This window comes from Kitasatospora sp. NPDC101157 (genome assembly GCF_044768255.1).
Taxonomy (GTDB): domain Bacteria; phylum Actinomycetota; class Actinomycetes; order Streptomycetales; family Streptomycetaceae; genus Kitasatospora.
In genome coordinates this window covers 1-113156 of record NZ_JBIWPL010000023.1, presented here as the reverse complement: position 1 = coordinate 113156, position 113156 = coordinate 1, and the positions used below count along the sequence as shown (strand labels likewise).

The window sequence follows — 113156 nt, the reverse complement described above, 5'->3', positions numbered from 1 at the left end:
GCGTCGCCATCGTCACCGAATCCTTCCCGCCCGAGGTCAACGGAGTCGCCCACAGCGTGCTGCGGACGGCCGAGCACCTGGCCCGCCGGGGCCACCAGCCCCTCGTCGTCACCCCCGCCCCGGCCCGGGGCGCCCACTGCCCGCCCCGGGGCTTCGGCGCCGGGGCCGGGGCGGAGCGGATCCCCGTGGTGCACATCCCCTCGATGCCGCTGCCGGGGTACCCGCAGGTGCGGATCGCGCTGCCGAGCCGGCAGCTGGCGGCCGCGCTCGCCGGGCACCGGCCGGACCTCGTCCACCTGGCCAGCCCCTTCGTGCTCGGGGCCCGCGGGATGCAGGTCGCGGCCCGGCTCGGAGTGCCCGCCGTCGCCGTGTACCAGACCGACCTCGCCGGGTACGCCCACGCCTACCGGGCCGGTCGGGGCCTCGGCGAGGCCGCGGCCTGGCGGCGGATCCGGGCCGTGCACCGGGCCGCCGCCCGCACCCTGGCGCCGTCCACCCCGGCCGCCCAGGACCTGACCGCCCACGGGGTGCCCCGGGTGCAGCTGTGGCCGCGCGGGGTCGACTCGGTGCGCTTCCACCCCCGCCACCGTGACGAGGCGCTGCACCGGGCGCTCGCCCCCGGCGGGGAGGTGCTGGTCGGGTACGTCGGACGGCTGGCCCCCGAGAAGCGGGTGGACCTCCTGGCGGCCGCCTCCGCCCTGCCCGGGGTACGGGTGGTGGTGGTAGGGGACGGGCCTTCGGCGCCCGGGCTGAAGGCGTCGCTGCCCGGCGCGGTCTTCCTCGGCCGCCGCACCGGCGAGGAACTGGCCCGCTGTTTCGCCACCCTCGACGTGTTCGTGCACACCGGCCCGCTGGAGACCTTCTGCCAGACCATCCAGGAGGCGATGGCCAGCGGCGTACCGGTGATCGGCCCGGCGGCCGGCGGCCCGCTCGACCTGGTCGCCCACCACCGCACCGGGCTGCTGGTGCCGCCCCGGGACGGCGCGGCGGTGGCCCGGGCGGTGGCCGAGCTGGCCGCCGACCCGGCCCGGCGGGCCGCGTACGGGCAGGCCGGACGGGCCGAGGTGACCGCCCGGACCTGGGAGGCCGTCGGGGACCTGCTGCTGCGGCACTACGCCGAGGTGCTGGCGGAGCACCGGGGGCTGCCGCCCGCCGTCCTGCCCCCGCCGGCGGCGGCTCCGGGTGCGCCGGTGGCGACTCCGGGCGAGCCGGTGGCGCCGGCTCCGGGTGCGCCGGTGCCGGCTCCGGGCGAGCCGGTGGCGCCGGTCCTGCCGGAGGAACTGTCGGCATGACACCCCTGTCCCCCACCGGGCCGTCCCGGACCGGGCCGCTGACGATCGTGCGGCTCGCCAACTTCGTCACCCCCGTCTCCGGCGGCCTGCGCACCGCCCTGCGCCACCTGGGCGCCGGGTACCGGGCGGCCGGGCACCGGCCGGTGCTGATCGTGCCCGGCGAGCGGCGCTCCGAGCAGGAGACCGAACAGGGCCTGGTGATCACCCTGCCCGGCCCGCAGCTGCCGGCCGCCGGGGGCTACCGGCTGCTCGCCGACCGGCGCGCGGTGGCCGCCGAACTCACCCGGCTCAATCCCGACCGGCTGGAGGTGTCCGACCGCACCACCCTGCGCTGGACGGGTGGTTGGGCCCGTCGGCACGGCGTGCGCTCGGTGATGGTCTCGCACGAGAGCGCCACCGGGGTGCTGCGCACCTGGGGCGTGCCCGGCCCGCTCGCCGCCGCGGCCGCCGACCGGCTCAACGCCGCCACCGCCCGCGCCTACGACTCGGTGCTCTGCACCACTGACTGGGCGGCTGCGGAGTTCCGGCGGATCGGCGTGCCCAATCTGGTCCGGGCCCCCCTCGGGGTGGACCTGGCGGCGATGCGGCCACTGCCCGCCGCCGCCCGGGCGGCCCGGCGGGCCCGCTACGCGGCGCCGGAGGACGTACTGCTCGTCCTCTGCTCACGGCTCTCCGTGGAGAAGCGTCCCGAGCGCGCGATCGAGGCGCTGACCCGGCTGCGGGCGCGCGGGCTGTCCGCCGTCCTGGTGGTGGCCGGGACCGGCCCGCTGCGGGAACGGCTGGCCGCCCGGGCCGCGCGACTGCGGCTCCCGGTGCGCTTCCTCGGGCACCTGGACGGGCGCGCGGAGCTGGCCGCCCTGCTGGGCTGCGCGGACGTGGTGCTGGCGCCCGGACCGGTGGAGACCTTCGGGCTCGCCGCGATGGAGGCGCTGGCCTGCGGCACGCCGGTCGTGGTCAGCCGCTCCTCCGCGCTGCCCGGGCTGATCGGCCTCGCCGGGGTCGCCGCCGCCGACACCGGCGCCGGATTCGCGGGCGCCGTCCGGCAGTTGCTGGCCCGGCCGGAGGAGGCCCGGCGGACGGCCGCCCGGGCGCAGGCCGAACGGTACGGCTGGCCGGCCGCGGTGGCGGCCTTCCTGGCGGCGCACGGGGTGCGGAGCCCCGGCGGCGCGGCGGAGACGCCGGAAAGGGATCGGGATGAGCGTGCTGAACGCCGGGCCTGACCCGGCGGCGAAGGAACGGCCGGCCGCCGGGGAGCTGCTGCGCTTCGTCGCGCTCGGGGACTCGCTGACGGAAGGGGTCGGCGACCAGGTGAACGACCGGTGGCGCGGCTGGGCCGCCGTCCTCGCCCGGTCACTGGCGCCCGAAGGCCGGACCGTCGACTTCACCAACCTGGCCTACAGCGGCGCGCTGACCGCTGACTTGACCTCCCACCAACTTCCGGCCGCCCTGGCCCGGCGACCCCAGCTGGCGGCCGTCCTGGCCGGCGGCAACGACACCCTGCGGACCGGCTTCGACATCCGGCGCACCACGCTGGAACTGGACGCAACCCTGGGTGAACTCACCGGCCACGGCGCCCTGTTGCTGACGGCCTGTCTGCCCGACCCCGGAACGCTGCTCCGGCTTCCCTCCCCGCTCGCCCGGCCACTGGCCCGGCGGATGCGGGCCGTCAACACCGTGGTGCACGCCCTCACCGAACGGCACCGGGCGCTCCACCTCCACCTCGCCGAACTGCCCTGGTGCGCCCAACGGGGCCTGCTGAGCGTCGACCGCCTCCACCCCAGCGCCGAAGGCCACCACCTGATCGCCCGCCGCTTCCACGAACTGCTCTCCACCGCCGGCCACCCCCTCGGCCCGCCACCCGCCGTCGAACCCGCCGACCCCCCACCGAGCCTGGCCGCCGACCTCTGGTGGATGGCCACCAAGGGCACCCGCTGGCTCGCCGCCCGCAGCACCGACCTCCTGCCCGGTCTCCTCGCCCTGGCCGCCGCCGAAGCCGCCGCCCGCGTCCGCGGCTCCAGCGGCCACCACGACGAACAGATGGCCCGGGCAGCGGCCCGTGCCCTGGTGGAGCTCGGGTGACCGCGTAACGGCGGGCGCCGTGCTCCTGGCGGCCGCGGAGGCTGCGCCGACCCGTGCGCTCCACCGCGACGAGGTTCGGCCCAGGCGCAGGCCCGGCGGCGTGCCCGCCGACGGCCGGCTCATCGCGCAGGTCACCGTCGGAGGCGTCCTGCCGCAGCCCCACTGCGCCGCGGCTCCCTCCGCTGTCGGATCGCCGGCGTCGCCCGGAACGGGGACACGCCGGAACCGCCGTCGAGCCCGCCCTCCGGGTGATGACGGACGAACTCGACTGCACCGCGCCGAAGCATCCACCAGCCTGGAGAACCGGCCTCCCGGCACGCACTGCGCGCAACGGCTCCAGCCCGTACGGCGTCGCCCACTCCTCGCCCACTCCTCGATCCTCCTCGAACGGGGTCGAGCGGCAGGCCGGTGCGGCCCGTCCCGGGCGCGTTGAGAGCGGGGCTTGCGCGGGCCGGGCCGTGTTCCGGCGACAGCCGCTCCCGTGGGATCCGCTGTGGGGCGCCCGGTCGTCCGGCGGGGCCCACTGCTGCCGGGGTGGCAGCAGCGGCTCGATCCGGTCGCACGGGTCGTCCGGCGCCGACCACAGGGGCATCCCTGCATCGCCGCGTCACCCGGTGGTGGTCGGGACGGGGGCCGGGTGGGAACCATCGGGTCTGCGGGGGTGTCCGTCCCCGGGGAGCGATGTGGTGATGGAAGGAGCCGGGGTGGAGACGTCGGACAGGGCGGGGCGGGCGGTTCTGGCGGCGGCCGGGGTGCTGTTCCCGGACGGGCAGGGGCGGGTGCTGGTGGTCCGGCTGCCGTACGACCGGAAGCATCCGGTGGCGGTCCCGGGCGGTGGGTGGGAGCCCGCCGACCGTTCGCCACGGGAGACCGCGACGCGGGAGATCGCCGAGGAGCTGGGGTTCACGCCGCGGCTGGGGCCGTTGGCCTGCGTCGACTGGGCGCTGTCCCCGAGCCGTCCGCCGATCGTGGCGTACCTGTACTGGGGCGAGCCACTGACGGCGGAGCAGGTGGCGGCGATCCGGCCGGACGCTGCGGAGGTCGGCGGGTGGGTGTGGCTGACGGCCGAGGAGGCGGCGCACGCCCTGCCGCCGCGGCTGTCCCGTCGGGTGGTGGCCTGTCTGCGGGCGTCCCGGGCGGCCGGGCCGTTGGAGCTGGAGGACAGCCGGCCGGTCGGACACACGCTGCGGGAACTGCCCGCCGACGGGCCGGTGCCCGAGTACACCGGGCTGGCCGCCGCGCCGGGTCTGGGAGCGACACCCGGGGCGGGGCCGGCGGAGGCGGAGCCGCCGGAGCCGCCGGAGCCGCCGATGGACCGGGACACCTACTACGCCACCCGGCCGCGGATCCGGGCGAAGGCGCGGGCGCTGTTCACGGACGCCGACGGGAGGGTGCTGCTGGTGCGGCTGCGGCCGTGGTCCGGGCCGGACGAACGTTACTGGACCCTGCCGGGCGGCGGGGTCGAGGCGGACCGGGAGACGCCCCGGACGGCGGCCCGCCGGGAGATCCGCGAGGAACTGGGCTGGGAGGTCGAGCCCGGACCGCTGCTGGCGCTGGACTGGCAGCCGGGGGCCGCGGCCGTTCCCGGCGCGAATCCGGCGACCGGCCGGGACACCGCCGTCCTGGTGTACGTGTACGACGGCGGCACGGTGACCGAGGAACTGCTCGGCTCGATCGTGCTGCAGGAGCAGGAGTTGGTGGAGTGGCGGCTCTGCGGACCGGCCGAGGCCCGGGCGCTGCTGTCCGGGCCGTCCTGGAACCGGGTGGCGGCCGCGCTGGCCGCCAGGGAGCGGGCGGCCGGGCCGGCCGAGCTGGTGGCCGGGCGGGCCGAGCCGGCGACCGGGCCGGCCGAGCCGGCGACCGGGCCGGCCGAGCTGGTGGCCGGGCAGGCGGTTGGGGACCGTCCGACCGGTGAACACTGGGGGCATGCAGAACGCGATCACTGAGGTGCTGGCCGGTCGGCGGGTCGAGGCGGTCAGCGGCGGAGACCGGCTCGATCTTCGGCTCGACGGGCCGGTGACCGTACGGGTGGCGCACGAGTTCCGCTTCGCGGCGCCGTCCTTCGCCGCGCCGGAGGGGGTCGAGCACTTCTTCCCGGCGCTGACCTTCCGGCCGACCCCCACCCTGCTGGCGCTGGTCGGGCGGACCGTCGGCGACGCCCGGATCACCCTGGCGGGCGGCCTGGAGCTGGGGTTCACCGAGGGCGGCGCGCTGTCCGTCGCGCCGCACGCGCTGCTCGCGCCGTGGAGCGTGCTGACCCCGGACGGGGCGGTCTGCGCGGGGCTGCCGGGCGGGGAGGTGCGGTGGACGGAGCCCGGCGGGGCGTGAGCCGCCGCCGGGGCCTCGTCCGGGTCGCGTCCGGAGTGTCCTCCACGAGGTCCTCGGCGAGGTCCTCCGAGAGGTCCTCCGCGGACCGTCGCCGTCAGACCTCCAGGTCGGCCTCGACCCTGGTGAGCTGGTGGCGGGCCATCGCCAGGTTGGCGCGGCCCTTGTCCAGCGCGAGGTAGAGGAACAGGCCCTTTCCGGTGCGGCCGGCGAGCGGGCGGATCAGGTGGTACTGGCTGCTCAGCGTGATCAGGATGTCCTCGATGCCGTCCTGCAGGCCGAGCATGTCCATGGTCCGCATCTTGGCACGCACCACGTCGGTGTTCCCGGCCGCGGCCACGTTGAGGTCCAGGCCGCCGGGGCCGTCGAGGGTGGCGAGCGCCATGCCGCTGTTGTAGTCCACCAGGGCCGCGCCGATGGCGCCCTCGATGGAGGTCATGGCCTGCTTGAGGGCACCTGCTGCGTCGGTCATTTCTGTTCAACTCCTGTTGAGTGGTTCCGGGTTGGCGGGAGGTGGATCAGGGGTGTTCGGTCGGTCGTGTCCGGTCGGTTGTCCCCGGCCGGTGGCGTCGGGCCCGTGGGGTCCGGGCCGGTGGCGTCGGAGCCAGTGGCATCCGGGCCGGCCGCCGGTCAGCCGGGGTCGCGCAGTTCCTTGGGCGTCAGGGCGTCGTTGAGCAGCTCGGCGATACGCGCGGCGCAGCGACGGGCCTCCAGGTGGAGCCGGCCGACGTTGACGTCCGGGTGCGCCAGCAGGGTCAGCACGCAGCTGCCTCCGGCCGCGTAGGTGGCGACGTAGCCGTGCTCGCCGCGCACCACCGATTCGCGGAACTCGCCCTGGCCGGTGGTGTCGGCGAGCCGCTGGGCGAGCGAGAGCGAGGCCGCCGTCATCGCGGCCAGGCCGGAGGGCTCGGCTCCGTGGGTGTCGTGCGCGACCAGCAGGCCGTCCACGCTGGCCACCAGGCCGCCCGCGAGGTGCGGGACGCGGCGTTTGACGGCGCGGAGTTCGGCGAGCAGCTCGGTCTCCAAGGCGATCAGTTGTCTCCTTCCGACACGCTGCTTGAGCGCCCGCCTCATGGCCGGTACGGCGGGGTCGCGGGCGGAGAGTGGCTCAAAGTCGGGCCTCCAGTAGGTCTCGGACCCGGGTCAGCAGCGCGATGTCCGGGTCGGGGACGGTCAGCGGGTGGGCCGCTGCCGTGGTGGGCGGTCGATCGGAGCGGGTGGGGGCAGGGGCTGCGGCGGCGCCGTCGGCAGCGGCGGTGCGATCGGCAGCGGCGGTGACGGTGGTGACAGCAGTGGTGGCGGTGACAGCAGTGGCGGCGGGCCCGGTGGCGGCCCACCCGGGGCAGACGGGCTCGGTGGCCGGGATGCTGCGGAGGGTGGCGCCGGGGACCCGGCGGTGCAGGCCGCCGCCGCCCGGTCCTCCGGGGGCCGGGGCCGGAGGGGTGCTGGCCGGCGCCGCGTGCCTCGGGGCGTCGAGCGGACCGGCGTCGAGCAGACCGGCGGCGGCCAGGCGGCGCACGTCCGCCGTCACGCCGAAGCCGGAGCGACCGAGCAGCCGGGCCAGGTCCGCCGGGGTTCTTCGGCCGTCGGCGTGGTCGAGCAGTTCGCGCCGACGGCGGCCCGGCGGGCGGTGCGAGGGGCGGCGGCTGTGCTCGACCGGACGGACGGGTGCCGTGTCGAGCTGCGGCCAGGGCCAGATCCCGTCCAGGAGCCGGCGTCGGCGCTCGACCTCGCGGCCCAGCCGCGCCGGGTCGACCAGCGCCACCGTGCCGAGCCAGTGCCGGGCCTCGGACTCGAACCGCCAGGTACCACCGGACCGATCGGAGAGGACGAAGTAGGCGGCGTCGAACAGCGTGCCCAGGTGGCCGAGTTCGAGCTCGCCCCGGGTGAGCAGCTGCCGTTCGACCAGCACCTCGGCGAGCCGTCCCTGCGGGCCGTGGCGGTGCAGGAGTTCGGCCCAGACCTCGGGGGTGATCCGGCCGCAGCCGGTCAGCAGGTCGGCCAGACCGGGCGCGCGCGAGGACTCGGCGGCGGCCACCTGGCCGTCCACCAGGTGCAGGGTGCCGAGCGGGCCGTGCAGGGCACCGGTGGCGCGGCGGGCGGCCAGCAGGGCGACGGCCTCGGCGGGGGTCCGGGGTGCGGCGGCCTCCGTCCGGCCGGTCGGTTCCACCAGGGGCGGGGCGGCGGTCACGCGGGCCACCGCCGATGGGTGCGGCGGCACGGGGTCGCCCGGCGGGCCCTGGGCGAGAGGCGCGTCCAGTGGCCGCGGACGGCCGGCCGGATCGCGGCGGTCGGTGCGGGTCCGGTGCTCACCCGAGCACCAGGTCCTCGGCGAGGGCCTGGAGGCGGAAGCGGGCCGCGGCGAGGTTGCCCGACGCGCGGTCGAGCCAGAGGTGCAGGACGAGCCGGCTGTCGAAGGCCGTGTCGATGAACCGGATCAGGTGGTAGCTGCGGCCGGCGGTGACGATGATGTCCTCCAACGGGGACTTCCGGTCCTCCGCCACGGTGAAGGTCTGGCTCTCAACGGCCGCTCGCACCAAGTCGGTTGCCTCGGCGGCCGCGGTCTCGTGTTCACCGACCGGGCTGTCGCCGAGGCTGCCGAGGGCGAGTCCGCTGCTCCAGTCGACCAGGCTCGCCGAGCGGGCTCCGGCGATCGCCATCGCTCCGGAGAGGCATTCGTCGATACCCGGCACACCGGCTCCTTCGAGGGGGTCTGGGCGGCCGGGCGCAGCGCGGATCCGGCCGGGTCGCCACCAGCAGTGGCAGGTTCGACACGGAAGGCTACTGCCGGATTCCGTATGACGAACATTCCAGTGGCATATTCACACCAATTCCAGCGAGTTCCGGCCAAGGTGTGGCGGGCCGCCGAGCGTGCCGGTGGGGCAAAGTCGCTGGCCGGCCAGCCGTCACGGAGCGTTGCCCACCGACTACCTGGTGCGGGACCTTGGCCGATACCCGCGGGGAGCACGGGGTTTGCAGGCCGGAAATGCGATAAGAGGCCGGACCCCTCGGCAACTCGACGGGCACGACGGGCGGACACGACGGGCAGTCACAACGGGCAGTCACAACGGGCAGTCACAACGGGCAGTCACAGCCGGACCGATACGACCTGACCGATACGACCGGCAGACACGGCCGGACCTCGATGACAGGGCATGACGAAGGGGCCCGTTCCGCTGGACGGAACGGGCCCCTTCGGGTGGAGCGCCAGGCCCGGGTCGCACGGACTCTTCCCACTGAAAGTGGGACGTGCTCTGGTAGCACCGCTGACGCATGTTCGAAGGATCCGATCCCCGTTCTGGAAGATCATTTCCTCTCGACGTGATGAACAGTAGCAGGTCATCACGGCTGGTCAGAAATCGGGCCGGAGCACGCGCCTACCCGGCTCCGGCCGACCCGACGTACGCCGTCGCGGCCTGCCCGACGGACACCGTTCAGGCCCGTCCGCCGGGCACCGTTCAGGCCTGTCCGACGGCCTCGGCGAGCAACCGGTAGGAGTCGAGCAGCGCGGTGCGGTCATAGGTGCTGGTCGCGACCAGGAACTCGTCCGCGCCACTGCGTTCCACCAGGGCGGCCACTTCGGCGGCGGCCTGCTCGGGGGTACCCGCGATGTGCCCCTTGAGCGACTGCTCGAACGCGGCCCGCTCACGTGCGCTCATCTCCCGCGCCAGGATCTCGGCGGCCGGGGCCAGCGGCGGGAACTCCCCGTGGGTGCGGGAGTACGCGCCGGCCCAGGCCTCCGGCACGAGCAGTTCGCGCGCCCGTTCCTCGGTCTCGGCCACCGCGACCGTGCCCGAGACCACCACGTACGGCTCGGCGGCCTGCGCGGAGGGGCGGAAGCGGCTGCGGTAGCCCTCGATCGCGGCGAGCATCCGCTCCTCCCCGCGCGCGGCGGCGATGACCAGCGGCAGCCCGGCCTCGGCGGCCAGTTCGGCGCCGGCGCCGGTGGCCAGGACGAAGGCCGGCACGTCCAGGCCCTCGGCCGGACGGGCATGGACGTCGCGGTGGACCTGCTGCGAGCCGTCGAAGTAGCCGAGCAGCTCGGCCAGCTGGCCCCCGAAGTCATCCGCGGCGTCCTTCTCCCGTCCGAGCGCCCGCCGGACGCCGTCCGTGAAGCCCACCGAGCGCCCGAGGCCCATGTCGATCCGGCCCGGGAACAGCGCCGCCAGGACCCCGAACTGCTCGGCCACCACCATGGGACGGTGGTTGGGCAGCATCACCCCGCCGGTGCCGACCCTGATCCGGGAGGTGGCCGCCGCGACCGCCGCGGCGAGCACCGTCGGCGCCGATCCGGCCACCCCGGGCACGCCGTGGTGCTCGGAGACCCAGAAGCGGTGGTAGCCCAGCCGCTCGACCTCCCGGGCGAATGCCACCGTGTTCCGCAGCGCCTGCGCCGGCTCCTCGCCCCGTCTGGTCCGGGACCGGTCGAGGACGGAGAGTCTGGTCGTGGGCGCAGCACTGGTCACGTGGGGCGACAACGCCTCCCGGCCGTACGGGCATTCCCAGGGCCGGCACCGCCCCGCGCAGCCAGGAGCACCGGGAGCCCCCGACCGCGGGGAGCGCCCTCACCGCCCCGCCGAGGGTATTCGGCCCGGTCTCCGCTCCGTGGCCTTGCGGCGGCCCCAGGGCTTGTACACCGACAGGATGACGTTGAACAGGTAGAGCGAGAGTGCCACCGCCGGGACGATCACCGTGTTGTACCGGACGAACCCGAGGTCCGCGACCGGTATCGGCCCGGTCGGGTGAGCGTCCGCCACCCGGACGGCGTCGTGCAGCCGGGCGGTGAGCGCGAAGACCGAGGCGGCCATCGCCCCCAGCGTCAGCCAGAACTTGGTGCTCACCCAGTAGTACCGGAACAGGCCCCAGGACGTGCCGAGCCCCAGCGCCACCCCGCTCAGGAAGGTGAGCAGGCTCAGCGGCAGCACCAGCGTGTCGCCCAGCATGCCCATCGCCCGGTAGGCCGTTCTCAGCCGGTCGCCGTCGTCGGTGGTCAGGGCCGTCACCGCCAGGGTGAGCAGGCACAGCATCAGCGCCAGCCAGCTCACCGAGACGACGACGTGCAGGACCACCAGGCGCTTGCGCGCCCCCGGTGAGAGGCGGCGACCGGCGGACCGCCGCCCCGGACCCGGGGCCTCTCCGGGGGCGGCCCCGGGCGCTGCGACGGCCCCGGTGGAAGAGCTGGACGGACTGGACGAACGCACGGGTACCTCCTTCGAGTCGGGCGGCTCACGACGACGCGCCCAGACTCCCCCGTCCGCCCCTCATCGGTCGTCTGCCAGGGGAAGTAACCTCGTGTACTCCCGGACGAGTACGCGCCCGCGCGTCGCCGCGCCCGACGAACTCCCCAGGGAGTACGCCGACGCCCGCCGCCGACTCCCCCGACGCCGACGCCCGGCGCCACCCCCACGCAGTCCGCCGCCCGCTCAGTCCGTCACCGCACAGTCCGCCCCCGCTCAGTCCGTCACCGCTCAGTCCGCCCCCGCTCAGTCCGTCACCGCGAACCCCCGCGCGGCTCCCAGCCGTTGCAGCGAGTCCCGCCCGGGTATCCCGTCCGCGGCCCCCGCAGAGTACCCGCACCGCCGCTGCCAGCCCGCGTACGCCGTGACCGTGAGGCTGCCGTACGAGCCGTCCACCCAGCGCTGTTCGAGCAACCCCTCGTCCGCCAGCGCCTGTTCGACGATCGCCACCTCGGCCCCGTACGTCCGGTGCCCCTGCTCGGCCCCCGGGTCGCTGCGCGCCGCCGCGACGACGTGGGCGAGCGAGACCGTGCGCGGCCCGGGCAGGTAGCCGAGCAGCCGCCGCAGCGAGTCCTCGCCCGGCACGCCGTCCGCGGCCCGCCCGGAGTAGCCCAGGCTCGCCTGGTAGTCCGCGTAGTTCTCGGTGTCCGCGTCCGTCCAGGTCGGCCCGGGCCCGGAGTGGTAGTGGGAGCCGAACCCGCCCGCGACCAGCGCCCGGCCGACGGTGGTGACCTGGTAGCCCTGGGCGCCGTAGCCGTACGCCAGGCCGTTCACGGTGACCTGGTACCGGGCCGGGACGGACTCCCCGGGGGGCGGGGAGGACGGGGAGCCGGAGCCGCTGCGGAAGGCGGGCCAGGTCCCCGGGTCGGTGTGGTCGTTGAACGGCACGTGGGCGTGCGCGTACCAGCCGCCGCGGGTCTCCCACACGTGCTCGTCGCGGTGCGAGGAGAAGTCGGTCGGCTGCCCCATCGGCCACGCGTCGGGCACGCCCCAGGAGGAGACCCAGGCGTGGATCCGGTCCCAGCCCGCGCACGGGGTGTCGACCAACTGCGCGTAGACGGTGCCCTGGTGGCGGCAGTACGGGAAGAAGACCGCTTCGATCTGGATCACCACCCGCCCGGCCCGGTTGGTACGGGTCGGGCTCTGGGCGGGGCTGAGCAGGCTCTTCGAGCGGGAGTCGGCGGGGAACAGCTGGGCGGCGCGTCCGCTGAACGGGTCCCAGATCAGGTGCGGGGCGTCACCGGCGCCGGCGCCGGTGAAGTACCCGACCAGGTCCTCGTAGGGGCACCAGTCCTGCGGTGCGGCGGCGGTGGCGTTGCGGTCCCAGGTGATGTGGGCGATGGCCTTCGGCGGGTACTGCTGGTCGGTCGGCGCGTGGTCGCCGAGGTCATGGATCTCGGCACCGGGCATCCACAGTTCGGGCATGTTGGCTCCTCCGAACGGCGTCATGACGTCATCACCGTTATCGGCAGGTTCACGTCGGGAATTGACCCCGCCGACGGGATCGGCGGCATCGAACCGCCCGGTTCCGCACGGCCGTTCGGATCATCGAGGGGCGTTCGTCCTGGCGTGCGGGCCGGGGACCGTGGTGCGCGCCGGCAGCTCCCCGCGCCGAGCTGCCCGGGAACGGCTCCGGGGAAGGCCCGGAGGCCACCGGGCGGCGGCGCATTCCACCTCTCCGCGGCCGCCCTGTCCATCGATTGACTTCGAAAATGGTCTAGTCCATGGCGGTGCGCTCGCATCACACAGCTCTCCTTCCCCCGTGGCCGAGCCGAACCGCATCACCCGGCCGTACCCCGCGTGACCGTGACCCACGGCGGTTCGGGCGCGCCGCGGAATTCGGCGGCGGAACCGGCCGGGCGGCGGGCACAATGCGCGGATGCCCTCGCTGCTGCCCGCCGTTGCCGGTAACCCCGCCCTGCCGCCCGAGCTGCTCGCTCGCCTGGTCGCCGACGCCGACGAGGGCCTCGCGCAGGAACTCGCCGAGGAGTTGGCGGAGGAACTCGCACAGCGGGCGGATCTCACCCCGGACCAGGTCCGGCAGCTGGCCGACGGCCACGAGGGCGCCGCCGTACGTCTGGCCGGGCGCGGCCTGCTGCACGCCGAGGACGTCGACCCGCTCGCCCGCCCGCAGGTCGCGCTCGCCCTGCTGGACGAGGGCCGAGGAGATCCGGCCTGGCCACGGCTGTTCGCCACCCACCCGGAGGAGTTGGTCAGGGAGCGGGTCGCCTCGGCGGTCGGGCTGCCGGACGAGGCCGCGGACCTGCTCGCGGCCGACGAGTCGGCCGACGTGGTGGCCGTACTCGCCGTCCACACCACCCGACCGGACCTGCTGAGCCGCTTCGCCGCCCACCCGGTGCCGACGGTGCGGCGCTGCGCCGCGGCGAACGAGGCCATGGCCGCCGAACTGCTCACGGTCCTGCTGGACGACCCCGAGGTGATGGTCCGCGAACAGGCGGCGGCCCATCCGACCACCCCGGGGGCGGCTGCCGCCCGGCTGGTGGCCGACCACACCATGGTCCGGCAGGCGCTCGCCACCCACCCCGGGCTGCCCGCCGAGACGTACCACCGGCTCGCCGGGGACGAGATCCCCTGGGTCCGGTCCAACCTCGCCCGGAACCCGGGGGTCGACGAACGGCTGATCCGCCGCCTCGCCGAGGACGACGGCCACGACGTGCGGCGCTCACTCGTCCAGCACCCCTGCATCCCGCTCGACCTCCTCACCCGGCTCGCCACCACCGTCCGGATCGGTCCGGCCCTGCTACTGCCCCGGATCGGCGCCGCCGATGCCGCCGAACTCGCCCGGCTCGCGGGCTCCCGGGAGCCGAGGGTCCGCGCCCTCGCCGCTTCCCGCCGCGATCTGCCGGCGGAGCTCCGCGACCGGCTGGCCGCCGACCCGGACGCCAAGGTGGTCAAGTCGGTGGCACCGCACCCCGGCCTGACCGCCACCCAACTCACCGCCGTTCTGCATGCGTTCGGGTCCATGGTGGCCACCGCCGTGGCCGCGAACCCGGGCGCCCCCGGATGGGTGCTCGATCGGATCGTCGCGACCCCGCCCACCCCCGTCAAGGCCCTGCGCACCGTCGCCGCCCACCCCAACGCCTCCCCCGCAGCTCTGGCCACCTGCCTGGCCTCCCCGGACCCCCGAACCGCCGCGGCGGCCGCCGCCAATCCGGCCCTGCCGGTGGCGGTGATCGCGGACCTGGTCTCCCGGCACCTGCCCGGCCGGTGACGCGGGGGGCCGATGTGGCTCCTGGTGTCCACCGGCCGCCGGCACGTCCGCACCCGGTTGCAGTTCCGTCTCCGTTCGGTCCGGCGGGGGTGTGTCGCGGCCACTGGTCCGGGAGCCTGGTGACAAGGACTCATGCGGCGGGGGGAGTTGCCATGGGGGACGGCCGGGAGCTGGTACCGCGCGTGGTGGGAGCGCTGGTACGGCTGGCGCGGGGCACGGCCGGGCCGGGCCGGGCGGTGGCCGAGGTGGTTCACGCCCGGCTGCGGCTGGTGCCGGAGGGGGCGCGGGCCCTGACGGCGGTCGAGGCGGACCCGGAGGATCCGCGGGCGCGCGGCGAACTGACCGCGGCCGTCGCCCAACTGCTCGTCGCCGACCCGGGGTTCGCCCAGTACCTGACCACCACCGAGCTCGGCGGGCCGGCCGACCCGACCACCGTCCAGCTCCGGACGGGCCCTGCCGCCGATCCGACCACCGTTCACCTGCGGGTCGATCCCGAAGACCGGTCCACCGTCCAGCTCCGGGCCGAGTCCGGGAACCCCTCCACCGTCCAGCTCCGGACCGGACCCAGGAACCCGTCCACCGTCCAGCTCCGGCTGGGTCCGGCCGCCGCCGGTGCCCGCGCCCTGGCCGCCCGGCGCGGCAACACCGCCCTCGTCGTCACCCTGGCGCTGGTCCTGATCACCGCGCTGGTCGCCCTCGGGATCCACCTCGGCTCGCGCCCGCTGCTCCAGCCCAACGGACCGGACTTCGCCCACGCCGCCCGGACCATCCGCGACCCCGCGCAGGCCCAGGGCGTGCTGCCGGACCTGGCGGCGATGCCGGGCGGCTGGCAGGTGGCGATCGGGCCGCGGTCCGGGGCCGGCAGCGGACCGGACGTGCCCTGCCTGCTCCCGCACGCCTGCGACCAGCAACTCACGTACGCCACCGTGACGTTCAGCGCCACCCCACTCCCGTCGGTGCAGTTCGCCGTGGTGACCTTCGCCTCCGCCGAGGCCGCCGGCCGGGCCTTCGCCGCCAGGCTCGGCCTGCTCGACGCCCGGGGCGACACCGCGGTGGCGGCCGCCCCGTCGATCGGTGACCGGAGCGCCGCCCGCACCCGGGGCGAGTCGACGGCCGAGACGCTGGTCCGGGTCGACACGGCATTGCTGTACGTTCACTACTCGGGCCCGGGGGCGACGGTCGCACTGCCCGGCCTCACCCCCTTCGCCCGGCTGCTCGCCGAACGCGCCCAGCAGGCCGAACAGGGCCGCACCCCGGACGCCGTCTTCCACGCCACCGCGCCCTGAGCACCCCGGACACCCCGAGCGCTCAGAGCACCCGCGCACCCCGAGCGCCCGGAGCACCCGCGCACCCCGTCGCCCGAAGCACCCGCGCACCCCGAGCGCTCTGAGCACCAGAAGCGCCAGAACCGCCGGGACGCCCCTCCCCCGCCCCGCAGGCCCGCCGGCCTGCGGGGCGTTCCGTTTGCCCCCGCCGCACCGCGCGCACCGCGCGCCCCCCGTCGCCCGAATGCGTGTATCGCTATCTTGACTGGCGTCATGAGAGCGCCATACTGGCTTCACTCCCGCTCGCACGATGAGGTGCCCGCCCATGGAGCTCTCCCCCTCAGCGCATGTGGACACGTTCTGCCGCGACCATCTCCCACCCTTCGAACAGTGGCCGGAACTCCTCTTCGATCTCCCGGAGTTGGCCTACCCGGACCGTCTGAACTGCGCGGCCGCCCTGCTCGACGACACCATCGCCCGCTTCGGACCCGACCGCCGCTGCCTGCTCACCCCCACCGACTGCTGGAGCTACGGCGAACTGCGCGACCGCACCGACCGGATCGCCCGCCTGCTCACCGAGGAACTCGGCCTCGTCCCCGGCAACCGCGTACTGCTGCGCGGACCCAACACCCCCTGGCTGGCCGCCTGTTGGCTCGGCGTGCTGAAGGCCGGCGGGGTGGTGGTCACCACCATGCCACTGCTGCGCGCCGCCGAGCTGACCGAACTGACCCGGATCGCCCGCCCCGCCCTCGCCCTGTGCGACCACCGCTTCCTCACCGAACTCGACCGGGCCCACATCCCCGACCTGCGGATACTCCCCTTCGGCGGTCCCGGCCCCGAGGACCTCACCGCCCGCTGCACCACCCTGCGCCCCGGCTTCACCGCCGTACCGACCGCCGCCGACGACGTCGCGCTGATCGCCTTCACCTCCGGCACCACCGGCCGCCCCAAGGCCACCCTGCACTTCCACCGGGACGTGCTCGCCAACGCCGACACCTTCTCGCGCCACCTGCTCCGCCCCACCCCCGACGACCTCTTCGCCGGCACCCCGCCGCTCGGCTTCACCTTCGGGCTCGGCGGCCTGCTGGTCTTCCCGCTGCGGGCCGGCGCCGCCAGCCTGCTGCTGGAGCAGGCCACCCCCGAGCAGCTCGCCGAGCTGGTCCGCGGCCACGGTGTGAGCGTGCTGTTCACCGCGCCGACCGCCTACCGGGCGATCCTGGCCGCCGGGCTGGCCGACCGGCTGGCCCGGGTGCGACGCTGCGTGTCGGCCGGCGAGCCGCTGCCCGCCCCCGTCTGGGAGGCCTTCCACGCCGCCACCGGCCGACGGCTGATCGACGGCATCGGCGCCACCGAGCTGCTGCACGTGTTCATCTCGGCCGCCGACGCCGACATCCGCCCCGGCTCCACGGGTCGTCCCGTACCCGGCTACCGGGCGGCGATACTGGACGGGCAGGGCAACCCGGTGCCGGACGGCGAGCCCGGGCTGCTCGCCGTCAAGGGCCCGACCGGCTGCCGCTACCTGGACGACGAACGTCAGCGCGACTACGTGCGCAACGGCTGGAACCTGACCGGCGACACCTACCTCCGCGACCGCGACGGCTACTTCTGGTACCAGGCGCGCAACGACGACATGATCGTCTCGGCGGGCTACAACATCGCCGGGCCCGAGGTGGAACAGGCGCTCGGCGCCCACCCCGCCGTCGCCGACTGCGCCGTGGTGGCCGCCCCGGACGAGCGGCGCGGCACGGTGGTCAAGGCGTACGTGGTGCTGCGCGGGGGCGCCTCGGCCGGCGCGGAGACGGTCAAGGAACTCCAGGAGCACGTCAAGCGCACCATCGCGCCGTACAAGTACCCGCGTGCCGTCGAGTTCGTCCCCGAGCTGCCGCGCACGGCGACCGGCAAGCTGCTCCGCGCCGAGCTGCGCAGAAGGGCCGCCGTGACCGAGGAGGTGACCCGGAACGTGCCGGAGGAGGTGACCCAGGACGTGCCGGAGGAGGTGACCCAGGACGTGACCCGGAACGTGCGCCAGGAGGTGACCCGGAACGTGCCCCGGGACACGCCGCAGGAGGCGGAGCAGGCCCCGCTCCCCGCCGCCATCACTGTCGAGCGCCGGGTCGAGTGGTCGGACACCGACGCCGCCGGGCACTACCACTTCTCCGCCGTCCAGCGCTGGGCCGAGGCCGCCGAGGCGGCGCTGCTGCGCCGGCTCGGGCTGGCCGAGCTGTTCGGGCGGATCCCCCGGGTGCACTTCGAGGCCGACTACCGGGAGCGGCTCTGGTTCGGGGACGTCGTCCGCACCGAGCTGCGGGTGGTCCGGGTCGGCGGCTCCTCGCTGCACTACGCCTTCGAGGTGCACGGCCCGACCGGCCTGGCCGCCAGCGGCCGGATGTCGGTGGTGCACGCCGCACCGCAGGCCAAGGGCGCCGAGCCCTGGCCCGCGCCGGTCCGCCGGGCGCTCGCGGAGGCCGGGCCGCAGCAGCCGGAGGTGGTCGCATGACGGCCGCACACCCCCCGGCCACCGGACCGCGGCGCATCGCGGTGATCGGCGCCGGTCCGGGCGGCCTCTACTTCGCCGCCTTGGCCAAGCAGTTGGCCCCCGAGCGCGAGATCACGGTGTACGAGCGCGACGCCCGGGAGCACGAGTTCGGCTTCGGGGTGGTCTTCTCCGACGAGACCCTGGACGGCATCGCCCGGGCCGACCCGCAGGTCTTCGCCGCGATCAGCGCCGAGTTCGCCCGCTGGAGCGACATCGACATCTGCTACGTCGGCCAGGTCCGCACCAGCGGCGGGCACGGCTTCGCCGCCCTCGACCGCAACCGGCTGCGCGCCGTCCTGCAACAGCGCTGCGCCGAACTGGCGGTGGACGTGCGCTACCGCACGCCCGCCCCGCCGGTCGAGCGACTCACCGCCGAGTACGACCTGGTGGTGGCCGCCGACGGCATCCACTCCGGCACGCGGGCCGCCCACCCGGACGCCTTCCGCACCGAACTGGACGAGCGGAGCTGCCGCTACATCTGGCTCGCCACCGACCGGGTCTTCGAGGCCTTCACCTTCATCGTCGAGGAGTTCGACTTCGGCGCCCTCCAGGTGCACGCCTACCCGTACAGCGCCGGCCGCTCGACCTTCATCGTCGAGATCGCCGAGGACGCCTGGCGCCGCGCGGGCTTCGAGGCTCTCGCGGCAAGGGAGTTGGCGCGCGGCGAGAGCGACACGGCGAGCGTGCGACGCTGCGCCGAGCTGCTCGCCGGCCACCTGGACGGCCACCGGCTGATCCCCAACGCCTCCCGCTGGATCCGCTTCACCACCGTGCGCAACGCCAGTTGGCGCCACCGCAACCTCGTGCTGCTCGGCGATGCCGCACACTCCGCGCACTTCTCGATCGGTTCGGGCACCAAACTGGCCCTGGAGGACGCCCTCGCCCTGGCCGCCGGACTGAGCGAACAGCCCACCCTGGACGCCGCGTTGGCCGCCTACGAGGCCGAGCGGCGGCCGGTGGTGGAGTCCACCCAGCGGGCCGCCCAGGCCAGCCTGGAGTGGTTCGAGACGGTCGGCCGCCGCACCGGCCTGGGCGTCGACCAGTTCGCCTTCAACCTCCTCACCCGCAGCCGCCGAGTCACCTACGGCGGTCTGCGCGCGCGCGACCCGGAGTTCACGGCCGCCGTGGAGATCGCCACCGGCGGCTCGCGCGGGGTGCCGCCGATGTTCCGGCCGCTGAAGCTGGGCGCGCTGGAGCTGCGCAACCGGATCGTCGTCCCGCCGCTCGCCACCTTCACCTCGCCCGACGCGCTGCCCAGCGCCTTCGACCGGGCCCAGCTGACCGCCCACGCGCTCGGCGGCGCCGGGCTGGTGATCGCCGGGATGACGGCCGTCAGCCCCGAGGGCCGGGCCACCGACCGCTGCCCCGGGCTGTGGACCGACGGCCAGGAGGCCGCCTGGACCGAACTGCTGAAAGCGGTCAGGGCGGTGAGCGACACCCCGCTCGGCATCCAGCTCACCCACGCCGGCCGCCGGGGCGCCACCGCCGCACCCGGGCCGGACGGCATCGGCCGCCCGCTCGCCGAGGGCTGGCCGCTGCTCGCCCCCTCACCGCTGCCCTGGGGCCCCGGCAGCCCGACCCCGCACGAGGCCAACGAGGTCCAACTGGCGGCCGTCGCAGCGGACTTCGCCGCCTCCGCCGAGCGCGCCGCGCGGGCCGGTTTCGATGCGCTGGAGCTGCAGTTCGGCCACGGGCACCTGCTCTCCTCCTTCCTCTCCCCGCTCACCAACCACCGCACCGACCACTACGGCGGCCCGCTCGCCCACCGACTGCTGTTTCCTCTGGCGGTGCTGGCCGCCGTGCGCGCCGTCTGGCCCGCCGGGCGGCCGCTGCTGGTGCGGATCTCGGCCGCCGACTGGGCGCCCGGCGGCACCTCCGAGACCGCCGCCGTGGCGATCTGCCAGGCCCTCTCCGAGACCGGGGCGGACGCGGTGGACGTGTCCACCGGCGAGGTGGTCGCGCACCAGCGGCCGCCGTACGGGCGCGGCTACCAGACGCCCTTCGCCGAGCTGATCCGCACCTCCACCGGCCTGCCGACCATCGCGGTCGGCGCGATCTCCGGCCACGACGACGCGAACTCCGTCCTGCTGGCCGGACGCGCCGACCTGGTCGCGGTCGGCCGGGCCCAGCTGCACGACCCGTTCTGGACCCTGCACGCCGCGGCCGACCAGGACTACACCGGCCCCGGCGCCCACTGGCCCGAACCCTGGCTGGCCGGCCGCCGCCGGCCGCCGGGCCCGGGCGCCGACCGGGTCGCCCCGCGCCTGCACCTGCTCCGCGAGCCCGCCCCGCCCGTCCACCGCCGCTGGCTGCCGACCAGCCCGCCGAAGGAGTGACGATGCCGGACCTGCCCCGCTTCACCGCCGCCGCCGTGCAGGCCGCTCCGGTCTACCTGGACCCGGCCGCGACCGTGGACAAGGCCGTCGCCCTGCTCCAGGAGGCGGCCCGGCACGGCGCCGCACTGGTGGTCTTCCCCGAGGTCTTCGTCCCCGGCTACCCGTACTGGAACTGGACGATGACCCCGGTCCAGGGCTCCCCCTGGTACGAGCGGCTCTACCGCGCCGCCGTGGACGTCCCCGGGCCGTACGTCGACACCCTGCGCGCCGCCGCCCGGCAGGCCGGGGTGGTGCTGGTGATCGGCGTCAACGAGCGCGGCCGACACAGCCTCGGGGTGCTGTACAACACCCTGCTGATCATCGGCTCGGACGGCGAACTCCTGGGCGTGCACCGCAAGCTGGTGCCCACCTGGGCGGAGAAGCTGACCTGGACCCAGGGCGACGGCAGCTCACTGCGGGTGCACCGCACGGCCGTCGGCCCGCTCGGCGCGCTCGCCTGCGGCGAGAACACCAACACCCTGGCCCGCTTCACCCTTCTCGCGCAGGGCGAACTCGTGCACGCCGCCAGTTACATCGCCCTGCCGGTGGCCCCCGAGGACTACGACATGGCGGAGGCGATCGCCCTGCGCGCCGCCGCCCACTGCTTCGAGGGCAAGCTGTTCACCGTGGTCTCCTGCTCGACCATCTCGCCGGAGATGGTCGACCTGATCGCCGGCGAGGACCAGCAGGTCCGCAAGCAGCTCGCCCGCCCGCGCAACGCGCTGTCCGGGATCTTCGGCCCGGACGGCCGGGCGGTCACCGAGCCGCTGGTGGACGAGGAGGGCATCGTCTACGCCGAAATCGACCTCGGCCGGTGCGTCCAGCCCAAGCAGATGCACGACATCGTCGGCCACTACAACCGCTTCGACGTCTTCCAACTGCACGTGAACGACCGTCCGTTGCGACCCCTGGTACTCCCCGAGGAGGAGGCATGACCAGCGAGAACAGCTACGACGACGACCGGATCGGCCGGGCCCGGGTCAACGACAGCCCGGAACTGCGCGCCTACTACGAGGAGTTGGCCAAGCACGAGGCCGGCGCCCTGTGGACGGTGGCGAACGAGATCGAGCCCTGGTACCCGCAGCCGAAGTCCGTCCCGGTGCTGTGGCGCTACGCCGACCTGCGCCCGCTGGTCCGCAAGGCCCTCCCGCTGGTGAAGGCCGACGACGCGGGACGCCGGGTGGTGATGCTGGTCAACCCCGGACGCCGCGAACTCAGCGCCGCCGTCGGCCTGTTGTACACCGGCCTGCAGATCATGGGCCCCGGCGAGGCGATGACCGCCCACCGCCACCAGGCCTCCGCGCTTCGCTTCGTCCACGAGGGCACCGGCGCCTGGACGGTCGTGGACGGGCAGAAGCTCAAGGTCGGCCCGCGCGACTTCGCGATCACCCCCAACAACACCTGGCACGAGCACGGCAACGAGTCCGAGGACAACCCGGTGATCTGGCAGGACGGCCTGGACATCCCGCTGGTCAACACCCTCGACGCCAACTTCTACGAGGTCCACCCCGGGCTCTACCAGCGCCCCGGCCCGGTGGCGAACTCCTCGCTGCTCAGCTACGGCGGCAACCTGCTCCCGTACGGCGTCGAGAAGTGGACCCGCCCGTACTCACCACTGCTCGGCTGGCCCTGGGAGCCCAGCTACCACGCGCTGTGCCAACTCGCCCGCGCCACCGGGGGATCCCCGTACGACGGCGTGATCATGGAGTACACCAACCCGGTCACCGGCGGCCCGGTGATGCCCACCATGGCCGCCCACCTGCAACTGCTGCGCCCCGGCCAGGCCACCCGGGCCCACCGGCACACCGGGTCGGTGGTCTACACGGCGGCCAAGGGGCGCGGCGTCTCGGTGATCGGCGGGCAGCGCTTCGAGTGGCAGCAGGGCGACATCTTCGTCGTGCCGTCCTGGGCCTGGCACGAGCACGCGAACCTCGACCAGGGCGAGGACGCCTGCCTCTTCTCCTTCAACGACTTCCCGGTCATGCACTCGCTCGGCCTCTACCGCGAGGAGTCCTACCCGGACCACGACGGACACCAGCCCACCACCCCGTAACAGGAGTCCAGAGAGATGCACCTGCTCACCTACTGCACCGACGGCGACGACACCCCCCGTCTGGGCGCCCGGATCGGTGCCGACCGGGTCGCCGACCTGACCGCCCTCGCCTCCGCCGCCGGAGTGCGGCTCCCGGGCAGCCTCCTGGAGTTGATCCGGGCCGGCGAGCCCGCCCTGGCCGCCGCCCGGCGACTGCTCGACGGGGCGCCGGACACCCGGCCGCTCGCCGAGGTGTCGCTGCGCGCCCCGCTGCGCCCGGGAAAGATCGTCGGCGTCGGCCTCAACTACGTGGAGCACGTGGACGAGTCGCACCGCAGCCTGGACACCGACCGCGAACTCCCGGACCGCCCGGTACTGTTCGGCAAGCCCGCCACCGCCGTCACCGGGCCGGGCCAGCCGATCCTGCACAACGCCGACCTCACCAAGCAGCTCGACTGGGAGTGCGAACTCGCCGTGGTGATCGGCGAACCCGCCCGCCGGGTGAGCGAACAGGACGCCTGGCGGCACGTGTTCGGCTACAGCATCGTCAACGACGTCAGCGCCCGCGACCAGCGCCGCTCCGGCCAGTGGTTCTTCTCCAAGGGCCAGGACAGCTACGCGCCGTTCGGCCCGGTCGTGGTCACCGCCGACGAGATCCCCGAGCCGCAGCGGCTCGACCTCTCGCTGCGGGTCAACGGCGAGCTGCGGCAGAACTCCAACACCCGCCACATGCTGTTCGGCATCGCCCGGCTGATCGCCGACATCTCCGCCGGCATGACCCTGGAGCCCGGGGACGTGATCGCCACCGGCTCCCCCTCGGGAGTGGGTGCCGGCATGGTCCCGCCGCAGTTCCTGCAGCCCGGCGACCTGGTCGAGGCCACCATCGAGCGGATCGGCACCCTCGCCAACCCCGTGGTCGACGCCCGCTGAACCGACACCCGCTGAGCAAGGCCGCTGACCAAGGCCGCTGAGCAAGGCCGCCGGCCAACGCCCGCTGAGCAACGCCCGCCGGCCAACGCCCGCTGATCGACACCCCGCTGAGAGGAGTCCGGCGCAGATGACCACCTACCGGATCGGCCAGATCGTCCCGAGCTCCAACGTCACCATGGAGACCGAGGTCCCCGCCCTGCTGCGGGCCCGCGAGGCGGTCGCCCCCGAACGGTTCACCTTCCACTCCAGCCGGATGCGGATGACCAGGGTCACCCCCGAGCAGCTGCGCGCCATGGACGGCGAGTCCGACCGCTGCGCCGCCGAGCTCTCGGACGCCCGGGTCGACGTGATCGGCTACGCCTGCCTGGTCGCGGTGATGGCCACCGGCCCCGGCTACCACCGCGAGGCCGAACGGCGGCTGCACCGCCGTACGGTGGAGAACGGCGCCCCCGCGCCCGTGGTCACCAGCGCCGGCGCGCTGGTCGCCGGCCTGCGGACGCTCGGCGCGAAGAAGGTCGCGATGGTCACCCCGTACCTGCGGCCACTGGCCCGGACGGTGGTCGACTACCTCGCCCAGGAGGGCATCGAGGTGCTCGACCACGCCGCCCTGGAGATCGCCGACAACCTGGACGTGGCCGCCCACGACCCGGCCCGGCTGCCCGCGATCGCCAAGGGCCTGTCGCACGGCGGGGCCGACGCCGTGGTGCTCTCCGCCTGCGTGCAGATGCCCTCGCTGTCCGCCGTCGAGGAGGCCGAGCAGCAGCTCGGCAAACCGGTGGTATCGGCCGCGATCTGCACCACCCACCAGCTGCTGCGGGCACTCGGCCTGCCCGCCGTCGCCCCCGGCGCCGGACACCTGCTCTCCGGCGCCTACGCCTAGATCCGCCCCGCTATGATCACCACCAGCCGTCGGGGAGGAGGGTCCGCACATGCCGGAGAGCACGACCCGGCCCAGCTCCCTGATCCACACCGTCTACGGCGAGTTCGTCCGCCGTCTCGGCGGCTGGATATCGATCGCCGACCTGATCGCGCTGATGGCGGAGCTGGACGTCGACGCCCCCGCCGTCCGCTCTGCGATCTCCCGGCTGAAGAAGGCCGGTACCCTGCTCCAGGAGCGCCGCACCGGCACCGGCTACCGGCTGTCCCCCGCGATGGCCCCGGTCTTCGACGAGGGCGACCGCCGGATCTTCCACAGCCTGGAGCCCGCCGAGCTCGCCGACGGCTGGGTGGTGGCGGTCTTCTCGGTGCCCGAGTCCGAACGCGCCCACCGCCACCAGCTGCGCTCCCGGCTCAGCTGGCTCGGCTTCGGCAACGCCGCCCCCGGCGTCTGGCTGGCCCCCGCCCGGCTGCTGCCGGACGCCCGCCGGCTGCTGGAACGCCTGGGCCTGAGCGCCTACGTCCACCTCTTCCTCTCCGCCGAGTACGCCGGCTTCGCCGAACTCCGTGCGGCGGTGGCGAGTTGGTGGGACCTCCCGGCGATCGAGGCGCAGTACGCGGCCTTCACCGACGCCTGGCGCCCGCTCGCCGAGGAGCTGCGCGGGCGCTCCCGCATCGACCCGGCCGAGGCCTTCCGGGACTACGTGCCGATGCTCACCCAGTGGCGCCGGCTGCCGTACCTCGACCCCGGGCTGCCCGAGCCGCTGCTGCCCGCCGACTGGAACGCCGTCCCGGCCCGCGCCGTGTTCACCGAGGTGCACGGGCTGCTCGCCGAGCCGAGTCTGCGGTACGTCGAGAAGGTCACCGGACTGTCGCCCCTCCAGGAGCTGCCATGACCACCCCAGCCGACCTGCTGATCCGTGCCGCCGCCGTGCACACCCTCGCGCCGGGCGAACCCCCGCAGCGCGCCGTCGCCGTCACCGACGGCCGGATCACCGCGCTCGCCGCCGAGCCGGACGGCCTGGACGCCCTGATCGGGCCCGGCACCGAGGTGGTGGACGCCCCGTCGGCGACCGTGCTGCCCGCCTTCGACGACACCCACACCCATCTGATCCTGGCCGGGCACAGCGTCCACGGCGTCCCGGTGCACGAGGCCCGGGACCTCGCCGGGTTCCTGGAGCTGATCCGCGAGCGCGCCGCCCGCACCCCGGCCGGGGAGTGGATCCTCACCACCGTCAACTGGCAGGAGGTGCTGCTCGCCGAGCAGCGGATGCCGACCACCGAGGAGCTGGACGACGCCACCGCCGACCACCCGGTGCTGGTGCGCCGCGGCGCGTACAACATGGTGCTCAACTCGGCCGCGCTGCGGCTGGCCGGGATCGACGGGTCCACCGAGGCGCCGTCCGGCGGGGTGATCGAACGCGACGAGCACGGCCGGCTGACCGGCCGGCTGATCAACCGGGCGACCGAGCTGGTCGAGCGGGTGCTGCCGCGCCCGACCCTGGCCGAGCGGATCGAGGGGCTGCGGGCGGCATCCGCCGACTACGCCGCCACCGGCATCGGTACCGTGCGCGACTGCCTCGTCCCGGTGGAGGACCTCGACGTGCTGGACGCGGCCCGGGCCGAGGGCGCGCTCGCCGTCCGGGTGCGGGCCCTGGTCTCCGGCTTCGCGGCGCGCACCCCCGAGCAGGTGGACGCCCTGCTGGACCGGATGGACCAGTGGCGCGCGGACGGCCGGGACGACGCGCAACTGCGCCTGTGGGGCGTCAAGTTCGGCATCGACGGCGGCTTCGAGGCGGGCGCGCTGGAGGAGCCCTACCAGGGGCAGCCCTGCTACCACGGGCGGCTGCTCTGGGAGCCGGAGCAGCTGCTCGCCGCGGTGGACCGGGTGGTCGAGCGCGGCTGGCGGGCGGGCGTGCACGCCTGGGGGGACCGCGGGCTGCGGGTGCTGCTGGACGTCTTCGAGCAGGTGCTGAAGGGCCGGCCAGGACTGCCGCCGGGCGCCCTCGTGGTCGAACACGGCGGACTGGCCCGGGCCGACCAGCGGGCCCGAGCGGTCGCACTCGGCATCCCGGTGACCGTCCAGCACCCACTGCTGCACGACGGCGCGCTCACCCAGCAGCGCGCCTGGGGCGAGGAGCGCACCGCGGCGCTGTTCCCGCTGCGCGAGTGGCTGGACGAGGGGGCGCAGCTCTCGGCCGGCTCGGACTTCCCGGTCGGCCCGTACGGCGCGATGGTCTCGGTGTGGGGCATGACGACCCGCGGCACCACGGCCGGGGTGGTCGGCGCCGAGCACGCGATCGGGCGGGAGGAGGCGGTCGCGCTGCACACCGTCGCCGCAGCCCGGCTGACCGGTGAGAGCGCCGAGCGCGGCAGCCTGCGCCCGGGCGCGCTCGCCGACCTCACCCTGTGGCCGGTCGACCCGTTGAGGTGTCCGGTGGAGCGGCTCAGGGAGCTGCGGCCGGTCCGCACGGTGGTCGGCGGCCGTACCGTTCACCGGAGTTGACGGCCAGTCAGGCCGCGATCAACTCCCGCAGGTCGATGCCGTCGCGGTGCAGGGCGCGCAGGTCCTCGTGCAGGTCGGACGGCGGGACGACGAGCACGCCGCCCCGGGCGTGGTCGAGGCAGTAGCGGGCGACCGAACCGCGCAGCAGGCGGCGCAGCCGTCCGCGCATCGAGCCGTGCCGCCCGGCGCTGATCACCAGCAGGTCACCGGGGCGGTCGGCCAGGGCGGTCAGCACCGGCCCGGCCTCGCCGCGCATGACCAGCGGCTGCACGGGCAGGCCGATCGGCAGGCCGCCGAAGGCCTGCCCGAGCGCGCTCTCCAGTCGGGCCTCGGCGGCGTCCTGCCAGGCGCGGAGCAGCGGCGGGCAGGGGCGGGCCCGGTAGCTGCGCTCGCCGCCGACCGGGGTCCAGGCCAGCACCGGGACCAGCAGGGCCCGGCGGGCCCGGGCCTCCTCCGCCGCCCGGTGCAGGGCGGTGAGGCTGTGCAGTGAGCCGCTTACTCCGACGATGACGCGCGCGTCGCCCGACATGATCCTTCGCTTTCCGATGCCAAACCGATTCAGTGTCTGCGATTATGTTGCCACGGTCGCACCATGGCCTGCAAATCAAAGGCATTCACTGAATATCGCCTTGAATCACTCGGCAATCGGATGACCACCCCTCAGCCTCCCGGACCAGCCTCCCGGACCTCCTGGAACAGTCCCCAGGTGAAGTCGGCCGTCCAGGCGCGCACCCGCCCGTCGGTGCCCGGCGCCTCGAAGTCCAGCCGGAAGCGGGTCGGCGCGCTCCCCTCGCGCGGCACCGCCCCCGGGAACGCCGCCCCCACGTCGTCCACCACGCAGCCCCACGGCTCCAGGTCGGCGGCGGTGCGCAGCGCGGGCGGCGGGGCGCCGTCCGCCCGGACCAGCCACTCGTTCAGCACCGGCGCGCCGATCTCCGCCGGGCCGACCAGCACCTCGAAGCGCAGCTCCGGCCAGAGCGGCAGCGTCCACTGGCGCGCGGTGCAGGCGAGGTCCCCGATCCGGCGCGGTCGGCTCGCCTCCGCCGGCCCGAGCACGGCGGTGCAGCGGGCGGCGCCGCGCGGGAACCGGGGCGCCCGGATCATCGCCTGCCAGCGCTTGTTCGCCTCCCGCATCGAGGCACGGGTGGCGCCGAGCCGCCGCACCGCCTCCTCGACCAGCTCCGGGTGGTAGTCGGCCATCCGACGCAGCAGGAAGAGCTGGAACTCGGTCACCCCGAACCCGTTGATCGCCATACCGGCAGGCTAGCGCCGGAGTACTTGTTCGAGCAGATGTTCGATTCACGGCGTAGGCTGGACCCATGCACGGCACCGTCCACCTCCAGCCCTCGCTGTTCGAAGAAGCCGCCGACCCCCGGCTCGGGCCGCTCGACGGCCTGCAGCGCCTGGTGCTCGGCGACGGCGCCTGGCTGGACGTGCTGCCCGGCTGGCTGCGCGGGGCGGACCAGCTGTTCGAACAGCTGGCCGCAACCGTGCCCTGGCGGGCCGAGCAGCGGGAGATGTACGAGCGGACGGTCGACGTCCCCCGGCTGCTCGCCTCCTACGGCGCCGACGCCGAACCGCCCCACCCCGTGCTCGGCGAGGCCCGTACGGTGCTCAGCCGGCACTACGCGCCCGAGCTCGGCGAACCCTTCCGCACCCTCGGGCTCTGCTACTACCGGGACGGCCGAGACAGCGTCGCCTGGCACGGCGACCGGATCGGTCGCGGCGCCCGCGAGGACACCATGGTGGCGATCCTGTCGGTCGGCGAACCGCGCGTCCTCGCCCTGCGGCCGCGCTCCGGCGGCGCGGCCGTCGTCCGCCGGCCGCTCGGCCACGGGGACCTCGTGGTGATGGGCGGCTCCTGCCAGCGCACCTGGGAACACGCGATCCCGAAGACGGCCCGCCCGGTCGGCCCCCGGATCAGCATCCAGTTCCGTCCGCGCGGGGTCGCCTGAACCGTCCGCTTGCCGCCCGCCGGCCGGGCACGGAGGCTGACGGATGGGGCCGGGCGGGCGAGGAGGCGGCATGCCGAAGGCGGGCAGGTACCACGAGGGCGTCCCCTGCTGGATCGTCCTGACCACCCCGGACCTCCCTCGGGCGGAACGCTTCTACGGCGCGCTGTTCGGCTGGGAGTTCGTCCCGACCGGCCCCGCCGAGGCGGTCGCCACCCGGTACGGCGCCCAGGTCGCCGCGATCACCTCCGCTCCGCGGGCCCCGGTCTCCGCCTCCGCTTCGCGGTCCGCAGCCTGGACCACCTGCCTCGCCGCCCGCGACCTGTCGCGCACCGCGGCCGCCGTCCGCGCCGCCGGCGGCCGGATCCTCCGCGAACCGTACGAGGTGCCCGACCAGGGGCGGACCGCGCTCGCCGTCGACCCGCTCGGCGCACCCTTCGGCCTCTGGCAGGGCGGCGGCGTCGACGGCGCCGCCCTGGTGAACGAACCCGGCACCCTCACGTGGAACGAGCACCTCTCCCCCGACCCGGACGCCGCCCGCGCCTTCTACCACCGGGCCTTCGGCTACGGCTACGACCGCCCCCGGGCGGGCCACACCCTCGCCCGGGCCGCCGGCCAGCCGGCGTGCGGCATCGGTCCCGCCGACCCGCCCGGAACCGCCCCCGGCTGGCGCGTCCACTTCGGGACGGCCGACACCGACCGCGCCACCGCCGCCCTGCGCAGCCTCGGGGGCACCGTCCGCACCGGCCCCGGGCCGACGCCCTTCGGCCGCGCGGCACTCGTCCGGGACGACGCCGGGGCGGAGTTCGTCCTGGTCGCGGTCCCGCCCGGGGAGGAGGCGGAGGCCGCCTGAGCCGACGGTCCGTCACGGCCGTCCCGGTCGCGGACCCGTCGAAGCAGGCCCTGACCGGGGCCGATGGTGGGTGATCGGGGTGACGGCAGGGCGCGGCGCTTCGGGTGGGCGGCGCCGCCTGCTCGATGGCAGGGACGTCAGGCGCGGGCGATCGGGCCCAGCGAGAGGCGGTTCACGAGGTTTTGCACTGCACAACGTTGTATCGAAGATGAGGTGATCCGGGCCCGAAGGGGTACGTTCTGACAACCGCCGCCGAAGCGCGGAGGAACACCGGCAGCACCAGCCCAGGGAACGGACCCATGACGGAGACGTCGCCCCAGAAGCCCCCGCCCACCCCTGCGACCACTCCTGCGAGCGCCCCTCCGGTCCCTGCGGCGAAGCCCGCGACCGAGCGCAACCAGTCCTCCTCGTTGCGCCGCGCGCTCGCCGTCCTCGCCCACGTGCGGGACCACAGGGACGGTCGCGGCGTCCCGCTCGCCCAACTCGCCGACGGGCTGGGCCTCAACAAGAGCACCGTGCTCCGGCTGGCCGGCCCGCTGCTCGACGAGCACCTGCTCGAACGGGACCGAGAGACCGGGTGGTTCCGCCTCGGCCACGGCGCGCTCCGGCTCGGCCAGGCCTACCTGACCACCCTCGACCTGCGCAGCGTCGCCGCCGAGCACCTGCGCCGGCTCCAGCGGGAGGCCGGCGAGACCGTCCACCTGACGGTCTGGCAGGCGCCCGGGATCGTCTACCTCGACAAGGTCGAGGACGAGACCAACGTCCGGATGGCCTCCCGGGTCGGCAGCCGGGCGCCCGCCTACTGCACCGCCACCGGAAAGGCGATCCTCGCCTGGCTGCCCGAGGAGGCCGTCACCGAGGTGGTGGCGGCCGGACTGCGCCCGGTCACCGCCTGGACCATCTCGGACGAGACCCGGCTGCGCGCCGACCTGGCCCGGATCCGCGCCCGCGGCTACTCGATCGACGACCGGGAGCACGAGCCCGAGGTGCGGTGCGTGGCCGCGCCGATCTTCGACCACACCGGCGAGGTGACGGCCGCGCTGTCCGTCTCCGGCCTCACCTCCCGGATGACCGCCGCCCGGGTCCGTGCCCTCGGCCCGGTGGTCGCCCAGGTCGGCCTGCGGATCTCCCGCGAACTGGGCTCCGACCGCCAGCCGTCCTGACGGTCCGCTCCGGCCGTGGAACGCGGACGGGGCCCGGCACCCGTGAAGGTGCCGGACCCCGTCCGATCATGGAGCGCCAGGCCCGGGTCGCACGGACTCTCCCTACTGAAAGTAGGGCGTGCTCTGGTAGCACCGCTGACGCCTGACGAGGGATCGACTCCCTTGCGACACGAAGTACAGTACCAGTTCCGTGATCATCCACCGAATCGGAAGCGAACCCGGCATGACGAGCACCCGGCCCGAGACCGTTCCCTACGCGGACGGGCGGCTGCTGGACGTCCACCGGCCGACCACCGCCGCCACCGGGCCCGCCCCCGTCGTGCTGCTCTGGCACGGCTCCGGCCCCGACGAGCGCGACGTGCTGCACCCGCTCGCCCAGGAGGCCGCCCGGCTGGGCCTGTTGGTGTTCGTCCCCGACTGGCGCCCCGACCGGGAGGACGGCGGTCGCGCCGATCTGCTCGCCTCGCTCGCCTTCGCCCGCCGCAACGCCGCCGCGTACGGCGGGGATCCGGAGCGCTTCGTGCTGGCCGGCTGGTCGCTCGGCGGCCGGGAGGCCGTCGCGGTGGCCACCCACCCCGACACCCCGGCCGACCTGCGCCCCATCGCCGCCGTCGGCATCGCCTCCGCGTACGGCCGCCCGGCCGCCACCACCGGCGACGTACCGCTCGACCACCTCACCGAGAGTCCCTCACCGGTCCCGGTCTGGCTGGTGCTCGGCACGGCGGACGAGGTGGTGCCCGGTCGGCTCACCCGCCAACTGCACGACGCCGTACCGGCGTCCGAGCTCCTCGAACTCCCCACCGACCACGCCGGCGTGGTGATGACCACCTACAGCCCCGAGGCCAACCGCTGCCTGCCCGCCACCGACCCCGCCACCCTGGCCGCCGGCCGCCGGACCGCCGCCACCCTGGCCCGCGCGGCCGGGATCCTGCCGTAGCCGCACTCCACGGGCCGGACTGTCACAGGCGGGCGGCACCATGGAAGTCATGGACGAGGACGCCCTGATCGAACGGCTCCGGCGGTACGTGGGCACCGCCGTGCCGCCCCCCGTCACCAGCGGGCAGCTCGCCGCCGCCGAAGCCGCGATCGGCTACGCACTGCCACCGCTGTTCGCCCGCCTCTACCGCGAGGTGGGCGACGGCGGGTTCGGCCCGGACCGCCACCCGCTCTGGCCGCTGAGCCGGGTCGCGCGCGGCGGCCCGGGCTGGCCGTACGGTGTGCTGGAGTTCCTGGACTGGGGCTGCGGGATGTCCGGCGCCCTCGACTGCCTGAGTCCGGACGCGCCCGTCCTGCTGGTCGGCTTCAGCGACGAGACGGATCCCGTGCGGGCCGATTCCCCGTCGCTCGCCCGCTGGTTGACGGACTGGCTCGACGGACGCGCCTGGTGGGAGGAGGAGGTCATGCTGGCGGACGAGGGCGAGATGCTTCCGCCCTGGCCCGCCGCCGCCGCTCGCATGGCCGCCAACGGCCGTGAGCCATAGGTCAGTTACCCGCGACCAGCGCCCGGAACCCGGACCCGCGCTGCAGGTCCTCCAGGTCCCGCTGGAGCGCCGGGCGCGGGACGGTCAGCACCGGGCAGGTGGCGTGCCGGACGCAGTAGGCGGTGATCGACGGCCGGATCAGCCGGGAGAGGCGGCTGCGCTCCCGGCCCGCGCCGAGCACCAGGAGGTCGCCCGGCCGGTCCGCGCAGCGCACCAGCGCGTGGCCGGTCTCCCCACGCACGGCCTGGCAGCGCAGCCGGGCTCCCGCGTGGCGCCCGGCGAAGGCCTCGTCCAGCGCTTGCCGCAGCCGGGCGACGGCGGCGTCGCGACCGGCCTCGACCACCGGCGGGCCGACCACGCGGCGGTAGCCGAGTTCCTCCCCCGGTGGGGTCCAGCACAGCACCGCGAGCACCTCGACGTCCGTGCGCCGGGCCTCGGCCACCGCGTGGTGCAGGGCGGCGAGGCTGCCGAGCGAGCCGCTGACACCGACCACGATCCGGCCCGCGCCCGCACCGGTGTCCGCACCCGTTGCCGTGCCCGCTTCCGCGTCCCTGCCCGTCATGGCCTGCCCCGCCTCTCCGCCCGCCTCGAACCGACCGCGCCGTGTCGCCGAGCCGATCCGCGCCGTGTCACGACACGTGTCGACCGAACCGACCCGAGCGGTATCACCCCAGCAAAGCCGCCGGTACCCCCGCCGCCCCGCCCGTTGACACGCCCCTGACGCGGCGCCCGGCGTTCCGTACGCGCCCCTGATGCCCAACGGGCGCGGGGCCGCCGAGCCCGTGCGCGTCAGGCCTCCGGCGCCTCCGCCTCCCACAGGTCGGCGAACATCCGGTCCAGGTGCTCCTCGCCGATCGGCGGGACCGGCAGCGGGTGGGTGGCCCGGGTGCGGAAGCCGTCCAGCAGCAGGGCGAGGTAGCGGCGCCAGAGGTCGGGGCGCAGCTCGGTGGCGGCGGGCAGGGCTCGGCAGAGCGGGCCGAGCAGGAAGAGCAGGTCCATGGTGACCACGTCGCGCCGCATGCTGCCCTGTTCCTGGGCGCGCGCGATCAGGGCGCCGACGGTGGCGGCGTGCCCGCGGCTGATCTCGATCATGCCGGGGATGGTCGGGATGGCCTGGGTGACCAGGTCGTTGATGCCCCGGTCGGCGGCCACGAGTTCGAAGATCCGCTCGAAGTAGCGTTCCAGGCCGGTCCAGGCGTCCTCGGCGGCGAGCGCCTCCCGCCCGGCCGTGGCCAGTCCGGCTCCGGCGTCCGCGAAGACCTCGGCGATCAGCGCCTCGCGGGTCGGGAAGTTCCGGTAGAGGGTGGCGTTGCCGACGCCCGCCTCCTTGGCGATCTGGTCCAGCGGGACGTCGAGGCCGTGCCGGGAGAACATCTCGCGGGCGGCGGCCAGCAGCAGGTCCCGGTTGCGCTGCGCGTCGCGCCGGAGCCGTCCCGGGGGGTTCGCGCTGCTCTGTGCCATGCGCAGACCCTAGCAACCGCGCGGCCGCAGGGGGCCGTCGGCTCGACGGCCCGGCCGACAACTACCCTACGGACAAAGATCCACCAGCAACGATCAGGAGCGGTCGGGAGCGGCCGCGGGGTACGGGGGCGGCATGGCCACGGTGACGGAGTTGCGGTACTACCCGGTGAAGGGCTGTGCCGGAGTGCGGGTCGAGCAGGCGGAGTTGACCCCGGCGGGGCTGGCCCACGACCGGGCGTTCATGGTGGTGGACGAGCAGGGCGTGTTCCGTTCCCAGCGGCGGGACGCGCTCCTGGCCACCGTCCGCCCGACGATGGAGCCGGACGACCGGCTGGCCCTCGCCGCCCCCGGGGTGGAGCCGGTGGCGTTCCCCGTGGACACCGTGGGCCCGCGCCACAAGGTCGAGTTGTTCGGCGCGCCCTTCCTCGCCGTGGACCAGGGCGACGAGGCGGCCGACTGGCTCTCCCGGGTGCTGGGCGCGCCCAGCCGGCTGGTCCGGGTGCCACCCGAGCACGACCGGGTGACCGACGGGCTGAACCCGGGGACGTCCGGCTTCGCCGACAGCAGCGCGGTGCACCTGCTGTCCCGCTCCAGCCTGGACGACTTCAACGCCCGCACCGGCGGGGCCCCGCTGCCGGTGGAGCGGTTCCAGCCCAATCTGGTGGTCGACGGCTGGCCGGAGCCGCACACCGAGGACCTGCTGCGCCGGTTCACCGTCGGCGGCGCCGAGTTGGGCTACACGAAGCTGGCGATCCGCTGCTCGGTGACGCTGGTGGACCAGTCCACCGGCGGCAAGGCCGGCCCGGAGCCGCTGCGCACGCTGGCCCGCTACCGCCGGGCGGCGGCCGGCGGGGTCGCGTTCGGCAGCAAGTTCTCGGTGCTGCGCCCCGGCACACTGCGGGTCGGCGACGAGCTGACGGTGAGCGAGTGGGGGCCGTCCGAGCTGTAGGCCCACCCCTCCTCGACGGACCGCGCGCAGCGCCCGTGGTCCCGGCGGGCGTCCCCGCCGGGACCACGGGCGCGCCGGCGGGGCGTCAGCAGGTCTGGTCGATCAGGGAGAACGTGGCGTAGTGGTCGCCGGTGTAGTAGTCCTCCTGGGAGGCCTCCCCGGTGATGATCCGACGGGTGCCGCGGGTCCGGGCACCCGGGGTGATGACGGTGTACTCGTGGTAGTACCCGTACGACTGGCTGGGCAGGACGTTCTCTCTGTTCTGGAAGACGACGCCGTCCTGCGAGTACGGGAACGGACCGTCCGAGGCGATCAGGTTCAGGGTGTCGGTGGCCTCCGGCGGAAGCGCGGACAGACACACCGTGCCGCTCACGTCGGCGTGCGCCTCGGTGGCGACGGCGACGGGGGCGAGGGTCATCAGGGCGACGGCGGTGATGGCGGCAGCGCGGGTCTTCCACGCGCGTAGAGTGCGGGTCATGCCCCCAGTGTGTCGAGCCACCGACAACTCCGAAAGACTTCAGCAGAGTTTTTACCGGCGGGTAACTCCCGCTTCTCATAAGAGACTTGAGCCGTACGTCGCCATCCGGTGACACACCGTCGGGGCCGTCCACGAACCGCCCGTGCCGCCCTTGGGTCGACCGCCATCGAACAACCGCACGTGCCGCTGTCGGGCTGCTCACACCTTCACAGCACTCCCACAACGGCCCGCCCGTGCCGCATAGAGTGACGGATCGTGTCGGACCGGAACGATCTCTGACGGGGTGGACATGGATACGGGCGCCAGTACGGACGGCGGTACGGGTGGCGGTACGGGTGGCGGTTCGACCGTCGGCAAGGGCACGGCGCTGAGCGCCCACCAGCTGATCGGACTGCTGGTCGACGCCGGCGGCTTCCACAGCTGGGACGAGCCGACCACCACGCTGACGCCCGCATCCAACTCCTCGCCCACGTCCAAGTCCTCGCCCCCGTCCTCGCCGACGTCCGCGCCGACGTCCGCACCGCTCACCTCGGCGCCCGCCGATCCCGGCTACCGCGCCTCGCTCGACCGGGCCCGCCGCCGCACCGGCCTGGACGAGGCCGTGCTCACCGGCCTCGGCCTGGTCGACGGACGGCCGGTCGCCCTGATCGCCTCCGAGTTCGGCTTCCTCGGCGGCTCGATCGGCGTCGCCACCGCCGAGCGGATCACCCGGGCCGTCGAGCGCGCCACCGCCGAGCGGCTCCCGCTGCTCGCCCTGCCGGTCTCCGGCGGCACCAGGATGCAGGAGGGCTCGGCCGCCTTCCTCTGCATGCTCCGCATCACCGCCGCCGTCCAGGCCCACCGCGCGGCCGGCCTCCCCTACCTCACCTACCTGCGCAACCCGACGATGGGCGGCGTCTTCGCCTCCTGGGGCACCCTCGGCCAGCTGGTCTTCGCCGAGCCGGGCGCCCGGCTCGGCTTCCTCGGCCCCCGGGTGTACGAGCAGCTGCGCGGCGTGGAGCTGCCGGCGGACGTCCAGCTGGCCGAAACACTGGCCGGGCGCGGACTGGTGGACGCCGTGGTGCCCCCGCAGGAGCTGCGCGAGCTCCTGCGCCGCACGCTCGCCGTCCTCGGCACGACGCCTCCCCCTTACAGGGGTGCGACTCCGTCCGCACCCAGCGGTCCCGCCCGGTCCGACCACCCCGTCGAACCGCCCGCCCCGCACCCCGACGCCTGGGACTCCGTCCGCCGCACCCGTCGCCCCGACCGCCCCGGCACTCGTGAGCTGCTGCGCCGCACCGCCGAGGAGCTGGTGCTGCTGGACGCGCCCGGCGGTCGCGAGGGCGCACTGGTCCGGGCGCTCGCCGTGCTCGGCGGCCGGCCCGTCCTGGTGGTCGGCCAGCAGCGGCGGACCCCGGAGCACGAGCGCCCCTTCACCGCCGCCGACCTGCGGGCCGTCCGGCACACCGCGCGTCTGGCCGAGCAACTGGGCCTGCCGCTGGTCACCGTGGTGGACACCGCAGGGGCCGAGCTGTCCGCGCGGGCCGAGCTGGACGGGATCGCGGTGGAGATCGCGCACTGCCTGACCACCCTGCTCGCGCTGCGCACGCCCGTCCTCGCCGTCCTGCTCGGCCAGGGCTCCGGCGGCGGCGCACTGGCGCTGCTCCCCGCCGACCGGGTGCTCGCCGCCGAACACGCCTGGCTGGCGCCGCTGCCGCCGGAGGGCGCCTCGGCGATCGTGCACCGGGACGGCGCGCACGCCCCCGAGCTGGCCCGGGCCCAGGGCATCGGCGCTCACGACCTGGCGCGGGTCGGGCTGGTGGACGAGGTGGTCCCGGAGCTACCGGACGCCGCCGAGGAGCCGGAGGCGTTCTGCGCACGCCTGGGAGCCGCGCTCGCAGCGGCCCTCGGTGAACTGTCGGCGACCGGTGAAACGGACCGGCTCGCCGCCCGGGCACTCCGGCACCGGCGCCTCGGCGACCTTCGATGACCGTGGGTGAGCGGGTCCGGCCGGGCCGTGAGCGGATCCTGTGGTGCCGGACACAGATCGTCAGTACCCAAAGTACTGTCACCGGATCGTCCGGTGACCGCCGGGGCTCCCAAACGGTGAGTGCGCTCACAGGGGATTCGCGGCTACGACGAGCCGTAGTGATGGGCTCGGGACCGCCACCGAGCGTCCGGACAATCCTGACAACCCGCCCCGATCCGGGCATTTCCCCAGCTCAGAGGCCGTAGCCTCGCCCCGGTCGAGCGCCCCTTCGTTTCCATGGTCACCGCCGCGCCTACGACGCCGCGTCGTAACAAGGGGGTCTTGGCGGGGGCCGACCCGGTCTGGCAACAATGGCTCTCGTCGTCAGCCGCACCGGCTCCTGTCCCGCCGGTCGACGGCTTGCCGCCGAGTCGCGTCCCACAACCGCAACGGCCCCTGTCCGGCCCGTGGTCCTGGGTGGGGCGCGACTCGGCCCAACCCGATTGAGGTCCTGTCTTACATGCCCGCTTTCAAGCTCCGTATGCGCACTTCCGCCGCGATCCTTGCCGGCGCCGCTGGTCTGACCGCCCTCGGCGCGGGCGTCCTGCCCGCCACCGCCAACGCCGCCACCGCCTCCCCGCAGGCCATCGCCGCTCAGATCGTCCCGGCGAACCAGCTGGCCTCGTTCAGCCAGATCATCTCGCACGAGTCCGGCTGGAACGTGACCGCGACCAACCCGAGCTCGGGCTCCTACGGGCTGGGCCAGGCACTGCCGGCCTCCAAGATGGCCTCCGCCGGCCCGGACTGGAAGACCAACCCGGCCACCCAGATCAAGTGGGCGCTGGACTACATGAACACCCGCTACGGCAGCCCGAACGCCGCCTGGGCCTTCTGGCAGACCCACCACTGGTACTAAGCCGACCGACCACCGGCGTACCGAGTTCCACCCGTCACCTGACCATTTCCCCCTCACCCCGGGGGTCGGACAGGGACCACCGGGGTGACCCGTACAGGGCCCGGGCCCGCGCGAACCGCGTGGCCCGGGCCCTGTCGTGCTTCCCGCCCCAGGGCCACCGCCCGTGGCCACCGCCCCCGGCCGCCGTGCGTGGCGCCGTCCGCTCCGCGGCTTCCTCCGCCGCTCCTCCGCGGTTCGTCCGCCGGGTTCTCCGCGGCTCAGAGCTCCCCGGTGAGCCCCAGCAGCTCCCGCATCCGCGCGTACTTGGCGACCAGCCGCTCGGCGGTGGGCCGGTCCAGCGCGGCCAGCCGGGCCGGGTCGGAGTTGTGCGCCAGGTCGGCGCGCTTGACCAGCAGCGCGCCGGGCGTGGCCAGGATGCGCGCGGTGTACGCCTCGACCGGCTCCTCCGGCCGCCGGGTGAGCGCGTCGACGATCGCCTTGGTCTCCTCAGGCAGCGCGGCCCGCGCCAGCCACTCCCGGCTCAGCCGCCCGTCCTCGACGGTGTCGTGCAACCACCCCGCCGCGATCTGCGCCTCGCTGCCGCCGCGGGCCGCCGTCCCGCCCGCAACGGCGGCGATGTGCTCTTCGTACGGATGGCCGTTCTTGTCCACCTGCCCCTCGTGGGCACGGCGCGCGATGGTCTCCACCTCGGACAGGCTCAGGTACTGGTCCACCGGCTCATCGTAGGCCCGCCCGCCCGACCGCTCGCCGGAACCCGTTGATCAACTCGTCGAAGGCCACTGGTTTACTGCCTCGGGGGGTTTTCGGCGGTCTCGGGGTCCAGGCCCTCGGGCGGGCGACACCCGCCCACCCGGCAGACCCGTACGAGCGATCCGAGGAACCATGCCAGCCCTCCACCCGCTGCTGTCCGCCTTCGCGCCGATCTGGGCCCTCACCGCGGTCGGCTACCTCGTCGCCCGCGCCGGGCTGATCGGACCGCAGGCGGAGATGGTGCTGACCCGCTACGTCTTCCACGTCGCGATGCCGGCCGCCCTCTTCCTGATGATCGCCCGTACCCCGCTGGGCCACTTCGCCAACCCGTCGATGCTCGCCTTCGTGGCCGGTGCCGCCGCCGCGACCGGCCTCGGGCTGCTCGCCGGGCGCGTGCTCTTCCAGCGCAAGCGCGGCGAACTGGCGATCGGCGCGATGGCCGCCGGCTACGTCAACTCCGCCAACCTCGGCATCCCGGTGACCGTGCAGGTCGTCGGCGACGCCTCCTTCGTCGGACCGGTGATCCTCTTCCAGATCCTGCTGGTCACCCCGGCCGTCCTGGCCGTCCTGGACAGCGGCGCGGCCGGCCGCCGGGCCCTGCTCACCCTGCCGCTGCGCAACCCGGTCCTGCTCGCCACCGCGCTCGGCGCCGTCGCCTCCGCGACCGGGCTGCAGCTGCCCGCCGAGGTTCACCACTCCGCCGAGCTGCTCGGCGGCGCCGGAGTGCCGACCGCCCTGGTCGCCCTCGGCATGTCGCTGCACAACCGCCCGCCGGCCGACGGTCTCTCCCGCCGCGCCGAGGTGGGGGTGACCGTCGCGATCAAGACCCTGGTCCAGCCGCTGGTCACCCTGGTCGTGGCCGGCCCGGTGCTCCACCTGGCCACCCACCAGCTGCTCACCGTGGTGCTCTTCTCCGCCCTGCCGACGGCGCAGAACGTCTACACCTACGCCCGCGAGTACGGGCAGGGCACCGACCTCGCCCGGGACGCGGTGCTCTGGTCGACGCTGGTGTCGATGGTGACCCTGTCCGTGATCGCCTGGACCCTCGGGCCCGCGTAAGCGCCTCCTGCCCGCCCGCTCACTCCTGCCGGGCGGCGGCCACCACGGAGGTCATCGCCTCCAGGAAGCGTCGGACCGTCGCCAGCTCGGCCGGGTCGAACCGGCCCATCGCGGCGACCAGGTCCCCGATCAGCCCGCCGAAGAAGCCCTGCCCCAGCTCCATCGCCCGCTCCTCCACCAGCAGCCGGACCTTGCGCCGGTCCCCCGGATCGCGCTCCCGGCGGATCAGCCCGAGCCGCTCCAGCCGGTCCACCAGACCGGTGGTGCCCGCCGAGTTCAGCCGCAGCGCCTCGCCGAGCCGGCCGGGAGTGACCACCTCCCCGGCCCGGGCCGCGTCCAGGAGGTGGATCAGTGCCCGCAGGTCGGTCGGGTGCAGACCGCTACGGGCCGCGAACTCGGCTCCGAACAGGTCGAGTTCGACCGTCAGACCGCGCAACAGGTGGACCAGCCGCATCGGCTCCTCAACCTCGGACACCCTCTCGTCCTTCCTCGGGCACGTGTGTGCCACTATTCTCTCGCTCAGCGAGATACTTGTTCAACGAGTCATTGAGCGACCGACCCAGCACGTGGTCCGGTGCGTCGACCGCACGTGATCACACCACACCGCGGAGGCCCATGATGTCCGCCCGCACCACCCCGTCCCACCCACCGCGCCTCGCGCCCTTCCTCGCCGCCTACGACGCGCTGCTCGCCCGCTGGCCGGTCCCGGTCGAGCCGCTCACCGTCCGCACCGCCCACGGCACTACCCGGATCAACGCCTGCGGACCCGCCGACGGCCACCCCCTCGTCCTGCTCCACGGCGGCGGCGCCACCTCCACCATGTGGTACGCCAACGCCGGCGCTCTGGCCGAGGCCGGCCACCGCGTCCTCGCCGTCGACCTCATCGGCGACCCCGGGCGCAGCGTCCACGACGGCGGCCCGCTCGGCGACGTCCCCGGCCTGCTCGGCTGGCTCGACGCCGTGCTCGACCAACTGGGCGTTCGCACCGCCGACTTCTGCGGCCACTCGTACGGCGGCTGGATCGCCCTCGAATACACCCTCCACGCGCCCGCCCGGGTCAGCCGCCTCGCCCTGCTCGACCCCACCCTGTGCTTCGCCGGCTACCGCCCCGGCTACCTCCTGCGCGCCCTCCCCCTCTTCCTCCCCCGCCGCACCCCGGGCCGCGCCCGCAACTACCTCGACTGGGAAGCCGCCGGCGACCCCCGCACCGACCCCGACTGGCGAGAGCTCTACGCCCTCGGCTACGCCGACTTCCCCGCCTCCCCCGTCATCACCGGACCCCGCCCCACCCCCACCCAACTGCGCACCCTCACCACCCCCCTCCTCGCCCTCTACGCCGAACGCTCCCGCGCCCACGACCCCCACCGCACCGCCGCAACCACCCGCCGCACCCTCCCCCACGCCACCGTCACCACGATCCCGGGCGCCTCCCACCACAACCTCCCCATGACCGCCGCCCCTCAGGTCAACCACCACCTCATCAACTTCCTCCTTCCACCCCGCCCCTGACCTCCACCCCAACCACCTGCGCAGGCCCCCGTCTCCCACGGCCTCCCCCAGCACCACCCACCAGGCAGCTCAACTCCCCCACGCCGCACCGCACGGCCAATCCCCACCTCAGCCGCAACCGCCCCATGTTCCGAGCCCACGTGCCGCGCAGGAAGTCGAACCCACCGACCTCCCACGCAAAGCTCCCACCAGCCAACATCACAATGGCTCGTGTCGCCGCCGACCCAGGTGCGCGGTGGCGCTCATGGATTCCCACTACCGGCGACAAGCAGCCGTCCGAACACGAAGCCAACGTCGGCTCAGGCCCCGCTCTGCGCCTGGCGCCTGTCCACGTACTCGGTGATGATCGAGAAGAACCGCGCCGGGTCCTCGAACGGCAGGCCGTGGCCGCCGGGGACCTGGAGGTAGTCGGCCTGGTGGATGGCGGCGGCCAGTTCCCGCTGGTGGTGGGGCGGGATGATCTGATCGTCGGCGCTCGCCAGCACGAGTGTCGGCGCGGTGACCCGACCCACCGCGTCACGCAGGTCGATTCGGGTGTCGAGTTCCATCTGCCCGAGGATGCGCTCGTCGAGCATGGCCGTGAAGCCTGCGGCCATTTCGGCGAACTGCGCGTCGTCGAGACTTCCGAGGAGCCCGGGCCCCATCGCGGTGAGGGTCAACTGGCGGGCCAGTAGGGCCGGGTCGGTACGCAGCAGGCGTGCCCACAGGTCGAACATGAACGCCTCGCGCGGGCTCGTTCTGACCCATCCGGCGTGCAGGGCGAGCGAGGTCACGGCAGCAGGGTGGCGGGCGGCCACGGCCGTGGCGATGACGGAACCCACCGAGTGACCGGCCAGGTGGAACCGTTCCAGTCCCGCGGCCTGGGCAGTGGCGACGACGCGGTCGGCGAGTGAGTCGAGGTCGATCGGTGCGGGGTCGGCGGGGGTGGCGCCGGCGCCGGGCAGGTTCGGGGCGACGACGGTGTACCGGTCACGCACCGCGTCGATGAGGGCTCCCCAGTTCGAGGTCGCGTCAGCGCCGGTGCCATGGATCAGGACCAGGCCCGGGCCGGATCCGGCGACGACGTGATCAAGCGGTTCACGACTGGCCAAGGGGTGCCTCCATAAGTGAGTGGCTGAGTGAGGTCCCCAAGGTAGCAGAGTTCTGTCATGTAGCAGAGCCCTGCCATAAGCCAGTGTTCGAGCGGGTGGCGTAGGATCACCCTCATGGAGATGCCGGTCACGGAACGCCTCGGACTGCACATCAAGCGGGTGGAGCAGGAGCTGATGGCGGCCAAGCACGCGGCGCTCCGGCCGCTCGGGCTCACGGTTCCGCAGTACGTCGCGCTGTACACGCTCGACGACCAGCCGGGGCTCTCCGCCGCCGCACTCGCCCGTGCCTGCCTGGTCACCCCGCAGACCATCGCCACCGTGCTCGCCAATCTGGAGGCGAAGGGCCTGATCACCCGCCAGCCGCATCCCTGGCATCGCAAGGTGGCCGAGGTGCGCCTCACCGACGACGGACGCCGACTGCTCGCGCAGGCCGACGCGAAGGCCGTAGCCATCGAACGACGAATCGCCAACGGCTTCAGCCACGAGGAACGCGCTCTGCTGATCGACCTGCTGGCCCGCGCATCAGGTCAACTGGCGCTCGCACCGGAGCAGGACTGACACCGCAGCCGGCCCCCGCCGGCGACGGGCAATGCGATGCGGGCGACGGGCATGCGGGCGGCGGGCGGCAGCCGACCGACCAGGTTCGCGCCGCGGCCGACGACGGCGAGCGTGTCGTGCCAGGTGACGTCGATGCCGACATCGTCGTCATCGGACGTCAGGTCCGCCACGATCGCGGCGGCCCGGTCAGCCGCAGCCTGGCCGGGTCCAGCCGGCGTCGGTAATGACAGCAGCGGACAATGGCCTGGCGTTGTCGGCGCCAGGTGGAGTTCAGGGCATGAGCGCGAGGCGGAGAACCGGCGGCGCCTGACAGTTGGCGGCTGCCACGTGGTGCTGGAGGCAACTTCCCGGCAGCACTCCGTCACGTCCAGCCGCCGCACCTCCTCCGCGCCGACCCGGCCGTACCGGTCGTGCCGCTCGGGAGCGGGTTGGCGTCAGTAGATCTCGGGAGCGGGTTGGCGTCAGTAGATCAGGTAGCCCGGGCGGTGCCCTTCGTCCTCGATCTCCCCGGTGGCCTGGGCCCGCAATTTGCGGGACAGTTCTTCGAGGGCCCGGGAGGCAGCGACCTCCTCGCCGATCCTGGCGAGCGGACGGTCCTCCGCGCTCTTCTCGGCCTCACCGTGCGCGCTCAGGCCCGGCGCCCTCGCGCCCGTCAACCGAGCGTCGCACGTCGTGTGCACGCCGTCTTCGTCGAAGTTCAGCTCCACGTCCCACTGGTTGTGCATGCCACACCTCCTGGCGCCGGCCCCCGTCCGCCGGTCCGGGCCGACCAGGGCGGTGGACCCGTGGCGGCCGCTCACACCAGCGTGCGCCCGCCCCACCCGTGGCGGCAAGCGCGGCCGTTGTCGCGAACACCGGCCCGGTGCCGCCGCGTCCGATCGGCTCGGCCGACGCCCCGGCGGTACGCTGACGGGAGCGCGCCGCAAACGCCGCGCCTCCCCCGGACCCGCCGGCGCGGCGCGGGGCAGCGACAACCTGGTGGTCCCTCCGTGGCGGTCTTCCTCCTCGCCCTGGGCGCGGCCTGCTGTCTGGGACTCGGCTTCGTCCTCCAGCAGCACGCGGCGCAACGGGCCCCGCGTGGCGACATGCTGCGCTGGCGCCTGCTGCTGGACCTGGTGCGGATGCCGGAGTGGCTGCTCGGCACCGGCTTCATGATCACCGGTCTGCTCCTTTCCGCGCTCGCGCTGAACCAGGGCGAGGTGTCGCTGGTCGAGCCGTTGCTCGCGACCAACCTGCTCTTCGCCATGGCGCTCTCCCGGATGCTGACCCGTCAGACCCTCGGCCGCTCCGGCTGGGCCGGGGTCCTGCTGCTGGGCCTCGGGGTGACGGCGTTCATCGTGGCCGGGCAGCCGACCGGAGGCGGTCCACCCGCCGGGGAACTGCGCCACTGGCTGGTGGTCGGCACGGTGGTCGGGCTGACGCTGCTGCTGGTCACGCTCGCCCGGCGGCTGTCGCTGTTCGAGGAAGCCACCCTGCTGGCGCTCGCCGCCGGACTGCTCTACGGCCTCCAGGACGCGCTGACCCGCACCACCACCCAGCGCATCGGGCACAGCGGCCTGGCGGTGGTGCTGCGCACCTGGCAGCCGTACGCGGTCGTGGTGGCGGGCGTGGTCGGACTGCTGCTGGTGCAGAGCGCCTTCGAGGCCGCCCCGCTGCGGATGTCGTTGCCCGCGCTGACCGCCGCCCAGCCGCTGTCCGGGATCGCGTGTGCGGTCGGCTTCCTCGGCGACCGGCTGCGGGTCACCCCGGGCGCGCTGGCCTGGGAGGCCGCCGGACTGGTGGCGATCGTGACCGGGGTGATCGTGATCGGCCGGCATCCGGCGATGCCCGGAAGCGTCCAGGACACCCTGGAGAGCATCGGGGCTCCACCGGAGGTCGACTCGGCCGACAGCGCCGCCGACCCGGACCGGGAGAACAGGGACAACGAGAGAGGCGGAAGCAGCACCACCGGGGCCGACGACGGTGACCGCCGCGATGACACCGGCTCCGAGGCCGAAGCGAACGGGAAGGGTGAGTAGACGGACCGATGTGCTGGAGCGCCCGGGCGGACGTCGTGGTCGGCGGGGCGGTCGCGGGCATCGGCGTGGCCTGTCTGGTGCGCGCCCGGCGGTCGGGGCGACCGCAGCGCCTGCCGCTCGCCGCGCTCCCGCTGGTGCTGGGCGTGCACCAGCTGATCGAGGCGCTGGTGTGGCTCGGCACGGGCGGTGAGCTGCCGTCGACCGTCGCCGCGACGGCTCGTACCGCCTGGGTGGTGATCGCCCTGCCGCTGCTGCCCGTCCTGGTCCCCACCGGGGTGTGGTGCGCCGCCCATGAGCCCGGGCACCCGGCCGGCCCCAACCGCCGCCGCGTGCTCGCGCTGCTGGCCCTACTGGGCGTAGCGATCGCGATCCCGCTCGCGGCCGCCGTTGCCGCCCACCCGGTGACGGCCGACCGGCACGGCCGCACCCTCGGCTATGCCATCGGCATCCCGCACCCGGCCCTCCTGCTCGCCGGCTATCTCCTCGCCACGGTCGGCTCCCTCCTGCTCAGTGGCGACCGTCTGCTGCGCCGCCTCGGTCTGCTCACCGGAGCGGGCGCCGTGCTCTGCGCCCTCCTCTGGCGATTCGCGTTCCTTTCCACCTGGTGCGCCCTCGCTGCTCTGGCCAGCCTCCTACTCCTCCACTGGGCAGGGCGGCCGCCCGAGGACCGTCGCTGAACGGTGGTTCTCGGCCCGCCCGAGCGCGTCCGTCGCTCGATCGAGGCCCGACTGCTACTGCCCTGCCGCCTCCAATGCGACGTCCGTGACCTCCGCCCCTTCCGTCACCTGCTCATCGGCCCCGGCACGTCCGTGTCCGCGCTGGCGGTCCATCTCCCGCCATTCCGGCCGCAGTCCGGTCAGCGTGGTGGTGGCGAAGTACAGGACCCCGGCCGTGAGCAGGCCGGGTATCAGGCCCACCAGAGCGACGGCCGCGCCCGCGAGGAGGCCGCCGAGCGGGATGCCGGCCCAGGCAAGGGAGTCACCGAGGGCGTGGACGCGGCCGAGCAGGTGGCGTGGCACCCGTTCGAAGAGGACCGCGCCGAGGATCGGGTTGAGGAATCCGGAGCCGAAGCCGCCCACGGCGAAGACCGCGACCACTGCCCACATCGGCGCGTCCAGCGCGAGCACCAGGTAGCGGGGCGCACCGGCGAGCAGGAAACCGACGAAGAAGACCGTACGGCGGGGCAGCCGGTGGGCGAGCGCGGCCGCTATCAGGCTGCCGGCCACCGCGGTGACGCCCATGACACTGCCGAGCAGCCCGAGCGCAGCCGGGCCGTTGCCGGACTCCCGCGCCCACACCGGGAGCAGGACGGTCGAGAACCCGGCGTCGAGCAGGTTGGTGATGCCGACCATCACGGTCACGGTGAGCAGCAGCGGCTCGGCGCGCAGGAAGCCGAAGCCCTCCCGGAACATCCGCCAGTAACTGCTGCCGTGCCGGTCCGGCTCGGCCGGACCCGGACCCTCGTCCGAGGCCGGGGCGGGGGCGGGCGCCGGGGCAGGGGCAGGAGTGGCGGCCGGGGCGGGGGCGGCGGTCGGCGCGGCGGCCGGGACCGAGGTCGGGTCCGCTGGGCGCCCCATGCCCGACGGCAGCGCCAGGGCGATGATCAGCGATCCGAGCGCGAAGGTGCCCGCGTTGACCGCCAGCCCGGCGAGCGGCCCCACGAGTGCGACCAGCCCTCCGCCGACCGCCGGTCCGACCGTCGAGGCCAGCCGTTCGGTGACGCCGGACAGTCCGGTGGCCCGCTCCATCGGCACCCGGGCGTGGTCGGCCGCCTCCGGGACCATGACCGACTTGGCCAAGTCCCCGGGCCCGCGCATCGCACCGATCACGGCGACCATCGCCAGCAGCATCCAGAACGGCAGCAGCCCCTGGGCGTGCAGCAGCGGGACCAGCCCGGCCGCGACGGCGCTCACCGCGTCCGTCGTCCAGGACACCACGCGCGGCCCGAGCCGGTCGACGACCGGCCCGGTCAGGGCCTTGACCAGCACGTACGGCGTCATCTCGGCGAAGGCGACCAGACCCGTCAGGGTGGCGCTGCCGGTGGTGGCCAGCACGAACCACGGCAGGGCGATGGCGGAGACCCGCGTCCCGGTCAGGGAGACCGCCGTCGCGGCGAGCACTCCGACCAGCGGCCGTAGGCTGCGCACCGGCACAGCGGCGTCGGTGGTGGTCATTCGGCTCTCCCCTCACCCGATTCGGACAGCCCCTGCGCGTCGGGCAGCACGTGGACCACCACGGAGACCTGCTCGCTGCCCTCCGGCACCGGTCCCTCGGCGCCGACCCGCCGGTAGCGCCGGAGGACCGCCGAGAGCTCCGCGGTCAGCTGCTCGGCCTCGCCCGGCGTGATCTGCAGCAGCACGTCGCTGAAGTCGACCGCCTTGCGCCAGTCCCTGGGCATCGTCTCGAAGGAGTCGAGCACGCGCTGCCCGGCCATGGTGTGGCCGGCCAGGACGGCGCGCAGGAAGCCGACGGCCGTCTCGGGCTCCTCGTCCGCCATGTCCTCCCCTGTCCAGACCGTCATCCGGTGTGCCGAACGCCACCACCGCTCACGGGCGTTTCCGCGCTCCTCGTCCTCCTCGACGAAGCCCGCGGCGGCGAGCTGGCGCAGGTGGTAGCTGGTGGCTCCGGAGTTGAGCCCCAGCTGCTCGGCGAGCCTGGTCGCCGTGGACGGGCCGTGCTTGCGGAGCAGCCCGACCAGCTGCATCCGGACGGGGTGGGCCATCGCTTTCATGCCCTTGGCAGTGAGGACGACGTGCGGGTCGTCGCTGTGCATCCAGCCGCGGTCTTCGGTCATGGCCAGGAGCCTAGGACCGCAAAGACCAGTTTGCAAAGGGTTTTTTGCGAAGCGCCCTTTGCGATCTCCGGGCCCGCCCGTGCGGACACCACGCGGTCATCGAGCGGCCCCGGCGGCCGCCCCTCCCCGCCGGTCGGCGGACCGCCCACCCGCCGCTCGGCGGGGGCCGGGACCCGGTTCGTGTCCTGGAGCCGGATTGTCACCCGGGCGGAGGAGGAGCAGGCTGGCAGCAGGGCCAGGGAAGCGGCCCGCCCCGGTCGGCCGCGGACTCGATGACGGCCGCCGGTCAGGCACGAGGGGCAGGGCCATGGCACGCGGGAAGCTCTGGGGCTACGTCGCTTCGGGGGCCCGGGCGCTCGGCGCGCTCGGCGGCGCGGGCGGCGCCCGCGAGGGCGGTGCGGGCGCACCGGACGGCCTCGGGCCGCACCCGCGGTTCGCGATGGCCGGGCCCAGGACGCTCTCCCGGACGGAGCTCGACCAGTTGCGCTGGACGGGCCGCCAGGCCGGGTGCGAGCCCCAGGCGCGGCACGTCCAGGTCGCCGAGGTGGTGCGCCGGGTGGTGCGCGGCGGCGGCCGGGCGGCGGCCGTCACGGTCCGCCTGGCGCCGGGGCTGCCGGTGGTGGCCGGGGACGCCCGCCGGATGGAGGCCGCGGTGGCCGGACTGGTCGACCACGCGATCCGGCGCAGCCCGCTGGGTGGCCGGGTGCTGGTCCGGGCGGACGTCAGGCGTACCGGGCCGGCGGCGCTGCGGGCCGGAGCCGGGCGGGGCCGGGCCGCCGCACGTGGCCGGGAACGGGTGGAGATCCGAATATCCGATCGCGGCGCGTACGAGCCGCCCGGGGCCCGCGAATGGCTGCTCGCGGGCGTGCGGCCGACCGGACCGGTCGGCCCGGCGCTGCACAGCCTGGTGCTGGCGGCGGGCGGGTGGCTCGCGGTCGAACCGACCCCCGGCGGTGGCCTGACCGTGGTGCTGCTGCTGGCGGTCGCCTACGACTGATCGGCCCGCGCCACCCACCGGCCCGCGCCACCCGCCGACCCGCGCCACCCACCGGCCCGCGCCGCCCCGCGAACCCGCACCACCCACCGACCCGCGCCACCCACCGGCCCGTGCCGCGCGGCGAACGCCGGCCACCGAACCTAGACTTGCCCCATGCCCCGGCTCAACGACCAGGTCAGGGAGCTGCTCCAGGAGTACGCCGACCTGATCAACATCACCGGCGGGGACGCCTTCCGGGCCCGCGCCTACGAGAAGGCCGCCCGAGCCGTCGGCGGCCACTCCGAGGACCTCGCCGATCTGGACGTCAAGGGACTGCAGCAGATCCCCGGCGTCGGCAAGTCCACCGCCGAGAAGATCGCCGAGTACCTCGCCACCGGGAGGATCCCCGCGCTGGAGTCGCTGCGCGCCAAGATCCCTTCCGGCGTACGGGAGATGATGGCCGTCCCCAGCGTCGGCCCCAAGCGCGCCCTCGCCCTCTACCGCGACCTCGGCATCGCGTCGGTGGACGACCTCGCCGCGGCGATCCGCGCCGACAGGCTGACCGGCGTGGCCGGTTTCGGCGAGCGCAGCGGCGAGAAGATCCTGCACGGCATCGAGCTGATGCGGCAGTCCGGCGGACGGACCCTGCTCGACACCGCCACCGAGCTGGCCGAGCAGCTGGTCGAGGCGCTCTCGGCCGTACCCGGCTGCACCCGCTGCGCGTACGCGGGTTCGCTGCGCCGGATGCGCGAGACGGTGGGCGACATCGACGTGCTGGCGACCGCCGCCGACTCCGCCCCGCTGATGGCAGCGCTCACCGAACTGCCGTACGTGGCCGAGGTGATCGGCAGCGGGCCGACGAAGACCTCGGTCCTCACCACCCAGGGGATCCAGGTGGACCTGAGGGTCGTCCCGGAGGAGGACTGGGGCGCCGCGCTCGTCTACTTCACCGGCTCGAAGGCGCACAACATCAAGCTCCGCACGATGGCGGTGCGGGCCGGGTTGAAGCTCTCCGAGTACGGGCTCTTCGAGGTGGACGGCACCACGCGGAAAGACACCAAGGGCGCCAAGGGAGCCAAGGGCGCGAACGGCGCCAAGGGCGCGAAGGGCGAGAACGACAGCGGCCCGGGCACGGGAACGGACGGCGTCAAGGTGGTGTCCGCGACCGAGGACGAGGTCTACGCCGCCCTCGGCCTGCCCTGGATCCCGCCGACGCTGCGTGAGGACCGCGGCGAGATCGAGGCCGCGCTGAACGGTGAACTCCCCGATCTCATCGAGGAGTCCGACCTGCGCGGGGACCTGCACACCCACACCGACCTGACCGACGGCCTGGCCACCCTCACCGAGATGATCGACACGGCCGCGGCCCGGGGATACTCCTACTACGCCGTCACCGACCACGCGCCGGACCTGGTGATGCAGCGGATGACCGACGAGAAGATGCTCGCCCAGCGTGAGGAACTGCGCCGACTCGCCGACCGCCACAAGAAGTTGCGCCTGCTGCACGGCACCGAGCTGAACATCGGCCCGGACGGCGGCGTGGACTGGCCGCCCGAGTTCCTGGCCGGCTTCGACGTCTGCGTGGCCTCCGTGCACTCGCACTTCAACCTCGACCGCGCCGCCCAGACCCGCCGGTTGATCCGCGCCTGCGAGAACCCGTACGTCCACATCATCGGCCACCTCACCACCCGGCGGATCGGCAGGCGCGGACCGATCGACGTCGACCTGGACGCGGTGTTCGAGGCCGCCGCGCGCACCGGGACCGCCATCGAGATCAACAGCTCCCCGCAGCGACTCGACCTTCGCGACGAGGACGTCCTGCGGGCCAAGCGGCGCGGCGTGCGCTTCTCGATCGACAGCGACGCCCACGCCACCGGCCACCTCGCCTACCCGCGCTTCGGCATCGGTACGGCGCAGCGCGGCTGGCTCACCACCGCGGACGTGATCAACGCCTGGACCTGGCAGAAGCTGAAGCGCTTCCTCCGCAAGGACGCACTGCAGAAGTGACGCACTACAGAAGTAGTATCTAGCACGCGCCGACCGACGCCCCCGGCGAGCCCAGCACCCGGGCCGCGCTGCGGTGCCCCAGGCCGGCCGCCAGCCGCAGGTCCCCGGCGTCCAGGAACCCGGCCAGGAAGCCCGCCGCGAAGGCGTCCCCGGCCCCGGTGAGGTCGCGCACCTCGGCGACCGGCGGCACGGGCACGGTGAACGGGTCCTCGCCCGGCACGTCGACCGTCGTCGGCTCGGCGCCCGCCTTGGTGACCACCGTGGTGGCCGGCAGCCGGGCGCGCTCCGGCCCCGGCAGGCCGTCGACCAGCAGCCCCAGGAAGGCGGACTCGGAGCGGTTGGCGAACACGAGGGTCGGCGCCAGCTCGGTCAGCAGGGTGAGGAACCGCTCCCGCCCGAACTGCTCCAGCATCCCGGTGGAGGAGGCGTCCACCGAGGTGGTGCCGCCCGCCCGCCGGACCCGGGCGAGCGCGTCGACCGCCGTCCGCCCGACCGGCTCGCCGTCGAAGGAGTAGGCGGGCACGTGCAGGTGCGTCAGGCCGGTCAGCCACTCGTCCGGGACGCGTTCCAGCAGTCTGGCGGCGCCGCGGTCGGGCAGCATGGTGCGCTCGCCGTCCGGGTCGATCAGCACTACGACGCTGCCGCTCCGGCCGGTCCGCTGCACCCGTACGTCCACGCCGTGGCTGCCGAGTTCGGCGACGATGCCGTCCCCGACCGCGTCCGCGCCGACGCAGCCGAGGAAGCGGACCGGGTACTGCCCGGCGGCGAAGCAGGCGACGTTGGCCGCGCTGCCGCCGCGCCGGCGGAACACCCGGGCCGCGCAGTCGGTGCCGCGGCGCAGCGGCCCGTCGGCCCAGACCACGATGTCCTCGACGAGGTCGCCGAGCACCCCGAGCACGGGTCAGGCCCCGGTGGACGAGGCGGCGGAGCCACCGGCCCGGGCGGCCAGGGCGGTGGCGATCTCGCCGCCGAGGCGGACGTTGCCCCGGTAGACCTCGACGTTGACCTCCAGACTGCGGCCGTCGGTGTCGCGCTGGATGTGGTCGAGCAGGAACGGCGTGGACGCGTTGCCGGTGATGCCCCGGCGCGCGGCCTCGGCCCAGGCACGGGCCAGGATGCCGTCCAGTTCCTCCGGCGGCAGCTGCTTGGCGGGGTCGACCGGGTTGGCGATCAGGACGGCCTGCGGCAGGGCGAGCCGGTCGCGGGCGTCGATGACGGCGGCGGCCTCCTCGGGCGACCGGACGGAGAAGTTGATCTCGTGCCCGGAGTCGGTGACGTAGAAGCCGGGGTACTTGGTGGTGCGGTAGCCGATGACCGGGATGTTGAGGGTCTCGAAGCGCTCCAGGGTGGCCCGGATGTCGAGGATGGACTTCACGCCGGCGCTGATCACGGTGACCGGGGTGGCGGCCAGGGTGGTCAGGTCGGCGGACTCGTCGAAGCTCTCCGAGGCGCCGAAGTGGACGCCGCCCAGGCCGCCGGTGGAGAAGACCCGCACGCCGGCCCGGTGGGCGAGGAAGGCGGTGGCGGCGACGGTGGTGCCGCCGTGGCGGCCGAGCGCGGCGACCACGGGCAGGTCGCGCAGGCTGACCTTGTCCAGGCCGTCGGCGGCGGCCAGTTCGGTGATCTGCTCGCTGCTCAGACCGACCGTGGGGACGCCCGCGTGCACGCCGACGGTCGCCGGGACGACGCCCGCCCCGCGCAGCTGCTCCTCGGCCTCCAGCGCGACCGCCAGGTTGCGGGGTCGCGGCAGGCCGTGGGTGAAGATCGTCGATTCCAGGGCGACCACGGGACGGCCGTCGGCGACGGCCTGCGCGACCTCCTCGGAGATCCGGATGGCGGGAGTGCCGGCGGGGCCGGCGGTGCTGGCGCGGGTTCCGGCGGGGCCGGCGGTGCTGGCGGTACTAGCGGTGCTGGCGGGCAGTCCGGTCATGATGCGAGCTTCCTGTGAGATGCCACTGCGGTGGGGCAACACGACGATCAGCGTATGGACGGTTCGGATCGGAAACCAGAATGAGTCCTGGGGTTTCCGATAGGTGACGAGCTATTGGTTCGCACTAGGATGATCCCCATGGGCTTCACCTTGCGTCAGCTGGAGGTCTTCCTGACCGTCGCCGAGACGCTGCACTTCGGCCGGGCCGCCGAGCGGCTGCACATCTCGCAGCCGACCGTCAGCCAGGAAGTCGCCCGGTTGGAGCGGACCGTCGGCGTCGAGCTCTTCGACCGGAGCCGCCGCTCGGTCGCACTGACGGAGGCCGGCGAGGTGATGGCCGCGGAGAGCGCGCGGCTGCTGGAACAAGCCGGGGCGCTGCTGACCCGGGTCCGACTGCACGAGGAGTCCCGGCTGGGGACGGCCCGGATCGTCGCCTCGCCGAGCGTGGTGAACCGGCTGCTGCCTGCCGTGGTCAGCCGCGCCGAGCAGGAGCTGCCCGCCCTCGACACCGCCGAACTCGCCGTCGACACCGGGCAGGTCTCGGCGACCCTGGCCGGCGAACTCGCCGACATCGGCCTCGGCCGCTTCCTGGAGGACGTGCCCGGCTACCGGCTGGAGCGGATCGCCGACGAGCCGGTCCGGGTCGCCGTCGGCCGGGACCACCCGCTGGCCGGACGGGCGAGCCTGCGGCTGACCGAACTGCACGACCTGCCACTGCTGTTGTGGCCTCGCGAACAGCACCCCCGGTACTACGACCACGTGCTCGGCCTGTGCGCGGAGCACGGCGTCGACCCGCCGGTGCTGGTCAGCCCGCCGCGGATCGTGGGCTCCCGGCTCTACCTGCTCGCCCGCAACCGCGCCTTCTCGCTGGTGCCCGGCTCGATGACCGGCCACCTCACCGAGGACGTGGCCACCGTACGGCTGGAAGGGCGGGCCACCCTGCCGCTGGAGATGCAGTGGCGGACGGACGACCTTCGGCCCCCGCTGGCGACGCTGCGCAACGTGATCCGGCAGGAGGCGGCGAAGCTGGAGGACCGGTAGCAGCCACCGGACCTCCGACAGCCGCACGGCGCGCAGTGCCCTCAGCGGCCTCAGTTCCCACGACAGCCGTAGTACGACCCCGACGTCGGCCTGGGCGAGGGCGGGCGCGTCGTTCCCGCAGAAGCCACAGCAACTACGGGAGTTGTGAAGGCCGCAGAACCTGCGGCAGCGACTCTTGACGCTCACATGCCAGCGCCGGAAGGATGCCCGGATCACCCACCCGGCCCGTCGCGCCGACGGGCCGCCCGACGACCCCGGGAATCCACCTTGGCCCTGCGCCCCCTGCTCCGCCGCGCCGCCGGACTGATCGGCGCCCTCACCCTCTCCCTGGCCGGCACCCTCACCGCCGCCGCCCCCGCCCACGCCGACTTCGGCAGCGACTACCACGACCCGATCACCGCCACCAAGCCGCTCACCCGCCCCGACACCCGCTCCTGCACCGTCGACCTGATGCACGACCGGGAGTTCCGCAACGGCTACGGCAACCCGCCCGACACCCCCTACACCGCCACCCTCACCCCACCCGCCGACTGCGCCGGTCCCTGGTCCGCGGTCGTCCTCGACCTCCACGGACAGGTCGCCGGACGGCAGTTCGACCGGATCTTCAGCGTCCGCATCGGCGGCGTCCAGGTGCTGCTGTCCTCCACCCCGGAGCCGTCCAAGGACGGCATCCAGTGGAACGTCGAACGCGATCTGACCCGGTACGCCCCGCTGTTCGAGGCCGGACCGCAGCCCTTCTCCTTCGACCTCGCCAACGTCACCGACTCCACCTACACCGGCGTCTACAGGATCTCGGCGAGCCTGACCTTCTACACCGCCGACGACCGCTGGCCCGCCGCCCGGGGCGCGGACCAGGTGCTCACCACCGGCCCGTTCTCACTCACCCAGGGCGCCCCGAGCACCAGCAAGGACCTCACCTTCCCGCAGAACCTGGAGCGCCTGACCGCCGAGGTCTACACCCGCGGTGGCGGCGCCTGCGAGGAGTTCGCGTACGCCTCCGCACCGGACGCCTTCGTCGCCGCCAACCCGTCGATCGGCGCCTGCGGCAAGGGCCCCTTCCGCGAGCTGCGGCTCACCGTGGACGGCCGGGTGGCCGGCGCCGTCTGGCCGTACCCGGTGATCTACACCGGCGGCTGGGACCCGCTGTTGTGGCGGCCGGTCCCGGGCATCTTCGCCTTCGACCTGCCCGCCTACCGGCTCGACCTCACGCCGTACGTCGGCCTGCTGCTCGACGGCCGCCCGCACAGCCTCGGCATCACGGTCAACGCGACCGAGGCGCAGAGCAACGACGTCTGGACCGGCCAGGTCAACCTGTTCGCCGAGGTCGACCACGGCACCGCCCGCACCTCCGGGCAGCTCACCGACTACCGGGTCGCCCCCGAGGCGGCCGTCGGCACCGAGCTGACCGACCACGGCGGCGGCAGCGGCGACTGGACCGTCACCGCCGCCCGGCACGACCTCGCCCGCGGCTGGGTGCAGACCTCGCACGGCCGGATCACCACCGAGGTCCGGGACGACCTCACGTTCAGCTCCGCCCAGCAACTGCGCGACAGCGGCAACGACGTGGCACTGCACAACGGCACCGACCTGACCCGCACCACCGCCACCTGGGGCGGCGGACCGCACCGCACCACCACCGTGCACGAGGGCGAACCACTGGACGTCACCTACAAGGTGACCCACGACGCGGCCGGGAACACCGACCAGAACACCGCGATGGACCTCGGCTACCACCGCGAGGCCACCACCGCGACCGGCAGCCACGTCACCGAGCGCTCCACCGTCGACCACACCCTGCGACCGACCGCCCAGCGCCACGACGGCGACCGCACCGTCCGCACCGGCAGCAGCACCGAGGACTACCGCAGCACCGGTCCGGACGGGCCGTACCACCGGACGCTGAGCTTCGTGGACGGGTGGCCCAAGCCGTAACCCGTGGCCGAAGCCCGTAAGCGGTGGCCGGAAGCCGCGAGGTCCGCACACCGGCCGACTTGCGAAATTCGCCCGAATTCGTCCTGTTGACCCCTGGTGCACACGTCCTGGGAGGCGCATGATGGGAGATGGACCTGCGAGGTAGCTGAAGGAAGTTCGACCGCAGGAGGCAGTGGCGACAGGTCGAGACGGATCAGGGTCTGCCGCTGGTACTACCTCGGTCGACGATCGAACTACCGGCCCGGAGGACACCACGTCCGGAGGCCACCCCCACCTCGCAGGTTCCGCGCGTCCACGGAGCATCCCCTCGGTTCCGTGGACGCGCGCACGTCGGCGCCACCTGGGCCCGACCGGGCAGGCGCGACCGGACAGGCCGGCCCCGGGCCGACGCGACCGTGCGGGTGGCCGCTACTGCGGCACCGGGTACCCCATCTCCCAGGCGTGCACCGCGATCCCGACCCGGTTCGCCACGCCCAGCTTGCGCTGGATGCTCGCCACGTGGGTCTTCACCGTCCCCGCGGAGATGAACAGTTCGGCCGCGATGTCGGCGTTCGTCCGGCCCGCCGCGACGTGACCGGCGATCTCCACCTCCCGCTCGGTCAGCACCACCACCGGCGCGGCCGACCGCGCGGGCCGGCGCGGCGCCGTCACGTGCTTCAGCAGCCGGACCGTGACCGACGGGCTGATCAGGCTCTCGCCGTCCGCCGCCGCCCGCACCGCCTCGGCCAGCAAGGACGGGCCGGAACGCTTCAGCAGGAACCCGGACGCGCCGTGCTGCAACGCCGGGTAGACGTACTCGTCCAGGTCGAAGGTGGTCAGCACCACCACCCGCACCGAGCCGGACAGTCGTCTGGTCACCTCCAGCCCGTCCAGCCCCGGCATCCGGATGTCCACCAGCGCGACGTCCGGCCGCAGTTCGGCCGCCAGCTCCAGCGCGGCCACCCCGTCGACGGCCTCGCCCACCACCTCGATGTCCGGCTGCGCCTCCAGGATCCGCCGCACGCTGCGCCGCACGGCCTCCTGGTCGTCCGCGATCAACACCCGGATCACCCGCGGACACCCACCGTTCGCACTCGTCACGTCCGGCAGTCTCCCGCACCACCCGACGCGCGGGAAAGTTCACGCCACCGGCCCGGCGCGGTTCACCTCCGCCCGGTGAGGCTGGCCGCCATGAGCGCGGCGGACTGCACCTGCAGTTCGGCTCGGACGCCTCGCGCGAGGTCGTGGTCTCCTGGCACACCACCGCCTCCGTGTCCAACCCCCGCGTGAGGTACGGGACCTCGCAGGGCGGCTTCGGCCGGACCGAGCAGGCCGAGACCCGTACCTACCGGGACGCCGGCTCCGGTACCGAGGTCCAGGTGCACCACGCCCGGATCACCGGCCTGCGGCCCGACACGGACTACGTCTACGCCGCCGTCCACGACGGCGCCACCCCCGAGTTCGGCACCGTCCGCACCGCCCCGCGCGGCCGGGCCGCCTTCACCTTCACCAGCTTCGGCGACCAGGGCACCCCCACCCTCGGCAAGCAGACCGCCAACGGCTACGCCAACGACAACCTCGGCAGCCCCGCCGCGGGCGACACCACCGCCGGGGTCGAACGCGTCGCCCCGCTGTTCCACCTCCTCAACGGCGACCTCTGCTACGCCAACCTCTCCACCGACCGGGTCCGCACCTGGTCCGACTGGTTCGAGAACAACACCCGCTCGGCCCGCCACCGCCCCTGGATGCCGGCCGCCGGAAACCACGAGAACGAGAAGGGCAACGGCCCGATCGGCTACGGCGCCTACCAGGCCTACTTCGAGCTGCCGAGCTCCGGCGCCGACGAGGAACTGCGCGGCCTCTGGTACGCGTTCACCGCCGGCTCGGTCCGCGTCATCAGCCTCAACAACGATGACGTCGCCTACCAGGACGGCGGCAACTCCTACGTGCGCGGCTACTCCGGCGGCGCCCAGCAGCGCTGGCTGGAGCGGGAGTTGATCGCCGCCAACGCGGATCCGGGGATCGACTGGATCGTCGTCTGCATGCACCAGGTGGTCATCTCCACCGCCGACAGGTTCAACGGCGCCGACCTCGGCGTCCGCGAGGCCTGGGTGCCGCTGTTCGCCAGGTACGGCGTCGACCTGGTGGTCTGCGGCCACGAGCACCACTACGAGCGCTCGCACCCGATCCGCGGCCAGCAGCCCACCAACACCCGCACCCCGATCCCGGTCGCCACCCGAACCGAGACCATCGACACCACCAAGGGCACCGTCCACATGGTCATCGGCGGCGGCGGCACCTCCGCCCCCTCCAACCACCTGTTCTTCACCCCGTCCAAGGCCCGGGTGATCACCGTCGTCGGCGCCGTCGACAAGGCCACCGGCAAGAGGCCGCCGGTCTACGTGGTCGAGGACGCACCCTGGTCCGCCTTCCGCGACGCGGACAACCCGTACGGCTTCGCCTCACTCGACGTCGACCCGGGAGAGCGCGGCGGCAACACCACCATCGCCGTCACGTACTACTCGGTCAGCGGCCCGTACGGCGACCTCGTCCCGGTCGACCGCTTCACCCTCACCCGCCCGCGCGGCGCCCGCGGCGGGGGCCGAGGGCACTGACCCACCCCGGAAGCGCCGGCCTGCACCGCCCGGAGGCGCCGGCCTGCGCACGGGGGCGTCGACCGGTGCACCGGCCGACGGGTCTAGATGTTCATCCACCCGCCGTAGGCGAGGAGTCCGACGGGGCCTGCCACGAGCAGCGCGGCGATCACCGTCCCCACCCAGCCGCGGTTCCGCCGGCCCGTGAGCACCAGCATGACGCCGGACGGGAAGGCGAAGACGAAGACCGGCAGGGGGATCAGGAGGTACGGGGTCGAGAGCAGGGCCTCGATCCCGAGCTGCAGCCAGCCGACGACGAGGCAGGCGCGCCTGAACCCCGGCTCGCGCGGTACGGCCAGAGGCAGCATGGTCATCCCGAGGAACCCGCCGAACACCACCCAGTACCACCCGGTCTCGCCCCGTCCGGCGACCCCCCACGGCACCCACGCGACACCGGCCAGTGCGACGAGCGCCCGTCCGCCGCGCCTGATCCGCCCGCGCACGGGCGCCGCCCGCGGTGCGGCGGGCCGGTCGAACAGCTCGGCCTCGTCCGCATAGCCGGGCTGCGCCGGCAGTGACTCGCTCATCCGTTACCCCCGACATGATTTGAACGCGTTCAACGACTTGAACGCGTTCAACTTAGCGCCCTGCCCGTCCCGGCGAAAGCGCGGGGTACGGGTAGTCGCTACCTTCCCGGCAGGGTGCAGCACACCTGCCAGCCCGACGGGTCGACCGGGCCCGAGGTCAGCGAGCCGCCGTGGGCGGCGGCGCGGGCCGCCAGGCCGGCCAGGCCGGTACCGCCCGCACCGGGGCGGCGGCGCAGCCGGAGCCTGCGGGCGGCGGGCCCACCCGAGTCACCGACGATCACCCGTACCGCGCGGCCGTCCGGCTCGGAGGCCACCCGGACCGTCACCTCGGTGGCCTGCGGGGCGTGCCGGCGGACGTTGGTCAGGGCCTCCAGGACGACGGCGTACGCGGTGGCCTGGGCCTCGGCGGAGAGCAGTCCGACGGCCTCCGGGGCGAGGTCGACGGTGGCCCGCGGACCACCCTTCGTGCCGAAGCGGGCCACCAGCTGCGGCAGGTCGGCCAGACCCAGACGTCGGGTGGTTCCGGCCGCCCCCTGGTCCTCGCGCAGCGCGCCGACCATCTCGTCCATCGAGTCGAGCGCGCGAAGCCCCGCCTCCTCCAGCCGGCGCAGCAGCGCCGAGGTCTCCTCCGCTTCCTGGCCCGGGAGTTGGCCGGCCTGGGCCTCCAGCACGATGCCGGTGATCTCGTGGGCGACGGAGTCGTGCAGCCCACGGGCGACTTCGAGACGCTGCTCGCGCCTGGCCCCGACCACGGCCCGCTCCCGGCGGGCGTCCAGGACGCGCAGGTAGAGGCTCGCCCCGGCGACCCCGAGCACCGGCAGCAGCGAGAACAGAACGCCACCCACGGGCCCGGCCGCGCCGCCCTGGGGCATCCGGAGGGCGAAGCGCAGCGGCAGCGCCACGGCCGCGAGGCCGACCGCTCCGCCGATCGGCCCGGCCCAGTGGTCGGGGAGCCTGCGGACGGCCCGGAAGAGCACGCCGATCAGCGCCAGCCATTCGAACGGCGCCCAGAACGCGGGCAGCCGGTACGGCCCGGAGTAGCACAGGTCGACCACCAGCGAGGCCCCGGCGGCCGCACCGGCGGCGGTGGCGAACGTGACCCGGCCGAGCGGCCACGGGAGCAGCGCCACCACCGCGACCGACGTGGCCGTCAGCGCGAGCAGCAGGGCGGCGCCGTGGTCCCCCGGGTGCGCGAGCGCGACCGGCGCGAGCAGCAGGAGGGCGGCGGTGACGGCGGGCCAACGCCAGGGCCGGGATCGGGGCCGCTCGGGGCGGGTCAGTGGTTCGGTACGCACACCGCCGAGCCTACGGCCGGTACTCCCGAGGGAGTCGGCGCTCCTCCTCGCGACGGAGTCAACTCCCCTCTCCGGAGGGAGGTTCGCCCGGTCCGCCCGGGCCAGACTCGATGCCGTCGGAACGACTAGCGGGTCGGCTGGGTCCGGGGCTCCTGCGGCCCAACGGCCGCGGACTGCCGGGCACGGTACCGTTCATCCGCACGACCGGTGGCGACTCACCGCGCACGGCTGACCAGCGCCCGTCCCCGGCCCGACCAGGGCCTTCCGGCGCCCGGCCGGGCCGGGGTGTCACCGGTCGCCCGACCACCGGACCCCTGGAGGCCCCGATGCTCCCCGACCGCCCGACCGTCCCCGGGTCGACCGAAGCCGGGCCGGCGGAAACCGGATCGACCGAAGCCGGACCGACCGAAGCCGGCGCGGGGTTCAACGACCGCACAGGGGACGGCCGTTGAACCCCGCGCCCCGGCCCCGGCCCCGGTCGAGCCCGTCCCGCCGGCTGGGCCGCTCCCCCGACCACCCCGACTACGCCCGGCTCGCCGCCGTCGGCCCGTACTTCGCCCTCGACACCTCGGGAACCACCACCCCGCCGCCCGGCTTCCGCCCCCTCCCCGAGCTGTACGGCACCGGCCCGGACGCCCCGCTCGCGGCCCGGGTCCGGGTGGTCGCGCAGCGCCTGGGCACGGCCGAACTCCGGGTCGCCGCCTCGATCCTGCACCTCGGCCTGGCCGCCCGCTTCTGGTCGGTGGGACTGGGGTCGGCCGTCCTGCTGGGGACGGTCCCGACGCTGGAGCGCGCCTGGGTACGGGTCCCGGACCAGGGGCCGATCGACCTCTGGACGCCGCCGGAACCGGCCCGCCCCGCCTCCGAGAGCCTCGTCGACCAGCTCCACCGGGCCGTCCTGATCGGTCGGCTGGAGCCGCTGGCCGCAGCGGTTCGCGCCGCCGTGCCGCTCTCCGCGCGTCTGCTGCACGGCAATGCCGCCTCTGCGCTGGCCGGCACGCTCCGCGTGCTGGACGCCCACGCGGCTGGCCCGGCCCGGGAGTTGGTCGCGCAGTTGCTGGACCGTCCGCCGTTGAAGGGCTCCGGCAGGCTGGTCACCGGCCCGCGCGGGGCGGCGTTCCGGCGGACCAGCTGCTGCCTCTACTACCGGACCGGCCCGGGTGCCGGGCTCTGCGGGGACTGCTGCTTCACCCGCCCGCCGGCCCGGCGGCAGTAGCGCGCGGCCGAGAACGGGACCGAGAACGAGAATCACGAGCGGCATCGAGCGCGAACGGGCCCGCGCCCGGCTTGTCCAAGGCCGGGCGCGGGCCGCCGGTCCCCACCCGGCGCGATGCCCGTGGCGCCGGGTGAAGTCTTCGAGGTACCCGCGGTCGTACGGTCCTCAGACCCCGACCGCCTCCTCCATCTCCTCCTCGGCCTCCACCGACGTTCCTGCCGGCGTCCCCGCCGACTTCCCGGCCGTCTCCACCGAGCGGTGCCCGCGGCCCTCGTACATCGCCGCGGCCACCAGGGCCACCCCGCCCAGCAGCAGCCAGACCACCAGCGTCAGCACGTGACCGCCGAGCCCGGCGCCGCCGTCGAAGTACATGATGCTGCGCGCGCCCTCCAGGTAGCCGGCGCCGGTCCAGAAGCCGTGCAGGGCCCCGAAGAACCCGTTCTGCAGCTCGGGCCGGTAGATGCCGCCGGAGGAGGTGAAGTTGAGCATCACGAACAGCACCATCAGCGCGAGCGTGGTCCACTTCTTCAGGAAGCTGTGCAGGCCGATGCCGATCAGGACGATGCCCGCGGAGTAGAGCCAGCCGAGTGCCCAGATCGCGGCGTAGTCGTGGTCGACGACGTGGAAGACCGGTCCGGCGGTGACGATCCCGATCACGCTGACCACCAGCGAGACCGCCACGCCGACCAGCGCCCTGATCCGCAGGCTCAGCCCCGCACCGGCGGCGCCGATCGCCGCGACGCTGGCGTAGGAGCCGATGCTCAGCGCGACCAGCAGGAAGAACAGGCCCTGGCCGGTCGGGTCGCCCTTGGCGAGGGTGGTGAGGTCGGTGACGTGCAGCGGCACGCCCTGCTTGTCGGTGACGTTGGTGAACACCGCCGTGGCGGCCACCACCGAGGTGTCCGAGTTGCCCTTGGCCACGATCAGCTCGGGGTGCCTGGCGTCGGGCACGAAGGCGCCGACCAGGTCCCGGTCGCGCAGTTGCTGCTCGGCAGCGGCGCGGTCGTCGACGGTGCGGACGTCCAGCGCGTCGCCGGCCTTGCCCTGGATCGCCTGGGCCAGGCCGTGCGCCTGGGGGCCGGCGCCGACCACGGCGACCTTGAGGTGGTGGGGTTCCGGCTGGTGGAAGGCGCCCTGGTAGGCGAGGGCCATGCCGAGGCACATCAGCAGCGGGGTGAGCAGGTGGACGGCGAGGTGCTTGAGCGAGTGCCCCAGGGTGGGCGCTGCGGCGGTGGTCTGGGGTGTGCTCATGGCGTTCGTACCGTCCTCCGGCGAAATCTTCCGACCAAGGTGGCAAATACAACCAATGCAGGTGGTAAATGCAACCATCTATGGATGTAGCTTACAACCATCTGCCGTTGATCGGAAGCCGCCCGTCCGCTCAGGCCAGCTCGAACACGCCGTACGAGAAGCCGTCCGCCCGCAGCTCGCCGTCCACCACCCGCACGCCCTGCGCCTCCAGCGGCCGCGCGACGCCCCGGCCGAGGCCGTCCGCCAGCCGGACCGCCCCCGGCTCCCGGCATGGGTTCACGGCGACCAGGTACCGCCCCGACCGGACGTACACCAGCGGATACCCGGCGTGCCGCACCTCCACCCCACCGGCCGAGCCGAGCCCCGGGTGCGCGCGGCGCAGCGCGATCAGCCGCCGGACGGTGTGCAGCAGCGACGTCGGGTCGGCGCGCTGGGAGAGCACGTCCGGGCGCCGCGGGTCCGGGTCCACCGGCAGGTAGAGCCGCTCGGGGGCGGCGGTGGAGAACCCGGCCGTGGGGCCCGGCGTCCACTGCATCGGGGTACGGGAGCCCGCCCGGTTGTAGCGCGGTCCGAGCACGCTGCCCTCGACGTCAGGCAGCCCGGGCACGTAGCGCATGCCGATCTCGTCGCCGTAGTACACCGCGGGCAGCGTCGGCCAGGTGAACAGGAAGGCGAAGGCGGGGGCGAGTTGTTCGCCCGAGCGGGGGCCGGCGGCGAGCCGGGAGAAGTCGTGGTTGGCGGTGGGAAGGACGATGTGCCCGTTGCCCTCGGTGAGTTCGGCGGCGGAGCGCCAGGCGTCCAGGAAGGGCTGCGGGGTGCCGCGCCCCTCGGCCTCGAAGTAGCACGGGCCCTGCTGCCAGAACTCCTCCACCGTGCCGCCGCCGTTGTTCCACAGCGAACGCAGCGGGAGGCCGTGGTCGTCCCCGCCGAAGTGCAGGAAGAAGTCCGCGTGGAAGCCGGCCGAAACGGCGGCGGCCGGCTCGCCCCACTCGGCGAACAGCGCGGCCCGGGGGTGGGAGCGGTCCAGCCAGTCGCGCAGTTCGGTCCAGAGCTTGGCGGTCTCGACCCGGCCCGGGTCGTCCTTGACCAGCGAGTACGCCATGTCCACCCGGAATCCGGCCACGCCGAGGTCCAGCCAGTGCGCCATGATCCCGCGCAGCGCCGCCCGGTTGGCGCACGGGCCCTCGGCGTCCACCGGCTGGCGCCAGGGCTCTCCGGAACTACCGCGCGCGTAGCCGAAGTTGAGCGCCGGTTGGCAGTCGAAGAAGTTCGGCAGGTACCAGCCGGGGCGGCTGCCGGGCGAGGCGACGAAGCCTTCCACCTGCCGGTCCGACCAGATGTAGCGGTGGTCGGCCGGGTCCTCGGCGGCGGCCAGGAACCAGGGGTGGCGATCGGAGGTGTGCCCGGCGACCAGGTCGAGCAGGATGCGGATGCCCTTGGCCCGGGCGGCCTCGACCAGGGCGACCAGGTCCTCGGTACGGCCGTAACGCGGCGCGGGCGTCAGGTAGTCGGTGACGTCGTATCCGGCGTCGCGGAACGGCGAGGCGAAGCAGGGGTTGAGCCAGACCGTGTCCACGCCGAGCCAGGAGAGGTGGTCGAGGTGCTCGGCGATCCCGGCGAAGTCACCGATGCCGTCGCCGTCGGAGTCCGCGAAGGTCTGCGGGTAGATCTGGTAGAGGACGGCGTCGGCCAGCCAGTCGGGGCCGGGGCGGGTCGAGGTCATGGGGTGGGTCCTCCTGCCGGGTCCGGGGGCCGCGCGGGCCGAGAGCCGAGGGGCCGGGCTGAGCCGGGTGCCACCGATTCTCGTCCAATCCCGGCCGTCCCGACAGCCCTCCTCGCGTCTTCACGGAACCACCGCCCCCCGTACCCGCGCGCACCCCCACCCCCCGGCACGCCGGCCCAGTCCGCTCCACCGCCCCACCGCCGGCGCCCCCACCGCCGGGCGCCCCCGCTACGCTCCACCGCCGGCGCCCCGCTACGCCCCCACCGCCGGCGCCCCGCTACGCTCCCGCCGCGCACGCCCGGGTGAACTCCCGGGCCCGCCGGGTGATCTCCGCCCAGTCCCCCGCCTCGACCGCCGCCGGCGGCACCACGTCCGTACCCGCGCACACCGCCAACGCCCCCTGCGACAGGAACTCGGCCGCGTTGCCCGCGTTCACCCCGCCCGAGGCCACCAGCGGCACGTCCGGGTACGGGCCGCGCAGGTCCTTGAAGTAGCCGGGCCCGAACGACCGGGCCGGGAAGATCTTCACGGCCGCGGCGCCCAGGTCGACGGCCCGGGCCACCTCGGTCGGGGTGAGCGCCCCCAGCACCACCGGCACCCCCCGGGCCCGTCCGGCCTCCGCGACCGCGGGCCGGCAGCCGGGCGTGACCAGGAAGGACGCCCCCGCGTCGATCCCCCGCTCGGCCTGCTCGGCGGTCAGCACCGTGCCGATCCCGACCCGCCATCCGGCCCCGGACGCCCGGGACAGGTGGTCCGTCACGTTCGGTGTCGTGTAAGTGAATTCGGTGAAGGCGATGCCGCCTTCGGCGAGTGCGGCGCACAGCGCGGCGGCGTCCGGGATCCGGGGTGCGCGGACCACCGCGATCACCGGATCGTCCGACAGCTCGGAAAGATCGTTCATCGGGCCAGAGTCCCTCGGTCGGTGCGGCGCAGGGCGCGCCCGGGCCGGGCGCCGGTGGTGCGACCCTGCCGGACGACGGCGGTGCCGTTGACGTACACGTACTCGATGCCCTCGGCGGGCAGCCGGGGTTGCTCGAAGGTGGCGGCGTCCCGGACCCGTTCGGGGTCGAGGAGCACCAGGTCCGCGTGGAAGCCGGGGGCGATCCGGCCGCGCCGGTCCAGGCCCAGCCGGGCCGCGGGTCGGCCGGTCATCCGGGCGACCGTCTCCTCCAGGGTGAGAACGCCCAACTCCCGGGCGTAGGGCCCGAGGTAGCGGGCGAAGGTGCCCCAGGCCCGCGGGTGCGGCCGGGCACCGACCAGCAGTCCGTCGCTGCCGACGGTGTGCGCCGGGTGGCGCATGACCGCCCGGACGTTCTCCTCGTGTCCGACGTGCTGGAGCACGGTGGTGCCCAACTCGTCCTGGCGCAGCAGGTCGAGGAAGGTCTCCGTCCCGCTCCGTCCCCGCTCGGCCGCGAGTTCGGCGACGGTCCGGCCGACCGCCCCGGCGAGCCGCTCCGAGCGGACGCCGGAGATCTGGATCGTCGCCCAGTCCGCGATCACGCCGTGGCAGCCGTCGCTGCCCTGCTCCTCCATCGCGCACCGGATCCGCTCGCGGTCCACCGGGTCGGCGAGCCGGGCCAGGGTCGCGCCCGGTCCGCCCTCGGCGGCCCAACTCGGCAGCAGGGCAGCCAGGGTGGTGGAGCCGGGCAGATAGGGGTAGCTGTCCAGGGTGACGTCGATGCTCTCGGCGAGCGCCCGGTCGACCAGCTCCAGCAGCTCGCCGGCCCGGCCGCGGTTGACCCCGAAGTTCATCGTGGCGTGGGTCAGGTGCAGCGCGCAGCCGGACCGCCGGGCGATCTCCACCATCTCCGCGTAGCCCTCCAACGCGCCGTGCCCGTAGGAGCGTTGGTGCGGCGCGTGGAAGCCGCCGTAGGCCGCGACCACGGTGCACAGTTCGACCAGTTCGGCGGTGTCCGCGTACATTCCGGGGGTGTAGCTGAGGCCGCTGGACATGCCGACCGCGCCGGCCAGCAGGCCCTGCGCCAACTCCTGCCGCATCCGGTCGAGTTCGGTCGTGGTCGGCGGGCGGTTGTGCCAGCCCACCGCGAGCATCCGCAGCGAGCCGTGCGGGACCAGGTAGCAGGCGTTGACGGCGGGCCGGGTGCGGTCGATCCGGTCCAGGTAGCCGGCCACGTCGCGCCAGTCCCAGTCGAGGTCCGCCGGATCGCCGTTCCAGCCCGCCAGTTGGCGGCGCAGCGCGGGCAGGGTGGTGTCGTCCACCGGGGCGTAGGACAGGCCGTCCTGGCCGAGGACCTCGCAGGTGACGCCCTGGGTGACCTTCGCCGGGTGCTCGGGTTCGAGCAGCAGGGCGAGGTCGGAGTGGGCGTGCATGTCGATGAAGCCTGGGGCGAGCACCAGTCCGTCGGCGTCCACGGTCGAGGGTCCGTCCAGGACCGGGCCGATCTCGGTGATCAGCCCGTCGGCGATCCGTACGTCGGCGCGGTAGCGCTCGGCGCCGGTCCCGTCGACGACCGTCGCCCCTTTGAAGACCGTGTCGCCCCCGGCGACGGTCGCCCGGCTGACGACGGTCGCCCCTGTGACGCCCGTGGCCCGGTCCGTGGAGCCCACGCCTCTCTCCGCCTCCGCCATCAGAAGAACGTCCTGACCAGCCCGGTGACCTTCGGCTCGGCCGCGTCCGCGGAGTCCAGCACCGGAATGGCCGTCCACTTGTCGAAGGCCGTGCACGGGTGCGAGACGCCGAGCCGCACCGTCGTGCCGACGGGCGCGAGGTCGCCCGCGTCGCGGAGGAAGGCGTGCTGGTCGTTGAGCGCGGTGATCCGTGCCGCCGTACCCGTCAACTCCGCTCCGCCGCGCACCCGTTGCGGCTCGGGCAGTCCTTCGTCGAAGGGCAGGTCGCGCTTGCCCGCGTCCAGCAGCGCCAGTTGCGGCTCCGGCCTGGAGACCACCCGGCCCCAACCGTGCAACGCGCCGCGGAACCGGGAGCCGCCGCCCCGGGCGAACGGCGAGATGCCCCGGTAGAAGCCGTCGTCGTGGGCGATGTACGCGCCCGGGCGCAGCACCACCAGCGCCTCCGGCAGAGCGGCCAACTCCTCGACCACCAGATCGAAGTAGGCGCTGCCGCCGGCCGAGACCACTGGTGGCGCACCGCCCGGGTAGGCGCCGGCGAGCCGACCGTGCAACTCACCGAGCGCCTTCAGACAGCCGCGTACGGTGGCCAGCCCCTCGGCCGTGGCGTCGTGCGCGAGGGCCCCCTCGTACCCGCCGACGCCGGCCAGTCGCAGGGTGGGCGCGCGCAGCACGGCGGCGGCTACCTCGACGGCCGCGTCCACTCCGCGCACACCGGTCCGCCCGCCCGGACCGCCGAGTTCGACCAGCACCTCGACCGGCCGTTCGGCCCCGGCCGCGCGCAGGGCGTCGTCCATCAGCCGTACGCCCTCGGTGGAGTCCGTCCAGCAGAGGAAGGCGAAGCCCGGATCGGCGGCCAGTTCGGCGGCGAGCCAGGCGAGCCCGGCCGGGTCGAGCAGGGCGTTGGCGAGCAGGATCCGCTGGACGCCGAAGGCGCGGGCGACCCGCACCTGCGGCAGGTTGGCGAGGGTGATCCCGTGGCTGCCGGCGGCGAGCTGGGCCTGCCAGAGCGCGGGCGCCATGGTGGTCTTGCCGTGCGGGGCGAGGACGACGCCCGCCTCGGCACACCAGTCGGCCATGGTGCGGACGTTGTGGTCGAGCGCGGCGCCGTCGAGGGTGAGCAGCGGGGTGCCGAGCGAGGAGAGGGTCGGCCCGGTGGCGAGCCAGTCGCGGACGGTGCGCCCCCAACTCTCCGGCGGGGCGGCCTTGAACCGCCAGTCGAGGGTCTCGTCGGCCAGGGCCGCCACCGCCCCTTCTGCGATCCCCGGCCCGGCCGCGCTGCTCGCGAAGGCCGCGCCGCCCACCGGGCTCCCGCCGCCCACGGGGGCACTGCCGCCCACCGGACCCCGGTCACCCGCGAAGGTCTGCTCCACCGTCTCCTCCGTCCGCCTCGTTGCAACATGTGCAACGAGGGTTGCACATACTGCCAGCACGGTTCTAGCATCGGCGCCGGATCACGGTCAACGGAACCGACTGCCCCGAGGAGCCCAGCAGATGCCGCGACAGGACACCCCGGGCCCGACCCGCCCCGAACCTCCCCCGACGGCGGTCTGCGTGGGTGAGTCGATGGCCGTGCTGCTGCCCGACCGCCCGGGCCCGCTGGAGGCCGTGGAGAACTTCCGGCTGTCCGTCGGCGGCGCGGAGTCCAACGTGGCCGGGGCGCTGGCCGCACTGGGCGTGCCGACCGCCTGGCTCAGCCGGGTGGGTGACGACGGCTTCGGCCGCCGGCTGCTCACCGAGCTCGCCGCCCGCGGCGTGGACGTCTCGGCCGTCACCGTCGACCCGCACCGCCCGACCGGCCTCTACCTCAAGGAGGTCGGCGGCGCCACCGGCCACCGGCACGACCTCGGCCCCGGCCGCAGCCGCCTGCACTACCACCGGCGCGGCTCCGCGGCCGCCGCGCTCTCCCCCGCCCTGCTCGCCGACCCGGCCGCCGCCGCCCTGCTGGCCGGTGCCCGCCTGCTGCACCTGTCCGGCATCACCGCCGCGCTCTCCGACGACTGCCTGGCCCTGCTGCGCACCCTGCTCGCCGACCGCCGCCCGGACCGGCTGGTCAGCTTCGACCTCAACTGGCGCCCCGCGCTCTGGCAGGACCGCGACCCGGCCGTGCTCCCGCCCCTGCTGGACGCCGCCGACCTGCTGCTGCTCGGCGCCGACGAGGCCCTGGCCGCCTTCGGCACCGACGAACCCGCGGCGCTGCGCCGCCGCTTCCCCTCCCCCGCCACCGTGGTGGTCAAGGACGCGGACCGGATGGTCACCGCCCTGGAACGGGACGGCACGGCGGTCGCCGAACCGGCCCTGGCCGTCGAGGTGGTGGAGGCCACCGGCGCGGGCGACGCCTTCGCGGCCGGCTACCTGGCCGGCACCCTCCGCGGACTGGACCAGCGCGGACGGCTGCGGCTCGGCCACCTGGGCGCGGCGTGCGCGCTGACCGCCCACGGCGACCAGGCCGAGCTGCCGCCCGCCCCGGTGGTGGCCGCGCTGCTCGGCGCCTCCCCGGCCGACTGGGCGGCCACCCGGGTCACCGCCAGGGGCATCACCTCCCCCGCCCTGCCTCCCGGCCGGGCCGGCACCGCGGTACCGGCCGGGCCCCGGCCCGGGAAGCCCGCGGATCCGCCGGATCCGGCGGACCGCCCGGACCCTTCCCATCCGTCCGATCCGGCCGGAGCGGCCGATCCGGCCCGGGCACAATGAGCACGACCCGCAGCCACCTGACCGGAGCACGAGCCCGATGAGCCAGACCGTCACCCGCGCCCTGCGCATCCTCGCCCAGCTCGGCGAGGGCGAGCGATCCCTCGACCAGCTGGCCGAGGTCCTCGGCGTGCACAAGACCACCGTGCTCCGACTGCTCCAGAGCCTTGAGGAGGAACGGTTCGTCTACCGCGACGCGGCCTACCGCTACCACCTCGGCGCGGGTCTGTTCGCGCTCTCCGGCCTTGCCCTGGAGCAGCGCGGCATCCGCCGGATCGCCGCCCCGCACCTCGCCGAGCTGAACTCCGCCACCGGCCAGACCGTGCACCTGGCGGCCTACGAGGGCGGCGAAGTGGTCTACATCGACAAGTTCGACTCCCGTCACCCGGTCAGGATGTACTCCCGGATCGGCCTGCGCGCCGCCCTGCACAGCGCCGCCGTCTCCAAGGTGCTGCTGGCCGACCTCCCGCTGCCCGAACGCCGCCGGGTGGTGGCCGGGATCGACTTCACCCCGCACACCGAACGCACCCTCACCACGCCCGAGGCGCTGCTCGCCGAACTGGAGCAGGTCGCCGCCCAGGGCTGGGCGCAGGACCACGCGGAGCACGAGGCCTTCATCAACTGCGTCGCCGCCCCGATCCGGGACGCCACCGGCCGGGTCGTCGCCGCCGCCTCCATCTCCGTCCCCGACGTCCTCCTCCCGTACGAGCAGGTGCTGGACCTCCTCCCGCAGCTGCTCGCCACCACCCGCGCCGTCTCGGCCGACTGCGGCCGTCCGGACCACATCTGACGAACAGTCATCGACCGACAAGGAGCTCCATGTCCCGCGCGCCCTCCGACAAGACCGAGATCCGCACCGACGGCGCCCCCGCGCCCGCCTGGATGTTCTCCCAGGGCGTCCGGAAGGGCCCGATCCTGCAGGTCTCCGGCCAGGGCCCGCAGGACCCGGCGACCGGCGAGTACCTCCACCGCGGCGACGTGAAGGCGCAGACCCGCCGCACCCTGGAGAACGTCAAGGCCATCGTCGAGGCGGGCGGCGCCACCGTCGAGGACGTGGTGATGTTCCGCGTCTACCTCACCGAGCGCGCCCACTTCCCGCTGATGAACGAGGCCTACACCGAGTTCATCGAGGAGAACATCGCGCCGGGCGGGGTGAAGCCCTGCCGGACCACCGTCTTCGTCGAACTCCCCCAGGAGCCCATGCTGGTGGAGATCGACGCCCAGGCCGTCGTCGCCTGAGCCGCCATCGGCACCCCCGAGGGCCCGGGACGCCCCCACGGCGCCCGGGCCCCACTTGCCACACCCCAACCCGGACATTAGGTTAGGCTCACCTAACTACGAGGAGGTCCGTCCATGAGCCTGCATAACGGCGAAGCCGAGGTGCCCGAGCCCACCACCGCCGACCGGGTCCACAGCCTGCTCAGCGCGACCTCCTCACTCACCGTCCGCGCCCTCGGCGAGCACCACGACCTGGACACCCCGGTCTCCGTCCACGGCTCCCGCCTGCGCCTGCGCGCCCCACTGGACGCCCCGCTCACCGCGGCCGCCGCCGGCGCCACCGACGGCCTGGCCGTCGTCCTCGACGTCACCGACGTCTCTCCCGTCGCCGTCCGCGACCGCATCCGCGCCCGGCTCACCCTGGCCGGCCGGCTGCACCTGGCCCACCTCGCCGACGACGGCCTGAGCGTCCACCTGCGGGTGGACGTCGCCCACGCCGTCCTCGCCACCCCGTACGGCACCAACGCGCTCACCGCCGCCGACCTCGCCCTCGCCACCCCGGACCCGCTGGCCCGCCACGAGGCCGCACTGCTCACCCACCTGGCCGACGACCACGCCGACGCCCTCGACCTGCTGGCCGGGCTCCTCGACCCGGCCCTGCTCACCCACCGCCCCGCCGTGCGCCCGCTCGCCCTGGACCGCCACGGCCTGGTGCTGCGCCTGGACCACTCGCACGGCCACCGCGACGTCCGCCTGGTCTTCCCCGAACCCGCCTGCGACACCGAGGACTTCGGCCACCGGATGCACGAGCTCCTCACCGCCGCCCAGCACGGCCTGCCGGCCCACCGGGGCTAGGTCCAGCGGCGCCAGGCCCACCGGGGCCAGGCCACAGCGGCGCGCGGGAACCGCCGGGGCAGGCCCTCGGTCGCCCTCCGCCGCGTCGTCCAGCACGATCCTCCCCGTACATCGCGCTCGACTCGAAGCCCGCCGGCGCAGCCACCCCGCCTTCGGCCGGTCCACGTCCCCCGTCCCGGCCCACTCCCCGGCGCCATGCGGAGCAGTCCTCCAGGAGAAGCGAATCCGCCCGCAGGAAGCAGCCCGAGTCGACGCACGTTCGGAGCACCGAACGCCAGCCGGTACCGAGAACGGCAAATGGTCGGCCCGGCTGCAGGGGAGATCTCCCCTGCAGCCGGGCCGACCGTGGGCGTGTCCCGCGCCCATGTCCACTACCGCGGCGATCGTCCGGTCGAGCGGTCACCCGACATGACCATCCCGGAGGACCGTTTCGCCCCCGCGACAGCGGTGGTTCCTGAAACCCTGCTGGGTCAGAGCGCGACGCCGTGCGCCCGCAGGTAGGTGACCGGGTTGATGTCCGAGCCGTACTCCGGACCGGTGCGGATCTCGAAGTGCAGGTGCGGGCCGGTCACGTTGCCGGTCGCGCCGGAGAGGCCCAGCTGCTGGCCGACGGTGACGTTCTGACCGATCTTCACGCCGATCACCGAGAGGTGCGCGTACTGCGCGTACTTGCCGTCGGCGAGCTTGATCTCAACCTCGTTGCCGTAGGCGCCGCCGTTGCCGGCCTTCACCACGACACCGTTGGCGACGGCGCGCAGCGGGGTGCCGGTGGAGGCGACGAAGTCCTGGCCGGTGTGGTGGCCGGAGGCCCACATCGAGCCGGCCACGCCGTAGGCCTCACCCAGCACCGGGTTGGCGAGCGGGGCGACGTAGCCGGCGGTGGCGGCGACAGGGGCCGCGGTGACGGCCTGGGCCGGGGCGGCGACCTGAACCTGGGTCTGCAGCTGGGCGCCCGGCTTGGCGGCCTCGGTCTGGACCTGCAGCTGGGTGTCCGCGGCGGCGGAGTCCTGGGTGGCCGACGCGGACGGCTTCGCCGGCGCGGCGGGCTTCGCGGCGTCAGCGGCGTCAGCGGCGTCAGCGGCACCCGGGGCCCCGGCGGCCTGGCCCACGAGGGCGAGCTGCTGGCCGGGGAAGATCAGGTTCGGGTCGGCGCCGACCACCGAGCGGTTCCGCTCGTACAGCGCGTGCCAGCCGCCGTCGACATTCTTGACGTCGGCGATCTCCGAGAGGGTGTCCCCGCTGACGACGCGGTAGCTCTCGTGGGCGATGGCCGAGGCGGCCGAGGCGGGAGCGGCGTGCGAAGCGGCCGGGGCGGTGTTCGCCTGGGCGCTCATCGCGGTCACCAGCGGCAGGACGAAGGAGACACCGGTGACAGCGGTGGCGATGCCGATGCGGGCGGCACGGGGCAGGGCGATACGACGAGCCTGTGCAGGCATGGAACTTTCCTCTCCGACGCCTGCGAGGTGAGCTGTCGGGTTCGGGCTGGAGTTGCCCGGCCGCATGCGCGGCTTCACCCCGAGCCGGTCCTGGACGTCCGCGCTCCGAAAAGCGCGAACTCCGGTCCGGCGACTTACCTGTGGGTCCCCCGCTCCTGCCGTACAGAGTTCAGTTCGAACCACCGGGCAGCGGCAGGACTCGGCGTTCCACCCGGCGGATCCGTCCGGACTGGCCGGGCGGTCGCTGAACTAAAACCCATCCGTTCGGGTGAAGCAATGTCGATCTCTTGAAGCGGCAACCAATCCTTGACAGGCGGTGACCCTCCGAATGATCCGCTGTACCGTACGTGCACAATCCATTCACCCGGCGCCACTGATCCACGACCCTGCGCCGATCGCCGGACCCCAGCGCGACCTTCCGTTCACGCACCGTCGCCGACCGACACGCCTCCCGGTGACCCTTGTCACGTGCGCCCCACCGGGCGCAGGATCGGGCCGTGACCACCTCCGAAGCCGGCTCCCTCCGCCTGGGCACCGCGCAGGGACGCTGGGTACTGCTCGCGACGGTGCTCGGCTCCAGCATGGCGATGCTCGACGGCACCGTGGTGAACGTCGCCCTGCCCCGGATCGGCACCGACCTCGGCGCCTCCCTCGCCTCCCTGCAATGGACCCTGAACGCCTATCTGCTCACCCTGGCCGGCCTGATCCTGCTCGGCGGCGCCCTCGGCGACCGCTACGGGCGGCGCAAGGTCTTCCTGATCGGCGTGGTCTGGTTCGCGGCCGCCTCCGCGGCGTGCGCCGCCGCCCCGACCATCCACGTGCTGATCGCCGCCCGCGCCGTCCAGGGCATCGGCGGCGCACTGCTCACCCCGGGCTCGCTCGCCATGCTCCAGGCCGTCTTCCACCCTGACGACCGCTCGGCCGCGGTGGGCCTGTGGTCCGGCCTGGGCGGGGTGTCGGCCGCCATCGGCCCCTTCCTCGGCGGCTGGCTGGTGGACGGGCCCGGCTGGCGCTGGATCTTCCTGCTGAACCTGCCGCTGGCCGCCGCGGTGATCGCCGTCACCTCCCGGTACGTGCCGGAGAGCCGGGACGAGTCCGCCACCGGCCGCTTCGACGTGCCCGGCGCCCTGCTCGCCGCGCTCGCCCTCGGCGCGATCACCTACGCGCTCACCGCCGCCGGGGAGGGACTGTCCCCCGGCGTCTGGGTCAGCGGCGCGCTCGGCCTGCTGCTCGCCGCCGCGTTCGTGGCCGTCGAGCGGCGGGCGCCCGATCCGATGCTGCCGCTCGGGCTGTTCTCCTCCCGGCTGTTCACCGCCGTGAACCTGGTCACCCTGTGCGTCTACGCGGCGTTCAGCGGCGTCTTCTTCCTCCTGGTGGTGCAGTTGCAGATCGTCTCCGGCTTCTCGCCGCTGGTCTCCGGCTTCGCCCTGGTGCCCATCACACTGCTGATGCTCACCCTGTCCGCGCGCGCCGGGCGCCTCGGCAAGCGCATCGGCCCGCGCATCCCGCTCACCGTCGGCCCGATGCTCTGCGCCGCCGGGGTGCTGCTCATGCTGCGCATCGGTCCCGGCTCCTCCTACTGGGCGGACGTGCTGCCCGCGGTCGCGGTGATGGGCTCCGGGATGACCCTGCTGGTCGCACCGCTGACCGCCACCGTGCTGGCCGCCGTCGACGTGCGGCACGCGGGCATCGCCAGCGGCGTCAACAACGCCGCCGCCCGGGCGGCCGGCCTGCTCGCGGTGGCAGCCCTCCCGGCGATGGCCGGGCTGAGCGGCGACGCCTACCGGGTGCCCTCCGCGGTGGACTCCGCCTTCCACACCGCGATGCTGATCTGCGCGGGCCTGCTGGTCGGCGGCGGGCTGATCGCCTCCGTCACCGTCCGGGGCAACGTGCTCGCGCCCGCGGAGCAGCCGGTGGCCGAGCCGAGCTGCGACTGGCCGTGCTCCACCACCACCCCGCCGTTCGACCCCGGTCACTCCCGGACGCCCGAGGGCCCCGCCACCGGAACGGCGGCAGGGCCCTCGTCGGAGAACTGAGGCTCCGTCAGACAGCTGACATGCCGTCAGAGGATGTCGGCGGGAGCGTACTTGGCCGCCTCGGGGTAGGCCGCCGCGACGGCCTCCACCTGGCGGACGACCTCGGCGACCTGCGCCCCGGCCGCCCCGGTGAAGGACAGCTTGTCGGCCAGCAGCGCGTCCAGCGCGGCCCGGTCCAGCGGGATGCGCTCGTCGGCGGCCAGGCGGTCCAGGAGCTCGTTCTCCCGGGCGCCCGCGCGCATCGCCAGTGCGGAGGCGACGGCGTGCTCCTTGATGACCTCGTGGGCGGTCTCCCGGCCGACGCCCGCGCGCACCGCGCCCATCAGCACCTTGGTGGTGGCCAGGAACGGCAGGTAGCGGTCCAGCTCGGCCTCGACCACGGCCGGGAAGGCGCCGAACTCGTCCAGGACGGTCAGGAAGGTCTCCAGCAGGCCGTCGAAGGCGAAGAAGGCGTCCGGCAGCGCGACCCGGCGCACCACCGAGCAGGAGACGTCGCCCTCGTTCCACTGGTCGCCGGCCAGCTCGCCGGTCATCGAGGCGTAGCCGCGAAGGATGACGGCCAGGCCGTTGACGCGCTCGCAGGAGCGGGTGTTCATCTTGTGCGGCATCGCGGAGGAGCCGACCTGGCCCTCCTTGAAGCCCTCCGTCACCAGCTCGTGGCCGGCCATCAGACGGATGGTCTTGGCCAGGCTGGACGGCGCGGCGGCCAGCTGGACGAGGGCGGTCAGCACCTCGAAGTCCAGCGAGCGGGGGTAGACCTGGCCCACGCTGGTCAGCACGTTGTCGAAGCCGAGGTGCGCGGCGACCCGGCGCTCCAGCTCGGCCAGCTTGTCGGTGTCGCCGCCGAGCAGGTCCAGCATGTCCTGGGCGGTGCCGACCGGGCCCTTGATCCCGCGCAGCGGGTAGCGGGCGATCAGCTCCTCCAGGCGGCGGAAGGCGACCAGCAGCTCGTCGGCGATCGACGCGAAGCGCTTGCCCAGGGTGGTGGCCTGCGCGGCCACGTTGTGCGAGCGGCCGGCCATGACCAGCTCGGAGTGCTGGGCGGCCAGGTCGGCCAGACGCACCAGGACGGCGACGGTACGGTCCCGGACGTGCTCCAGGGACTGGCGGATCTGCAGCTGCTCGACGTTCTCGGTCAGATCCCGGGAGGTCATCCCCTTGTGGATCTGCTCGTGGCCGGCGAGGTCGCTGAACTCCTCGATCCGGGCCTTCACGTCGTGGCGGGTGACCCGCTCACGGGCGGCGATCGAGCCGAGGTCGACCTGGTCGATCACCCGCTCGTAGTCGGCGACGGCGTTCGCGGGCACCTCGACACCGAGGTCCTGCTGGGCCTTCAGGACGGCGAGCCACAGGTGGCGCTCAAGGACCACCTTGTGCTCGGGGGACCACAGCTGGGCCAGGGTCGCCGAGGCGTACCGGGAGGCCAGGACATTGGGGATCTGGGGCTTCGCGCTCACGCTTCGCAAGCCTAACAGCCGAGGTCACGCCGAACGTCGGCGGATGGGCTACGCTGGGGCGGTTCGACACCCGTCGGAATGAACTCTACAAACTCCTCACCGCAAGGGTACCACACCGATGAACGGAACTCCAGCGGAACCCACCGAACCGGCCCGGCCCGCCCACTCCGCGGACCCGGCGCTCGCCGAGGCCCTGCGCGCCGAACAGGCCCACCTCGACCGGCTCTACACCCACCTGGACGCCGCCCGCGAACGGGCCCACCGCACCACCGCCCGCGCCCACGGCGGCGCATCCGCCGGCGGCACCCACCAGGCCCGGCTGGAGCGCGAGGTCCGCGCCCACGAGGCCGCCCGCCACGCCGCCCGGCTCGACGCGGTGGAACGCGGCCTCTGCTTCGGCCGCCTCGACGAACGCGACGGCACCGTCCACTACATCGGGCGCACCGGCCTGACCGACGAGGCCCACGAACCCCTGCTGCTCGACTGGCGCGCCCCCGCCGCCCACCCCTTCTACACCGCGACCCCCGCCCGCCCGGGCGCCGTGCTGCGCCGCCGCCACCTGCACACCGAGGGCCGCACCCTCACCGGCCTGGACGACGAGGCGCTCGACCTCGCCGGGCTGGACGAGTCGGGCCGCCGCACCCTGGTCGGCGAGGCCGCTCTGCTCGCCGCCCTCGCCCGCGAGCGCACCGGCCGGATGGGCACCGCCGTCGCCACCATCCAGGCCGAGCAGGACCGGGTGATCCGCTCCCCGCTGCCCGGCGCACTGGTCGTCCAGGGCGGCCCCGGGACGGGCAAGACCCTCGCCGCCCTGCACCGCGCCGCCTACCTGCTGTTCACCCACCGGGCCGCCCTGGAGCGCCGCGGCGTGCTGGTCATCGGCCCCACCACGGGCTTCCTGCGCTACATCGAGGAGGTGCTGCCCGCCCTCGGCGAGACCGAGGTGGTGCTGCGCACCGTCGGCGAACTGTTCCCCGACGTCACCACGAGCCGCACCGACGCGCCCGCCACCGCCGTCGCCAAGGGCGGCCCGTGGATGACCGAGGTGCTCCGACGGGCCGTCGCCGCCCACCAGTCGGCGCCCGCCGAGGGCCTCGACCTGGGCGACGGACTGCGCGTCTCCGCCCGTGCCTGCGGCCAGGCCCTCGACGCCGCCCGCGGCCTGCGGGCACCGCACAACCGGGCCCGCGCCCACTACCTGCGCACCCTGCTGGACGCCCTGGCCATCGCCCAGGCACTCTCCCTCGGCCGCCCGTACGACGAGGAGGAGACGCACTACGCCCCGCGCGAGCTGTGGGCCCGGGAGGACGTCCGCGCCGCACTCGATCCGCTCTGGCCCGCCCTCACCCCGCAGCGGCTCCTCGAACGGCTGCTCACCGACGGGGAGTTGCTCGCCCAGGTCGCCCCCGAGCACGCCGCCGCCCTGCTCCGCCCGCCCGGCTCGCCCTGGACGGTCGAGGACGTCCCACTGCTGGACGAGGCCGCCGAACTCCTCGGCGAGCTCCGCCCGGCGGACCGGAGCGAGCCCGAGGACCCGAAGGAACTCGCCTTCGCCCAAGGCGTGTTGACCATCACCGGGCAGACCGACGACGTCCTGCTGGACGCCGCCGCCCTGGCCGGACGGTTCCGCGACGACGGCCCGTACCGCTCTACCGCCGAACGCGCCGGCGCCGACCGCACCTGGGCGTACGGTCACGTCGTGGTGGACGAGGCGCAGGAGCTCTCCGCGATGGCCTGGCGCGCCGTCCTGCGCCGCGTCCCGACCAACTCGCTCACCGTCGTCGGCGACCTCGCCCAGACCGGATCACCCGCCGGCGCCCGCAGTTGGGCCCAGATGCTGGACCCGCACCTGCCCGGCCGCTGGCGCGAGGAACGGCTCACCGTGAACTACCGGACGCCGGAACCGATCATGGCCCTCGCCGCCGCCGTGCTGCGCACCGCGGCCCCCGGCCGGCAGCCGCCCGAGTCCGTCCGCCCGGGCACCGGACGGCCGCGCACCGTGCCCGTGCCGAACGGCGACTTCGCCACGGCTTTGGCCGAACTCCCCACAGCTGTCGGCACCTTGGGCGTCATCGCAGCGGACGGTACGGCCCCGGCGCTGGGCGCGCTGACGGTCGCGGCGGCCAAGGGCCTGGAGTTCGACAACGTCGTGGTGGTCGAGCCGGCCGCGCTGGCCCCGCGGGACCTGTACGTCGCGCTCACCCGCGCCACCCGCACGCTCACCCTGCTGCACCACCGGCCGCTGCCACCGGAACTCGCCGGGGTGCTCTGAGCACCCCCGGGACGGGCGGCCCGCTACTGCTGCGCGCCGCCCGTGCGGCCGGCCAGCACCGGCAGGACCTGCCCGCAGATCGAGTGCAGGGCGACCCGCTGCTCGTCGGTCATCGCCTCGAAGGCCTGGTGGGTGCGGGCCATCTCGCTGCGGATCCGGCTCAGGATGTCCCGGCCCTCGGCCGTGATCACCACGATCTTCACCCGGCGGTCACCGGCGGCCGCCTCCCGGTTGGCCAGACCGAGCGACTCCAGCCGGTCCACGATCCCGGTCACGTTCGACGCGTCGCAGCCCAGCCGCCCGGCCAGCGCCCGCATCGGCACCGGCTCCTGCACCGCGCCCAGCGCCTTGGCCTGCGAGGAGGACAGCCCGTGCCGGGCCGCGGCCGCCGCGAAGTCCTGGAAGTACGCGGCGCCGACGGCGGCCAACGCCTCCATCAGCTCGGCGTTGGTCGGTACGGTCGTCGTCGAGGTCGAACCCATGGGGCCAGCGTACGACCGAGTGCTTCAGTAACTCAAGCTTTGACCACGGCAACCGTCCGCGAGCCACCTCACACTTCCACCGTTGGGCGCACATCCGCCGCACGGCTCGGAGCACATCCGCCGCACGGCCCCCAGCGCACCCGGGAACGGTCAGAGCACCAGCTGGTCGAACAGCCGCCGCAGCTCGGCGTCCGCGTCCGCGGTCAGTCCGGTGTGCACCGGCCCCGGCTGGACCATCGCGCTGCGCGGCGCGGTGAGCCAGCGGAACCGCTGCCCGGGGCTGTCCGAGGCCGCCGGACCGGCCTGCGGCCCGCCCTGGCAGACCGCCTCGATCCCCTGCAGCGCCCGGCGCACCCCCTGCACGTCCGCCACCGGGTCCAGCGCGAGCAGCCGGGCCTGGTCCAGATGGGTGCGCGCGGCCAGATGCGCGCTCTGCCGGCAGTACAGCAGCACCCCGACGTTGACGCACTCGCCCCGCTCGATCCGCGGCACCGCCCGGATCACCGCGTACTCGTAGTCGTGCAGTTCGACGGCGGCCGGCAGCCCGGCCGACGGCCCACCCGGCAGCGGCTGGTTCATACGGGCACCTCCGGCAGCCAGTCACGCGGACCGGCCAGTCGCTCGATCAGTTGGGCGCGGTACGCGGCGCGCACGTCCTCGGGCGACTCGAAGCCGAACTCGTCCACCAGCCACACCTCGGGGATCTCCGCCACGGCCGCCTCCACCGCCGCCTCCGCGAGCGGCGCGAGCGCCTTGTCCGCCGCCGCCAGGTCCGGCCGGGCCCGCAGCAGCGCATGGTCGGAAGCGTCGTACGGGCGCCGCACCCAGCCGGCCGCACCAGCCCAGTTGTGGTGGAAGATCAGGCTCGCGCCGTGGTCGATCAGCCGCAGCCCGCCGGTCGCCACCAGCAGGTTGGGGTTGCGCCAGGAGCGGTCGACGTTGCCGATCAACGCGTCGAACCAGAGCACCTGCCCGGCCAGTTCGGGGTCCACCTCGAAGCACAGCGGGTCGAAGTTGAGCGCGCCGCTGACGAAGGCCATCCCGAGGTTGGTCCCGCCGCTGGCCCGCATCTGGTCCTGGATCTGGTGGTCCGGCTCACTGCGCGCGAGCACCGGGTCCAGGTCGATCGTCACCAGCTCCGGCACCGGGAGACCGAGCCGCCGCCCCAACTCCCCGGCCAGCACCTCCGCGACCAGCGCCTTCCGGCCCTGCGCCGCGCCGACCCATTTCAGCGCGTACAGCCGCCGGTCGTCGGCCTCGACCAGGCCCGGCATCGAGCCGCCTTCTCGCAGTGGCGTCACGTAGCGGACCGCCGTCACCTCGGGGAGCACGCCGGACAGCTTATCGGTGCCTGCCCCTTCTTCCGCGCCGTCACCCCGCCCGCCCCGGCCCCGCAGACACCACCCGCCACTCCATCCCCTTGTGCCCCACCGCTCCCTCTCACCCCGTCCGCCCCGCCCCGGTGGCAGCCCCCGCTGCTCCGTGCGAGTGTGGCGGACAGTAATGGGGACCTTCCGGTACGACCCGCATGACAAGGGATGAGCGATGGAACGACCTCGGATCCTGATCGTGGGCGGCGGCTTCGCAGGCCTGGAGTGCGCCCGCCGCCTCGAACGCAAGCTCTCGCCGTCGGAGGCCGAGATCACGCTGGTCACTCCGTTCAGCTACCAGCTCTATCTCCCCCTCCTCCCCCACGTCGCCGCCGGCGTCCTCACCCCGCAGTCCGTGGCCGTGTCCCTGCGCCGGAGCCTGCGCCGCACCCACATCGTCCCCGGCGGCGCCATCGGCGTGGATCCGGTCTCCAGGGTGTGTGTGGTCCGCAAGGTCACCGACGAAGTGGTCGCCCAGAAGTACGACGTCCTGGTGCTCGCCCCGGGCAGCGTCACCCGGACCTTCGACATCCCCGGCCTCACCGACTACGCCCGCGGTATGAAGACGCTCGCCGAGGCGGCGTACGTCCGCGACCACGTGATCGCCCAACTCGACCTCGCCTCGGCCACCCTGGACCAGCGCGAGCGCGAGTCCAGGCTGCAGTTCGTGGTGGTCGGCGGCGGCTACGCCGGCACCGAGACGGCCGCCTGTCTCCAGCGCCTCACCACCGCCGCCGCCCGCCGCTACCCGCGGCTGGACGCCCGCCAGATCAAGTGGCACCTGATCGACATCGCCCCCAAGCTGATGCCCGAGCTCGGCGACGCGCTGGGCACCGCCGCCCTGGAGGTGCTGCGGGAGCGCGGCATCGAGGTGTCGCTGGGCGTCTCGGTGGCCGAAGTCGGCGCCGAGACGGTCAAGTTCACCGACGGCCGGGTTCTCCCCTGCCGCACCCTGATCTGGACCGCCGGCGTGGCCGCGAGCCCGCTGATCGGCACCCTGGACGCGGAGACGGTCCGCGGCCGGCTCGCCGTGACGGCGGAGATGCGGGTGCCGCAGTTCGAGGGCGTGTTCGCGCTCGGTGACGCGGCGGCCGTCCCGGACCTCGCCAAGGGGGACGGCGCGGTCTGCCCGCCCACCGCCCAGCACTCGGCCCGCCAGGGCCGCGCGGTGGCCGACAACGTGATCGCCTCGCTCCGCAACCAGCCCCTGGAGCCGTACTACCACAAGGACCTGGGCCTGGTGGTGGACCTCGGCGGCAAGGACGCCGTCTCCAAACCGATCGGCGTCGAACTGCGCGGGGTTCCCGCCCAGTTGGTGGCCCGCGGCTACCACCTGATGGCCATGCGCACCAATGTGGCCAAGCTCCGGGTGGGGGCGAACTGGCTGATGAACGCGACCGCCGGGGACGACTTCGTCCGCATCGGCTTCCTCGCCCGCCAGCCCGCCCGGCTCCAGGACTTCGAGTACACCGACGCCTACCTGAGCCGGGACCAGGTGCGCGCCCACGCCCAGTCCCTGCTGGCCAAGGGCTGAGCGGAGCAGGACACTTCGGCGCCCCGCCACGGTGAGGAACCACCGCGGCGGGGCGCCTCGGGCGTGCGCAGCCGTCAGCGCGCCGCCAGGTACATCCCGCTCGCGTCCTGTCCCGCCGTGTTACGACAGGCGTAGTCACCGCTGCTCCGCCCCCACAGCAGGGTCAGGCAGCGCCCGAGCGCCAACTGCCCGTAGTAGTTGGGGTGCATCGACTCCTGCAGCACCCCCTGGGTGCTGTTGAACCCGCCGTCCAGGAAGCGCGCCCACTCGCTGGTGGTCGCGGACGGGCCGGAGCCGGCGCTCGGCTGCCGGGTGGCCGTGGAGCACACCTCGCGGCCCTGCAGCATGTCGGAGAGGTCCAGGAACTGTGCGCCCTTCGAGGCCGCGACCCCGGCCAGCGCCTTGGAGATCTGCGGCACCATCGAGTCGCGCGCCCAGTCGGCGTCCGCGTTCCAGAACGGGCAGCCGCCGGTGTCGGAGCGGCTCCAGCCGCTCTCGGGGTAGCGCATCTCGGCGCTGCGCGGAATCGGTGACGGGTACGACTGCAGGACCAGCCGGTAGTCCGACTGCGCGTAGCCGGCGTCGGACATCACCGCGCGGATCTCGTCGATCGCCTTGCCGACCCCGGCCATCGCCGTCGGCATCCCGGAGTCGATCTGGGACTGTGCGGAGTCGTGGCAGTAGGAGTACCAGATCAGGTAGTCCTGCACGCAGTTCGAGATGATCCCGGAGAAGCCGAGGTCGTTGCCGCCGATCGACAGGGTGATCAGCTTGACGTTGTTCTGCCGTGCCACGGTGGCCAGTTGGTCGGCCTGCGGGGCCTCGCCCTTGAGCGACTGGCCCCCGTCGGCGGCGCGGAAGACGTTCGCGGTGACGGCCCCGGAGCAGGCCAGGTCGATCGTCTTCTGGGCGACGGTCGACGCGCCGAGCACCTCGGCGACGTCGGAGCGGTCGCAGCCGCTGGCCGCCGTGGGGCCGTAGACCACCGAAGGGTCGGCCGAACTGCCGTTCCAGGCCCGGTCGGTGCCGTTGTGGCCGCTGTCGGTGCCGGCGGCGTTGCCCATCCATCGTCCGGCCTCGCCGGAGATGTAGCTGTCGCCGAGCGAGACGCTCGCCGTGGGACCGGACGGCACGGCCGAGGCGACGGCCGGGGTCGCCGAAGCGGACGCGGCGACGGACGGCCCGGCCACGGTCAGCGGCAGGGCGAGGGCCGCGGCGAGCAGCCGGCGGCGGAGTCGCGGGGCACTGCGGGTGATGCTCGAACTGTTTTCGGGCACGGCGGAACTCCTGCGGCTCGGTCTCCCCGCGGAGTGGGGACGGGAAGACGCATACGTGAGGGTGAGCCGCCGGCCGGTGGCGCAAGGAAGATGACATGGCCAGGCCCGCCACCGCTAGCCGTCTGCGTCGGCTTTCCGCATTTGTTACCGACGGGTTCGGACCGAGCCCCGCCCCCGATCCGCCCGGCCCCCGCCGCGAGCCGCCCCCGGCTCACACCAGCCGGGAGGCTCCCCCGCCCGACCCCAGGACCTCCGCCAGGTCCGCCGCCAGCCGCCGGGCCTCCGCCGCCTCCAGCCGCGCCGTGGTGAACCGCAGCCCAGGCGGCGACTGGATCCGGTACCGCGCCCCGGGCGCCGCCACCCACCCGCGCTGCACCAGCGCCGCCAGTGCCGAGGTCTCGTCCGGCACCGGCACCCAGACGTTCAGCCCGCTCTCCCCGTGCGCCTCGATGCCGCGCGCCGCCAACTCGCCCAGCAGGGCGTCCCGGCGGACCCGGTAGGCGGCGGCCACACGCGCGGCGGGCGCCGCGTCGGCGCGCCACAGTTCGGCGACGGTGCGCTGCAGCAGGTGGCTGACCCAGCCCGCGCCCAGCCGCAGCCGCCCGGCCACCCGCCCGACCGTCTCCTCGTCGCCGACCATCACCGAGACCCGCAGGTCCGGCCCGTACGCCTTGGCGGCCGAACGCACCACCGCCCAGTGCCGCGTCCCGGCGCCGACCAGCGGGTGGTACGGCTGGTCGACCATGCCGTGCCCGTGGTCGTCCTCGATCAGCAGCACACCGGGGTACCCGGCCAGGACGGCCCGCAGCGCCGCGGCCCGGCCGGCGGTGAGCGCCGCACCGGTCGGGTTCTGCGCCCGGCTGGTCACCACCACCGCGCGGGCCCCCTCGGACAGCGCCGCGGCGAGCGAGTCCGGCAGCGGACCCTCGTCGTCCAGCCGGACCGACACCGGCCGAAGTCCCATGGCGGGCAGCAGGTCGAGCAGACTGCCCCAGCCCGGGTCCTCGACCGCCACCGCGTCGCCGGGGCGCAGCCAGGCCCCGAGGGCGCGCTCGATGGTGTCCAGCGCGCCGGAGGCGACGGCGATCGGGCCGTGCAACCCGTCGGCCTCGAAGGAGGTGCGGGCGAGGTCGAGCAGCCCGGCGTCGATGCGCGCGTGCCCGTACAGCACGGGCTCGGCCCGCAGGGCCTCGGCGGCGGCCGTGAGCGCCGGGCCGAGGTCGGGCAGCAGGGCTGGGTCGGGGTTGCCGGTGGACAGGTCGCGGGCCCGGGCGGGGACGGGGACGCGGATCTGGTCACGGGGGGTGAGCGCGGGCCTGGGGAGGATCCGGCTGCCCTTGCGGCCGGCCGTCTCGATCACGCCGCGGTCGCGCAGCAGCCGGTAGGCGGCGGCCACGGTGTTGGGGTTGACCCCGAGTTCGGCGGCGAGTTCGCGCAGCGGGGGCAGCGCGGTCCCGGGTGCGAGCTGCCCGCTGCTCACGCCCTGTTCGATGTGGGCAGCGATTTCGCTGGCGCGTCGCCCTTTCAGCGGATAGTCTCCTAGCACAAACCAGATTATGCACTAGTACATAGAGGTTGTCATGTCGACCACGCCGACGAACAACGGGGACACCAGCTACTCCCGGACGCCGCGCACCACCCCCACCCGGTACAAGGACCGTGCCACCTGGGAGAAGGAGGCGATCCACGCCATCCTCGACGAGGCCTACGTCTGCCACCTCGGCTTCGTCGCCGACGGTGCCCCTGTCGTCCTGCCGACGGTCTTCGCCCGGGTCGGCAGCCGGCTCTACCTCCACGGCTCCACCGGCAGCCGCCCGATGCGCGGCGCCTCCGACGAGCAGGGCATGCAGGTCTGCGTCACCGTCACCCACGTCGACGCCCTGGTGCTGACCAAGTCCGCCTTCAACCACTCGGTGAACTTCCGCTCGGTGGTCGCCCACGGCACCGCCTACCAGGTCACCGACCCCGAGGAGCTGGACGTCGCGCTGGCCGCCCTGGTCGACCAGGTCGTCCCCGGGCGCTCCGGCGAGATCCGCCCGGCCAACCCCAAGGAGCTCGCCGCCACCGCGGTGATCCGCCTGGAGCTGGACGAGGTCTCGGCCAAGACCCGCTCGGACGGCGCCGACGACGACCCGGACGACGCCGACCTGCCGCACTGGTCCGGCATCGTCCCGGTCACCACCGTGCACGGCACCCCCGAGCCGTACGACCGCAACATCCCGCTGCCCGCGCACATGCGCCGCTTCCCCCGCTGAGGAAGGCCGACCGATGCTGATCAGGTCCTGGGACCGCGGGGACGAGGACGAGTGGCGCGCCTGGCTGGCCGAGGGCCGCGACTTCGGCCTGCTCGCCGCCAACGGCGGCCCCGACGAGGGCCCGGTGCTCGTCCCGACGCACTTCCTGCTGGACGCCGGGCGCGGCGAGATCCTGCTCCACCTCGCCTCGCCCAACCCGCTGCTCGCCGCCGTCCGGGCCGACCCGAACGTCACCCTCGCGGTCACCGACGGCTACGCCTTCGCCCCCGGGCACTGGCGCGGTGAGCCCGGCACGCCCACCAGTTACTACGCCTCCGTCCACTTCCACTGCACCGCCGAGGTGGTCGAGTCCGCCGAGGGCAAGGCCGAGATCCTCAACCGCCAGCTGGCGCACTTCCAGCCGGAGACCCCGGACGTCCGGGTGGTCCCCGGCGCGAGCGAGTTCGGCCGGCTGCTGCCGGGCCTGCGCGGGCTGCGCCTGACGGTCCGCGAGGTGCGCGCCAAGTTCAAGTACGACGACAAGAAGCCGGCCGAGACGCAGTACGCGATCGCCGACCGGCTCGCCGAGCGCGCCGGGGATCCGTCCGGTCGCCGCGACCAGGACGCCGCCGCCCGCACCCAGCTGTTGCGACGCCACCGGCGGCGCGGCGCCGGGGCAGCGGACGCCTCGGGAGCGGCCCGTGCTCGACGCGCGTCCAGCCCACACGCCGCCGACTGACCCTCTTTCACCCGATCGGGCCCACAGGGCGGGCGGGCCGGCCACCGCGCTGCTCGAATGTGAGACGAGTCCTGCCCAGTCGTCAAGAACGGGCCCGTCCACCTCGGGGAGCGCGCGTGTCCACAGGCCACAGTCAACGGACGGCCGGCGAGGCCCACCTCGGGCACGTCATCTTCATCTCGGCGGCCGCCGCGATGGGCGGCTTCCTGTTCGGTTACGACAGCGCCGTGATCAACGGCGCGGTCACCGGCATCCAGCGGCACTTCGCGGTGGGCAACGGCACCACCGCCTTCGTGGTGGCCATCGCCCTGCTGGGCTCGGCCGTGGGCGCGGTGTGCGCCGGCCGGCTCGCGGACCACTTCGGCCGGGTCCGCACCATGCTGCTGGCCGCCGTGCTGTTCGCGGCCAGCGGCATCGGCTCGATGTTCCCGCCGAACATCGAGGCGCTCGCCGCCTGGCGCGTGGTCGGCGGCATCGCGATCGGCATCGCCTCGGTGATCGCGCCCACCTACATCGCCGAGGTCGCCCCCACCGCCTACCGCGGCCGCCTCGCGTCCTTCCAGCAGATGGCGATCGTACTCGGCATCACCATCTCCCAGCTCGCCAACTGGGCGCTCAACCAGGCCGCCGGCGGCGAGTCCACCGGCCACCTCGCCGGCATCCAGGCCTGGCAGTGGATGCTCGGCGTCGAGACCATCCCGGCCCTGGTGTACGGCCTGATGGCGCTGGCCATCCCGGAGTCGCCGCGCTACCTGATCGCCGACCACCGCGAGGCGCAGGCCCGCAAGGTGCTGGTCGAGGTCGAGGGCGAGGACGTCGACCTGGACACCCGGGTGGCGGAGATCCGCGCGGTGCTGGCGTCCACCCACAAGCCCCGGCTCAAGGACCTGCTCGGCGGCCGCTTCGGCCTGCTGCCGATCGTCTGGGTCGGCATCGGCGCCTCGGTGTTCCAGCAGTTCGTCGGCATCAACGTGATCTTCTACTACTCCTCCTTCCTGTGGCAGTCGGTCGGCATCAACGAGTCCAACTCGCTGCTGATCAGCCTCTCCACCTCGATCATCAACGTGATCGGCACGGTGATCGCGATGGTCCTGGTGGACCGGATCGGGCGCAAGCCGCTGGCCCTGGCGGGTTCCGCCGGCATGGCGCTCGCGCTGGGCACCGCCGCCTGGGCCTTCTCCTACCGCAGTGGCACCGGCGACACCGCCACCCTGGACAACACCCACGCCCTCGCCGCCCTGATCGCCGCGCACGTGTTCGTGCTCTGCTTCGCCTTCTCCTGGGGCGTGGTGGTCTGGGTGCTGCTCGGCGAGATGTTCCCCAACCGGATCCGCGCGCTGGCCCTGTCGGTCGCCGCCTCCGCCCAGTGGATCGCCAACTGGGCCATCACGGTCAGCTTCCCGAACCTCGCGGACTGGAACCTCTCCGCCACGTACATCATCTACGCGGCCTTCGCACTGCTCTCCATCCCGTTCGTGGCCTTCTGCATCAGGGAGACCAAGGGCCGCGCCCTGGAGGAGATGGGCTGAGCGACCGCTCCCGCACACCCCGCCGCACGCGGCCCGACCCACCGAGAGGAAGCCATGCCTGACCAGGGCGGCTCCCGGCAGAACGTCAGCTTCCCGAGCAACGGCCGCACCGCGCACGGTTACCTGGCCCGCCCGCCGCAGGGGGCCGGGCCCAGCCTGGTGGTGGTGCAGGAGTGGTGGGGGCTCACCTCGCACATCGCGGACATGGCCGATCGCTTCGCCGCCGAGGGCTTCACCGTCCTGGCCCCCGACCTGTTCGGCGGCGCCACCACCCACGACCGCACCGAGGCTGCCCGGCTCAAGCGCGAACTCCCGGTCGAGCAGGCCGTCGAGGACCTCTCCGGCGCGGTCGACTTCCTGCTCTCGCTGGACGGCGTGGTCGGCGACGCGGTCGGCGCGGTCGGCTTCTGCATGGGCGGCGGCTTCGCCCTGGTCCTGGCCGCCCGGGCCGGTGACCGGGTCGCCGCCGTGGTCCCCTTCTACGGCCTCCCGCCCGACCCGGACTTCGACTACCGCGGCCTGACCGCCCACGTCCTCGGCCACTTCGGCGAGCTCGACCACTCCAACCCGATGGCCGCCGTGGACGAGGCCGCGATCCGGATCGGCGAGGCCACCGACGTCCGCCCGGAGATCCACTTCTACCCGGCCGGGCACGCCTTCATGAACGACGAGAACCTGCTCGGCACCTACGACCCGCTCCAGGCCCGGATCGCGTGGCAGCGCACCGTCACCTTCCTCCGGGGCCACCTGGGCTGACGCCCCGCCCGGCCGGATCCGGCCCGAAATCCAGATGACACCTGTACGAACTCCGGCGATAGTCACTGGGGTGCCGACCCCACACCCCCGCCCTCTCGCCTGGGCGAGCCGCAACTTCCGCATCCAGACCGCCGCCACCGTGGTCAGCGGCCTCGGCAACGCCGGAGCCCCCATCGCCACCGCCTTCGCCGTCCTCGGCAACGGCGGCACCACCGCCGAGGTCGGCTACGTCACCGCCGCCCGGCTGCTGCCCACCGTCCTGCTCCTGGTGCTCGGCGGCACCCTCGCCGACCGGCTGCCGCGCCACCGCATCATGGTCGCCGCGAACCTCTTCAGCGCCGCCGCCCAGGCCGTCCTGGCCGTGCTGGTCCTGGCCGGGAGCGTCCAGCTGTGGCAGCTGCTGGTCCTCTCCGCCGCGGGCGGCGCCGGGTACGCCCTCTACGCCCCGGCCGCCGGGGGCATGATCATGCAGGCCGTCCCCCAGGAGCACGCCAACCGGGCCTTCTCGGTCTTCCGGATGGGTCAGAACGCCTCCCAGATCGGCGGCGCCGCCCTCGGTGGCGGGCTGACCACCGCCTTCGGGCCCGGCTGGGTGCTCGCCCTGGACGCCCTGTGCTTCCTGGTCGCGGCCGCCCTGCGCTTCTTCCTGGAACCCGAGAGCGCCCCCGCCCCCTCCGGCGGCACCATGCTGCGCGACCTGCGCGAGGGCTGGCGGGAGTTCTCCTCCCGCCGCTGGCTCTGGGTGGTCGTGGCCCAGTTCGCCGTCCTGGTCGCCTGCGTCAACGCGGTCGAGTCGGTGTACGGACCGACCGTGGCCGACCAGCGGCTCGGCGGCGCGGGCGCCTGGGGCCTGGCGATGTCCGCCTACGGGGTCGGGCTGGTGGTCACCGGTCTGCTGATGGCGCGCTGGCGCCCCCGCCGGATCCTGCTGGTCGGCAACTGGGGCGTGTTCCTGTTCGGCGTCCCCGCCCTCGCGCTGGCCCTCGAAGCCCCGCTGCCGCTGCTCATCGCCGCGATGTTCCTCTCCGGGGTCGGCGTCACCGTCTTCGCCGTCAACTGGATGGTCGCGCTCCAGCAGGAGATACCGGAGGAGATGTTCTCCCGGGTCGCCGCCTACGACGAACTCGGCTCCTACTCCCTGGCGCCGGTCGGCACCGCGCTGGCCGGTCCGGCGGCGGTCGTGCTCGGCCTGTCCGGCGCGCTCTGGGCCTGCGCCGCGCTGTGCCTGGTGCTCAGCGCCGTCGTCCTGGTCGACCCCCAGGTCCGCCGGCTCACCCGCCGCGGCCCGCGGCGAAGCACCCCGGACGCACCGGTGTCCGCCGTCGAGCCCGCCTCCGCGCCGTGAGCGCCCTGTGCGCCCCGCGTGCGCCCGTCGGCGAGCAACCACCGGTGCGCGTGGTTCGTCCGACCAGGTAGGAGACACCATCCACCTGGGGGGCCCGCCGGTGCCTAAGCCACTGCTGTTCCTGGACGTCGACGGGGTGCTCAACCCGGTCTGTCCGCATCCTGACGCCGGGTTCGACTCCCACACCCTGGCCGGCTACACCGTCCTGCTCGCTTCCGAGCACGGCGCCTGGCTACGCGAACTCGCCGGGACGTACGAACTGGTCTGGGCCACCACCTGGGAGGAGCACGCCAACACCCACATCGCCCCGGCGATCGGCCTGGACCCGCTCCCCTTCGTCCGCTTCAGCGGGTACGTCCCCCAGCCCGGCGACCCGCGCGTCCCGCTGATGGAGCTGTTCTCCGCCGCCAAGTGGGCCCCGCTGCTGCGCTACGCCGGGGGCCGGCCCTTCGCCTGGGTGGACGACGTCATACCCTCCCGGCTGGTCCACCGCTCGCTCTGGCGCCGGGACCGGCTGCTGCTGCCGATCGACCCCGGCCAGGGCCTGGAGCGCCGGCACGTCGAGCGCCTGCTGGCCCGCCCGCCGCGCACCCTCCCGCTGTCGGGGTCGCAGGTCAGGGGGTCGGCAGCCAGCTGACGTGCCCGGCCAGCAGCGCGTACCCGACGAAGGCCACCGTGTCGATCAGCGCGTGCGCGGCCACCAGCGGCATCACCCGGCCCCAGCGCCGGTACAGCAGGCAGAACACCGCCCCCATCACCATGTTGCCGACCAGCCCGCCGACCCCCTGGTACAGGTGGTACGAGCCGCGCAGCACCGAGCTGGCCGCCACCACGGCCGGCCAGGACCACCCCCGCTGCCCCAGCCGGCGCAGCAGGTAGCCGAGGACGACGACCTCTTCGAGGATCGCGTTCTGCCAGGCCGACAGCACCAGCACCGGCACCCGCCACCACACGTCCGGCAGCCCCGAGGGCGCCACCGTCAGGTTGTACCCGGCCGCCTGCGAGGCCAGGTACAGGGCCAGCCCGGAGCCGCCGATCGCCGCCGCGACGCCCGCGCCCCGGCCGAGGTCGCGCAGCTTCTCCCGCAGGTCGAAGCCCAGCACCCGCAGCGAGGCGCCCTCACGCACCAGCAGGTAGCCGACCAGCACCACCGGCATCAGCCCGCGCCCGATGTAGTACAGCTGCCACACCAGGTCCAGCCAGGGCCGTCCGGGGGCGCGCGAGCCGTTCAGCGTGGCGACCTGCTGGCCGAGCTGGAGCGGTTCGGTGAGGGAGCCCGCGAAGCTGATCAGCGCGCTGATCCCGCTGGCCCCGAGTGACAGGCCGAGGACGATCAGCAGTTCCGTGCCGAGCAGCCGTCGGGTGGGCTCCGCGGTCTCCGGCACGGTCGGGCTGGTTGTCACGGGCGCTCCATCGAACGGACGATCGCTCCGGCGGTCGGCCGACGACCGGAGCGATCATCCTGACACAGCGGGCCGAGCCGTCAGCCGACCGGCCAGGTGTGCACCGGCTCACCACCGCGCATGTGCTCGGCGTAGCGCCTGGTCATCGCGGCGAGCGCGGCCGGGCGGTCCATCCCGTACTGCTCCCGGAGCCGGTGGAAGGTGGCGCTCTGCCAGGCGGCGCCGTTGGTGCGGCGCAGACAGCGCTGCTCGATGATCCCCAGGTAGCGGTCCCGGTCGGCGGGCTCCACGCCCCACGCGTCCAGTCCCTGGTAGGCCATCGGCAGCAGTTCGTTGAGGACCAGGTCGACCGCCGACACCGTCTGCAGCCCGCCGCCGCGGCCCGCCCGGCCGGGGCGCGGCCACTGGAACACCGCGTCGATGCCGTACCGGGCGCCCTGCCGGAAGTTCTCGTCCGCCCGCTCGAACGGCAGCCGCGTCCAGACCGGCCGGGGCTGCTCGGCGAGCACCCGCACCAGCCCGTAGTAGAAGGCGGCGTTGGCCAGGGTGTCGGCCACCGTCGGCCCGGCCGGCAGCGCCCGGTTCTCCACCCGCAGGTGGGCGACGCCGCCGGCGACGTCGTACACCGGGCGGTTCCAGCGGTAGATGGTGCCGTTGTGCAGCCGCATCTCGGCGAGCCTGGGCGCGCCGCCGGAGGTCAGCACCTTCAGCGGGTCCTCGTCGTCGCAGATCGGCAGCAGCGCCGGGAAGTAGCGCAGGTTCTCCTCGAACAGGTCGTACGCCGAGTCCACCCAGCGCTCGCCGAACCAGGTGATCGGGCGCACGCCCTGGGCCTTGAGTTCCGCCGAACGGGTGTCACAGGCCTGCTGGAAGAGCACCGGACGGGTCTCCCGCCACAGCTCCCGCCCGAACAGGAACGGGGAGTTGGCCCCGAGCGCGAGCTGCGGCCCGCAGATCGCCTGGGCGGCGTTCCACACCGAGGAGAACCGCTCCGGCGTCACCTGGAGGTGCAGCTGCAACGAGGTCGCGGCGGCCTCCGCCACCATGGTGATGGACTCCAGCTGGAGGTGTTCGACGCCCTCGATGTCCAGGGCGATGTCCTCCCCCCGGGCGGCCAGTATCTGGTCGCTGAGCAGGCTGTACCGCTGGTTGTGGCTCATCGCGTCGAGCCCGGTGTGGTCGTTCTCCAGGGTCGGCAGGATGCCCACCATGACGATCCGGGCGCCGGCCTCGGCCGCCTGCCGGTCGGCGTAGCGCAGCCCGGTGTCGATCTCCTCGCGCAGCTCCTCGAAGACGTGCCCGCACAGCCGGTGCGGCACGATGTTGACCTCGATGTTGAACTGGCCCAGCTCGGTCTGGAAGTCGCTGGAACCGATCGCGCTCAGCACCTGGGCGTTGCGCATCACCGGCAGGCCCTGGTCGTCGGCCAGGTTGAGCTCGATCTCCAGGCCCATCACCGCCCGCGGCCGGTCGAAGCGGTCCTCGCGCAGCATCCGCCCGAGCGCGTCCAGACAGGCCTGGAGCTTGAGCCGGTACTGCTGCCGGTCCGCCAGATCCGCCCGAGTCGCCACGACCTTCTCGCCCACGGTCCCCTCCTCCTGAGACACCCGGCCGGTCGACCGTGCCAGCATCATGCCCACCTCGAAGATCGATACCCGAATGCTTGTACTGGCTTGCAATGCAAGGCATCTGACGGGAATTCAGGCCATCTGCAGACTTGCCCGGCGCCACCGCCTGTGATAAACAGATCACCCTGCGCATTTGTTCGATGAGTTCGCTGAGTTCGCACTGCGCTCCGGCAGGTCCGTTTCCCGCCCCGACGCTCCCGTCGAGGGCGGCGACCGCGCCGGCGCCGCGATCCTGCACAACCGGACAAGGCCGGCCCCCGTCAGCGAAGACGCACCGCGCCGCGCCGGTATGCCGCACTCGCACGCCGATCTCGCTTGGAGAGGCGGACCCCGCCATGACCCTGCAGACCCCCCAGCCCCCGCCGAGTGCCCTGCGCGCGGTCCTTGGCGCGCTCGACTCGGAGACCGCGCTGCGCCAGCCCGCCGCCGCAGCGCTCCGTCACCCGACCGGTCCACTGCTCCCCGCGCACCCGCTCGCGGTGCACGTCCTGGAAGGCCCCCACCCGGAACTGCCCGCCGCCCGCCGGACCGGCTGGCGCTTCCTGATCAAGGACGGCCCCGAGGTGGCCGCCGCCGCCGAGGTGGTGCAGAGCCCGGAGGGCCACACCTTCTCCCACTTCACCGCCGGCCCGTACCTTTCGTCCACCGTCCGGGCGCTGCGCGAGGCCTGGCAACTCGCCCAGGGCTCCCGCTCCCGCTGCCAGCCCCGACTGCTCACCTTCCCGGGCCAGTACGCCACGGCGCTCTGGCTGCACAGTCCCGACGCCGGCCCGTCCGCCGACCTGCTGATCCCGCTGGCCCCGGCCCCGCTCGGCGTCACCGCGCACCGCGCCTACCCGGCCGCCGAGCTGCTACCGCTGCTCGTCCGCGCCCCGCTCGCCGGACCGCCGCCGCTGTTGCTCGGCTCCTCCTGACCCGACCGGGAGCCGGAGCTCCACACCGGCCGCCGGGCCGCGCCGCCCGGCGGCCCTTCGCCGTGTGCTCCGACGCCCCCGGGGCGGCGTCACCCGAACGGCTACCACCCGGTCGGGCCACCCGCCATGGCCCCACCGGGCCATCCGACGGCTGACCCACCGGTGCGCCTTTTCCCCTGGGTGCCACCTGAACGGGTGATCTCTGCCCGGGAGTTGTGGCGCATGTCACGAAATCCCTGCGCGCACGTCCGCAGATGCCGACACTGGGAACCAGCGTGGAAGGACCACCTGTCCTACCCACTTGAGCGCCGGTCCACACCTGGTCGGCGCGCGGACAGGATCCGACCACCACGGCGGCTCCGGACGGCTCGACCTCCGGTGACCGCACCACGGGGAGGATCGCAGAGCGAAGCGAGGGTACGCGTATGTGCCAGCACCGTCCTGAGTGCCCGACGGCCGAGTCCGAGGACCGCGAAGCGGCCGTGCCGGTGGCCTGCCACCCGGAGCAGGGCTGGAGCCTGCTCTGCAACGGCGTCGTCCTGTTCGAGGACACCGGAGAGCTGTTGCCGGACGGCCGGGTGATCGCCCCGCGCCGCCCCGTCGCCCACGCGGCCTGACCGCACCCGGTCCCACCCCGTACGGCCGGAACCGTACGGCCCGGGACCGCCCAGCCCGTGACTGCCCAGCCCGGGTCCGCCCGGCGGGGGCAGCCACCGACCCGACCGCGCGAGGCGCGAGGCGCGACGCGAGGCGCTTCGACGCGAAACGCCCGAAGTACGCGAAGTACGCGAAATGCGTGACGAACAAAGGGCCAGGCCCCGGCGGAAACGTTCCGCCGGGGCCTGGCCCCTGTCCGTCCGAACGGGATCAGACGCCGTACTCGTCCAGCGGCGGGCAGGAGCAGACCAGGTTGCGGTCGCCGTACGCGCCGTCGATCCGGCTCACCGGCGGCCAGTACTTGTCCGCCGGGTTGACGCCCGCCGGGAAGACCGCCTCCTGCCGCGAGTAGCCGTGCGCCCAGTCGCCGGCCAGCGTGGCGGCGGTGTGCGGGGCGTTGCGCAGCGGGTTGTCGTCGGCGGCCCACTCGCCCGAGCCGACCTTGTCGATCTCGCCGCGGATCTCGATCATCGCGTCGCAGAACCGGTCGATCTCGTGCAGGTCCTCGGACTCGGTCGGCTCGATCATCAGCGTGCCGGCCACCGGGAAGGACATCGTCGGCGCGTGGAAGCCGTAGTCGATCAGGCGCTTGGCGATGTCGTCCACCGTCACGCCCGTCTCCTTGGTCAGCGGGCGCAGGTCGATGATGCACTCGTGCGCGACCAGCCCGCCCGGGCCGGTGTAGAGCACCGGGAAGTGCGGGGCCAGGCGCTTGGCGATGTAGTTGGCGTTCAGCACCGCGACCTGGGTCGCGTGCTTGAGGCCCTCGCCGCCCATCAGCCGGACGTACGCCCAGGAGATCGGCAGGATCGCCGCCGAGCCCCACGGCGCGGCCGAGATCGGGCCGACGCCGGTGGCCGGGCCGGCCTCCTCCTGCAGCGGGTGGTTCGGCAGGTACGGCGCCAGGTGGGCGCGCACCGCGACCGGGCCGACGCCCGGGCCGCCGCCGCCGTGCGGGATGCAGAAGGTCTTGTGCAGGTTCAGGTGCGAGACGTCCGCGCCGAACTTGCCCGGCTTGGCCAGGCCGACCAGGGCGTTCAGGTTGGCACCGTCCACGTAGACCTGGCCGCCGGCCTCGTGCACCAGGGCGCAGATGTCGGTGATCTGGGTCTCGTACACGCCATGGGTCGACGGGTAGGTGACCATCAGCACCGAGAGGTTGTCGCGGTGCTGCTCGATCTTGGCCTTCAGGTCCTCGACGTCCACGTCGCCGTCGACCAGGGTCTTCACCACGACCACGCGCATGCCGGCCATCACCGCGGAGGCGGCGTTGGTGCCGTGCGCCGAGGACGGGATCAGGCAGACGTCGCGCTGGGTGTCGCCGTTGGCGTGGTGGTAGGCGCGGACGGCCAGCAGGCCGGCCAGCTCGCCCTGGGAGCCCGCGTTCGGTTGGATCGAGACGGCGTCGTAGCCGGTGACCTCGACCAGCTGCTGCTCCAGCTGACGGATCAGGGTCAGGTAGCCCGCGGCCTGGTCGACCGGCGCGAAGGGGTGCAGCTGGCCGAACTCGGGCCAGGTGACCGCCTCCATCTCGGTGGTGGCGTTGAGCTTCATGGTGCAGGAGCCCAGCGGGATCATGCCGCGGTCCAGCGCGTAGTCCCGGTCCGACAGGCGGCGCAGGTAGCGCAGCATGGCGGTCTCCGAGCGGTGGCTGTGGAAGACCGGGTGGGTCAGGTACTCGTCCTCGCGCAGCAGCGCGGCCGGCAGCGTCCCGGCGGCCTCGGCCACCTCGACGGCGGGGACGCCGAACGCGGCCCAGACACCGGCCAGGTGCTCGCGGGTGGTGGTCTCGTCGGTGGAGACCGAGATCCGGTCCGCGCCGTCCTGGTACACGTTGATGCCGTTGGCACGGGCGGCGGCGGCGATCTCGGCGGCACGGCTCGGGACGACGGCGGTGACGGTGTCGAAGAACTCGCCGTGCAGCAGCTCGACGCCGCCGGCCCGCAGGCCCTCGGCGAGGGCGGCGGCGTAGCGGTGGGTGCGGCGGGCGATGTCGGCCAGGCCGTCCGGGCCGTGGTAGACGGCGTACATCGAGGCCATCACGGCGAGCAGCACCTGGGCGGTGCAGATGTTGCTGGTGGCCTTCTCGCGGCGGATGTGCTGCTCGCGGGTCTGCAGCGCCAGGCGGTAGGCACGGTTGCCGTCGGCGTCGACGGAGACGCCGACCAGGCGGCCGGGCAGCGAGCGGGCGTACTCGGCGCGCACCGACAGGTAGCCGGCGTGCGGGCCGCCGAAGCCCATCGGCACGCCGAAGCGCTGCGAGGTGCCGCAGGCGATGTCGGCGCCCAGCGAGCCCGGGGACTTGAGCAGGGTGAGCGCCAGCAGGTCGGCGGCGACGGCGACGATCGCGCCCAGGCCGTGCGCCTGCTCGATCACCGGGGCGAGGTCGCGGACCACGCCGGTGGCGCCCGGGTACTGGAGCAGCACGCCGAAGACGCCGCGCTCGGCGATCTCGGCCGGGATGCCCTCGGACAGGTCGGCGACGACGACCTCGACACCGGTCGGCACGGCGCGGGTGTTGATCACCGCGATGGTCTGCGGCAGGGTCTCGGCGTCGACCAGGAAGACGCCGCCCTTGACCTTGGTGACGCGGCGGGCCAGCGCCATCGCCTCGGCGGCCGCGGTGCCCTCGTCCAGCAGCGAGGAGCCGGAGGTGGGCAGGCCGGTCAGGTCGGAGACCAGGGTCTGGAAGTTGAGCAGCGCCTCCAGGCGGCCCTGCGAGATCTCCGGCTGGTACGGGGTGTAGGCGGTGTACCAGGCCGGGTTCTCCATGACGTTGCGCAGGATCACCGGCGGGGTGAAGGTGCCGTAGTAGCCCAGACCGATCATCGGCTGGAGCACCTGGTTGCGGCCCGCCAGCTCGCGCAGCTCGGCGAGGACCTGGGCCTCGCTGCGGCCGGCGGGCAGGTCCAGGGCGGTGATGGAACGGATGGCCTCGGGAACGGCCGTGGCGGCGAGCTCGTCCAGCGAGCCGTAGCCGACGGACGCCAGCATCTTCTCCTGGGCGGCGGCGTCGGGGCCGATGTGGCGGTTCTCGAAGGGGCTGGCCAGCTCAAGCTCGGTGAGGGTCGAGGCGCCGCTGGGGCGTCCCGCGTTCGGCTGGGCGTTCATGGTGGTCGAGGCCTCCTGGTCACGGACCAACGGGGGTGCGCACGCCGGCCGGCCAACGCCGCTGCGGACAGCGGACCGGCCTGGGCGGACGGACCCGAAAGGCCTCCCCCTCTGTCATCGGGACCTGAGAGCTTCGCCCGCACGTCGCGCTGTGGCGCTCCGTCGGCTTGCACCGTCGGTGAGGGTGGTGATCGCCGGCTCCCGCGCCGGCGGTCCTGCCCTGCTTTCCAGAGTGACCTATCCCGCACGGTACGGATGCCTGAGAGATTCCGGGGAGGAGTTGCTCCTTCGGCGCCCCGACCAGCGGTTTTCGCTGACGGGGACTCTCCCGAGCGGGCTCGGCGGTCGCCGCCCAGGGTACCAGCGGCAGGCCTTCCGATCACGGGTGCGTCGGGTCACTCCGGGTCTACGCGCGTCCCCCGGACGGCCCAGCGCCGACCCGTCCGGCCGCACCCCGGTCGCGTGGGCCCGATTCATGGCTTTTGGTGTGAAGTGGCGGACGGGACGGGTGCCCCGGCCGCCGATCTGCGGGCGTGCCGCAGGCGCAGCGCACTGGAGGAAAGCGTGCAGACCGAAATCGACCCCCGCGACCTCATCGGCCACAAGGCGGTCGACCGCAACGGAGACAAGATCGGCACGGTCGACGAGGTGTACCTGGACGACGCCACCGGACAGCCGGAGTGGGCGGCCGTCCGCACCGGCATCTTCGGGCGGGACGCCTTCGTCCCGCTCACCACCAGCGAGTTCTCCGGCGACGAGCTCCGGGTGCCGTACGACAAGTCGCTGGTCAAGGACTCGCCGGACTTCGGCGTCGGCCAGCACCTGTCCCCCGCCCAGGAGCTCCAGCTCTACCGCTACTACGGCCTCGACACCGGATCGGACGGCCGCCCGACCGCCGGGGCGCCCGGCCCGACCGCCCAGCCGGACGTCGACTTCGGCACCACCTCGGCCGTCCCCGCGGCCGCGGTCGCCGAGCCGGTCGCCCACCACTCCCCGGACTCCGGCGCGACGATGACCGCCACCGCCACCAGCACCGCCACGGAGGCCCCCGTGAGAACCGTCGGCACGCCCGCACCCTTCCCCACCCACCCCGTCGAGCCGATGCCGCATCCCGCCCAGGCCGCGGCCATCCCGACCGCGACCCCCCAGGCCGCGGCCATCCCGACCGCCACCCCCCAGGCCGCGGCCATCCCGACCGCGACCCCCCAGGCCGCGGCCGCTCCCCTCACGACCGACACCGCCGCCGCCTCGGCCCCCAGCGACCCGGTGGAGATCACCTGCCGCGAGGAGCGGCTGGACATCACCACCGAGTGGCACGTCCTGGGCACCGCGAAGCTGCGCAAGTACGTGACCAGCGAGCAGGTCGAGCGCCGGGTCCCGGTGGTCCGCGAGCGGGTCCGGGTGGAGCGGATCCCGGTCAGCGAGACCGAGCTCGCCTCGCTCACCGAGAAGGAGATCGACGAGGCAGTGGAAGAGGTCACCCTCCGTGAGGAACGACCGGTGGTCCGCAAGTACCTCGCCCCGATCGAGCGGGTCCGCCTGGTGGTCGAGCGGTACACCGAGGAGGAGGTGGTCCGGGACGAGCTCCGCCGCGAGAACGTCGAGGTCCACGACACCACCGCCGAGGCCGTCGCCGCGCCCCACCCGACGAACGGCTCGATGCCCCCGGCCCCCGACGGCGCCCGCCCCGCCGCCCTGCATCCCATGGCCTGATCGCACTGCCCCCAGCGCCCCGCCGATGGGCCCCGGACCCCCGGTCCGGGGCCCTCGCCGTGCCCGCGATCGGCCGGTCCGCCGCAGACGAACCTTCACCTTTGCCAAACCTTAACCACTCGATATTTGACACTCTGAAGTATCTTCCGGCAGAGTTACTTCAGTTCATTCACTATGTACGGGAGGAAGCAACCGTGAGTGAGGCACCACAGCCCACCACCGCGGCCGAGAAGCAGAGCAACGCCCGGGTCCTGCCGGCCCTCATCCTGGCGATGCTGTCGTTCAGCGTGGTGCAGACCGCGGTCGTTCCGATCCTGCCGTCGCTGGCCAAGGAACTGGACGTCTCCGGCTCCAACATCACCTGGCTGATGACCGCCAACCTGCTGTCCGCCGCCGTGCTGACTCCCCTGCTGGGCCGCTTCGGCGACCTCCGGGGCCGCAAGCCCATGCTGCTGATCTCACTGGCCGGTCTGGTCGCCGGTTCGGCCCTCGCGGTCAGCACCCACTCCTTCACCTGGCTGGTCGTCGCCCGCGTCCTCCAGGGCGCCGGCGGTGGCGTGATGCCGCTGGCGATCAGCATCGTCCGCGACGAGCTGCCCAAGCAGAAGGTCACCGGCGGCGTCGCCGCCATCAGCGCCTCGATGGGCGTCGGCTCCGGCCTCGGCCTGGTCGCCACCGGCCTGCTGCTGGAGCACTGGAACTACAAGTCCATCTTCTGGATGGGCCTGATCTTCGGCCTGATCGCGGTCGCCCTGGTCGCCTTCCGCGTCCCGACCGACCCGGTGACCGACAAGGAGGGCGGCGCCGACCCGCTCGGTGCCGTCACCCTGGCCGCCTGGCTCTCCGCCCTGCTGGTCGCCGTCAGCCAGGGCAACCACTGGGGCTGGACCTCCACCAAGACCCTCGGCCTGTTCGCCGTCGCCGCCGTGGTGGCCCTGGTCTGGGGCATCATCGAGACCAAGGTCTCGCACCCCCTGGTCGACCTGAAGATGATGTCCCGCCCGGCCGTGGCCTTCACCAACCTGGCCGGTCTGCTCATCGGCTTCGGCATGTACGGCTCGTTCATGGTCATCAGCAACTTCGCCCAGACCCCGGAGAAGTACGCCCACTACGGCTTCACCGCGACCGTCCTGCACGCCGGTGTGATGCTGCTGCCGTCCGCCATCGGCTCGATGGTGGCCGCCCCGGTCGGCGCCCTGCTGATCGCCCGCCGCGGCCCCCGCCTGCCGCTGGTCCTCGGTGGCGTCCTGGGCGCGGTCTCGATGGCCTACCTGGCCCTGCGGCACAGCGCCGAGGGCGACATCTACACCGCCTCCGCCATCTTCGGCCTCGGCATCGGCCTCGCCTTCGCCGCGATGCCGGCCTTCATCAACGGCGCCGTCCCGGTCGAGCAGAGCGGCATCGCCAACGGCATGAACTCCGTGCTGCGCACCGTGGGCGGCGCCATCGGCACCGCCGTGATGACCGCCATCCTGACCGGCGACGTCATGAAGCTCCCGATCCCGGTGCTGCTGCCCACCCTGGACGCCTACAAGCACGCGTTCTGGACCACGGCCGTCGTCTGCGTCATCGCCGGCGCCGTCCCCTTCCTGATCCGCACCGCCAAGTCGGCCACGGCCGTCGTCGGCGGCCCGGCCCGACAGGACTCCAGCCCCGAGCTGGCCAAGACCGACGCCTGACGAGGCGTCCGGCCCGCGCGCTCAGGGACAGGACGCGCGGGCCCCGGCCTCCGCTCGGTCGCGAGGGCATCACGACCGTCCGGAGTCCGGCACGGTATGCGGCCCCACCCGGTACTTCCACCGGGTGGGGCCGTTCCGCGTCCTCGCCTCTCACTCCCCCTCGGCGCCGGGCTCCCCGACCTGCCGCAGCGGCAGCGGCCGGGCCGGCTCCAGCGCCGGATCGTCCACCGCGAACGTCCGCACCCGCCCCGGCCCGCTCCACGGCGTCTCGAACCGCACGGTCACCCGCCCGACTCCGCTGCCCTGCACCCAGCCCGGCCCCAACTCGGCATGGCGGACGTCCTGCCCGGGCATCCAGCGGCGGACCACCGCCTCCTCCGGCTCCTCCTCGGCCTCCGCCACCTCGGCCGCCTCGGCGGCGTGCTCCGCCGCCTCCTCCCGCAGCGCCTGGGCGAACAGATCCTCCTGGGTGTAGTCGGCCAGCTGGGCCACGCCCACGCCGAGCAGCCGGACCCCGCCGGTGATGTCCACCTGCTCGGCGAGGCGCCGCGCCGTCGAGGTGATCACCGCCTCGTCGTCGGTCGGCCCGCCCAGGGTCTCCGAGCGGGTCAGCGTCGAGAAGTCGAACCGCCGGACCTTGAGCACCACCGTCCGCCCCGAGCGCCCGGCCGAGCGCAGCCGCCGGACGCACCGGCCGGCCAGCGCCTCCACCTCGCGCAGCACCCGGTCCCGGTCGGCCAGGTCCACCTCGTAGGTGTCCTCCACCGAGACCGACTTGGCGTCCTGGTCGGCCACCACCGGCCGCTCGTCCAGCCCTATAGACATCTGGAAGATCCCGGCGCCGTGCGCCCGCCCGAGCAGTTGGACCAGCTCCGCCTCCCCCGCCTCCGCCAGGTCGGCCACCGTGCTCAGCCCGGCCCGCCGCAGCACCTGCTCGGTGGCCGGGCCGATCCCCGGCAGCGCCCGGACCGGCATCGGACCGAGCACCGCCCGCTCCTCCCCCGGCTCGATCAGCACCAGCCCGTCCGGCTTGGCCTGCTCCGAGGCGATCTTCGCCATCAGCTTGGAGCCCGCCGCCCCGACCGAGCCGGTCAGCCCGGTGAGCCGCTGGATGTCCGCCCGCAGGTCCTCCGCCAGGGCGAGCACCAGCCGCTCCCCGGTCTCGTGGTCCGCCTCCGCCAGCACCGGCCCGTACGGACCGGCCTCCAGGTCGACGAAGGCCTCGTCCAGGCTCAGCGGCTGCACCAGCGGCGACAGCTCGCGCAGCAGCCCCATCACGATCTCGCTGTTCTGCCGGTACGCCTCGAAGCGCCCGCTCAGGAAGGCCGCGTTCGGGCACAGGCGGCGTGCCTGCGCCATCGGCATCGCCGAGTGCACCCCGAACTTCCGCGCCTCGTACGAGGCCGTCGAGACCACCCCGCGCCCGCCGAGCCCGCCGACGATGACCGGCTTCCCGCGCAGGCTGGGCTTGGCCGCCTGCTCCACCGCCGCGAAGAAGGCGTCCATGTCGAGGTGGATGATGCTCGGCAGAGATCGCACCCGCCGATCATCGCGCACGGGTCCGACAGTGCGTGCGAGCCGGGCCGACGCCCAGCGCCTGGCGCCGGCGCTACCGCTCCGCGGCCTCCGCCAGCGCCTTCGGGATGCCGTCCTCCTTGGGCCCGAGGAACTCCGGGTCCGGACGCAGCCAGACGTTCACGGCCGCCTTCCCCGCCCCGGCTACCTCCCGGAGCCCGCCGTACAGCCAGGTGGTGTCGTGCAGCTCCGGCACGCCGACCGCGTAGGAGCGGATGCCCGCCGCCTCGCACAGGGCCAGCGCCCGCCGGACGTGGAAGTCCTGGCTGACCAGCACCGCGCGGTCCACCCCGAAGATCCGGTGCGCCCGGGTGCAGGAGTTCCACGTGTCGAAGCCCGCGTAGTCCCGGACCACCCGGTCCCCCGGGATTCCGTGCTCGGTCAGGTACCGGTACATCGCGTCCGGCTCGTCGTACTCGACCCGCCCGTTGTCCCCGGTCACCAGGACGGCCTTCACCTTGCCCTCCCGGTACAGGTCCAGCGCCGCCACCAGCCGGTGCTCCAGGTACGGCGACGGCTTGCCCTGGTCCAGCCCGGCACCGAAGACCACCGCCACCGGCGCCGACGGCGCGCTCTCCACCGTGCCCACCCGGTCCCCCGCCGCGAACCACAGCCAGGCGCTCGGCGCCAGCGCCAGCGCGCACAGCAGCGTCGTCACCTGGAAGACCCTGCGCTGCGTCCCGCGCTCCCGCAGCCGCGCCCGCAGCCCCCCGGCCCGACGCCGCAGCAACCCCGATATCCCGCTACCGGCCTCCACGTGTCCCTCCCTCGGTCGCTCCACCAGCAACACGACGAGGCCGTGGCCCGGAACGGTTCCCCGTCCCGGGCCACGGCCCCGTCGACCCCACCGCTCCGTCAGACCGCCCGGTTGCGCCGCTGCGCCAGCTCGTCCGCCGGATCGTGGCCCACCAGCGTCTCGCCGGTGTCGGTCCGCTCCGCGTGCAGCCGACCGAGGGTCAACTCCAGCTCCTGCCAGACCGCTCCCACCGCGATGCCGAAGACCCCCTGGCCGCCCTTCAGCAGATCCACCACCTGCTGCGGCGTGGTGCACTCGTAGACCGTCGCCCCGTCACACATCAGCGTCAGCCCGGTCAGGTCGGCCCGCTCGCCGGACTGCAGATGGGCGACGGCCACCCGGATGTTCTGCAGCGAGACGCCCGCGTCGAGCAGCCGCTTCACGATCTTGAGCAGCAGCACGTCACGGAAGCTGTAGAGCCGCTGACTGGTCGCCGGGTACGCGGTCCGGACGCTGGGCTCCAGCAGTCCGGTGCGGGCCCAGTAGTCCAACTGGCGGTAGGTGATGCCGGCCGCCGCGCAGGCCGTCGGGCCGCGGAAACCGAGCAGTTCGGACGTCGGGGCCAGCCGCTCGATCGCGGGCTGGCCCGGTTGCACGGCCGGGAACCTGCCCATCCTCGGCAGGTCCGACACGGTGCGAGCGGTGCGCGGCATGTGCACGGCGCACAGGCCTCCCACGGCCGCGTCATCGCCGGTGCTGCTCATGCCTACCTCCGTCCGCTCGTGCTGCGGGCAACCCGACTGCGGGCATCGGCCACCCGGACAGCCACTCCTGACGGTAGGCAGTCCCCTATGACCCGTCAACGATCGCCACGCCGGGTCAGACAAACCACATCACTCAGGAGAGTGGTTTTTCGTGCCCCTAGTGTGGGTAGATGGACGGTTTTTGGCAAAACGGCACGCTGAAGAGCTGACCCGAACCGTCCGCGCTACTGCGGACCGCCACCGCCGAAGTCCTCGGGCGACACCTGGTCGAGGAACTCGCGGAACTTCTCGACCTCGTCCTCCTGCTCGTCCGGGATCGCGATGCCCGCCTCGGCGAGCACCTCCTCGCTCCCGTAGATCGGCGTGCCGGTGCGCAGGGCCAGCGCTATGGCGTCGGACGGCCGGGCACTCACCTCGACCCCGCCGGCGAAGACCAGCTCGGCGTAGAAGACGCCCTCCCGCAGGTCGGTGATCCGGACCTCGGTGAGCTGCTGGCCGAGCGCCTCCAGGACGTCCTTGAACAGGTCGTGCGTCAGCGGGCGCACCGGAGTCATGCCCTGCTGGGCGAAGGCGATCGCGGTCGCCTCGCCGGGGCCGATCCAGATCGGCAGGTATCGATCTCCCCCGACCTCCCGCAGCAGCACGATCGGCTGGTTGGAAGGCATCTCCACTCGGACACCCACGACGTCGAGCTCATTCACACAGGCAACCCTATGGCTCCGACCCCGGATATGAAAGCGCAGGGCCGACGCCGCTGGTCAGCGCGGTGCACCGGTCACGCCGAAGACGCTTCGGAGCCATCCGCCGGACCACGGCACAAGCGCCTATCCGCGGGCGCGCAGACCGGCCTGGACCATGGCCGCGTGCAGCCGCACGGACAGCGTGGCCAGCTCCCGCGCGGTGGCCTCCGCGTGCGCCCGGGTCTGCGGGTTCCGGTGCCGCCGCAGCGGCGCCACCACCTGCTCCACCAGCGCGATCTCGCGGTCCGCCGCCGCCTTCATGGCCCTCAGGTGCCGCGGCTCCAGCCCGTACCGGCCGAGCTCGGCGATCAGTCGGGCCACCTGCAGCGCCTCCCCGTCGTACCCGCCGTCCGGGCCCGGCGCGATCAGCCCGTACGACTCCCACGCGGCCAGCTCCTGCTCGCCGGCCTCGGCCGCCGCCAGCAGCTCCGCGCGCCCCAGCCGGACCCCGGAGGACACGTCGGCCGAGGCCACCAGTTCGCGGTCGGCCTCATCCAGCGGCCCGGGCCGGGTGTCGGCAGCGGACGGCAGCGCGGGCGGGGCCTCACCGCGCTCGATCGCGTCCAGGTGCTCGCGGATCACCCGCAGCGGCAGGTAGTGGTCCCGCTGCATCCGCAGCACGTAGGCCAGCCGCTCGACGTCGGCCGGGCTGAACTTGCGGTACCCCGAGGGGGTGCGCTGCGGCTCGACCAGGCCCTCCGCCTCCAGGAAGCGGATCTTGGAGATGGTCACCTCGGGGAAGTCGTCCCGCAGGAAGGCCAGCACCGCACCGATGCTCAGCAGTTCGTCACCGCCACGTCGCCGCCCGGCGGGCCGGTCCGGCCGGACCGGCTGCCTGGGGCCCGCGACCACCCCGCGCCCGCCCCGGTCCGCCTGCGGACCTGACGACGACGCAGGGTTGGCCGCCCCGAGAGAAGAGGAAGGGGTATTCGTATTCACTCGGGCTCCCGCCGACGTTGGTTTCAGTACCCCCGGTTGTGGCCGGCGAAGAACACCAGCCGGTACTTCCCGATCTGCACCTCGTCGCCGTTGTTCAGCGGCACCTCGTCGATCCGCTCCCGGTTGACGTACGTGCCGTTCAGGCTGCCCACGTCGGCGACGCTGAAGCCGGCCGGGGTGCGGCGGAACTCCACGTGGCGCCGGGAGACCGTGACGTCGTCCAGGAAGATGTCACCCTGCGGGTGACGCCCCGCCGTGGTGACGTCCGAGTCCAGCAGGAACCGGCTGCCCGAGTTCGGGCCGCGCTGGACGATCAGCAGCGCCGAACCCGGCGGCAGCGCGTCGATCGCCGACAGCACCTCGGCCGACAGGGCCGGCGTGGTACCGGTGCCGGTCGTGGCGGACGGGTCGTAGGACTCCAGGCCCGAGATCGAGATGGTCGACGTGGTCTCCGCCGCCCCCTCGGGCAGCCCGCCGCCGCGCAGCGGGGTGCCGCAGTTGGAACAGAAGCGGGCCGCGGCCGGATTCTGGTTGCCGCACCTGGGGCACGGAGTGGGGCCAGCCATGTTCACAGCCTCCTGGCGCGGCACACCCGACGGGTTGTGCCCGGCGTACGGGTCCGGTGCAAACCCTCCACCAGAGGTTGAGGGTCCTGACGGGAAACCTATGCGCGGGTCGCCGGAGGGGTCAACCGACGCGCCGTAGCCCGCCGGATTCCCCGCGTATTGGGCGGCGGCACCGTCCCGGTACAGCTGCTGTCCGGCGTACGTGCCGGCCTCGGGAGCGGGACGCATGCCCGGCACCGCGGGCTCGTCCTCCGCCCGGCGGTGCCGCGCGGTCGGCGCCTCGACGGCGGCGGCGTCACGGCCCTTGTTGCGGCCGAACAACTTCGAGAAGAAACTCACGGGCGAATCCCCTTGCGTGTGACAGACCCGCCCGCGGGGCAGGGTGAGAACCTCGGACAGGCTGCGGGCCCGGTCGCGGCCCGGGCCTGCTGGAGTGGTACTCCGACGGTTGTTGCTGCGGTTGGTGCTACGGAGCGTACTGGTGCGAACCAGTCTCTCCCACGCGACGGCGGCGCCCCGCACCGGGTGCCGCCCGCCCTTGACGGGCCGTTCGTCGAGCGCCCCGTCACTTCGAAGCCGGCTTGGCGTACTGCGGCGACTTCAGGTCGACGAGGGCGTCGACGACCACCTTCTGCTGCTGGGTGATCGTCGCCCGCGCCTGGTGGCTCTCAAGAGTACGGACGACGCCTCCCGGGATGTTCAGCGCGGGCGTCAGATCCTGCGGGTTCCCCACGACGGTGAACCGATAGGGCTGCGAGACCTTCTTCCCGTCGATCTGCACCCCACCACCCGACAGGTCGGTGAAGTAGGTGTTGACCACCACGCGCACATCGTTGATCTGAATCGCCTCCGCCCCCGCCGCTCGAAGTTCCTGCAGGGTGTCCAGCAGCATATCTGCCTTCACCAGCCCTTGGGGATCGTCGACCGTGAGTACGATGCCCGGACCTGTGGCTTTGACCGTACCGGCCAGCACACCCAGTTCCGTCATCTTCTTCCTGGTCTGCTCCTGGGCCTCCTTGGCCTGGTTGGAGCTGTTCTCCAACTTGCCCAGGGACTGCTCCAGCTCCGCCTTCTCCTGTTGGAGACGCTGCTGACGGCTGTCCAGTTCGTCGAGGATCCGGACCAGGTCCTCCTGCCGGGCCCCGCGCAGCTGGTTGTGGTGGTCGTTGGTCGAGCGCACCTGGATCGCCAGCGCCAGGCCGAGCGAGAACAGCAGCAGCGCCACCACCAGCTGCCCGCGCGACAGCCGCGGCGGCCACAGCGCGGCCTGCAGCCGCCGCCGGCCGGCGTTCCGGTCCACGGCCGGCGGCTCTTCGGCGGCCTCCGACGGTTCGACGGCTTCCGCCTCGGCCTCGGCCGCCTCAACCTCGGCCGCCTCAACCTCGACCGGCTCGGGTTCCGGTTCCTTCACCAGCCGGACGGACGGCTCCGGTTCCCCCGCCCCGCCCTCAAGCTCAGCCTTAGCGTCAGACTCCTCCGGCTCCGGCTCCGGTGACGGCTCCGGCTCCGGCTCGGCCACGGCCTCGCCGGGCACAGCCGCCGACACCTCCTGCGCCTCCGGAGCGGCCTCCGCAGGCGCCTTCTCGACCGGCTCCACGACCGGCTCCACGACGGACTCCTCGGCCACCGGCGCCTCCGCCCTCGTCTTCTCCTCCTCCGTCGCCGCCGTCTCGCGGCCCGGCTCAGGCCCGGAAGACATGGCGCCGGATCGCGGCAGCGTTGGAGAAGATGCGGATGCCGAGGACGACGACCACACCCGTGGACAGCTGCGAGCCGACGCCCAGCTGGTCACCCAGGAAGACGATCAGGGCCGCGACCACCACGTTCGACAGGAACGAGACGATGAAGACCTTGTCGTTGAAGATCCCGTCCAGCATCGCCCGGACGCCGCCGAACACCGCGTCCAGCGCCGCCACCACCGCGATCGGCAGGTAGGGCACGACGGCGTCGGGCACCTCGGGTTGGACGAAGAGGCCGACGACCACCCCGATCACGAGACCCAGTACGGCAATCACGGTCTAGCTGCTCCTGTCCCTGTGGTGGTCTTGGCGGATCCGCCGGTCGGACGCCGCTTCGTGGTCGGTGCGCCGCTGGTCGCGGATGGTGAAACGGACGCTCCCGGGTTCTCCGAGGTTCCCGGCCCGGGCGTGGAGCCGGCCGACGAGGTCGCCGAGGGCGTCGGCGTCGGCGTGGGCGTCGGCGTGGGCGTCGGTGTGGGCTCCGGCGTGACCGGCTGGGCGGTCCGCAGCGTCACACCCACCGCCGCCGGGAGCGTCAGGCTCTTCTGCGCGGAGAGCGTCGACTTGATGCCGTACTTCTCCTCCAGCAGCCGCAGGTACTGCCCGGCCATGTCCTTCTCGAAGGCGGTGAGCAGCTTCGGCCCGTCCCCGATCGCCTGGATGTTGTACGGCGGCACCAGCGGCCGGTTGTCCACCAGCACCGCCTCGCCCGCGGCCCGCACCGCCGACAGCGCGGTCAGCCGCTGCCCGTTGATCGAGACGGCTTCCGCGCCGGATCCCCACAGCCCGTTCACCACCAGCTGCAGGTCGCGGTCGCGCAGCCGGCCGCTGTTGGAGAAGCCCTGCCCGGCCCGCGGATCGACGTTGCCCCCGTTCCCCGTGCCCGCGGCGTCCTCCAGGACCAGCTTCACCCCGGGCCCGGTGACCTCTCCCAGCCCCACCTGATCGGTCAGACCGGCCGCTCCGCCGTCGCCGGAGGCCAGCGCCTGCTGCTGGGTGTCGTCGACCTTGCGCCGCAGGTCCTGGACCTCCTTCTGGAGGTGGTCCGCCGAGCCGTTGCTGTCGTTGATCCGGTGGATCAGCGCGTCCCGCTCCTTGGCCAGCGTCGGCTCCGCCTTGTGCGCGTTCACCGCGCCGACCGTCACCACCGCCCCCACCAGCGCCAGCCCGGCACCCAGCGTCAGCAGACCCCGCAGGGTCCGGGGTATCCGGCTGTCGTGCTCACCGCCCCGGGCCGCGGCCGCCTCCGCGTAGCCCTCGTCCAGGCTGTGGTCCATCACGTTGGTCAGCAGGGACATCGAGGCGTCCGGGCGGTTGTACCGTCCGTTCGGGGCACTCGGCGTCGGCGTCGCTGGCATGCGGACCATCGTCCCATGACGGCCGAGGGGCCCGCGCACGGCCCCTGAGCTGCACACACGCCGCACACATCAACGGAAAGTGACGGACCCTTCCGAATGGCGCGAAAACGGACAACGGGGCGCGCGGGCCAAGCCGCACGCCCCGCCGTTCGGGGATTCCTCCGATCAGAAGACCCGTCCGCTCAGGCCGTCACCGCCCCGCGCCCTCGACCACCGACGCCCACTCGTCCAGCAGAGCCTCGGTCGCCTCGTCGTCCGGGCCCTCGGCCCACAGGTGGGTGACCGCCTCGGCCGGGTCCGGCAGGACCAGCGTCCAGCGCCCGTCCGCCTCGACCACCCGCACGCCGTCCGTGGTGTCCAGCCGCCGACTGCCGGCCGCCTCCACCACCGAGCGCATGACCATGCCCTTCGCCGCCCACGGCGTCGCGATGTCCCGGCGCCGGATGTGCGCCTGCGGGATCCGCGCGTCGATCTGGCTCAGCGTGAGCTGGGTCCGGGCCACCAGGCCGACCAGGCGGACGAAGGCCGCGGCACCGTCCAGCACCCCGCTGAACTCGGGCACCACGAAGCCGCCGCGCCCGTCCCCGCCGAACACCGTGCCCTCGGCGGAGGCCGCCTTCGCGAGGTCGTCCGGCGTCGTCGTGGTCCAAATGACCTGGGTGCCGTGGTACGCGGCGACCTGCTCGGCGATCCGGGTCGTGGTCACCGGCAGGGCCACCTGACCGCTGCGCCGCTCGGCGGCGACCAGGTCCAGCAGCACCAGCAGCGCCCGGTCGTCGTCGATCACCCGGCCGAGCTCGTCCACGAACGCGACCCGCTCGCCGACCGGGTCGAACCGCACGCCGAAGGCCGCCCGCGAGGAGGCCACCAGCTCGCCTAGCCTGGCCAGCCCGGCCCGCCGGGTCTCCGCGTCCTCGGTCGGCCGCGCCTCGTCCAGCCCGGTGGAGACGGTGAGCGCCTCCACCCCCAGCCGGCCGAGGATGCTGGGCAGGACGAGCCCGGCGCTGCCGTGCGCGGTGTCCACCACCACCTTCAGTCCGGCCTCCCGGACCCCGGTGGTGTCCACCGTCCGCAGCAGGTTGCCCGCGTAGGAGTCGAACACGCTGGACGGGAAGGTCAGGTCCCCGATCTCGCCCGGGAAGGCCCGCCGGTACTCCTGGCGCGCGTAGACCCGGTCGAGCTTGCGCTGCCCGGCCTGGGAGAGGTCCGCCCCGCGCTCGTCGAAGAAGAGAATGTCCAGCGAGTCCGGCACCCCCGGCGTGGTCCGCAGGAAGATCCCGCCCGCGCTCCCTCGGGCGGTGTGCTGCCGGGCCACCGGCATCGGCACGTTCTCCAGGTCGCGGACGTCGATCGCCGAGGTCTGCAGCGCCGAGATCATCGCCCGTTTGAGCGCACGCGCACCACGCGAGTGGTCACGCGCAATGGTGACGGTGGCGCCCTTCTTCAACGTCGTGGCATAGGCGCCGGCCAGCCGGACGGCCAGCTCCGGGGTGATCTCGACGTTCAGGACGCCGGAGACCCCGCGGACGCCGAAGAGGTGTTCCTGTCCGCGCGACTCCCAGATCACCGAGGTGTTGACCACCGCGCCGGCCTCGATGGTCTTGAACGGGTAGACCCGGACGTTCGCCCCGATGATCGACTCCTCGCCGACCAGGCACTCGTCCCCGATCACCGCGCCGTCCTCGATCCGCGCGGCCCGCATCACGTCGGTGTTCTTGCCCACCACGCAGCCGCGCAGATTGCTCTGCGGTCCGACGTACACGTTGTCGTGCACCACGGCCTTGTGCAGGAACGCACCGCGCTTGACCACGACGTTGCTGCCCAGCACGGTGTGCTCGCGGATCTCGGCACCGGCCTCGACCTTGGCGTAGTCGCCGATGTACAGCGGCCCGCGCAGCACCGCCTCGGGGTCCACCTCCGCGCCCTCGGCCACCCAGACGCCCGGCGAGATCTCAAAGCCCTCCAGCTCGACGTCGACCTTGCCCTCCAGGACGTCCGCCTGGGCCTTGCCATAGCTCTCGTGGGTGCCCACGTCCTCCCAGTAGCCCTCGGCGACGTAGCCGTAGACCCGCTTGCCCTCCTTCAGGAGCTGGGGGAACACGTCGCTCGACCAGTCGACGGACTCACCTGCCGCGACGTAGTCGAAGACCTCGGGCTCCATCACGTAGATACCGGTGTTCACCGTGTCGGAGAACACCTGCCCCCAGGTCGGCTTCTCCAGGAAGCGCTCGACGCGCCCTTCCTCGTCCGTGATTGTGATACCGAACTCCAGGGGATTGGGCACCCTGGTGAGACAGACCGTGACCAGTGCGTTCTTACTACGGTGAAACTCGATCAATTCAGTGAGATCGAAATCGGTCAGCGCGTCACCGGAGATCACCAGAAAGGAATCGTCCTTGAGCGCGTCCTCGGCATTCTTGACACTCCCCGCGGTGCCTAGTGGCGTCTCTTCATGGGCATAGGTGAGGTGCATGCCCAGTTCCTCACCGTCACCGAAGTAGTTCTTGACGAGGGACGCCAGGAACTGGACGGTGACGACGGTGTCGGAGAGGCCGTGTCGCTTCAGCAGCCGAAGCACGTGCTCCATGATCGGCATATTGGCGACCGGAAGCAGCGGCTTCGGCATGCTGGAGGTCATCGGGCGGAGTCGAGTGCCCTCGCCCCCTGCCATGACTACGGCTTTCATTACGGGTGCGTCCTCCTTCGCGGTGGTGGACCTATGGGTCCATCAAACCGTTCCAGAGGGTTCTCTACCCGGAAGCCCTCGTCCGACGCACCGGGCGACGTGGGACTTCTCTCAGATCACATCTCAGACTGTGGACGTCGAGCCCGCGGCGGCGCCCTTGATGATCTGCCGCGCCTGAACCGCGTAAAGGATCGCCGACCACCAGTACAGCGTGGTCCCCCACCAGATGAAGGCCCAGCTCACCACCTCGGCCGGCCGCGCGATCCAGCTGTCGATGCCGCCGAGCAGCAGAAGCGGAAACGCGTACATCAGATTGAAGGTCGCGGCCTTCCCGAGGAAGCTCGTCTGCAACGGCCCGTAACCGTGCCGGTTGAGCATCGGCAGCAGCGACGCGATGAAGACTTCGCGGGCCAGCAGAATCGCCGTCACCCACCAGGGCAGGAACTCACGCCACGTCAGTCCGACCAGTGTGGACAGCACATAGAGCCGGTCGGCCAGCGGGTCCAGCAACTGCCCCACCCGACTGATCTGCCCCCACCGCCTGGCGAGCTTCCCGTCCAGGTAGTCACTGACCCCGCTGAGCGCGAGGATCAGCAGCGCCCAGCCGTCGTTCTTGGGTCCGCCGAACGCGGGCCACAGGATGAGCCAGAGAAAGAGCGGAACGCCGACCAGCCGGGCCATGCTCAGCAGGTTGGGGATGGTGAGGACGCGATCGGTCTGGACCCGCGTCTCCTGGACCTCCACCCGGGGGCCCTCCTGTCCTGTGTCACAACAATGCACATTGACCCTACAACAGAGAAGCCCCCGTCCGGTTCACCCGGCGGGGGCTTCTCTCGAAGAATTGTTCGGCGGCGTCCTACTCTCCCACAGGGTCCCCCCTGCAGTACCATCGGCGCTGTGAGGCTTAGCTTCCGGGTTCGGAATGTAACCGGGCG

The 113156-nt window shown here is 73.8% G+C and carries 101 protein-coding genes, 1 rRNA gene, 2 pseudogenes and 2 riboswitches (1 of these 106 running past the window's edge); of the genes and pseudogenes, 53 read left to right on the top strand and 51 right to left on the bottom strand.

What is annotated here, in order from left to right; all coding sequences use genetic code 11:
- The 5 genes from ACIRVF_RS33295 to ACIRVF_RS33275 all read left to right on the top strand — a co-directional run.
- Positions 1 to 1292, top strand: partial view of a glycosyltransferase family 4 protein gene (locus tag ACIRVF_RS33295; RefSeq protein ID WP_402826289.1) — the 3' portion only. It extends 4 nt beyond the left edge of the window; only the last 1292 of its 1296 coding nucleotides appear in the window; its start codon lies beyond the left edge, outside the window; it ends in the stop codon at positions 1290 to 1292.
- A complete protein-coding gene (locus ACIRVF_RS33290) occupies positions 1289 to 2512 on the top strand; it encodes a glycosyltransferase (protein ID WP_402826286.1) in 1224 nt (407 codons plus the stop codon). The genes ACIRVF_RS33295 and ACIRVF_RS33290 overlap by 4 nt, the downstream gene beginning before the upstream one ends.
- Complete coding sequence (locus ACIRVF_RS33285; RefSeq protein ID WP_402826283.1) at positions 2487 to 3371, top strand: SGNH/GDSL hydrolase family protein; 885 nt, start codon at positions 2487 to 2489, stop codon at positions 3369 to 3371. The genes ACIRVF_RS33290 and ACIRVF_RS33285 overlap by 26 nt, the downstream gene beginning before the upstream one ends.
- Positions 3372 to 4075: 704 nt before the next feature.
- The gene (locus ACIRVF_RS33280; RefSeq protein ID WP_402826280.1) at positions 4076 to 5317 is read left to right on the top strand and encodes an NUDIX hydrolase; all 1242 of its coding nucleotides are present in this window, start codon (positions 4076 to 4078) and stop codon (positions 5315 to 5317) included.
- Positions 5298 to 5699 (top strand): DUF6188 family protein, encoded by a 402-nt coding sequence (locus tag ACIRVF_RS33275; protein ID WP_402826277.1) that lies wholly within the window; start codon positions 5298 to 5300, stop codon positions 5697 to 5699. The genes ACIRVF_RS33280 and ACIRVF_RS33275 overlap by 20 nt, the downstream gene beginning before the upstream one ends.
- Before the next feature lie 94 nt (positions 5700 to 5793).
- On the opposite strand, the gene ACIRVF_RS33270 is transcribed toward ACIRVF_RS33275, so the two are convergent.
- From ACIRVF_RS33270 to ACIRVF_RS33240, 7 genes are all read right to left on the bottom strand, one after another.
- Positions 5794 to 6168 carry a hypothetical protein gene (locus ACIRVF_RS33270; protein ID WP_402826274.1) on the bottom strand — a complete coding sequence of 125 codons (375 nt, stop codon included), beginning with the start codon at positions 6166 to 6168 and terminating at the stop codon, positions 5794 to 5796.
- A 158-nt stretch (positions 6169 to 6326) separates the two neighbouring features.
- Positions 6327 to 6722, bottom strand: a complete 396-nt coding sequence (locus ACIRVF_RS33265) for a roadblock/LC7 domain-containing protein (RefSeq protein ID WP_402826271.1) — start codon at positions 6720 to 6722, stop codon at positions 6327 to 6329.
- A gap of 82 nt (positions 6723 to 6804) precedes the next feature.
- On the bottom strand, positions 6805 to 7896 hold the full coding sequence (locus ACIRVF_RS33260; protein WP_402826268.1) for a hypothetical protein: 1092 nt from the start codon (positions 7894 to 7896) through the stop codon (positions 6805 to 6807).
- 109 nt (positions 7897 to 8005) lie between these two features.
- A complete protein-coding gene (locus tag ACIRVF_RS33255; RefSeq protein WP_402826265.1) occupies positions 8006 to 8389 on the bottom strand; it encodes a hypothetical protein in 384 nt (127 codons plus the stop codon).
- Positions 8390 to 9154: 765 nt separating this feature from the next.
- Complete coding sequence (locus ACIRVF_RS33250) at positions 9155 to 10162, bottom strand: MsnO8 family LLM class oxidoreductase (RefSeq protein ID WP_402826262.1); 1008 nt, start codon at positions 10160 to 10162, stop codon at positions 9155 to 9157.
- A 99-nt stretch (positions 10163 to 10261) separates the two neighbouring features.
- Positions 10262 to 10897 carry a DUF2269 domain-containing protein gene (locus tag ACIRVF_RS33245; RefSeq protein WP_402826259.1) on the bottom strand — a complete coding sequence of 212 codons (636 nt, stop codon included), beginning with the start codon at positions 10895 to 10897 and terminating at the stop codon, positions 10262 to 10264.
- A 282-nt stretch (positions 10898 to 11179) separates the two neighbouring features.
- Complete coding sequence (locus tag ACIRVF_RS33240) at positions 11180 to 12358, bottom strand: peptidoglycan-binding protein (protein WP_402826256.1); 1179 nt, start codon at positions 12356 to 12358, stop codon at positions 11180 to 11182.
- Positions 12359 to 12812: 454 nt separating this feature from the next.
- Here ACIRVF_RS33240 and ACIRVF_RS33235 point away from each other — a divergent pair, with 454 nt between their 5' ends.
- The 11 genes and pseudogenes from ACIRVF_RS33235 to ACIRVF_RS33185 all read left to right on the top strand — a co-directional run bounded on the left by ACIRVF_RS33235 (position 12813) and on the right by ACIRVF_RS33185 (position 26685).
- Positions 12813 to 14165 carry a hypothetical protein gene (locus ACIRVF_RS33235; protein WP_402826253.1) on the top strand — a complete coding sequence of 451 codons (1353 nt, stop codon included), beginning with the start codon at positions 12813 to 12815 and terminating at the stop codon, positions 14163 to 14165.
- Positions 14166 to 14317: 152 nt separating this feature from the next.
- Complete coding sequence (locus ACIRVF_RS33230; protein WP_402826250.1) at positions 14318 to 15451, top strand: hypothetical protein; 1134 nt, start codon at positions 14318 to 14320, stop codon at positions 15449 to 15451.
- A gap of 304 nt (positions 15452 to 15755) precedes the next feature.
- Positions 15756 to 17366: pseudogene (locus ACIRVF_RS33225) on the top strand (AMP-binding protein); the annotation flags it as partial.
- Positions 17367 to 17927: a thioesterase family protein gene (locus tag ACIRVF_RS33220; protein ID WP_402826331.1), complete on the top strand. Its 561-nt coding sequence runs from the start codon at positions 17367 to 17369 to the stop codon at positions 17925 to 17927. It begins immediately after the preceding pseudogene.
- The gene (locus ACIRVF_RS33215; RefSeq protein ID WP_402826247.1) at positions 17924 to 20302 is read left to right on the top strand and encodes an FAD-dependent monooxygenase; all 2379 of its coding nucleotides are present in this window, start codon (positions 17924 to 17926) and stop codon (positions 20300 to 20302) included. Before ACIRVF_RS33220 ends, ACIRVF_RS33215 begins: the two co-directional genes overlap by 4 nt.
- 2 nt (positions 20303 to 20304) lie before the next feature.
- Positions 20305 to 21276, top strand: coding sequence for a carbon-nitrogen hydrolase family protein (locus tag ACIRVF_RS33210; RefSeq protein WP_402826244.1), 972 nt, complete (start codon positions 20305 to 20307; stop codon positions 21274 to 21276).
- On the top strand, positions 21273 to 22394 hold the full coding sequence (locus ACIRVF_RS33205; protein ID WP_402826241.1) for a cupin domain-containing protein: 1122 nt from the start codon (positions 21273 to 21275) through the stop codon (positions 22392 to 22394). The genes ACIRVF_RS33210 and ACIRVF_RS33205 overlap by 4 nt, the downstream gene beginning before the upstream one ends.
- Positions 22395 to 22409: 15 nt before the next feature.
- The gene (locus ACIRVF_RS33200; protein ID WP_402826238.1) at positions 22410 to 23303 is read left to right on the top strand and encodes a fumarylacetoacetate hydrolase family protein; all 894 of its coding nucleotides are present in this window, start codon (positions 22410 to 22412) and stop codon (positions 23301 to 23303) included.
- Between the two features lie 127 nt (positions 23304 to 23430).
- Entirely contained in the window at positions 23431 to 24183 is a 753-nt protein-coding gene (locus ACIRVF_RS33195) for an Asp/Glu racemase (RefSeq protein ID WP_402826235.1), read from the top strand.
- A 49-nt stretch (positions 24184 to 24232) separates the two neighbouring features.
- Positions 24233 to 25075, top strand: coding sequence for a PaaX family transcriptional regulator C-terminal domain-containing protein (locus ACIRVF_RS33190; protein ID WP_402826232.1), 843 nt, complete (start codon positions 24233 to 24235; stop codon positions 25073 to 25075).
- The gene (locus ACIRVF_RS33185; protein WP_402826229.1) at positions 25072 to 26685 is read left to right on the top strand and encodes an amidohydrolase; all 1614 of its coding nucleotides are present in this window, start codon (positions 25072 to 25074) and stop codon (positions 26683 to 26685) included. Before ACIRVF_RS33190 ends, ACIRVF_RS33185 begins: the two co-directional genes overlap by 4 nt.
- 7 nt (positions 26686 to 26692) lie before the next feature.
- On the opposite strand, the gene ACIRVF_RS33180 is transcribed toward ACIRVF_RS33185, so the two are convergent.
- Together ACIRVF_RS33180 and ACIRVF_RS33175 are read right to left on the bottom strand one after the other, a co-directional pair.
- Entirely contained in the window at positions 26693 to 27214 is a 522-nt protein-coding gene (locus ACIRVF_RS33180; protein WP_402826226.1) for a universal stress protein, read from the bottom strand.
- A 131-nt stretch (positions 27215 to 27345) separates the two neighbouring features.
- Positions 27346 to 27939, bottom strand: a complete 594-nt coding sequence (locus ACIRVF_RS33175) for a hypothetical protein (protein WP_402826223.1) — start codon at positions 27937 to 27939, stop codon at positions 27346 to 27348.
- Positions 27940 to 28004: 65 nt separating this feature from the next.
- On the opposite strand from ACIRVF_RS33175, the gene ACIRVF_RS33170 reads away from it, so the two are divergent.
- The 5 genes from ACIRVF_RS33170 (at position 28005) to ACIRVF_RS33150 (ending at position 32134) form a co-directional block, all read left to right on the top strand.
- The gene (locus tag ACIRVF_RS33170; protein WP_402826220.1) at positions 28005 to 28640 is read left to right on the top strand and encodes an alpha-ketoglutarate-dependent dioxygenase AlkB; all 636 of its coding nucleotides are present in this window, start codon (positions 28005 to 28007) and stop codon (positions 28638 to 28640) included.
- Between the two features lie 70 nt (positions 28641 to 28710).
- Positions 28711 to 29490, top strand: coding sequence for a VOC family protein (locus ACIRVF_RS33165; protein ID WP_402826217.1), 780 nt, complete (start codon positions 28711 to 28713; stop codon positions 29488 to 29490).
- A gap of 299 nt (positions 29491 to 29789) precedes the next feature.
- Complete coding sequence (locus ACIRVF_RS33160; protein ID WP_402826214.1) at positions 29790 to 30653, top strand: IclR family transcriptional regulator; 864 nt, start codon at positions 29790 to 29792, stop codon at positions 30651 to 30653.
- A 223-nt stretch (positions 30654 to 30876) separates the two neighbouring features.
- A complete protein-coding gene (locus tag ACIRVF_RS33155; protein ID WP_402826211.1) occupies positions 30877 to 31590 on the top strand; it encodes an alpha/beta hydrolase in 714 nt (237 codons plus the stop codon).
- A 49-nt stretch (positions 31591 to 31639) separates the two neighbouring features.
- Positions 31640 to 32134 carry an SMI1/KNR4 family protein gene (locus ACIRVF_RS33150; protein WP_402826208.1) on the top strand — a complete coding sequence of 165 codons (495 nt, stop codon included), beginning with the start codon at positions 31640 to 31642 and terminating at the stop codon, positions 32132 to 32134.
- Between the two features lies 1 nt (position 32135).
- On the opposite strand, the gene ACIRVF_RS33145 is transcribed toward ACIRVF_RS33150, so the two are convergent.
- Together ACIRVF_RS33145 and ACIRVF_RS33140 are read right to left on the bottom strand one after the other, a co-directional pair.
- Entirely contained in the window at positions 32136 to 32696 is a 561-nt protein-coding gene (locus ACIRVF_RS33145) for a universal stress protein (protein ID WP_402826205.1), read from the bottom strand.
- 227 nt (positions 32697 to 32923) lie between these two features.
- A complete protein-coding gene (locus tag ACIRVF_RS33140) occupies positions 32924 to 33595 on the bottom strand; it encodes a TetR/AcrR family transcriptional regulator (RefSeq protein ID WP_402826202.1) in 672 nt (223 codons plus the stop codon).
- A gap of 133 nt (positions 33596 to 33728) precedes the next feature.
- On the opposite strand from ACIRVF_RS33140, the gene ACIRVF_RS33135 reads away from it, so the two are divergent.
- Complete coding sequence (locus ACIRVF_RS33135; protein WP_402826199.1) at positions 33729 to 34544, top strand: MOSC domain-containing protein; 816 nt, start codon at positions 33729 to 33731, stop codon at positions 34542 to 34544.
- Between the two features lie 85 nt (positions 34545 to 34629).
- Here ACIRVF_RS33135 and ACIRVF_RS33130 read toward each other — a convergent pair whose 3' ends face one another.
- Positions 34630 to 35022 carry a ribonuclease gene (locus ACIRVF_RS33130; RefSeq protein ID WP_402826196.1) on the bottom strand — a complete coding sequence of 131 codons (393 nt, stop codon included), beginning with the start codon at positions 35020 to 35022 and terminating at the stop codon, positions 34630 to 34632.
- 289 nt (positions 35023 to 35311) lie between these two features.
- Here ACIRVF_RS33130 and ACIRVF_RS33125 point away from each other — a divergent pair, with 289 nt between their 5' ends.
- Positions 35312 to 36991: a carboxyl transferase domain-containing protein gene (locus tag ACIRVF_RS33125; RefSeq protein ID WP_402826328.1), complete on the top strand. Its 1680-nt coding sequence runs from the start codon at positions 35312 to 35314 to the stop codon at positions 36989 to 36991.
- Between the two features lie 520 nt (positions 36992 to 37511).
- Complete coding sequence (locus tag ACIRVF_RS33120; RefSeq protein WP_402826193.1) at positions 37512 to 37886, top strand: transglycosylase SLT domain-containing protein; 375 nt, start codon at positions 37512 to 37514, stop codon at positions 37884 to 37886.
- A 257-nt stretch (positions 37887 to 38143) separates the two neighbouring features.
- On the opposite strand, the gene ACIRVF_RS33115 is transcribed toward ACIRVF_RS33120, so the two are convergent.
- Positions 38144 to 38599 (bottom strand): HD domain-containing protein, encoded by a 456-nt coding sequence (locus ACIRVF_RS33115; RefSeq protein ID WP_402826190.1) that lies wholly within the window; start codon positions 38597 to 38599, stop codon positions 38144 to 38146.
- A 169-nt stretch (positions 38600 to 38768) separates the two neighbouring features.
- On the opposite strand from ACIRVF_RS33115, the gene ACIRVF_RS33110 reads away from it, so the two are divergent.
- Entirely contained in the window at positions 38769 to 39695 is a 927-nt protein-coding gene (locus ACIRVF_RS33110) for an AEC family transporter (protein WP_402826188.1), read from the top strand.
- 19 nt (positions 39696 to 39714) lie between these two features.
- Here the strand turns inward: ACIRVF_RS33110 and ACIRVF_RS33105 are convergent, their stop codons facing one another.
- The gene (locus ACIRVF_RS33105; protein WP_402826325.1) at positions 39715 to 40149 is read right to left on the bottom strand and encodes a MarR family winged helix-turn-helix transcriptional regulator; all 435 of its coding nucleotides are present in this window, start codon (positions 40147 to 40149) and stop codon (positions 39715 to 39717) included.
- Positions 40150 to 40310: 161 nt separating this feature from the next.
- Here ACIRVF_RS33105 and ACIRVF_RS33100 point away from each other — a divergent pair, with 161 nt between their 5' ends.
- The gene (locus ACIRVF_RS33100) at positions 40311 to 41204 is read left to right on the top strand and encodes an alpha/beta fold hydrolase (protein WP_402826186.1); all 894 of its coding nucleotides are present in this window, start codon (positions 40311 to 40313) and stop codon (positions 41202 to 41204) included.
- Positions 41205 to 41503: 299 nt separating this feature from the next.
- On the opposite strand, the gene ACIRVF_RS33095 is transcribed toward ACIRVF_RS33100, so the two are convergent.
- A complete protein-coding gene (locus ACIRVF_RS33095) occupies positions 41504 to 42295 on the bottom strand; it encodes an alpha/beta fold hydrolase (RefSeq protein WP_402826183.1) in 792 nt (263 codons plus the stop codon).
- A gap of 114 nt (positions 42296 to 42409) precedes the next feature.
- Here ACIRVF_RS33095 and ACIRVF_RS33090 point away from each other — a divergent pair, with 114 nt between their 5' ends.
- On the top strand, positions 42410 to 42853 hold the full coding sequence (locus ACIRVF_RS33090; protein ID WP_402826180.1) for a MarR family winged helix-turn-helix transcriptional regulator: 444 nt from the start codon (positions 42410 to 42412) through the stop codon (positions 42851 to 42853).
- Here ACIRVF_RS33090 and ACIRVF_RS33085 read toward each other — a convergent pair.
- Together ACIRVF_RS33085 and ACIRVF_RS33080 are read right to left on the bottom strand one after the other, a co-directional pair.
- The gene (locus tag ACIRVF_RS33085) at positions 42823 to 43023 is read right to left on the bottom strand and encodes a hypothetical protein (RefSeq protein WP_402826177.1); all 201 of its coding nucleotides are present in this window, start codon (positions 43021 to 43023) and stop codon (positions 42823 to 42825) included. The genes ACIRVF_RS33090 and ACIRVF_RS33085 overlap by 31 nt on opposite strands.
- Before the next feature lie 291 nt (positions 43024 to 43314).
- On the bottom strand, positions 43315 to 43578 hold the full coding sequence (locus tag ACIRVF_RS33080; RefSeq protein ID WP_402826174.1) for a dsRBD fold-containing protein: 264 nt from the start codon (positions 43576 to 43578) through the stop codon (positions 43315 to 43317).
- 264 nt (positions 43579 to 43842) lie between these two features.
- Between ACIRVF_RS33080 and ACIRVF_RS33075 the strand changes: the two genes are divergently transcribed.
- Together ACIRVF_RS33075 and ACIRVF_RS33070 are read left to right on the top strand one after the other, a co-directional pair.
- On the top strand, positions 43843 to 44871 hold the full coding sequence (locus tag ACIRVF_RS33075) for a DMT family transporter (protein ID WP_402826171.1): 1029 nt from the start codon (positions 43843 to 43845) through the stop codon (positions 44869 to 44871).
- A gap of 8 nt (positions 44872 to 44879) precedes the next feature.
- On the top strand, positions 44880 to 45548 hold the full coding sequence (locus ACIRVF_RS33070) for a DUF6629 family protein (protein ID WP_402826168.1): 669 nt from the start codon (positions 44880 to 44882) through the stop codon (positions 45546 to 45548).
- Between the two features lie 54 nt (positions 45549 to 45602).
- Here ACIRVF_RS33070 and ACIRVF_RS33065 read toward each other — a convergent pair whose 3' ends face one another.
- The gene (locus ACIRVF_RS33065; RefSeq protein ID WP_402826165.1) at positions 45603 to 47045 is read right to left on the bottom strand and encodes an MFS transporter; all 1443 of its coding nucleotides are present in this window, start codon (positions 47043 to 47045) and stop codon (positions 45603 to 45605) included.
- Positions 47042 to 47665: an ArsR/SmtB family transcription factor gene (locus ACIRVF_RS33060; RefSeq protein ID WP_402826161.1), complete on the bottom strand. Its 624-nt coding sequence runs from the start codon at positions 47663 to 47665 to the stop codon at positions 47042 to 47044. The genes ACIRVF_RS33065 and ACIRVF_RS33060 overlap by 4 nt, the downstream gene beginning before the upstream one ends.
- Positions 47666 to 47972: 307 nt before the next feature.
- Here ACIRVF_RS33060 and ACIRVF_RS33055 point away from each other — a divergent pair, with 307 nt between their 5' ends.
- Positions 47973 to 48662 (top strand): hypothetical protein, encoded by a 690-nt coding sequence (locus ACIRVF_RS33055; protein ID WP_402826158.1) that lies wholly within the window; start codon positions 47973 to 47975, stop codon positions 48660 to 48662.
- A 153-nt stretch (positions 48663 to 48815) separates the two neighbouring features.
- On the top strand, positions 48816 to 50648 hold the full coding sequence (locus ACIRVF_RS33050) for a helix-hairpin-helix domain-containing protein (RefSeq protein WP_402826155.1): 1833 nt from the start codon (positions 48816 to 48818) through the stop codon (positions 50646 to 50648).
- Between the two features lie 19 nt (positions 50649 to 50667).
- Here the strand turns inward: ACIRVF_RS33050 and ACIRVF_RS33045 are convergent, their stop codons facing one another.
- Positions 50668 to 51546 (bottom strand): carbohydrate kinase family protein, encoded by an 879-nt coding sequence (locus ACIRVF_RS33045; RefSeq protein WP_402826152.1) that lies wholly within the window; start codon positions 51544 to 51546, stop codon positions 50668 to 50670.
- Between the two features lie 3 nt (positions 51547 to 51549).
- Positions 51550 to 52578: a pseudouridine-5'-phosphate glycosidase gene (locus ACIRVF_RS33040; protein WP_402826149.1), complete on the bottom strand. Its 1029-nt coding sequence runs from the start codon at positions 52576 to 52578 to the stop codon at positions 51550 to 51552.
- 138 nt (positions 52579 to 52716) lie between these two features.
- Between ACIRVF_RS33040 and ACIRVF_RS33035 the strand changes: the two genes are divergently transcribed.
- Entirely contained in the window at positions 52717 to 53619 is a 903-nt protein-coding gene (locus ACIRVF_RS33035) for a LysR family transcriptional regulator (protein ID WP_402826147.1), read from the top strand.
- A 267-nt stretch (positions 53620 to 53886) separates the two neighbouring features.
- On the top strand, positions 53887 to 55551 hold the full coding sequence (locus ACIRVF_RS33030; protein ID WP_402826144.1) for a peptide-N4-asparagine amidase: 1665 nt from the start codon (positions 53887 to 53889) through the stop codon (positions 55549 to 55551).
- A 408-nt stretch (positions 55552 to 55959) separates the two neighbouring features.
- On the opposite strand, the gene ACIRVF_RS33025 is transcribed toward ACIRVF_RS33030, so the two are convergent.
- Positions 55960 to 56631, bottom strand: a complete 672-nt coding sequence (locus tag ACIRVF_RS33025) for a response regulator (protein WP_402826141.1) — start codon at positions 56629 to 56631, stop codon at positions 55960 to 55962.
- A gap of 143 nt (positions 56632 to 56774) precedes the next feature.
- On the opposite strand from ACIRVF_RS33025, the gene ACIRVF_RS33020 reads away from it, so the two are divergent.
- Complete coding sequence (locus ACIRVF_RS33020; protein WP_402826138.1) at positions 56775 to 58145, top strand: purple acid phosphatase family protein; 1371 nt, start codon at positions 56775 to 56777, stop codon at positions 58143 to 58145.
- Positions 58146 to 58228: 83 nt separating this feature from the next.
- On the opposite strand, the gene ACIRVF_RS33015 is transcribed toward ACIRVF_RS33020, so the two are convergent.
- Both ACIRVF_RS33015 and ACIRVF_RS33010 read right to left on the bottom strand, forming a co-directional pair.
- Positions 58229 to 58711: a hypothetical protein gene (locus ACIRVF_RS33015; RefSeq protein WP_402826135.1), complete on the bottom strand. Its 483-nt coding sequence runs from the start codon at positions 58709 to 58711 to the stop codon at positions 58229 to 58231.
- Between the two features lie 98 nt (positions 58712 to 58809).
- Positions 58810 to 60006: a sensor histidine kinase gene (locus ACIRVF_RS33010; RefSeq protein ID WP_402826132.1), complete on the bottom strand. Its 1197-nt coding sequence runs from the start codon at positions 60004 to 60006 to the stop codon at positions 58810 to 58812.
- A 448-nt stretch (positions 60007 to 60454) separates the two neighbouring features.
- On the opposite strand from ACIRVF_RS33010, the gene ACIRVF_RS33005 reads away from it, so the two are divergent.
- Positions 60455 to 61222 (top strand): (2Fe-2S)-binding protein, encoded by a 768-nt coding sequence (locus ACIRVF_RS33005; RefSeq protein WP_402826129.1) that lies wholly within the window; start codon positions 60455 to 60457, stop codon positions 61220 to 61222.
- Positions 61223 to 61387: 165 nt separating this feature from the next.
- Here the strand turns inward: ACIRVF_RS33005 and ACIRVF_RS33000 are convergent, their stop codons facing one another.
- The 5 genes from ACIRVF_RS33000 to ACIRVF_RS32980 all read right to left on the bottom strand — a co-directional run bounded on the left by ACIRVF_RS33000 (position 61388) and on the right by ACIRVF_RS32980 (position 68155).
- Positions 61388 to 62473, bottom strand: a complete 1086-nt coding sequence (locus ACIRVF_RS33000) for a hypothetical protein (RefSeq protein WP_402826126.1) — start codon at positions 62471 to 62473, stop codon at positions 61388 to 61390.
- Positions 62474 to 62603: 130 nt separating this feature from the next.
- Positions 62604 to 64196 (bottom strand): alpha-amylase family glycosyl hydrolase, encoded by a 1593-nt coding sequence (locus ACIRVF_RS32995; protein WP_402826123.1) that lies wholly within the window; start codon positions 64194 to 64196, stop codon positions 62604 to 62606.
- Between the two features lie 277 nt (positions 64197 to 64473).
- Positions 64474 to 65097, bottom strand: coding sequence for a bifunctional 4-hydroxy-2-oxoglutarate aldolase/2-dehydro-3-deoxy-phosphogluconate aldolase (locus ACIRVF_RS32990; RefSeq protein WP_402826120.1), 624 nt, complete (start codon positions 65095 to 65097; stop codon positions 64474 to 64476).
- Positions 65094 to 66764, bottom strand: coding sequence for an amidohydrolase family protein (locus ACIRVF_RS32985; protein ID WP_402826117.1), 1671 nt, complete (start codon positions 66762 to 66764; stop codon positions 65094 to 65096). The genes ACIRVF_RS32990 and ACIRVF_RS32985 overlap by 4 nt, the downstream gene beginning before the upstream one ends.
- Before the next feature lie 20 nt (positions 66765 to 66784).
- On the bottom strand, positions 66785 to 68155 hold the full coding sequence (locus ACIRVF_RS32980; protein ID WP_402826114.1) for an alanine racemase: 1371 nt from the start codon (positions 68153 to 68155) through the stop codon (positions 66785 to 66787).
- Between the two features lie 121 nt (positions 68156 to 68276).
- Here ACIRVF_RS32980 and ACIRVF_RS32975 point away from each other — a divergent pair, with 121 nt between their 5' ends.
- The 4 genes from ACIRVF_RS32975 (at position 68277) to ACIRVF_RS32960 (ending at position 71546) form a co-directional block, all read left to right on the top strand.
- Complete coding sequence (locus ACIRVF_RS32975) at positions 68277 to 69476, top strand: sugar kinase (RefSeq protein WP_402826111.1); 1200 nt, start codon at positions 68277 to 68279, stop codon at positions 69474 to 69476.
- A gap of 37 nt (positions 69477 to 69513) precedes the next feature.
- Positions 69514 to 70263 (top strand): IclR family transcriptional regulator, encoded by a 750-nt coding sequence (locus ACIRVF_RS32970; RefSeq protein WP_402826108.1) that lies wholly within the window; start codon positions 69514 to 69516, stop codon positions 70261 to 70263.
- 29 nt (positions 70264 to 70292) lie between these two features.
- Entirely contained in the window at positions 70293 to 70712 is a 420-nt protein-coding gene (locus tag ACIRVF_RS32965; RefSeq protein ID WP_402826105.1) for a RidA family protein, read from the top strand.
- A 114-nt stretch (positions 70713 to 70826) separates the two neighbouring features.
- Positions 70827 to 71546 (top strand): DUF2470 domain-containing protein, encoded by a 720-nt coding sequence (locus tag ACIRVF_RS32960; protein WP_402826102.1) that lies wholly within the window; start codon positions 70827 to 70829, stop codon positions 71544 to 71546.
- A gap of 470 nt (positions 71547 to 72016) precedes the next feature.
- On the opposite strand, the gene ACIRVF_RS32955 is transcribed toward ACIRVF_RS32960, so the two are convergent.
- Positions 72017 to 72982, bottom strand: a complete 966-nt coding sequence (locus tag ACIRVF_RS32955) for a peptidoglycan DD-metalloendopeptidase family protein (protein WP_402826099.1) — start codon at positions 72980 to 72982, stop codon at positions 72017 to 72019.
- A 2-nt stretch (positions 72983 to 72984) separates the two neighbouring features.
- Positions 72985 to 73167, bottom strand: a riboswitch (cyclic di-AMP (ydaO/yuaA leader).
- Positions 73168 to 73563: 396 nt separating this feature from the next.
- Between ACIRVF_RS32955 and ACIRVF_RS32950 the strand changes: the two genes are divergently transcribed.
- Entirely contained in the window at positions 73564 to 75018 is a 1455-nt protein-coding gene (locus ACIRVF_RS32950; RefSeq protein ID WP_402826322.1) for an MFS transporter, read from the top strand.
- A gap of 26 nt (positions 75019 to 75044) precedes the next feature.
- Here the strand turns inward: ACIRVF_RS32950 and purB are convergent, their stop codons facing one another.
- Complete coding sequence (purB, locus tag ACIRVF_RS32945) at positions 75045 to 76484, bottom strand: adenylosuccinate lyase (RefSeq protein ID WP_402826096.1); 1440 nt, start codon at positions 76482 to 76484, stop codon at positions 75045 to 75047.
- Positions 76485 to 76593: 109 nt separating this feature from the next.
- Between purB and ACIRVF_RS32940 the strand changes: the two genes are divergently transcribed.
- Entirely contained in the window at positions 76594 to 78747 is a 2154-nt protein-coding gene (locus ACIRVF_RS32940) for a HelD family protein (RefSeq protein ID WP_402826093.1), read from the top strand.
- A 23-nt stretch (positions 78748 to 78770) separates the two neighbouring features.
- Here ACIRVF_RS32940 and ACIRVF_RS32935 read toward each other — a convergent pair whose 3' ends face one another.
- The 3 genes from ACIRVF_RS32935 to ACIRVF_RS32925 all read right to left on the bottom strand — a co-directional run bounded on the left by ACIRVF_RS32935 (position 78771) and on the right by ACIRVF_RS32925 (position 80560).
- Positions 78771 to 79229 carry a MarR family winged helix-turn-helix transcriptional regulator gene (locus ACIRVF_RS32935; RefSeq protein WP_030288381.1) on the bottom strand — a complete coding sequence of 153 codons (459 nt, stop codon included), beginning with the start codon at positions 79227 to 79229 and terminating at the stop codon, positions 78771 to 78773.
- Between the two features lie 150 nt (positions 79230 to 79379).
- Positions 79380 to 79808 carry a DUF3037 domain-containing protein gene (locus ACIRVF_RS32930; protein ID WP_402826089.1) on the bottom strand — a complete coding sequence of 143 codons (429 nt, stop codon included), beginning with the start codon at positions 79806 to 79808 and terminating at the stop codon, positions 79380 to 79382.
- Positions 79805 to 80560 (bottom strand): HipA family kinase, encoded by a 756-nt coding sequence (locus tag ACIRVF_RS32925; RefSeq protein WP_402826086.1) that lies wholly within the window; start codon positions 80558 to 80560, stop codon positions 79805 to 79807. Before ACIRVF_RS32925 ends, ACIRVF_RS32930 begins: the two co-directional genes overlap by 4 nt.
- Before the next feature lie 214 nt (positions 80561 to 80774).
- Here ACIRVF_RS32925 and ACIRVF_RS32920 point away from each other — a divergent pair, with 214 nt between their 5' ends.
- Positions 80775 to 82133, top strand: coding sequence for an NAD(P)/FAD-dependent oxidoreductase (locus tag ACIRVF_RS32920; protein ID WP_402826083.1), 1359 nt, complete (start codon positions 80775 to 80777; stop codon positions 82131 to 82133).
- Positions 82134 to 82207: 74 nt separating this feature from the next.
- Here ACIRVF_RS32920 and ACIRVF_RS32915 read toward each other — a convergent pair whose 3' ends face one another.
- Together ACIRVF_RS32915 and ACIRVF_RS32910 are read right to left on the bottom strand one after the other, a co-directional pair.
- Positions 82208 to 83410 carry a GDSL-type esterase/lipase family protein gene (locus ACIRVF_RS32915; protein ID WP_402826080.1) on the bottom strand — a complete coding sequence of 401 codons (1203 nt, stop codon included), beginning with the start codon at positions 83408 to 83410 and terminating at the stop codon, positions 82208 to 82210.
- A 211-nt stretch (positions 83411 to 83621) separates the two neighbouring features.
- Positions 83622 to 84956, bottom strand: coding sequence for an aminotransferase class I/II-fold pyridoxal phosphate-dependent enzyme (locus ACIRVF_RS32910; protein ID WP_402826077.1), 1335 nt, complete (start codon positions 84954 to 84956; stop codon positions 83622 to 83624).
- A 34-nt stretch (positions 84957 to 84990) separates the two neighbouring features.
- Between ACIRVF_RS32910 and ACIRVF_RS32905 the strand changes: the two genes are divergently transcribed.
- The 6 genes from ACIRVF_RS32905 (at position 84991) to ACIRVF_RS32880 (ending at position 90650) form a co-directional block, all read left to right on the top strand.
- Entirely contained in the window at positions 84991 to 85665 is a 675-nt protein-coding gene (locus ACIRVF_RS32905) for a pyridoxamine 5'-phosphate oxidase family protein (protein ID WP_402826074.1), read from the top strand.
- A 13-nt stretch (positions 85666 to 85678) separates the two neighbouring features.
- Positions 85679 to 86383 (top strand): FMN-binding negative transcriptional regulator, encoded by a 705-nt coding sequence (locus tag ACIRVF_RS32900; protein WP_402826072.1) that lies wholly within the window; start codon positions 85679 to 85681, stop codon positions 86381 to 86383.
- 116 nt (positions 86384 to 86499) lie between these two features.
- Entirely contained in the window at positions 86500 to 87912 is a 1413-nt protein-coding gene (locus tag ACIRVF_RS32895) for a sugar porter family MFS transporter (RefSeq protein WP_402826069.1), read from the top strand.
- Between the two features lie 54 nt (positions 87913 to 87966).
- Complete coding sequence (locus ACIRVF_RS32890; protein WP_402826066.1) at positions 87967 to 88668, top strand: dienelactone hydrolase family protein; 702 nt, start codon at positions 87967 to 87969, stop codon at positions 88666 to 88668.
- Positions 88669 to 88738: 70 nt separating this feature from the next.
- A complete protein-coding gene (locus ACIRVF_RS32885) occupies positions 88739 to 90013 on the top strand; it encodes an MFS transporter (protein ID WP_402826063.1) in 1275 nt (424 codons plus the stop codon).
- A 100-nt stretch (positions 90014 to 90113) separates the two neighbouring features.
- Positions 90114 to 90650: an HAD domain-containing protein gene (locus ACIRVF_RS32880; RefSeq protein WP_402826060.1), complete on the top strand. Its 537-nt coding sequence runs from the start codon at positions 90114 to 90116 to the stop codon at positions 90648 to 90650.
- Here the strand turns inward: ACIRVF_RS32880 and ACIRVF_RS32875 are convergent.
- Together ACIRVF_RS32875 and ACIRVF_RS32870 are read right to left on the bottom strand one after the other, a co-directional pair.
- On the bottom strand, positions 90628 to 91416 hold the full coding sequence (locus tag ACIRVF_RS32875) for a CPBP family intramembrane glutamic endopeptidase (RefSeq protein WP_402826057.1): 789 nt from the start codon (positions 91414 to 91416) through the stop codon (positions 90628 to 90630). The two genes, ACIRVF_RS32880 and ACIRVF_RS32875, sit on opposite strands and share 23 nt — an antisense overlap.
- 80 nt (positions 91417 to 91496) lie before the next feature.
- Positions 91497 to 93002: a glutamate--cysteine ligase gene (locus ACIRVF_RS32870; protein ID WP_402826054.1), complete on the bottom strand. Its 1506-nt coding sequence runs from the start codon at positions 93000 to 93002 to the stop codon at positions 91497 to 91499.
- A 377-nt stretch (positions 93003 to 93379) separates the two neighbouring features.
- Here ACIRVF_RS32870 and ACIRVF_RS32865 point away from each other — a divergent pair, with 377 nt between their 5' ends.
- Entirely contained in the window at positions 93380 to 93958 is a 579-nt protein-coding gene (locus tag ACIRVF_RS32865) for a hypothetical protein (protein WP_402826052.1), read from the top strand.
- A 425-nt stretch (positions 93959 to 94383) separates the two neighbouring features.
- On the top strand, positions 94384 to 94575 hold the full coding sequence (locus ACIRVF_RS32860) for a DUF5999 family protein (RefSeq protein WP_030288352.1): 192 nt from the start codon (positions 94384 to 94386) through the stop codon (positions 94573 to 94575).
- 250 nt (positions 94576 to 94825) lie between these two features.
- Here ACIRVF_RS32860 and gcvP read toward each other — a convergent pair whose 3' ends face one another.
- Complete coding sequence (gene gcvP, locus ACIRVF_RS32855) at positions 94826 to 97726, bottom strand: aminomethyl-transferring glycine dehydrogenase (protein ID WP_402826050.1); 2901 nt, start codon at positions 97724 to 97726, stop codon at positions 94826 to 94828.
- Between the two features lie 237 nt (positions 97727 to 97963).
- Positions 97964 to 98067, bottom strand: a riboswitch (glycine riboswitch).
- A gap of 223 nt (positions 98068 to 98290) precedes the next feature.
- Here gcvP and ACIRVF_RS32850 point away from each other — a divergent pair.
- The 3 genes and pseudogenes from ACIRVF_RS32850 to ACIRVF_RS32840 all read left to right on the top strand — a co-directional run.
- Positions 98291 to 98665, top strand: a pseudogene (locus tag ACIRVF_RS32850) (PRC-barrel domain-containing protein); the annotation flags it as partial.
- Between the two features lie 72 nt (positions 98666 to 98737).
- Positions 98738 to 99439, top strand: coding sequence for a DUF2382 domain-containing protein (locus ACIRVF_RS32845; protein WP_402826319.1), 702 nt, complete (start codon positions 98738 to 98740; stop codon positions 99437 to 99439).
- A gap of 194 nt (positions 99440 to 99633) precedes the next feature.
- The gene (locus tag ACIRVF_RS32840) at positions 99634 to 101118 is read left to right on the top strand and encodes an MFS transporter (RefSeq protein ID WP_402826047.1); all 1485 of its coding nucleotides are present in this window, start codon (positions 99634 to 99636) and stop codon (positions 101116 to 101118) included.
- A 150-nt stretch (positions 101119 to 101268) separates the two neighbouring features.
- Here ACIRVF_RS32840 and ACIRVF_RS32835 read toward each other — a convergent pair whose 3' ends face one another.
- From ACIRVF_RS32835 to rrf, 12 genes are all read right to left on the bottom strand, one after another.
- Positions 101269 to 102657 (bottom strand): DNA polymerase IV, encoded by a 1389-nt coding sequence (locus tag ACIRVF_RS32835; RefSeq protein ID WP_402826044.1) that lies wholly within the window; start codon positions 102655 to 102657, stop codon positions 101269 to 101271.
- Positions 102658 to 102727: 70 nt separating this feature from the next.
- The gene (locus tag ACIRVF_RS32830; RefSeq protein ID WP_402826041.1) at positions 102728 to 103450 is read right to left on the bottom strand and encodes a vancomycin high temperature exclusion protein; all 723 of its coding nucleotides are present in this window, start codon (positions 103448 to 103450) and stop codon (positions 102728 to 102730) included.
- A gap of 98 nt (positions 103451 to 103548) precedes the next feature.
- Positions 103549 to 104193, bottom strand: coding sequence for a MerR family transcriptional regulator (locus ACIRVF_RS32825; RefSeq protein ID WP_402826038.1), 645 nt, complete (start codon positions 104191 to 104193; stop codon positions 103549 to 103551).
- Between the two features lie 224 nt (positions 104194 to 104417).
- Positions 104418 to 104894: a bifunctional nuclease family protein gene (locus ACIRVF_RS32820; protein ID WP_030062493.1), complete on the bottom strand. Its 477-nt coding sequence runs from the start codon at positions 104892 to 104894 to the stop codon at positions 104418 to 104420.
- A 123-nt stretch (positions 104895 to 105017) separates the two neighbouring features.
- Positions 105018 to 105713: a MerR family transcriptional regulator gene (locus ACIRVF_RS32815; protein ID WP_402826316.1), complete on the bottom strand. Its 696-nt coding sequence runs from the start codon at positions 105711 to 105713 to the stop codon at positions 105018 to 105020.
- Positions 105714 to 105895: 182 nt separating this feature from the next.
- Positions 105896 to 106438: an FHA domain-containing protein gene (locus ACIRVF_RS32810; RefSeq protein WP_402826035.1), complete on the bottom strand. Its 543-nt coding sequence runs from the start codon at positions 106436 to 106438 to the stop codon at positions 105896 to 105898.
- Positions 106439 to 107003: 565 nt separating this feature from the next.
- Positions 107004 to 108137, bottom strand: coding sequence for a DUF881 domain-containing protein (locus tag ACIRVF_RS32805; RefSeq protein ID WP_402826033.1), 1134 nt, complete (start codon positions 108135 to 108137; stop codon positions 107004 to 107006).
- The gene (locus ACIRVF_RS32800) at positions 108121 to 108453 is read right to left on the bottom strand and encodes a small basic family protein (RefSeq protein WP_030062488.1); all 333 of its coding nucleotides are present in this window, start codon (positions 108451 to 108453) and stop codon (positions 108121 to 108123) included. Before ACIRVF_RS32800 ends, ACIRVF_RS32805 begins: the two co-directional genes overlap by 17 nt.
- A complete protein-coding gene (locus ACIRVF_RS32795; protein WP_402826030.1) occupies positions 108450 to 109535 on the bottom strand; it encodes a DUF881 domain-containing protein in 1086 nt (361 codons plus the stop codon). Before ACIRVF_RS32795 ends, ACIRVF_RS32800 begins: the two co-directional genes overlap by 4 nt.
- Positions 109536 to 109725: 190 nt before the next feature.
- The gene (locus tag ACIRVF_RS32790; protein ID WP_402826027.1) at positions 109726 to 112221 is read right to left on the bottom strand and encodes a sugar phosphate nucleotidyltransferase; all 2496 of its coding nucleotides are present in this window, start codon (positions 112219 to 112221) and stop codon (positions 109726 to 109728) included.
- 123 nt (positions 112222 to 112344) lie between these two features.
- On the bottom strand, positions 112345 to 112965 hold the full coding sequence (locus ACIRVF_RS32785) for a CDP-alcohol phosphatidyltransferase family protein (protein WP_402826024.1): 621 nt from the start codon (positions 112963 to 112965) through the stop codon (positions 112345 to 112347).
- Between the two features lie 99 nt (positions 112966 to 113064).
- Positions 113065 to 113156 (bottom strand): 5S ribosomal RNA (gene rrf, locus ACIRVF_RS32780); the annotation flags it as partial.

Excerpts from the sequence above, each read along its gene's own strand:
- ACIRVF_RS33155 (WP_402826211.1), top strand. The coding sequence starts at position 30,877 with ATGACGAGCACCCGGCCCGAGACCGTTCCCTACGCGGACGGGCGGCTG.
- ACIRVF_RS33040 (WP_402826149.1), bottom strand. The coding sequence starts at position 52,578 with ATGACCGGACTGCCCGCCAGCACCGCTAGTACCGCCAGCACCGCCGGC.
- ACIRVF_RS32860 (WP_030288352.1), top strand. The coding sequence starts at position 94,384 with ATGTGCCAGCACCGTCCTGAGTGCCCGACGGCCGAGTCCGAGGACCGC.
- ACIRVF_RS32825 (WP_402826038.1), bottom strand. The coding sequence starts at position 104,193 with ATGAGCAGCACCGGCGATGACGCGGCCGTGGGAGGCCTGTGCGCCGTG.
- ACIRVF_RS32810 (WP_402826035.1), bottom strand. The coding sequence starts at position 106,438 with ATGGCTGGCCCCACTCCGTGCCCCAGGTGCGGCAACCAGAATCCGGCC.
- ACIRVF_RS33125 (WP_402826328.1), top strand. The coding sequence starts at position 35,312 with ATGGATACGGGCGCCAGTACGGACGGCGGTACGGGTGGCGGTACGGGT.
- ACIRVF_RS33200 (WP_402826238.1), top strand. The coding sequence starts at position 22,410 with ATGCACCTGCTCACCTACTGCACCGACGGCGACGACACCCCCCGTCTG.
- ACIRVF_RS32990 (WP_402826120.1), bottom strand. The coding sequence starts at position 65,097 with ATGAACGATCTTTCCGAGCTGTCGGACGATCCGGTGATCGCGGTGGTC.
- ACIRVF_RS33140 (WP_402826202.1), bottom strand. The coding sequence starts at position 33,595 with ATGGCACAGAGCAGCGCGAACCCCCCGGGACGGCTCCGGCGCGACGCG.
- ACIRVF_RS33105 (WP_402826325.1), bottom strand. The coding sequence starts at position 40,149 with ATGCGGCTGGTCCACCTGTTGCGCGGTCTGACGGTCGAACTCGACCTG.
- ACIRVF_RS32900 (WP_402826072.1), top strand. The coding sequence starts at position 85,679 with ATGCTGATCAGGTCCTGGGACCGCGGGGACGAGGACGAGTGGCGCGCC.
- ACIRVF_RS33060 (WP_402826161.1), bottom strand. The coding sequence starts at position 47,665 with ATGACCGAAGACCGCGGCTGGATGCACAGCGACGACCCGCACGTCGTC.
- gcvP (WP_402826050.1), bottom strand. The coding sequence starts at position 97,726 with ATGAACGCCCAGCCGAACGCGGGACGCCCCAGCGGCGCCTCGACCCTC.
- ACIRVF_RS33215 (WP_402826247.1), top strand. The coding sequence starts at position 17,924 with ATGACGGCCGCACACCCCCCGGCCACCGGACCGCGGCGCATCGCGGTG.
- ACIRVF_RS33270 (WP_402826274.1), bottom strand. The coding sequence starts at position 6,168 with ATGACCGACGCAGCAGGTGCCCTCAAGCAGGCCATGACCTCCATCGAG.
- ACIRVF_RS33205 (WP_402826241.1), top strand. The coding sequence starts at position 21,273 with ATGACCAGCGAGAACAGCTACGACGACGACCGGATCGGCCGGGCCCGG.
- ACIRVF_RS32930 (WP_402826089.1), bottom strand. The coding sequence starts at position 79,808 with ATGAACCAGCCGCTGCCGGGTGGGCCGTCGGCCGGGCTGCCGGCCGCC.
- ACIRVF_RS32950 (WP_402826322.1), top strand. The coding sequence starts at position 73,564 with ATGGCGATGCTCGACGGCACCGTGGTGAACGTCGCCCTGCCCCGGATC.
- ACIRVF_RS32935 (WP_030288381.1), bottom strand. The coding sequence starts at position 79,229 with ATGGGTTCGACCTCGACGACGACCGTACCGACCAACGCCGAGCTGATG.
- ACIRVF_RS32970 (WP_402826108.1), top strand. The coding sequence starts at position 69,514 with ATGAGCCAGACCGTCACCCGCGCCCTGCGCATCCTCGCCCAGCTCGGC.
- ACIRVF_RS33050 (WP_402826155.1), top strand. The coding sequence starts at position 48,816 with ATGCCCCGGCTCAACGACCAGGTCAGGGAGCTGCTCCAGGAGTACGCC.
- ACIRVF_RS32890 (WP_402826066.1), top strand. The coding sequence starts at position 87,967 with ATGCCTGACCAGGGCGGCTCCCGGCAGAACGTCAGCTTCCCGAGCAAC.
- ACIRVF_RS32940 (WP_402826093.1), top strand. The coding sequence starts at position 76,594 with ATGAACGGAACTCCAGCGGAACCCACCGAACCGGCCCGGCCCGCCCAC.
- ACIRVF_RS32955 (WP_402826099.1), bottom strand. The coding sequence starts at position 72,982 with ATGCCTGCACAGGCTCGTCGTATCGCCCTGCCCCGTGCCGCCCGCATC.
- ACIRVF_RS33290 (WP_402826286.1), top strand. The coding sequence starts at position 1,289 with ATGACACCCCTGTCCCCCACCGGGCCGTCCCGGACCGGGCCGCTGACG.
- ACIRVF_RS33230 (WP_402826250.1), top strand. The coding sequence starts at position 14,318 with ATGGGGGACGGCCGGGAGCTGGTACCGCGCGTGGTGGGAGCGCTGGTA.
- ACIRVF_RS33160 (WP_402826214.1), top strand. The coding sequence starts at position 29,790 with ATGACGGAGACGTCGCCCCAGAAGCCCCCGCCCACCCCTGCGACCACT.
- ACIRVF_RS33185 (WP_402826229.1), top strand. The coding sequence starts at position 25,072 with ATGACCACCCCAGCCGACCTGCTGATCCGTGCCGCCGCCGTGCACACC.
- ACIRVF_RS33120 (WP_402826193.1), top strand. The coding sequence starts at position 37,512 with ATGCGCACTTCCGCCGCGATCCTTGCCGGCGCCGCTGGTCTGACCGCC.
- ACIRVF_RS33235 (WP_402826253.1), top strand. The coding sequence starts at position 12,813 with ATGCCCTCGCTGCTGCCCGCCGTTGCCGGTAACCCCGCCCTGCCGCCC.
- ACIRVF_RS33240 (WP_402826256.1), bottom strand. The coding sequence starts at position 12,358 with ATGCCCGAACTGTGGATGCCCGGTGCCGAGATCCATGACCTCGGCGAC.
- ACIRVF_RS32920 (WP_402826083.1), top strand. The coding sequence starts at position 80,775 with ATGGAACGACCTCGGATCCTGATCGTGGGCGGCGGCTTCGCAGGCCTG.
- ACIRVF_RS33110 (WP_402826188.1), top strand. The coding sequence starts at position 38,769 with ATGCCAGCCCTCCACCCGCTGCTGTCCGCCTTCGCGCCGATCTGGGCC.
- ACIRVF_RS32790 (WP_402826027.1), bottom strand. The coding sequence starts at position 112,221 with ATGAAAGCCGTAGTCATGGCAGGGGGCGAGGGCACTCGACTCCGCCCG.
- ACIRVF_RS33100 (WP_402826186.1), top strand. The coding sequence starts at position 40,311 with ATGATGTCCGCCCGCACCACCCCGTCCCACCCACCGCGCCTCGCGCCC.
- ACIRVF_RS32995 (WP_402826123.1), bottom strand. The coding sequence starts at position 64,196 with ATGACCTCGACCCGCCCCGGCCCCGACTGGCTGGCCGACGCCGTCCTC.
- ACIRVF_RS33090 (WP_402826180.1), top strand. The coding sequence starts at position 42,410 with ATGGAGATGCCGGTCACGGAACGCCTCGGACTGCACATCAAGCGGGTG.
- ACIRVF_RS33065 (WP_402826165.1), bottom strand. The coding sequence starts at position 47,045 with ATGACCACCACCGACGCCGCTGTGCCGGTGCGCAGCCTACGGCCGCTG.
- ACIRVF_RS33015 (WP_402826135.1), bottom strand. The coding sequence starts at position 58,711 with ATGAGCGAGTCACTGCCGGCGCAGCCCGGCTATGCGGACGAGGCCGAG.
- ACIRVF_RS33195 (WP_402826235.1), top strand. The coding sequence starts at position 23,431 with ATGACCACCTACCGGATCGGCCAGATCGTCCCGAGCTCCAACGTCACC.
- ACIRVF_RS33175 (WP_402826223.1), bottom strand. The coding sequence starts at position 27,939 with ATGGCGATCAACGGGTTCGGGGTGACCGAGTTCCAGCTCTTCCTGCTG.
- ACIRVF_RS32975 (WP_402826111.1), top strand. The coding sequence starts at position 68,277 with ATGCCGCGACAGGACACCCCGGGCCCGACCCGCCCCGAACCTCCCCCG.
- ACIRVF_RS33130 (WP_402826196.1), bottom strand. The coding sequence starts at position 35,022 with ATGACCCGCACTCTACGCGCGTGGAAGACCCGCGCTGCCGCCATCACC.
- ACIRVF_RS32805 (WP_402826033.1), bottom strand. The coding sequence starts at position 108,137 with ATGTCTTCCGGGCCTGAGCCGGGCCGCGAGACGGCGGCGACGGAGGAG.
- ACIRVF_RS32845 (WP_402826319.1), top strand. The coding sequence starts at position 98,738 with ATGACCGCCACCGCCACCAGCACCGCCACGGAGGCCCCCGTGAGAACC.
- ACIRVF_RS33135 (WP_402826199.1), top strand. The coding sequence starts at position 33,729 with ATGGCCACGGTGACGGAGTTGCGGTACTACCCGGTGAAGGGCTGTGCC.
- ACIRVF_RS33210 (WP_402826244.1), top strand. The coding sequence starts at position 20,305 with ATGCCGGACCTGCCCCGCTTCACCGCCGCCGCCGTGCAGGCCGCTCCG.
- ACIRVF_RS32795 (WP_402826030.1), bottom strand. The coding sequence starts at position 109,535 with ATGCCAGCGACGCCGACGCCGAGTGCCCCGAACGGACGGTACAACCGC.
- ACIRVF_RS33035 (WP_402826147.1), top strand. The coding sequence starts at position 52,717 with ATGGGCTTCACCTTGCGTCAGCTGGAGGTCTTCCTGACCGTCGCCGAG.
- ACIRVF_RS32960 (WP_402826102.1), top strand. The coding sequence starts at position 70,827 with ATGAGCCTGCATAACGGCGAAGCCGAGGTGCCCGAGCCCACCACCGCC.
- ACIRVF_RS33165 (WP_402826217.1), top strand. The coding sequence starts at position 28,711 with ATGCCGAAGGCGGGCAGGTACCACGAGGGCGTCCCCTGCTGGATCGTC.
- ACIRVF_RS33190 (WP_402826232.1), top strand. The coding sequence starts at position 24,233 with ATGCCGGAGAGCACGACCCGGCCCAGCTCCCTGATCCACACCGTCTAC.
- ACIRVF_RS33275 (WP_402826277.1), top strand. The coding sequence starts at position 5,298 with ATGCAGAACGCGATCACTGAGGTGCTGGCCGGTCGGCGGGTCGAGGCG.
- ACIRVF_RS32865 (WP_402826052.1), top strand. The coding sequence starts at position 93,380 with ATGACCCTGCAGACCCCCCAGCCCCCGCCGAGTGCCCTGCGCGCGGTC.
- ACIRVF_RS33180 (WP_402826226.1), bottom strand. The coding sequence starts at position 27,214 with ATGTCGGGCGACGCGCGCGTCATCGTCGGAGTAAGCGGCTCACTGCAC.
- ACIRVF_RS33055 (WP_402826158.1), top strand. The coding sequence starts at position 47,973 with ATGGCACGCGGGAAGCTCTGGGGCTACGTCGCTTCGGGGGCCCGGGCG.
- ACIRVF_RS33145 (WP_402826205.1), bottom strand. The coding sequence starts at position 32,696 with ATGACGGGCAGGGACGCGGAAGCGGGCACGGCAACGGGTGCGGACACC.
- ACIRVF_RS33170 (WP_402826220.1), top strand. The coding sequence starts at position 28,005 with ATGCACGGCACCGTCCACCTCCAGCCCTCGCTGTTCGAAGAAGCCGCC.
- ACIRVF_RS33000 (WP_402826126.1), bottom strand. The coding sequence starts at position 62,473 with ATGAGCACACCCCAGACCACCGCCGCAGCGCCCACCCTGGGGCACTCG.
- ACIRVF_RS33070 (WP_402826168.1), top strand. The coding sequence starts at position 44,880 with ATGTGCTGGAGCGCCCGGGCGGACGTCGTGGTCGGCGGGGCGGTCGCG.
- ACIRVF_RS33285 (WP_402826283.1), top strand. The coding sequence starts at position 2,487 with ATGAGCGTGCTGAACGCCGGGCCTGACCCGGCGGCGAAGGAACGGCCG.
- ACIRVF_RS32905 (WP_402826074.1), top strand. The coding sequence starts at position 84,991 with ATGTCGACCACGCCGACGAACAACGGGGACACCAGCTACTCCCGGACG.
- ACIRVF_RS33150 (WP_402826208.1), top strand. The coding sequence starts at position 31,640 with ATGGACGAGGACGCCCTGATCGAACGGCTCCGGCGGTACGTGGGCACC.
- ACIRVF_RS33080 (WP_402826174.1), bottom strand. The coding sequence starts at position 43,578 with ATGCACAACCAGTGGGACGTGGAGCTGAACTTCGACGAAGACGGCGTG.
- ACIRVF_RS32965 (WP_402826105.1), top strand. The coding sequence starts at position 70,293 with ATGTCCCGCGCGCCCTCCGACAAGACCGAGATCCGCACCGACGGCGCC.